This is a genomic window from Clostridium vincentii, assembly GCF_002995745.1.
GTDB classification, from domain to species: Bacteria; Bacillota; Clostridia; order Clostridiales; family Clostridiaceae; genus Clostridium; species Clostridium vincentii.
Genome location: NZ_PVXQ01000001.1, coordinates 1 through 115343 on the forward strand (window position 1 = coordinate 1; position 115343 = coordinate 115343).

Annotated in this window: 116 protein-coding genes and 1 other RNA gene (1 of these 117 running past the window's edge); 7 read left to right on the forward strand and 110 right to left on the reverse strand. The window is 32.0% G+C overall.

Annotation, left to right across the window (positions count from 1 at the left end):
• On the forward strand, positions 1–199 hold a 199-nt coding region (locus CLVI_RS17750; RefSeq protein WP_170065552.1), incomplete at its 5' end, for a transposase domain-containing protein.
• Between the two features lie 36 nt (positions 200–235).
• On the opposite strand, the gene CLVI_RS00010 is transcribed toward CLVI_RS17750, so the two are convergent.
• From CLVI_RS00010 to CLVI_RS00105, 20 genes are all read right to left on the reverse strand, one after another.
• On the reverse strand, positions 236–2371 hold the full coding sequence (locus CLVI_RS00010) for a diguanylate cyclase domain-containing protein (RefSeq protein ID WP_106058061.1): 2136 nt from the start codon (positions 2369–2371) through the stop codon (positions 236–238).
• A 568-nt stretch (positions 2372–2939) separates the two neighbouring features.
• A complete protein-coding gene (locus tag CLVI_RS00015) occupies positions 2940–4658 on the reverse strand; it encodes a diguanylate cyclase (RefSeq protein WP_106058062.1) in 1719 nt (572 codons plus the stop codon).
• A gap of 203 nt (positions 4659–4861) precedes the next feature.
• Positions 4862–5794, reverse strand: a complete 933-nt coding sequence (locus CLVI_RS00020; RefSeq protein ID WP_106058063.1) for a methyl-accepting chemotaxis protein — start codon at positions 5792–5794, stop codon at positions 4862–4864.
• Between the two features lie 35 nt (positions 5795–5829).
• A complete protein-coding gene (locus tag CLVI_RS00025) occupies positions 5830–6573 on the reverse strand; it encodes an MCP four helix bundle domain-containing protein (protein ID WP_106058064.1) in 744 nt (247 codons plus the stop codon).
• Positions 6574–6810: 237 nt separating this feature from the next.
• The gene (locus tag CLVI_RS00030) at positions 6811–7152 is read right to left on the reverse strand and encodes a zinc ribbon domain-containing protein YjdM (RefSeq protein ID WP_106058065.1); all 342 of its coding nucleotides are present in this window, start codon (positions 7150–7152) and stop codon (positions 6811–6813) included.
• A gap of 113 nt (positions 7153–7265) precedes the next feature.
• Positions 7266–8453 (reverse strand): DNA methyltransferase, encoded by a 1188-nt coding sequence (locus tag CLVI_RS00035; RefSeq protein WP_106058066.1) that lies wholly within the window; start codon positions 8451–8453, stop codon positions 7266–7268.
• Between the two features lie 11 nt (positions 8454–8464).
• A complete protein-coding gene (locus CLVI_RS00040) occupies positions 8465–9493 on the reverse strand; it encodes a radical SAM family protein (RefSeq protein WP_106058067.1) in 1029 nt (342 codons plus the stop codon).
• Positions 9494–9738: 245 nt separating this feature from the next.
• Positions 9739–10959 carry a Zn-dependent hydrolase gene (locus CLVI_RS00045; RefSeq protein ID WP_106058068.1) on the reverse strand — a complete coding sequence of 407 codons (1221 nt, stop codon included), beginning with the start codon at positions 10957–10959 and terminating at the stop codon, positions 9739–9741.
• 32 nt (positions 10960–10991) lie between these two features.
• On the reverse strand, positions 10992–12497 hold the full coding sequence (gene preA / locus CLVI_RS00050; RefSeq protein WP_106058069.1) for an NAD-dependent dihydropyrimidine dehydrogenase subunit PreA: 1506 nt from the start codon (positions 12495–12497) through the stop codon (positions 10992–10994).
• Positions 12498–12516: 19 nt separating this feature from the next.
• On the reverse strand, positions 12517–13884 hold the full coding sequence (hydA, locus tag CLVI_RS00055; protein WP_106058070.1) for a dihydropyrimidinase: 1368 nt from the start codon (positions 13882–13884) through the stop codon (positions 12517–12519).
• A 154-nt stretch (positions 13885–14038) separates the two neighbouring features.
• Positions 14039–15067, reverse strand: coding sequence for an ABC transporter substrate-binding protein (locus CLVI_RS00060; protein WP_106058071.1), 1029 nt, complete (start codon positions 15065–15067; stop codon positions 14039–14041).
• Between the two features lie 30 nt (positions 15068–15097).
• Positions 15098–15865, reverse strand: a complete 768-nt coding sequence (locus tag CLVI_RS00065) for an ABC transporter permease (RefSeq protein ID WP_106058072.1) — start codon at positions 15863–15865, stop codon at positions 15098–15100.
• Between the two features lie 18 nt (positions 15866–15883).
• The gene (locus tag CLVI_RS00070; protein WP_106058073.1) at positions 15884–16660 is read right to left on the reverse strand and encodes an ABC transporter permease; all 777 of its coding nucleotides are present in this window, start codon (positions 16658–16660) and stop codon (positions 15884–15886) included.
• A gap of 2 nt (positions 16661–16662) precedes the next feature.
• Entirely contained in the window at positions 16663–17496 is an 834-nt protein-coding gene (locus CLVI_RS00075; protein WP_106058074.1) for an ABC transporter ATP-binding protein, read from the reverse strand.
• Positions 17497–17570: 74 nt separating this feature from the next.
• Positions 17571–18722 (reverse strand): iron-containing alcohol dehydrogenase, encoded by a 1152-nt coding sequence (locus CLVI_RS00080; RefSeq protein WP_106058075.1) that lies wholly within the window; start codon positions 18720–18722, stop codon positions 17571–17573.
• Between the two features lie 13 nt (positions 18723–18735).
• Complete coding sequence (locus tag CLVI_RS00085; RefSeq protein WP_106058076.1) at positions 18736–20061, reverse strand: aminotransferase class III-fold pyridoxal phosphate-dependent enzyme; 1326 nt, start codon at positions 20059–20061, stop codon at positions 18736–18738.
• Positions 20062–20239: 178 nt separating this feature from the next.
• On the reverse strand, positions 20240–21400 hold the full coding sequence (locus tag CLVI_RS00090) for a PucR family transcriptional regulator (RefSeq protein WP_106058077.1): 1161 nt from the start codon (positions 21398–21400) through the stop codon (positions 20240–20242).
• A gap of 126 nt (positions 21401–21526) precedes the next feature.
• Positions 21527–22492: a tRNA dihydrouridine synthase gene (locus tag CLVI_RS00095; protein WP_106058078.1), complete on the reverse strand. Its 966-nt coding sequence runs from the start codon at positions 22490–22492 to the stop codon at positions 21527–21529.
• Between the two features lie 205 nt (positions 22493–22697).
• Entirely contained in the window at positions 22698–24347 is a 1650-nt protein-coding gene (gene hcp, locus CLVI_RS00100; protein WP_106058079.1) for a hydroxylamine reductase, read from the reverse strand.
• A 135-nt stretch (positions 24348–24482) separates the two neighbouring features.
• The gene (locus tag CLVI_RS00105) at positions 24483–25169 is read right to left on the reverse strand and encodes a Crp/Fnr family transcriptional regulator (protein WP_106058080.1); all 687 of its coding nucleotides are present in this window, start codon (positions 25167–25169) and stop codon (positions 24483–24485) included.
• A 349-nt stretch (positions 25170–25518) separates the two neighbouring features.
• On the opposite strand from CLVI_RS00105, the gene CLVI_RS00110 reads away from it, so the two are divergent.
• From CLVI_RS00110 to CLVI_RS00120, 3 genes are all read left to right on the forward strand, one after another.
• Positions 25519–27258 (forward strand): ABC-F family ATP-binding cassette domain-containing protein, encoded by a 1740-nt coding sequence (locus CLVI_RS00110; RefSeq protein ID WP_106058081.1) that lies wholly within the window; start codon positions 25519–25521, stop codon positions 27256–27258.
• A gap of 397 nt (positions 27259–27655) precedes the next feature.
• A complete protein-coding gene (locus CLVI_RS00115) occupies positions 27656–28171 on the forward strand; it encodes a transposase (RefSeq protein ID WP_106058082.1) in 516 nt (171 codons plus the stop codon).
• Positions 28172–28206: 35 nt separating this feature from the next.
• Positions 28207–29232 carry an IS3 family transposase gene (locus CLVI_RS00120; protein WP_242980502.1) on the forward strand — a complete coding sequence of 342 codons (1026 nt, stop codon included), beginning with the start codon at positions 28207–28209 and terminating at the stop codon, positions 29230–29232.
• Positions 29233–29304: 72 nt separating this feature from the next.
• On the opposite strand, the gene CLVI_RS00125 is transcribed toward CLVI_RS00120, so the two are convergent.
• The 66 genes from CLVI_RS00125 to CLVI_RS17755 all read right to left on the reverse strand — a co-directional run bounded on the left by CLVI_RS00125 (position 29305) and on the right by CLVI_RS17755 (position 82471).
• Positions 29305–29571 (reverse strand): DNA cytosine methyltransferase, encoded by a 267-nt coding sequence (locus CLVI_RS00125; protein ID WP_106058084.1) that lies wholly within the window; start codon positions 29569–29571, stop codon positions 29305–29307.
• Positions 29572–29714: 143 nt separating this feature from the next.
• Positions 29715–29906 (reverse strand): DNA-binding protein, encoded by a 192-nt coding sequence (locus CLVI_RS00130; RefSeq protein WP_106058085.1) that lies wholly within the window; start codon positions 29904–29906, stop codon positions 29715–29717.
• Between the two features lie 592 nt (positions 29907–30498).
• The gene (locus tag CLVI_RS17920; RefSeq protein WP_341458724.1) at positions 30499–30741 is read right to left on the reverse strand and encodes a plasmid pRiA4b ORF-3 family protein; all 243 of its coding nucleotides are present in this window, start codon (positions 30739–30741) and stop codon (positions 30499–30501) included.
• A 1-nt stretch (position 30742) separates the two neighbouring features.
• On the reverse strand, positions 30743–30916 hold the full coding sequence (locus CLVI_RS17925) for an IS1096 element passenger TnpR family protein (protein WP_278320488.1): 174 nt from the start codon (positions 30914–30916) through the stop codon (positions 30743–30745).
• A 300-nt stretch (positions 30917–31216) separates the two neighbouring features.
• Positions 31217–31498: a hypothetical protein gene (locus tag CLVI_RS00140; RefSeq protein ID WP_106058086.1), complete on the reverse strand. Its 282-nt coding sequence runs from the start codon at positions 31496–31498 to the stop codon at positions 31217–31219.
• A gap of 28 nt (positions 31499–31526) precedes the next feature.
• Positions 31527–31970 carry a hypothetical protein gene (locus tag CLVI_RS00145; protein ID WP_106058087.1) on the reverse strand — a complete coding sequence of 148 codons (444 nt, stop codon included), beginning with the start codon at positions 31968–31970 and terminating at the stop codon, positions 31527–31529.
• Positions 31971–32072: 102 nt separating this feature from the next.
• A complete protein-coding gene (locus CLVI_RS00150) occupies positions 32073–32960 on the reverse strand; it encodes a helix-turn-helix domain-containing protein (protein ID WP_170065553.1) in 888 nt (295 codons plus the stop codon).
• Between the two features lie 114 nt (positions 32961–33074).
• Positions 33075–33293: a hypothetical protein gene (locus CLVI_RS17620; RefSeq protein ID WP_106058089.1), complete on the reverse strand. Its 219-nt coding sequence runs from the start codon at positions 33291–33293 to the stop codon at positions 33075–33077.
• Between the two features lie 590 nt (positions 33294–33883).
• A complete protein-coding gene (locus CLVI_RS00160; RefSeq protein ID WP_106058090.1) occupies positions 33884–34495 on the reverse strand; it encodes a hypothetical protein in 612 nt (203 codons plus the stop codon).
• Positions 34496–34513: 18 nt separating this feature from the next.
• Complete coding sequence (locus CLVI_RS00165; RefSeq protein ID WP_106058091.1) at positions 34514–35350, reverse strand: hypothetical protein; 837 nt, start codon at positions 35348–35350, stop codon at positions 34514–34516.
• Between the two features lie 226 nt (positions 35351–35576).
• Positions 35577–36746 (reverse strand): PDDEXK-like family protein, encoded by a 1170-nt coding sequence (locus CLVI_RS00170; protein ID WP_106058092.1) that lies wholly within the window; start codon positions 36744–36746, stop codon positions 35577–35579.
• On the reverse strand, positions 36743–37060 hold the full coding sequence (locus tag CLVI_RS00175; protein ID WP_207655297.1) for a hypothetical protein: 318 nt from the start codon (positions 37058–37060) through the stop codon (positions 36743–36745). Before CLVI_RS00175 ends, CLVI_RS00170 begins: the two co-directional genes overlap by 4 nt.
• Before the next feature lie 348 nt (positions 37061–37408).
• Positions 37409–38998: a recombinase family protein gene (locus tag CLVI_RS00185; protein ID WP_106058095.1), complete on the reverse strand. Its 1590-nt coding sequence runs from the start codon at positions 38996–38998 to the stop codon at positions 37409–37411.
• Positions 38999–39000: 2 nt separating this feature from the next.
• Positions 39001–40305, reverse strand: a complete 1305-nt coding sequence (locus CLVI_RS00190) for a recombinase family protein (RefSeq protein WP_106058096.1) — start codon at positions 40303–40305, stop codon at positions 39001–39003.
• 64 nt (positions 40306–40369) lie between these two features.
• Positions 40370–40525 carry an SHOCT domain-containing protein gene (locus CLVI_RS17320; protein ID WP_170065554.1) on the reverse strand — a complete coding sequence of 52 codons (156 nt, stop codon included), beginning with the start codon at positions 40523–40525 and terminating at the stop codon, positions 40370–40372.
• The gene (locus CLVI_RS00195) at positions 40500–40940 is read right to left on the reverse strand and encodes a sigma factor-like helix-turn-helix DNA-binding protein (RefSeq protein WP_106058097.1); all 441 of its coding nucleotides are present in this window, start codon (positions 40938–40940) and stop codon (positions 40500–40502) included. The genes CLVI_RS17320 and CLVI_RS00195 overlap by 26 nt, the downstream gene beginning before the upstream one ends.
• A 129-nt stretch (positions 40941–41069) precedes the next feature.
• Positions 41070–41765, reverse strand: a complete 696-nt coding sequence (locus CLVI_RS00200) for an N-acetylmuramoyl-L-alanine amidase (RefSeq protein WP_106058098.1) — start codon at positions 41763–41765, stop codon at positions 41070–41072.
• Entirely contained in the window at positions 41758–42168 is a 411-nt protein-coding gene (locus tag CLVI_RS00205; RefSeq protein WP_106058099.1) for a phage holin family protein, read from the reverse strand. Before CLVI_RS00205 ends, CLVI_RS00200 begins: the two co-directional genes overlap by 8 nt.
• Before the next feature lie 20 nt (positions 42169–42188).
• Positions 42189–43535, reverse strand: coding sequence for a hypothetical protein (locus CLVI_RS00210; protein ID WP_106058100.1), 1347 nt, complete (start codon positions 43533–43535; stop codon positions 42189–42191).
• A gap of 49 nt (positions 43536–43584) precedes the next feature.
• On the reverse strand, positions 43585–45207 hold the full coding sequence (locus CLVI_RS00215; protein WP_106058101.1) for a phage tail spike protein: 1623 nt from the start codon (positions 45205–45207) through the stop codon (positions 43585–43587).
• 2 nt (positions 45208–45209) lie between these two features.
• Positions 45210–45917 carry a distal tail protein Dit gene (locus CLVI_RS00220; protein WP_106058102.1) on the reverse strand — a complete coding sequence of 236 codons (708 nt, stop codon included), beginning with the start codon at positions 45915–45917 and terminating at the stop codon, positions 45210–45212.
• The gene (locus CLVI_RS00225) at positions 45917–48553 is read right to left on the reverse strand and encodes a phage tail tape measure protein (protein WP_106058103.1); all 2637 of its coding nucleotides are present in this window, start codon (positions 48551–48553) and stop codon (positions 45917–45919) included. Before CLVI_RS00225 ends, CLVI_RS00220 begins: the two co-directional genes overlap by 1 nt.
• Before the next feature lie 15 nt (positions 48554–48568).
• Positions 48569–48694 carry a hypothetical protein gene (locus CLVI_RS17930; protein ID WP_278320489.1) on the reverse strand — a complete coding sequence of 42 codons (126 nt, stop codon included), beginning with the start codon at positions 48692–48694 and terminating at the stop codon, positions 48569–48571.
• Positions 48695–48762: 68 nt separating this feature from the next.
• Complete coding sequence (locus tag CLVI_RS00230; RefSeq protein ID WP_106058104.1) at positions 48763–49086, reverse strand: hypothetical protein; 324 nt, start codon at positions 49084–49086, stop codon at positions 48763–48765.
• Positions 49087–49132: 46 nt separating this feature from the next.
• Complete coding sequence (locus CLVI_RS00235) at positions 49133–49339, reverse strand: hypothetical protein (protein WP_146127293.1); 207 nt, start codon at positions 49337–49339, stop codon at positions 49133–49135.
• A 154-nt stretch (positions 49340–49493) separates the two neighbouring features.
• A complete protein-coding gene (locus tag CLVI_RS00240) occupies positions 49494–49928 on the reverse strand; it encodes a GIY-YIG nuclease family protein (protein ID WP_106058106.1) in 435 nt (144 codons plus the stop codon).
• 56 nt (positions 49929–49984) lie between these two features.
• A complete protein-coding gene (locus CLVI_RS17935) occupies positions 49985–50113 on the reverse strand; it encodes a hypothetical protein (protein WP_278320490.1) in 129 nt (42 codons plus the stop codon).
• 142 nt (positions 50114–50255) lie between these two features.
• Positions 50256–51251 (reverse strand): hypothetical protein, encoded by a 996-nt coding sequence (locus tag CLVI_RS00245; RefSeq protein ID WP_106058107.1) that lies wholly within the window; start codon positions 51249–51251, stop codon positions 50256–50258.
• A gap of 124 nt (positions 51252–51375) precedes the next feature.
• Positions 51376–51945, reverse strand: coding sequence for a major tail protein (locus tag CLVI_RS00250; protein WP_106058108.1), 570 nt, complete (start codon positions 51943–51945; stop codon positions 51376–51378).
• Positions 51938–52276 carry a hypothetical protein gene (locus CLVI_RS00255; RefSeq protein ID WP_106058109.1) on the reverse strand — a complete coding sequence of 113 codons (339 nt, stop codon included), beginning with the start codon at positions 52274–52276 and terminating at the stop codon, positions 51938–51940. The genes CLVI_RS00250 and CLVI_RS00255 overlap by 8 nt, the downstream gene beginning before the upstream one ends.
• Positions 52273–52665, reverse strand: a complete 393-nt coding sequence (locus tag CLVI_RS00260) for an HK97-gp10 family putative phage morphogenesis protein (protein ID WP_106058110.1) — start codon at positions 52663–52665, stop codon at positions 52273–52275. Before CLVI_RS00260 ends, CLVI_RS00255 begins: the two co-directional genes overlap by 4 nt.
• Entirely contained in the window at positions 52658–52984 is a 327-nt protein-coding gene (locus CLVI_RS00265; protein WP_106058111.1) for a phage head closure protein, read from the reverse strand. Before CLVI_RS00265 ends, CLVI_RS00260 begins: the two co-directional genes overlap by 8 nt.
• A gap of 4 nt (positions 52985–52988) precedes the next feature.
• Complete coding sequence (locus CLVI_RS00270; protein ID WP_106058112.1) at positions 52989–53264, reverse strand: head-tail connector protein; 276 nt, start codon at positions 53262–53264, stop codon at positions 52989–52991.
• Between the two features lie 36 nt (positions 53265–53300).
• Entirely contained in the window at positions 53301–54497 is a 1197-nt protein-coding gene (locus CLVI_RS00275; RefSeq protein ID WP_106058113.1) for a phage major capsid protein, read from the reverse strand.
• Positions 54498–54518: 21 nt separating this feature from the next.
• Positions 54519–55214 (reverse strand): head maturation protease, ClpP-related, encoded by a 696-nt coding sequence (locus CLVI_RS00280; protein ID WP_106058114.1) that lies wholly within the window; start codon positions 55212–55214, stop codon positions 54519–54521.
• The gene (locus CLVI_RS00285; protein WP_479723348.1) at positions 55211–56449 is read right to left on the reverse strand and encodes a phage portal protein; all 1239 of its coding nucleotides are present in this window, start codon (positions 56447–56449) and stop codon (positions 55211–55213) included. Before CLVI_RS00285 ends, CLVI_RS00280 begins: the two co-directional genes overlap by 4 nt.
• 82 nt (positions 56450–56531) lie before the next feature.
• Positions 56532–56855 carry a hypothetical protein gene (locus tag CLVI_RS00290; RefSeq protein ID WP_106058115.1) on the reverse strand — a complete coding sequence of 108 codons (324 nt, stop codon included), beginning with the start codon at positions 56853–56855 and terminating at the stop codon, positions 56532–56534.
• Between the two features lie 73 nt (positions 56856–56928).
• Positions 56929–57528, reverse strand: a complete 600-nt coding sequence (locus tag CLVI_RS00295; protein WP_146127294.1) for a hypothetical protein — start codon at positions 57526–57528, stop codon at positions 56929–56931.
• A gap of 178 nt (positions 57529–57706) precedes the next feature.
• A complete protein-coding gene (locus CLVI_RS00300) occupies positions 57707–59254 on the reverse strand; it encodes a terminase large subunit (protein WP_106058117.1) in 1548 nt (515 codons plus the stop codon).
• Entirely contained in the window at positions 59254–59730 is a 477-nt protein-coding gene (locus CLVI_RS00305; protein ID WP_106058118.1) for a phage terminase small subunit P27 family, read from the reverse strand. The genes CLVI_RS00300 and CLVI_RS00305 overlap by 1 nt, the downstream gene beginning before the upstream one ends.
• A gap of 75 nt (positions 59731–59805) precedes the next feature.
• Positions 59806–60018: a gamma-glutamylcyclotransferase gene (locus CLVI_RS00310; protein WP_106058119.1), complete on the reverse strand. Its 213-nt coding sequence runs from the start codon at positions 60016–60018 to the stop codon at positions 59806–59808.
• A gap of 11 nt (positions 60019–60029) precedes the next feature.
• Positions 60030–60485 (reverse strand): gamma-glutamylcyclotransferase family protein, encoded by a 456-nt coding sequence (locus tag CLVI_RS00315; protein WP_106058120.1) that lies wholly within the window; start codon positions 60483–60485, stop codon positions 60030–60032.
• A 76-nt stretch (positions 60486–60561) separates the two neighbouring features.
• Entirely contained in the window at positions 60562–61467 is a 906-nt protein-coding gene (locus CLVI_RS00320) for an amidoligase family protein (protein ID WP_106058121.1), read from the reverse strand.
• A gap of 172 nt (positions 61468–61639) precedes the next feature.
• Positions 61640–62881 carry a site-specific DNA-methyltransferase gene (locus CLVI_RS00325; protein ID WP_106058122.1) on the reverse strand — a complete coding sequence of 414 codons (1242 nt, stop codon included), beginning with the start codon at positions 62879–62881 and terminating at the stop codon, positions 61640–61642.
• On the reverse strand, positions 62871–63308 hold the full coding sequence (locus CLVI_RS00330) for an RNA polymerase subunit sigma-70 (RefSeq protein WP_106058123.1): 438 nt from the start codon (positions 63306–63308) through the stop codon (positions 62871–62873). The genes CLVI_RS00325 and CLVI_RS00330 overlap by 11 nt, the downstream gene beginning before the upstream one ends.
• Before the next feature lie 189 nt (positions 63309–63497).
• Positions 63498–63851, reverse strand: a complete 354-nt coding sequence (locus CLVI_RS00335; RefSeq protein ID WP_106058124.1) for an HNH endonuclease — start codon at positions 63849–63851, stop codon at positions 63498–63500.
• Positions 63852–63968: 117 nt separating this feature from the next.
• On the reverse strand, positions 63969–64364 hold the full coding sequence (locus tag CLVI_RS00340) for a sigma-70 family RNA polymerase sigma factor (protein ID WP_106058125.1): 396 nt from the start codon (positions 64362–64364) through the stop codon (positions 63969–63971).
• On the reverse strand, positions 64357–64515 hold the full coding sequence (locus CLVI_RS17330) for a hypothetical protein (RefSeq protein ID WP_170065555.1): 159 nt from the start codon (positions 64513–64515) through the stop codon (positions 64357–64359). Before CLVI_RS17330 ends, CLVI_RS00340 begins: the two co-directional genes overlap by 8 nt.
• Positions 64499–65860: a DEAD/DEAH box helicase gene (locus tag CLVI_RS00345; protein WP_106058126.1), complete on the reverse strand. Its 1362-nt coding sequence runs from the start codon at positions 65858–65860 to the stop codon at positions 64499–64501. The genes CLVI_RS17330 and CLVI_RS00345 overlap by 17 nt, the downstream gene beginning before the upstream one ends.
• Positions 65841–66122, reverse strand: coding sequence for a VRR-NUC domain-containing protein (locus tag CLVI_RS00350; protein WP_106058127.1), 282 nt, complete (start codon positions 66120–66122; stop codon positions 65841–65843). Before CLVI_RS00350 ends, CLVI_RS00345 begins: the two co-directional genes overlap by 20 nt.
• Positions 66123–66223: 101 nt before the next feature.
• On the reverse strand, positions 66224–66394 hold the full coding sequence (locus CLVI_RS00355) for a hypothetical protein (RefSeq protein ID WP_207655298.1): 171 nt from the start codon (positions 66392–66394) through the stop codon (positions 66224–66226).
• Positions 66372–68741, reverse strand: coding sequence for a virulence-associated E family protein (locus CLVI_RS00360; protein WP_106058129.1), 2370 nt, complete (start codon positions 68739–68741; stop codon positions 66372–66374). Before CLVI_RS00360 ends, CLVI_RS00355 begins: the two co-directional genes overlap by 23 nt.
• A 47-nt stretch (positions 68742–68788) precedes the next feature.
• Positions 68789–69349 carry a sigma-70 family RNA polymerase sigma factor gene (locus tag CLVI_RS00365; protein ID WP_106058130.1) on the reverse strand — a complete coding sequence of 187 codons (561 nt, stop codon included), beginning with the start codon at positions 69347–69349 and terminating at the stop codon, positions 68789–68791.
• A 16-nt stretch (positions 69350–69365) separates the two neighbouring features.
• On the reverse strand, positions 69366–71303 hold the full coding sequence (locus CLVI_RS00370) for a DNA polymerase (RefSeq protein WP_106058131.1): 1938 nt from the start codon (positions 71301–71303) through the stop codon (positions 69366–69368).
• Between the two features lie 61 nt (positions 71304–71364).
• Positions 71365–71907 (reverse strand): DUF2815 family protein, encoded by a 543-nt coding sequence (locus CLVI_RS00375; RefSeq protein ID WP_106058132.1) that lies wholly within the window; start codon positions 71905–71907, stop codon positions 71365–71367.
• 1 nt (position 71908) lies between these two features.
• The gene (locus CLVI_RS00380) at positions 71909–73075 is read right to left on the reverse strand and encodes a DUF2800 domain-containing protein (protein WP_106058133.1); all 1167 of its coding nucleotides are present in this window, start codon (positions 73073–73075) and stop codon (positions 71909–71911) included.
• Positions 73075–73365 (reverse strand): rRNA biogenesis protein rrp5, encoded by a 291-nt coding sequence (locus CLVI_RS00385; RefSeq protein ID WP_106058134.1) that lies wholly within the window; start codon positions 73363–73365, stop codon positions 73075–73077. The genes CLVI_RS00380 and CLVI_RS00385 overlap by 1 nt, the downstream gene beginning before the upstream one ends.
• Before the next feature lie 20 nt (positions 73366–73385).
• On the reverse strand, positions 73386–74159 hold the full coding sequence (locus tag CLVI_RS00390; protein ID WP_106058135.1) for a phage antirepressor: 774 nt from the start codon (positions 74157–74159) through the stop codon (positions 73386–73388).
• Positions 74152–74301 carry a hypothetical protein gene (locus CLVI_RS17335; RefSeq protein WP_170065556.1) on the reverse strand — a complete coding sequence of 50 codons (150 nt, stop codon included), beginning with the start codon at positions 74299–74301 and terminating at the stop codon, positions 74152–74154. Before CLVI_RS17335 ends, CLVI_RS00390 begins: the two co-directional genes overlap by 8 nt.
• A gap of 84 nt (positions 74302–74385) precedes the next feature.
• Positions 74386–74781: an RNA polymerase sigma factor gene (locus CLVI_RS00395; protein WP_106058136.1), complete on the reverse strand. Its 396-nt coding sequence runs from the start codon at positions 74779–74781 to the stop codon at positions 74386–74388.
• A gap of 495 nt (positions 74782–75276) precedes the next feature.
• Entirely contained in the window at positions 75277–75447 is a 171-nt protein-coding gene (locus tag CLVI_RS17340; RefSeq protein ID WP_170065557.1) for a hypothetical protein, read from the reverse strand.
• 69 nt (positions 75448–75516) lie between these two features.
• Positions 75517–77784: a hypothetical protein gene (locus tag CLVI_RS00400; RefSeq protein ID WP_106058137.1), complete on the reverse strand. Its 2268-nt coding sequence runs from the start codon at positions 77782–77784 to the stop codon at positions 75517–75519.
• A 258-nt stretch (positions 77785–78042) separates the two neighbouring features.
• Complete coding sequence (locus CLVI_RS00405) at positions 78043–78459, reverse strand: hypothetical protein (RefSeq protein ID WP_106058138.1); 417 nt, start codon at positions 78457–78459, stop codon at positions 78043–78045.
• A gap of 213 nt (positions 78460–78672) precedes the next feature.
• Positions 78673–79428 (reverse strand): DUF4046 domain-containing protein, encoded by a 756-nt coding sequence (locus CLVI_RS00410; protein WP_106058139.1) that lies wholly within the window; start codon positions 79426–79428, stop codon positions 78673–78675.
• A 285-nt stretch (positions 79429–79713) separates the two neighbouring features.
• Positions 79714–80157 (reverse strand): NUDIX hydrolase, encoded by a 444-nt coding sequence (locus CLVI_RS00415; protein WP_106058140.1) that lies wholly within the window; start codon positions 80155–80157, stop codon positions 79714–79716.
• 100 nt (positions 80158–80257) lie between these two features.
• Positions 80258–82471: a DNA cytosine methyltransferase gene (locus CLVI_RS17755; RefSeq protein WP_242980500.1), complete on the reverse strand. Its 2214-nt coding sequence runs from the start codon at positions 82469–82471 to the stop codon at positions 80258–80260.
• A gap of 311 nt (positions 82472–82782) precedes the next feature.
• Here CLVI_RS17755 and CLVI_RS00430 point away from each other — a divergent pair, with 311 nt between their 5' ends.
• Positions 82783–83607 carry a hypothetical protein gene (locus CLVI_RS00430; RefSeq protein ID WP_106058141.1) on the forward strand — a complete coding sequence of 275 codons (825 nt, stop codon included), beginning with the start codon at positions 82783–82785 and terminating at the stop codon, positions 83605–83607.
• Positions 83608–83868: 261 nt separating this feature from the next.
• On the opposite strand, the gene CLVI_RS00435 is transcribed toward CLVI_RS00430, so the two are convergent.
• Entirely contained in the window at positions 83869–84951 is a 1083-nt protein-coding gene (locus CLVI_RS00435) for a HEPN domain-containing protein (RefSeq protein WP_106058142.1), read from the reverse strand.
• A gap of 13 nt (positions 84952–84964) precedes the next feature.
• The gene (locus CLVI_RS00440) at positions 84965–86161 is read right to left on the reverse strand and encodes a DUF262 domain-containing protein (protein WP_170065558.1); all 1197 of its coding nucleotides are present in this window, start codon (positions 86159–86161) and stop codon (positions 84965–84967) included.
• Between the two features lie 564 nt (positions 86162–86725).
• On the opposite strand from CLVI_RS00440, the gene CLVI_RS00445 reads away from it, so the two are divergent.
• Complete coding sequence (locus tag CLVI_RS00445; RefSeq protein ID WP_106058144.1) at positions 86726–87982, forward strand: hypothetical protein; 1257 nt, start codon at positions 86726–86728, stop codon at positions 87980–87982.
• 511 nt (positions 87983–88493) lie between these two features.
• Here the strand turns inward: CLVI_RS00445 and ssrA are convergent.
• Positions 88494–88823: a transfer-messenger RNA gene (gene ssrA / locus CLVI_RS00450) on the reverse strand.
• A 224-nt stretch (positions 88824–89047) separates the two neighbouring features.
• Here ssrA and CLVI_RS00455 point away from each other — a divergent pair.
• Positions 89048–89245: a hypothetical protein gene (locus tag CLVI_RS00455; RefSeq protein ID WP_106058145.1), complete on the forward strand. Its 198-nt coding sequence runs from the start codon at positions 89048–89050 to the stop codon at positions 89243–89245.
• 126 nt (positions 89246–89371) lie between these two features.
• Here the strand turns inward: CLVI_RS00455 and smpB are convergent, their stop codons facing one another.
• From smpB to rpoN, 21 genes are all read right to left on the reverse strand, one after another.
• A complete protein-coding gene (gene smpB, locus CLVI_RS00460; RefSeq protein ID WP_106058146.1) occupies positions 89372–89842 on the reverse strand; it encodes an SsrA-binding protein SmpB in 471 nt (156 codons plus the stop codon).
• A gap of 34 nt (positions 89843–89876) precedes the next feature.
• Positions 89877–92099 (reverse strand): ribonuclease R, encoded by a 2223-nt coding sequence (rnr, locus tag CLVI_RS00465; RefSeq protein ID WP_106058147.1) that lies wholly within the window; start codon positions 92097–92099, stop codon positions 89877–89879.
• A 168-nt stretch (positions 92100–92267) separates the two neighbouring features.
• Entirely contained in the window at positions 92268–93098 is an 831-nt protein-coding gene (gene bioC / locus CLVI_RS00470; RefSeq protein ID WP_106058148.1) for a malonyl-ACP O-methyltransferase BioC, read from the reverse strand.
• A complete protein-coding gene (locus CLVI_RS00475) occupies positions 93095–93859 on the reverse strand; it encodes an alpha/beta fold hydrolase (RefSeq protein ID WP_106058149.1) in 765 nt (254 codons plus the stop codon). The genes bioC and CLVI_RS00475 overlap by 4 nt, the downstream gene beginning before the upstream one ends.
• 3 nt (positions 93860–93862) lie before the next feature.
• The gene (bioF, locus tag CLVI_RS00480; RefSeq protein WP_106058150.1) at positions 93863–95032 is read right to left on the reverse strand and encodes an 8-amino-7-oxononanoate synthase; all 1170 of its coding nucleotides are present in this window, start codon (positions 95030–95032) and stop codon (positions 93863–93865) included.
• 202 nt (positions 95033–95234) lie between these two features.
• Entirely contained in the window at positions 95235–97259 is a 2025-nt protein-coding gene (locus tag CLVI_RS00485; protein ID WP_106058151.1) for a sodium-translocating pyrophosphatase, read from the reverse strand.
• Positions 97260–97402: 143 nt separating this feature from the next.
• Positions 97403–97639, reverse strand: coding sequence for a preprotein translocase subunit SecG (gene secG / locus CLVI_RS00490; protein WP_106058152.1), 237 nt, complete (start codon positions 97637–97639; stop codon positions 97403–97405).
• 155 nt (positions 97640–97794) lie between these two features.
• Positions 97795–99090, reverse strand: coding sequence for a phosphopyruvate hydratase (gene eno / locus CLVI_RS00495; RefSeq protein WP_106058153.1), 1296 nt, complete (start codon positions 99088–99090; stop codon positions 97795–97797).
• 184 nt (positions 99091–99274) lie between these two features.
• A complete protein-coding gene (locus tag CLVI_RS00500; RefSeq protein ID WP_106058154.1) occupies positions 99275–99898 on the reverse strand; it encodes a serine/threonine-protein kinase in 624 nt (207 codons plus the stop codon).
• Positions 99899–99979: 81 nt separating this feature from the next.
• Positions 99980–101230 carry a sensor histidine kinase gene (locus tag CLVI_RS00505; protein ID WP_106058155.1) on the reverse strand — a complete coding sequence of 417 codons (1251 nt, stop codon included), beginning with the start codon at positions 101228–101230 and terminating at the stop codon, positions 99980–99982.
• A complete protein-coding gene (locus CLVI_RS00510; RefSeq protein ID WP_106058156.1) occupies positions 101227–101916 on the reverse strand; it encodes a response regulator transcription factor in 690 nt (229 codons plus the stop codon). Before CLVI_RS00510 ends, CLVI_RS00505 begins: the two co-directional genes overlap by 4 nt.
• A gap of 132 nt (positions 101917–102048) precedes the next feature.
• Positions 102049–104580, reverse strand: coding sequence for an ABC transporter permease (locus CLVI_RS00515; RefSeq protein ID WP_146127295.1), 2532 nt, complete (start codon positions 104578–104580; stop codon positions 102049–102051).
• A 13-nt stretch (positions 104581–104593) separates the two neighbouring features.
• Positions 104594–105259, reverse strand: coding sequence for an ABC transporter ATP-binding protein (locus tag CLVI_RS00520; RefSeq protein ID WP_106058158.1), 666 nt, complete (start codon positions 105257–105259; stop codon positions 104594–104596).
• 177 nt (positions 105260–105436) lie between these two features.
• Positions 105437–106972: a 2,3-bisphosphoglycerate-independent phosphoglycerate mutase gene (gene gpmI / locus CLVI_RS00525; RefSeq protein WP_106058159.1), complete on the reverse strand. Its 1536-nt coding sequence runs from the start codon at positions 106970–106972 to the stop codon at positions 105437–105439.
• 190 nt (positions 106973–107162) lie between these two features.
• On the reverse strand, positions 107163–107606 hold the full coding sequence (locus CLVI_RS00530; protein WP_106058160.1) for an RrF2 family transcriptional regulator: 444 nt from the start codon (positions 107604–107606) through the stop codon (positions 107163–107165).
• 227 nt (positions 107607–107833) lie between these two features.
• Positions 107834–109306: an ArnT family glycosyltransferase gene (locus CLVI_RS00535; protein WP_106058161.1), complete on the reverse strand. Its 1473-nt coding sequence runs from the start codon at positions 109304–109306 to the stop codon at positions 107834–107836.
• 370 nt (positions 109307–109676) lie between these two features.
• Complete coding sequence (gene tpiA, locus CLVI_RS00540; protein WP_106058162.1) at positions 109677–110423, reverse strand: triose-phosphate isomerase; 747 nt, start codon at positions 110421–110423, stop codon at positions 109677–109679.
• A 40-nt stretch (positions 110424–110463) separates the two neighbouring features.
• Entirely contained in the window at positions 110464–111642 is a 1179-nt protein-coding gene (locus CLVI_RS00545; protein ID WP_106058163.1) for a phosphoglycerate kinase, read from the reverse strand.
• Between the two features lie 107 nt (positions 111643–111749).
• Positions 111750–112763: a type I glyceraldehyde-3-phosphate dehydrogenase gene (gap, locus tag CLVI_RS00550; protein WP_106058164.1), complete on the reverse strand. Its 1014-nt coding sequence runs from the start codon at positions 112761–112763 to the stop codon at positions 111750–111752.
• Positions 112764–112838: 75 nt separating this feature from the next.
• Entirely contained in the window at positions 112839–113876 is a 1038-nt protein-coding gene (locus CLVI_RS00555; protein WP_106058165.1) for a sugar-binding transcriptional regulator, read from the reverse strand.
• Positions 113877–114036: 160 nt separating this feature from the next.
• Positions 114037–115343: the 3' portion of an RNA polymerase factor sigma-54 gene (gene rpoN / locus CLVI_RS00560; protein WP_106058166.1), read on the reverse strand. It continues 73 nt past the right edge of the window; 1307 of the gene's 1380 nt are visible here — the last part of the coding sequence; its start codon lies beyond the right edge, outside the window — the gene reads right to left on this strand; the stop codon is at positions 114037–114039.

Sequence of the window (115343 nt, forward strand, 5' to 3'; positions counted from 1 at the left end):
TCGCGGTGCGAAGGCAAGCGCAACAATCTATAGTATTGTAGAAACTGCCAAAGAAAATGGTTTAAACCCAATGAAATATTTAACTTTTCTATTTGAGAAAATTCCTAATATGGATTTCAAAAATGATCCAGATTTATTTAAATCACTATTTCCATGGAGTAATCTTCCTGCTGAATGCTATTTAAATAAAAAGGATTGAAAATAAGCGGTTAATGACTGTCAACGTGACGAGTTATTAACCGCTTACTTTTAAAGATTCAATTATATATTTTGTTTCCTTCATTATTATATTTTCTGTTATTTCTACTTCCAAATCCTTTGGACTTAAATCTGTTTCCTTTAAAATCCTAGTAATTTCTTCAGCTATTTTTGTATTTTGAAATTGGTTTACTGAGAGATTAACTGCTATTGAGACATTCAATATACCAGCATCTTGCCATGCTTTATTTTGTCTGCAGGCACTTCTCATTACCCATTCACCAATTGGAAGTATTAGTCCAGTCTTTTCAGCTATATATATAAACTCACCTGGATTTACTATTCCGAGTTTTTTATTATGCCACCTAATTAATGCTTCTAAGCCAATAATTTCACCTGATATTATATTTACTTGAGGTTGATAATATAATTCTAGTTCATTCCGATCTAGTGCGCTGTATAAACTATTCGTTAACTTCATTTCTTTAATCATACTATCTTTAATAATTGGAGTACAAAGCCTAAATTTATTTTTACCATCTTCTTTTGCCCTATACATTGCAATATCAGCATTTTTTATTAGGGTTTCTATATCTTTACCATCTAGGGGATAAACAGCACCACCAATACTAGTAGTTATAAATAAATCACGATTATTTATTGTAAATGGCTTTTTAAAAATATCAAGAATTCTTTCTGACACTTTTTCAAAATAATAATCTTCCTCTAAATTTTTAATTAAAATAAGAAACTCGTCTCCTCCGACTCTACAAACAGTATCCTCTGCTCTTACTGTACGTATCAACTTTTGTGAAATAATTTTTAAAAGTTCATCTCCTCTAGAATGCCCCATTGTGTCATTTATCCTTTTAAAAGAATCTAGATCAAGAAATAGCACACCTAAAGTTTTTTTGTTTTTCTTTGCATCAAGAATACATTTATTTAACCTATCATTAAATAACCTTTTATTTGGTAAACACGTTAAATAATCATAGTAGGCTAGTTTTTTTATTTTCCCCTCCATGTCTATACGTATGTTTATTTCATGCTCTAACTCCTTATTAACTTCACTTAGCTCACTGGTTCTTTCCTTAACTTTAATTTCAAGCTCATCATATGATTTAATTAATTTTTTCTGAACTATTTTAATTTCTGAAATGTCCTGAAGTATAGCCACGAATCCCAATGAATCTCCCCATTCATCTTCTAAAATTGCTGAAGAAAAAAGAATAGGTATTTTAGTCTTATTTTTTTTCACAACCTCAATTTCAAAACTATTACAGCTCGTTAGTTTTGATATTTCTGTTGTTTCTGAAAATAAAACACTTACCAATTTACCCTTTAGTTGATTTTTTTCATACCCTAATAATTTAAGTGCTCCATTGTTAATATCTTTAATTATGCCCTCATGATTTGCAATAATTAATCCTTCATTAATTATTTTCAAAACCTCTAAAGCAAAATTCTCTGGATTAAGGTCCATCAATTTATATTTTTTAATTGAATACCATATACCGATTATAGGTATAATAGCTAAAATAATTCCAATAGAAGGTATAGGGGGTATTCCTATCCTGGGAAGAATAATATCTGAAACACCACCTGATATTATAGCTATAATCATTGTAATTATTATAAGCTTTGCCTGTTTCCTCTCCCTTATTATTTCCGAATTTTTCCACCATTTAAATAAGAAAAAGATAACTGCTAACATATAAGAAAAATAATAAACATTGAAAAAGTTTGTCCAAACAAATCCTCTATCCTTTTCTGCAAGGACAACCCATCCTAAATTGATTTTCACAAAACTTTGTGATGTTAGAGGTTGAAAAAAATACAAATAAATTGAAAATATAGCTGGAAAATAAAAAATCAACCTTGCAAATGACCTTTTTAAAAACCCTTCTTTACCTGTTAGAACGATAATAAAATTCAAAAGCACACATGGAAATGTCGTCCAGGAAAAGCTGGAGTAAATATGAAAAAATCTTGCGGTTGTAGCATCAATTGAACAATTTCTCAAAGCAAACATAAACGCCCAAAATGCTAAAGCAATACACATAATAAAAAAAATTCTGTTTAATTTATTCTTTTTATCATTTAGAAATGTAACTATACCTATAATCCCATATGTTATTGCACATAGAAAATATATCATGCTAAAACAAACCATAACCTACTCTCCTCCAGTCACTTTTATTTACTATTGTTTACTTTTCTCAATAATATCTTTTATTTTAGAGGAGTATATTTTATATACATTTCCGCCAATTCTACTACTGTAATAAGTATTCTATATCTATTTTTCTTAGTACCTGCACGCTCAAAGATTTTTATCTTATACTTATAATCTTTAATATATTCATATACAATCATTTCTATAACTTACATATGATTACACAATGTTACAAATTTTTTCTTGTTCTTTATCCTCTGATAACCTCTAACTAGCAATTATAGATTTATGATATATAAAAAACATGCATAGACTTGATTTATACAAATCTATGCATGTTCCCAACTATTAAAATATATCTGAAAGTTCAACTTGCAAATCTTCAGTTTTACTTCTGGTTGTACTACTAAGCAGTATATTTTCCTTCTGATACAATAATAATAATAGTACTCTTCATCATTTGTCATATGTTTTATTATATTATATCCTAATAAGGTGTGACTTTTAATTATTCTTTTTCACGTTCTGTAAATCCTAATTTCCCTCCAAGTAAAACCGAATATTTTTAAACCATCTTAGAATGTTCACCTGTATACTTGACCTTAGCATCTTCAGCTTCTGCTAGAGCAACAACAGAATCCATTAGCAATTCTCTATTTATATCTTTGTTATCATCTTTCAAAAATACATTCATATTTTCATTATAAATATTACACTGATTTCTACCATTTTGCTTTGAATAGTACATCGCAGTGTCAGATTTTTTTATCAAGCCTTCTGCATCTAATGCATGCTTTGGATAAAAAGCTATCCCTATACTTATAGTAATTGGAAAATAGTCAGAGTATTTTTGTATATCCTGATTTTCAGCAATACGTTTTCTGATTTTTTCTGCTTCAATAAGCGCTTCTTCAGAAGTATAGTCACACATCATAACCACAAATTCTTCTCCACCATATCTAAAAACCATACCCATATCTTTTACTTCATCTTTTATTATTTTTGAAGTCTCTATTAAAACATAATCACCAACCTCATGCCCATATGTGTCATTTGTTAATTTAAATTTATCAATGTCACAAAACATAACAGCTATTTGTTTATGCCCTTCAGCTAACTTATTCTTAATGCTTTCAAAATAATATCTATGATTATACAATGAAGTTAAACAGTCTGTATTTACACATACTTTCAGCTCTTGATTTTCTTTTTTGTGTTCATATATCTTATCTACCATATCATTAAAACTTCCAGCTAAGCTTATTACCTCATTTGTTCCATTTACATTAACATGTATTAATAAGTTATTATTTTTCATACTTTTAATTTGATTTTCAAGGTTTTTAATAGGATTAACAATAATTCCTTTAAACCTAAATCCTAAAATTAAAATTATAAGAGCAGACAAAATCATCACCGCAAAGCTATTCCTTTGCAATAATTTCTGAGCTGATAGAAATGTATCTCTAGATTGAATAACATTCATATATCCTATGTTATTATCTGAGATGTCTATTATAGGCAAACTCCCTATAATCTTTAAATTATCAATTTTATATACAGGATTGTTTTTATTTTCATTAATAAGTACAATATTGCTATTAACATATTCACTTATTTCCTCGTTTGAAACAAATCCATTTTCATAGGTAATAAAAATATTACTACCAAGATCTTCATTTATTGCTTGTACAAATAGGGATGAAACCTTCTTACCAAGAATGACAACACCATGGCAATTTCCTTCAGTAGTATTCTTGAAAATAGGACATTCACTTATCATATATATCTCCCCATCATACATCTTAAAACCAGTAATTATTGATTTTTCATTATATTCATTTTCATTTAATGATTTCAAGATATTATTGTCATTTAAAATTTCATTAATATTATTTAATCCATTCTGAACGATGATTTTTTTATCCCTATTTAATATAACTATTAAATCTATACCATTTTTATCTGGAAGCCACTCTGTAAAATTTTCCTTATACCATGTTTCATCTATATTTACCTCTTGCACTTTACTATAATGTTCATCCCAAAAAGCATAGTCTTGCGTTATTCTTTCAAGTTCCTTAATTTTCGATTGAAATATTTTACTAGACTGATTCGTACTTAATATCACATCCCCATTTTCTATTCTTGAAAAATACTTTGAAATAATAATGTTATTTAATATTAAATTTAAACCAAGAGTAATAATTACTATTAAAAATAGTAATATTTTAATTATTGTGCCTAAATTATTCATGGATTTCTTTATTTTATTAGTTTTCATATAACTACACTCCCTTTCGCAGTACTCAAGGCTTCAAAGAAGTTTATGAAATTATACAAACTTCTGAATATTGTAAATAATATTTATTTAGTGAAAAAATGTACTCTATTTTTTTATTTGTACGGTTATATATATTCGAAATTATTTGTAAATACCTCCTTAAAAGTATAAAAAAGCTAGGCTTAATACCTAGCTTATATAGCTTACATCTTAAATTTTTGAACCATACCATTTAATTTTTCTGCTAATATGGCTTGATTTTGAGAAGCTTTTGTAATTTCTTTAATTGCCATAACAGATTCATTGACACTTGCTAATATTTCCTCTGAGCTAGCAACTGATTCCTCAGCTGTAGCAGTAACATTTTCAATTGCTTTTGTAATTTCCGATACAGTTTCATTTACTATATTCATTGAAGCTCCAATATCCGAAGATAGCTTATTAAATTCTGACGCATCCTCACCATATTGCTTACCTGTATCTAGAAACAATGCATAATCAGCTTTAACTTCGTTATCAATAAAACCCAATACATCCTCAGCACTATTAGAAATATTCTGGAACGCTTGTTCAACTTTCTCAGTTACCTCATGGATTTTTTTAACTGCAGTCGCTGGCTCTTCAGCTAATTTTTTAACTTCTTCAGCCACCACGGCGAAGCCCTTACCTTGTTCCCCAGCTCTTGCTGCTTCAATAGCTGCATTAAGTGCAAGAAGATTTGTCTGACTTGCTATATTTCCTATCTCATCTGCCATTATCTTAACTTCACTAACAACCTTACCATCAGCAATGGCTTTTAATATGCTTTCTTGCTTTTGTAAATATACTCTCTTTGCGGTATTAGCACTATCTTCAGCAGTTTTTGTAACTTGTTTTGCTCTTACTTCTATTTCCTTTGCACTTTTATTTCCTTCATTTGCACGTCCTGTAACTTCAGCCACATTTTCTGCAATACTTTCTGTGGTTGCATTTACTTCTTCCGTTGTAGCGCTTAACATTTCTGCACCTAAGGATACTTGTCTTACTGATTCATTGACAACATCCATTCCTGCTGATATTTCTTCTGTTGTAGCTGACAGTTCTTCGCTGGTAGCACTAATATCACCAGCACTTTCTGATATTTCTCCAATTAACATTTTTAAATTTGCCGTAGCTTTATTTAAAGCTTTTGCTAAACTTCAATTTCATCCTTAGTATCGATATTAATAGTTTTTGTTAAATCATTTTCTCCAAGGGCTTCAGCAACAGTTACAACCTTCTTTATCTGCCTTGAAATTGAAAGTGAAATTACTAAACCTAATATAACAGCAACAATTAATCCTAGGGCACTAATTTCTATAATTTTCATATTTGCCTTATTATAAGATGATTGACTATTGTCATAGTTATTTTTTGCCATATCCATATTTAATATAATCTCTTTATCTAAAAGTGTAAACATATCAACCCTAGCTTTGGTAACAGCCGGAGCAAGTTCCTTTGCTTTATCATAGTTCCCTTCATCGACTTGCTTAGTTAGTTCCTCTCTATTTGTACGATATACTTCAAGAATTTTTTCAAATTGTGCAAATAGTTGCCTATCTGCCTCAGTATTTATAGTTGTTTTGTATACTACAATATCTTCATCATCTTTAGTTGTTAAACTTGCAATATCATCTTTGTACTTTTGTAAATCACTTTTGTTTTCAGGATTAAGAATTAACAATGAATCATATGCAATACCTAATAAATTCGCCTTAATGTTATTAATAGTATTAACAGCTACCAAATCTACATTATACATACTATTAATATTCGTATTCATATTTTTCATGTTATAGATTCCAATAGCCCCAACAATGCCTATAAATAATGTAACCAGGACAAATGCTGACACTAGTTTTTGAATCATTTTTAAGTTATTAAACCACTTCATTAATCATCACTCCTAAAATATAATATTATTCCACTTTTTTACAATCAAACTCCTATTTATAATATTGCATTGAATTCAATTTTATGAAAATATATTTATTTTCAGGAAAATATTTGTGGATAGTAATAGCTCAAGAAAAACCCCCGACATCTGTCGAGGGTTTTTCTGTTGGAGTATAAAATTGTAGCTTCTTTTCATTATCTTTATTAGCGCTAATTACAACAATTTTTGCTCCATTTATATCTTTTTAACAAATTCAGATTTTAATTCCATAGCTCCAAACCCATCAATTTTGCAACCAATATTATGATCTCCATCAATCAATCGTATATTTTTTACTTTCGCACCTTTTTTTACTGAAAATGGACTTCCTTTTACTTTAAGATCTTTAAGTACTGTTACAGAATCACCATTCTGTAGTATATTTCCATTTGCATCTTTCACAACCTTTTCAGCCTCACTATTTTCAGTTTCTATATCTAAAGACCACTCATGAGCACATTCTGGGCAAACAAAAAGACCTCTATCTTCATAAGTATATTCTGAATTACATTTTGGGCATTTTGGTAAATCTATCATAATTTCATTTCCTCCATTCGTTATTCTTAGTTATTATATGCTATCATAATCTTCTCATATTGACAAATCTTCCTCCAAGCTCTCCTTGAAGTTTCTTGCTCCACAAGCTTAAACTATTTTAATTTTAATATTCTGCAAAGTAATGACTTATCCTTTTCAGTTCCTCTTCCCTTCATTAACGTTGAAATATCTTCTATTGATGCTACGGTAATATTATCTTTATCTACCTTGTTTTCATAACATTTTGAAAAATCTAAGCGCTCACACTCATAAGTAATATCTATTATATACTCCTCTTCTTTTGCCTTCTTAATTGCCCTTATATAATATCTACCTTTGAGCTTATTGTAGTCAAATTTCTGGTCTATATTATCCTGCCAAGAATATAAATCATATCCTTGATCTTTTAATATGTTAACTATATTCTTAATTGAATTAATATTATTATCAACTAATATATCGCAATCATATGGAGGATTATCTAATACACTCTTACAAATATTAAATAATCCATAACTTCCTATTACTAAATATTTTACTTTTTCGCCAACTTTAACTAGAGCATTTTTATATTCACTATAGTCTCTTTCATCTTCTTTTTTCTTACATATAAATACATACTCATGAGATCTATTTGTTAGAGTTATATCATCTTCTTTGAACTCTTCTTTTTCATAAAGAATTATTCTTTCTTCCTTAAGATTCATATACTTCTTTAAAAGATTACATGTATCATAGGCTTGGGAAATCATATTCCCATTTAGGTTCCTTATATTTTCACTAAAGGCAACCATGTACCCATCTTTCTTTAAAGACTCCGCACATCTTTTAATTACCTTTTCTATAAATTCTAAATACATATTATAACTTTTTATATTATAAAAGTTGCCATCTTCACTATCCTCTATATTTCCATTATAGTAAGGAAAATTAGTAACTACTAAATCAATATTATTTGGATACTCAAAAGTAAGTGAATCTCCATTTATTAATTCTGGAATGTACTTATATCTTTCTTTATAATAATCTATTCTTTTGGTAAGATTCACAAACCTTTCTTTTTCAAGCTCTATACCTACTGCTCTTCTTCCTTGTATTGCTGCTCCTATAATTGTTGTTCCCATTCCTGCAAAGGGTTCAAAAATCAAATCCCCTGGTTTTGAAAATTCTTTTATAAAAGGGCTAACCTGTGCCACCCAACTTATATCTCTAAAATTCATAAAATCTTTTGGAAACATATCCTTTGTTATTTTAAAATCCTCTATTTCTTCCTTTAAAATTAAATAACTATTTACTCCCATGTTTTCACCACCTAAAAAATCTTATTTTTCATACTCCAATCACAACATAAATCTCCATTTGGATAGTAGATTAACTTTTGTATTTCATCCTTATTATGTTGTTTTATCATTTCCTCATAATCAGATACCTCAAAGGTTACCTCCATATCTTTCTTATATTCATATTTAAAAGAAAAATAATAATATCCTCTAAGTATTTCCGTAAGCGTAAAGGCCTTATCTTCTATATCCTTTAAAACTTCTATTAATGGAACTCGATTTTTCCTTATATAATTACTGCTTTCATTTCCTGATATACTTTCATTAAATAGTGACAATTCTCTAAATACAACCTTATTAATTCCATTATTCCTTGCCCATTTCAAGTAATTCTTAACCTCTTCATAACTATTAACTCCCGTATTTTGTAATACACAAACTAACTTTATATCCACATAATTTTTTAAAGTTCTAACTATATTTTCATAATTTCTATTAAGCTGTATATCCTTGTTTTTAAACCTTACTATATTATTATTAACATCTTCATTATAGTGATGTCTAGAGGTTTCAATACGACTTATATTATAATCTTTTATTATATCAATAATTTTTCCTAAGTTATAAGTTCCAGCAGAAAGATTAGAGTAAATAACTTTTTCTTCTATGCGTCCCCCATCCTCTTCCCAATTCTTAAAGACTTGTAATACTTCCTTTAAAAAATCTAAGCTTTCTAAAGGTTCAATTCCTGAAACTGATAAAAATATTCTGTTTTCTTTCAACTTGCTTAAAATCAATCTTAGCTTTTTAAAATACTTTTCACTTAGCTTAAAATCTTTAGCTTGTCCGCTCGTTCTTTCTAGCTTCTCTGAACAAAATCTACAATTTGCACTGCAATTATTATAAATATATGGTGTAAAAGAAATCTTCTTAGCCAATTCTTTTTGAAATTCTTTAATTTCTATAAATTCTTGTTTTATATTGCTTTTATAATCTACTTTCTTATATTTTTCTCTTAATTTATTTGCATATTCTTTGTAATTCTCATAGTAATATTGCATACACTACTCCTTATCAAATATTATGAATAAACTCTATTATAATTTTACTGTTTTTCAGACTAAATTACAAAATTTATAATTAGTGCGAAAACTTTTTTATAATGAATTTTAACTAATATATTGAAATCTAAAGTACAAATCATCTATAATCCCTACATATAAAGTAACCACGACATTACTGTCGTGGTTTTCATGGTGGTATCAACCTTGATGGGTGAAATCCTCTATTATATTCTTCTGCTTAATTAATTTTTATCAATATCTAAAATTGTCTGTAATAATACATTTGCACCTTTTAAACAGTTATCAATAGGTGTAAATTCTTTTTCGCAATGACTATGCCCATTTTCACTTGGAACAAAAATCATTGTACTTGGAATAATATCTGTAACGAACTGAGCATCATGACCTGGCCCACTGTACATTCTCTTAGCTGTATATCCATATTCCTTTGCACTATTTTCAACATAATTTACAAATTCAGAATTAAATTCTACTGTATTCCGTGCCCATGCTTTTTCGTAGCTTGCTTCACATTTTTCAACTATTTTGGGGATAGCCTTAATAATTTCAAGAACTTGCTTAATTACTTCTGCATCTTGATGCCTTGCATCCAATGTAAACTTAACAATATCAGGAATAACTGTATGAATGTTTGGATGAGCTGAAATCTTACCCGTTGTATATACTAGCTTACCGTCAAGCTTATCAAGTTCCTCATGAAGATATAGAATTGTCTTTGTAGCTGCATATAATGCATCTTTTCTATACTTCATAGGAGTTGTTCCTGCATGATCCGCTTGCCCTATAAATGTGAATTCGTAGTTAATCATACCGCAAACACCTTCAACTACACCGATATCAACTTTTTCATTTTCTAGGACTGGTCCCTGCTCTACGTGTAATTCTACTAGTGCTCTATATTTATCAGGAGTCATTCTATTTTCAACTTTACCCATATATCCACTAGCTTCTAAAGCTTCCTTAAAAGTAACACCATCTAAATCCTTTGATGCTAACATAAGATCCTTATCAAATTTCCCACAAATAACACCTGATGACATCATTGCAGGCTCAAAACGAGCACCTTCTTCATTTGTCCATACAATAACTGTAATAGGATGCTTATGTGAAATTTTTTCTGTAATAATTGTTTCAACAGCTTCAAGGGCAGTTAAAACACCTAAAACACCATCATAGTTACCACCTTGTCTAACTGAATCCAAGTGAGAACCTGCCATAATGGCTGGAAGGTCTAATTCACCAGGGATAGTAGCATAAATATTTGCCATGTCATCAGTTTTTATATCCATTCCAAGAGCCCTGCACCTTTTGCAAAACTCTTCTCTTGCATCTAAAGCCTCCGGTGACAAAGATAATCTTGTGATTCCACCCTTTCCTGTATCTCCAAATTTACTAAAAGTTTTTACTTTATCGTCCATTCTATCTTTACTACAACTTAACATATTTATATCCCCCTTAAATTTTTTTCGTATATTTATTGTTTTGTATTCACTCTTTTTCCTGGCAATACGGCCTGTACTGGGCAAACTGTAACGCATAAGTGGCATCCCACACATTTATTTACTATAAGAACAGGTTTTTTAGTCTTTTCATTTATCTTAATTGCTTGATGGCCTCCATCATAACAAGATAAATAACATCGTCCACATCCTAAACATTTATCTCTATCAAACCTTGGATAACAAATACTATCTCGCTCAAGTTTGTCTGCTGGGACAATATTAGGTAAGGCTTGCCCAACAATTTGAGATATATTTTTATAGCCTTGTAGACTTAAATATAATTTCATTCCATCCATTAGGTCCTCAATAATTCGGTAACCATACTGCATAACTGCTGTGGTTATCTGTAAATTCTCACAACCTAAAGCCAAAAATTCAGCTGCATCTCTCCAGGTTTCAATTCCCCCCATTCCACTGATTGGTGCATTTTTTAACTCTTTGCAATTTTTCATCTCATGAATAAAACGTAGTGCAATTGGCTTTACTGCTTTTCCTGAATATCCTCCAACACTAGTTTTTCCTTCCACATTTGGTTCTGATGAAAAAGTGGATAGATTTACATTCATAATACTTTTAATAGTATTAATAGCTGCAATTCCTGTAGCGCCGGCTTCCATTGCAGCTATTGCTGGTATAGTCATATTTCCAATGTTAGGTGTCATTTTTGCAAGAATAGGCAAGTTAGTTCCTAGTCTTGTGGCTTTTGTATATAAGTCCACTATTTCTGGATTTTGGCCAACATCAGAACCTACTCCTTTTGCTGTCATATGTGGACAAGAAAAGTTACATTCAATAATATCTGCTCCTGCCTCTGTCATTAATTCTGCAAGTTTAGTCCATTCATCCTCATTTTGTCCCATAATTGATGCTACAATAATTTTGCTTGGATAATCTTTTTTTAATCTTTTTAAAAATTCAATATTTTCTTCTAATGTATGATCTGAAATCTGTTCAATATTTTTAAACCCAACAAAAGGTCCATTCGCTTTACTAAGTGAAGTAAACCTTGGTGAAACTTCTTTTGGTACAAACATACCAATAGTTTTAAAAGCAACTCCTGCCCAACCCATTTCAAATGCCTTTGCTACCATCTCATAATTACTTCCAACTACTGATGAAGAAAGGAAAAATGGATTTTCACAATGGATACCACAAAAATCTATAGATAAATCAACCACTTCTTCTTTTGTTTTAGACTCAGTTGAAATTACTTTCATTATTCGATCAATTTGTATTGGTTCATTAATTTTCCCTTTTAAACAAGCCTCTTTGCATGGTTTTGTGTCACAAGTCTCACAAGGCATTGGATTTGGCAGTTTATTTACTGCCCCAAGCTTATTTTCAAATATCAAGGAACGAATAATACTATCTGGTTCAACTGAGTAAGGACAAGCTTTCGAGCAGGGTGCATCATTACAGAGCAAGCACCCTGCCACATCTTCTTTTATAGAAATATCTTTATACAATAAAATACTCATTTAAGTGCCTCCTAATTAATTATTTACTTCCTACACGTTTTATATATTGTCCAAATCCTGGTTTTCCAATAAAATCACCATTATTGTATACTAAATTTCCACGTACATAAGTCTGTACTGGATATCCATGAAGTGTTTTTCCTTCCCAAATAGTATGGTCATAATCTGAATGCATGTTATCAACAGAAATTGTGAAATCTTTATTTGGATCATAAATTACAATATCTGCATCCTTTCCAACTGTTATTGACCCTTTTTGTATACATCCAAATATTTTAGCTGGATTAGATGAACATAATTCAACTACACGGTTAAAACTTAATTTACCTGAATTTGCTGCTGAAAGCATATAAGGATATAAATTTTCAACTCCGGCACATCCATTTGGAATCTTTGTAAAGTCATCTTTTCCCCAGTCCTTTTCATAACTTTGGAATGGACAATGGTCTGTAGCAATAGTATCAATAGCGCCTGTTTTAATAGCTTTCCAAAGTGCATCCTGACTTTCCTGCCCTTTCATAGGTGGTGAACATACAAAATTTCTTCCATCTTCTCTTTTATAAACATCACATGTAAATTCCAAATATTGTGGACATGTTTCAATATAAATCTCATTACCATCCATTTTGGCCGCAATTGCAGCTTCTAATCCTTCTTTATCCGCCATATGAACTAGATACAATGGTGCTCCTATGGATTTTGCCCAGTGTACTGCCCTTTTATCTGCTTCGGCTTCTACATATTCTGGTCTGCTTAAATAATGATACCAGGCTGAAGTTTTGCCATCTTTTATGAATTGTTGAATATTCAAATCAATTAAATCTGGATTTTCTGCATGAACATTTGTTATGGCACCAGCTTCCTTTGCTTTTAACATTATTTTTACTAAGGTAGCATCATCTACCATCATACCTTCCTTTTTATATACTAAAAAACATTTAAAGCTTGTGACACCGTAATCAACAGCTGCCTTAAATTCCTCTAATATAGCACCACCATTTAAATCAGTTATACAACAGTGGAATGCATAATCAACGCAAGCTTCTGGATCACACATATCTTTTCTTGCTTGAACAGTTTCAATTATTCCGCTTCCCTTTCTTTGCATTGGATAATCAAAAACTGTTGTAACACCACCACAAGCTGCAGCTCTTGTTCCTGCTAAATAGCTGTCTGCTGAAACTGTTCCTCCAAAGGGCATTGCTAAATGAGTATGTGCATCAATGGCACCAGGTAATACAAGTTTGCCCTTGGCATCCACTACCTGTGCTCCCTCTTCTGAAAAACCTGTTCCAATTGCTACAATTTCCCCATTTTTAACAGCAATATCTGCAACATAAGATTCTGATGGTGTTACAATAGTTCCATTTTTTATAATTAAGTCCATAAATTTTCTCCTCCCTTTATACTTTATTTATTTATGACCACTGTAAATTCTAATTAATATTATTTACAGTGGCTTATGTCCTAAAAACAAGGTAACTTTTTAGAGTATTAAAACTCTCTTTAGAAACTCTCTTTAGAAACTAACTTTTATTTTACTATTTTGTTGCTTCATCCAAATATTTTGAAGTAAATGTTGTTTCATCTACTACTGGAGTTTTCGCTAAATCTTTATTATACAGTTCTAAGAATTCTCCTGTTTGCTTAACAGCATCCATATCAATTTGTCCAATTTTTGAAGAATCAAAACCTTCTGGAGTTACAAGTTTTGCAACTTCTTTAGCCATATAAACCTGATGATCTAAAGATACTGATTTATCTAAATTATAAACTATTTCTCCAGCTGCTTCTGGATCTGCACATGCATCTTGCCATCCTTTAATGGAAGCTCTTAAGAAACGAGCCACTAAATCTTCATTTTTTGATGCCCATTCAGAATTTACAAATAAGCAATCCTCAAGCATTGCAACACCTTCATCATTCATGTTAATTACATTTAAATTATCTTTTGAAATTCCATTTTCTAACAATAAGCCAAACTCGTTGTAAGTCATTGCTGATGCTACATCAACAGTTCCTTCTTGTAGTTGATCCATTGTATAATCTTGTTGTACAAGTTCTAAATCATTGGTCTTATCTAGTTTATATTTTTCTAATAATGCAAGAACTTCATATTCATTACCACCAAACCAGTTCGAGACCTTTTTACCTGCTAAATCCTTTGCTGAATTAATTCCAGTAGTTTTTTTGGATACTAACAATAAACCAGACTCTTGAAATGTTTGAGCAATTTCTTGTAATTCATATCCTTGAGCTTGATAAGTCATTAAACTTGATACCCAAGTAACACCGATATCTGCTGCACCATTAGATACATTTTGTTCTGCAATAATATCACTTCCACCGGGTAGGATATTAATATCAATTCCTTCGTCCTCATAATACCCCTTTGATGCTGCCACATAATACCCCATGAATTGTGATTGTGGAAGCCATTTTAACTGAAGGTTTACCTTATCTAACTCTCCGTCTGTTTTTGTTGTGTCTGCTTCCTTAGTTCCACAACCAGTAAGCATAACGCCCCCCATTACAACAACTAATAACATAGCTAATAAATTTTTTTTCATACAAAACTCCCCCTCTAAAATATAAATAATTTATCTTTGTGAAGCATGCCATTTTATGGCTCTGCGTTCTACCAATATAATAATTAGATAAAGCGTAATTCCAACCAAAGCTGCCATAACTATATAAGACCAGCCTATGGCCATCATTCCTTTTCTTAGGTTATCTTTAATCGCAAATCCAAGACCTGCTGTAGATGAAGCGAAATACTCACTAATCATTGCTGCCATTAGTGCTGAGGCTACATTAATTTTTAATGCTGTTAATACACTTGGTAGACAATTTGGTAGACGAAGTTTAAAAAATACAACTCTTTTTGGTGCTGCATAAGATTCTAACAAATCTTTTGCAAATGGCTCCAAATCATTTAATCCACGGTAAGCATTAATTGCCATAGCTGCCATACATACAACTGATACAACACCAACCTTTTGTGCAAAACCACTAGAAAACCAGCGATTCATAATAGGAGATAATGCAACAATTGGAATTGCATTAAATGCAGCTATTACAGTAAGTCCTGTATAACCCCATTTTGGGAATTGTGTAGCTATCACTGCAACAATAAATCCAAGTGCACATCCTATAGCAAGTCCAACCAATGCTCCAGAAACTGTAATTATCGTATCAGATAAAGCTTTACCAAAATTTTCATGTAACGTAGTTACAATTTGTGATGGCAGTGGTAATTGATAGGGTTTGAACCCTAATATGTTATGAAGGATACCTACTTGCCACAGAGCTACTATTAATATTCCAAAGCCTAATGGCCATAATACATTTTTAAGTTTTTCTGTCATATATTAATCTCCTTTCTTTTACGCCTTTTCTTTTCTCCAAGGCATACAAATTTTTTCAAGAAAAACAACAATAAAGTAGCTAATAATTCCCATGAAAGCACTTGTTATTACTGAGTCCCAAAATATATCTTTACTTCCCGAATATAAAGCATAGAGAAGTTTTACTCCGATTCCACCACTTGATCCCAGCATATCAACTAAAATAGATGCTGTGATTGCCATTGGTGCAGCTATTTTTAACCCTACAAATAAATAAGGTAATGCGTAGGGAATCATAAGCTTACAGTAGATGCTTTTTTTCTTTGCCGCATAAGAATATAATAAGTCTTTTTTATCACTATCAACACTATTAAGTCCGCTTAGCATATTAATAGCAACTGGGAAAAATGTTATGTAAGCAGCGATAATTATTCTAGCTGTATTCATATCCTTTGCAAGAGTAAAAACAATAGGTGCTAACCCCAAAACAGGTATCATTTGAGATATAACCAAATATGGTAATGCTATTTTCTCTGCTATTTTAGATAAACTCATAATTATAGCTAATATGATTCCTATTGCTGCGCCTATCGCAAATCCAACCACAGCTCTAGAAAAAGTAAGTCCAGCTGCACTAATTAATTCTGTAAAATTCTGTGCAACTGATACAATAACACGGTGCAGATAAGGTAGTTTTGCTTCTGCCATTGGATCATTAGTTACTTTATCTAGGAAGAAAGCAACCAATTCCCAAACCATGAAAATTCCAATGGTCCAAACCAAATTAACCTTAAATTTTTCTTTCTTACTTATCATTCTCACACCCCCTCAAAACTATTTCGGATCTTTGTAATATACTCATAAAACTCAGGTGTTTGCTTTGATTCCATATTTCTTGGCCTTGGTATATTAATATCAATTACTGCTGATACGCGTCCAGGATGTGGTGAAAGAACAACTACCCTGTCTGATAAAAAAACTGCCTCTGAAATATTATGGGTTACAAACACTACAGTTTTATTTGTCTTCCTCCATATACTAAGAAGATCAAAATGAAGTTTCTCCTTGGTAAATTCATCTAATGCAGAAAACGGTTCATCCATAAGAAGAATTTCTGGTCTAATTGCTAATGCTCTTGCAATACCGACTCTTTGTTGCATACCTCCACTTAACTCATAAGGATATTGATTTCCAAATTCAGTAAGCCCAACTAAATCAAGCATTTTTGAAACTCTAGCAGTACGTTCTGCTTTTTTCATCCCCAAAAGTTCCATTGGCATACACACATTTCTTCGAACTGTTCTCCAATCATATAAAACAGGATTTTGAAACACAAAACCATATTTCTTTTGAAGTCGTATTTCTCGTGTAGTTTCTCCTCTTACCGTAACTTTTCCAAGGGACGGCTGTAGCAAATCAGCTATAATTCGAAGTAGTGTTGTCTTTCCACAACCAGAAGGACCTAATAATGAAATAAACTCTCCTTCTTTAATGTCTAAATTAACATCTTTAAGCGCCGTTACCGGTTCTCCTCCTTTTTTATCTTGGAAAATCATACTTAAATTTTCTATTTTAATTTCAACATTTTCTTCTCTTGGTTTAGAAAAATCTCTTTCCTTAAATTCTGATTCTATTTCATTTAATTTATTCATTACTTTATGCCCCCTTATTCTAAAAAAAAACGCCGCAAAACATATTGTTTTGCGCCGTTGCAAATATTTTTAATTTACCATAATTTATTATATATATTTAATAGATCTTGTTTTCTAATATCTTTTATAGTATTTGATGGACTTCCACTATCTATGGCATCTTGTGCCATCTTATCTACTACATCATCGAAATCCTTTTTATTTATTCCATACTCTTTTAATGTAGGAATCTCACATACATCACATAGAATTTTAAGTTTTTCTAAAAATGCCTCGGCTGCTTCCTTGTCACTTTTCTCACCATCTGCTGCATTAATCGCTCTTCCAATTTCACCGAATCTAACATAACTACCATCTAATACATAAGACAGACATTCCTTTATAAGCATGGCATTTGAAATTCCATGGGCCACATGGAACATTGCTCCAATTGGCCTGCTCATTCCATGAACTAATGTTACTGAAGAATTATTAATACATACTCCTGCTTCAAATGCTGCTAAAGACATTTCTTGCCTTGCCTTTTTATCTTCACCATTTTTATAAACCAATGGCAAATATGTAAAAATTCTTTTAATTGCAGATAGTGCATAAGTATCTGTTAATGGATTTGCTTTTCTTGAAGTATATGCTTCTATTGCATGAGTTAATGCATCCATACCGGTTGCTGCAGTAACACCTTTAGGTGCTGTCATAGAAAACTTAGAATCAATTATTGCCAAATCAGGCAATAAAGCTTCTCCCTTTAGAAGCATTTTAATATTCTTCTTTGAATCTGTAATAATAGTAAATTTAGTTGCTTCTGAACCGGTTCCTGCTGTAGTTGGGATTAGTACCAATGGTGGAAAATTTCCCTCCATTGTTATTCCCATATAATCTGATATTGTACCTTCAAGTTTTGCCATAGCAACAATTGCCTTGCCACTATCTAGAGGACTTCCACCCCCAATAGCAATACAGAAATCACATTCTGCTTTTTTATAAGCTATCACACCATTCTCAATCATGGTATCTGTTGGTTCTCCTATAATATCATTAAACAATTCAAAACCAATTCCCCAGGCATCCAAACAGTCTGTCAAAATCTTTACTGTTCCCATTTTAGTTACATTTTTTCCAGATACAATAAATGCTTTTTTACCAAAACCTTTTATCGTTTTTTCACTGGACTCTAATGCATTCTCTCCAATAATTGTCCTTCCTGGTAAGCTGAATTCATATGCCATTTTTTCACCTCATTTAAATATAATCTTTATCTATAATCCCAAGTACTTCATCTAATTTAAGTAGTTCTTCCTCTAATTGTGACTCTGTAATAATTAATGGAGGAGCAATAAGTATCATATTTTCATGAGTATAAGTCATAAATTTTCTTTCTTTTAATTCACCAAGAATTTTCCCCATTATTCCTTCTGAATCTTTACCATAAGGTACTAATGCTTCTTTAGTCTTTTTATCTTTTACCAGCTCTACTGCTGAAAATAATCCAATATATCTTACGTCTCCAACACATGGATGAGAAGCTTTCATCACTTCTAATTTTTCACCAAGTATCTTACCAACTTTATTTACATTAGTTAAAATGTCTTCTTCTTCATAGTAATTAACACAAGCAACACCAGCTGCACAAGCTAATGGATGCCCACTATAAGTTAATCCACAAGATAATAAATTATCATCAAAATATGCTGCTATTTCTTTGTTTACTACAACTCCACCAAGGGGCACATAACCACATGTAACACCTTTTGCAAAAGTAACAATATCTGGTTTTACATCAAAATTCTCAAATCCGAACATTTTACCAGTTCTGCCCCACCCTGTCATAACTTCATCGAAAATTAATAGAATATTAAATTCATCACATAATTTTCTAACTCCAGGAAGATAACCTTCTGGTGGAATAATAACGCCATTAGAACCAGTAATAGTTTCAAGTACAATTGCTGCGATGCTATCTGGTCCTTCATATACAATCTGTTCTCTAAGCTTGGCCAAATAATATTTTGTTGCGACTTCTTCAGATTCGAAATCTATTGCTTCCCTATAAATATAAGGATCAAAGAATTTAACAAATCCAGGAACTCCAGGTTCTAAAGCATATCGTCTTGGCTCTCCTGTTAAATTACCTGCTCCAAAGGAAGATCCATGATAACTACGGTACCGACTAAATACCTTTGACTTACCTGTAAACATTCTTGCCATTTTCACTGCATTTTCATTTGACTCTGCACCAGCGTTTGTAAAAAATACTTTACCCATATTGTCAGGCATTAATTCAATTATCTTCTTAGCTAACTTTGCACGGGATTCAGCTCCGTAAGATGGTCCTACAAAACAATATTGATCAACTTGTTCCTTAATTGCATCTGCAATTGCTTTATTTGCAAATCCAAGATTCATATTAACAAGTTGAGAGGACATATCTGAATAACGATTCCCATCATAATCCCAAAAGTAAATTCCATCTCCCTTTTCAATTGAAATTGGATTGATATTTCTTTGTTTACTCCAAGATTGTAAATTATATTTTTTTAATGTATTCTTAATTTCTTCCCCATTCATATTTATACACTCCCTTATTAATATCTATACATTACTTCTAAGTAAAAAAAACGGACCTCGTTCTATTGAACAAGCTCCGTTGCTTTGTTTCTATTTCTTTAATATGTTTATATTATATACCTGTCCCTTTATCTTTAGCAATGAATAGGTGACCATTTTTTCTTGTGCACATGCATATTCACATTATATCTTTAATGAAAAACCCTAGATAAAGTCTTAATTTCTCGTCTAAATTCAAGGGATTATATCCTGTAATTTTTTCTATCTTCTTTAATTGATTATTAACTGTATTTCTATGAATATATTGTTTCTCAGCCACAGAACTCTGGCTTCCATTATTATTTAAATATACATATAAAAAAGAGATTAAGTCTGTATTATTTTCTTTATCGTATTTTTCTAATTTGCCTAATGTATCATCATAATATTCTTTTAAAACATCTTTGTTTTTTGTGTTTAAAAGCAGCTTATAGATATCAAGTTTATCAGAAAAAACTACTTGCTTATCCTTTTTTCTTCCTATTGTCATGGCTGTAAATGCATTATTAAAATTCTCAGCTTGCATTTTAATTCCAGATTCATTTCCACTTATACCCATATATACCTTCCATAAAGAATCATTCCAATTCTTAAAGAAAATGTTTACAAAATTTTGGATATCATAATCACTATAATTTACAAGGACCAAAACCCAGCACTCATTATATGAAAAAGATATATATAATTCATGAATGCTTCTAGCAATTCTTTCAGCATACATTTTTATTTTATTAATATTAAATTCTTCATTTTTATGTTTATCTTTTTCATTTTCAAAAGACATAACAATAAAAGAAAATTTACTATCTCTTAAATATCCATATCGTTCCATCTGCAAAATCAGTGTCTCTAAATCACCTATTTTAAATATAATATTTTTAATGGTTGTACCAATACTTATTTCTACTTGTTCCTTTTGCATGATACGATAGCAGATATCTCTTGTTACATCCACCATCCTTGTTTCCCAGGGAATAGTATAAAGAGGCATATAGACAGAATTACAGTAATTTATTACATCATCAGGTATTAATTTTGTATGCGGTCCAATATTCACAACAAAGGCACTTGTACCTACGCTATAAAGCTTTTTTGCATATTCCAATAGCCAACCATCACAATTGTTGAGAATACCAGAAGTAAATACAACTTCCTGCCCATGAAGGAATTTACTTGCATCATCATCTTCAATAATATGTACCCATTCTACAAGATTATTAAGCCCTTTGTGTCCTGCTAATAATTTCATTTGATATAGAACAGTCCCATTTCCAAATAATTTTCCTACAGTAATTGCCATATGACATCACCTTTTATAATGTTCCTTACTTTCTTATAACATTATCCTTTCCACTTATTAAGTATTTTCTTAGATATACTTCATATTTTTTATTAATCACCCATGTAATAAATTAATTATCTATATTTAATATTTATTATTAAATAATCCGGCCCCTTCTATTATTTCCTGCTCTGTAAATAAACTTAAGACAGCTTCATTATAATCACTTAACTTTTGAGACTTCTTTATTTTTTTAGCATATTTTTTATTATCTGAAAACATGTAAATCATATATCCCCATAGTTCTTTCATTCTAAATATTGCATTTTTATCTTCATCAAATAATTCTATATATTTATCTAAAATTTCATCATGAAAATCTTTTAATACTTCTTTATCTATAAAAGTATTATTTTTAATCTCATTTATTAACGCTGGATTAGCTATTATCCCTCTTCCTAGCATTACTGTTTTTACCTCTGGAAAAGCTTTCATTAATTTATTATGATCATCAATAGTGAAAATATCCCCATTATAGCATACTGGATTGCGGCTTAAAGATAATGCATCTGTAAACACCTCTAAATTAGGTTTATTTCCATAAAAATCTTTTTGTATTCTCGGATGGATAATTAATTCTTCTAAAGGATATTTATTATAAATTTTTATTAGTTCATAAAATTCTTCTGGACTATCTTTTCCTATTCTAGTTTTTATAGAAATTTTCATATCATCTATTTTAAATATTTCATCTAAAAATATATCAAGTTCTTCTGTTTTGGCTAAAAATCCTGAACCTCTATTTTTTGAAACAACCGTTCCTGCAGGACAGCCTAAATTTAAATTAATCTCGTTATAACCTAATTGTTGTAATTTTCTAGAAGTAGTAATAAAACCTTCTGAATCATTAGTCAGTATTTGAGGAACTATATTCATCCCTTTATTATTTTCAGGCAAAACATCTCTTAATTCTTTAGTTTTAAGACTTCTACTTTGATTTGTAACAATAAAAGGTGTAAAGTATTTATCAATATTATTGAAAAATTTTTCATAACAATTTCTATATATATATCCCGTAATTCCTTCCATTGGTGCTAAATAATATTTCATTTAATAACTCCTTTATAACTGTTCTAAAAAACATTATATCAGCCTTCTTTTTTCTTATCTACTTAATATTAATTATATTTTCTTTCTACTCACAACTTAACATAAATTGATTTATTCATAATATAAAATTTGATAGAAAAAACCACGACATTACTGTCGTGGTTTTCATGTCTAATAACTATAATTTTGATACAATTTCACTAAATTATCCTAAAAACTTTTCTAAATCTTCATCAACAGTTCCTATCCCTGCTATTCCAAAATTCTCTACTAATACTTTAGCTACATTTGGTGATAAGAATGCTGGTAATGTTGGTCCTAAATGAATATTTTTTACTCCTAAATAAAGTAATGCTAAAAGCACTATTACAGCTTTTTGCTCATACCATGCTATATTATAAGCTATAGGAAGTTCATTTATATCATTTAATTCAAATATTTCTTTTAATTTTAAAGCTATTACAGCTAGTGAATAAGAATCATTACATTGTCCTGCATCCAAAACTCTTGGTATTCCACCAATATCGCCTAAATTCAGCTTATTATAGCGATACTTAGCACATCCTGCAGTTAATATTACTGTATCTTTTGGTAATTTTTCTGCAAATTCTGTATAATAATTTCTTGATTTCATTCTTCCATCACAGCCTGCCATAACAAAGAATTTTTTAATAGCTCCAGATTTAACAGCATCCACTATTTTATCTGCTAAGGCAAATACTTGTGCATGAGCAAAACCTCCCACTATTTTACCATTTTCAATTTCTGTAGGTGATTGTAACTTCTTAGCATGTGCTATAATTTCACTGAAATCTTTTGCTTTACCATCTTCTTTAGATTCTATATGTTTAAATCCTGGATATCCACAAGCACCTGTAGTATAAACTCTATCTGCATAGCTCTCTTTTGGTGGTATAATACAGTTTGTTGTAAATAACACTGCTCCATTAAAGGATTCAAATTCTTCATTTTGTTTCCACCAAGCATTACCGTAATTACCTACAAAATTTGAATATTTCTTAAAGAATGGATAATAGTGAGCAGGTAACATTTCACCATGAGTATAAACATCTACGCCTGTATCTTTTGTTTGTTCTAAAAGTTCTTCTAAGTCTTTTAAATCATGTCCTGATATTAATATAGCAGGATTATTTTTAACACCTATATTAACTTCAGTTATTTCTGGATTTCCATAAGCACTTGTATTGGCCTCATCAAGCATTGCCATAGTATCTACTCCAAATTTTCCTGTTTCTAATGTAAGTGCTACTAAATCATCTGCACTTAATGTATTATCTAATGTAGCTACTAATGCCTTTGAAATAAAATTATAAACTTCCTCATTTTCTTTTCCTAAGTTTAACGCATGTTCAGCATAAGCTGCCATACCTTTAATTCCATAAATAATCAATTCTCTAAGAGAACGTACATCTTCATTTTCTGTAGCTAATATTCCAACCTCAATAGCTTCTGATTTTGCTAAAATTTCTAAATCAGTTTCTGCTACAAAAGTAGCTACATCATGTAATTCACCTAAAGTTATTCCTTTATCTATTAATTCTTTCTTTATTTCTTCTCTAAGTACTAAAGCTTCTTTTATTTTTTCAATAAATGCAGAATCATCAAAATTCGCATTGGTAATAGTCATAAATAATCCATTTAATATTAAATGATTAGCTTTAGGAAACTTTATTCCTTCCTCTAATCCTTTTTTTTGAAATATAGCAATTCCTTTTAGTGTATAAATCATTAAATCTTGCAAATTAGCAACTTTATCTATCTTTCCACATACCCCTCTTATTGTACAACCTGTTCCTTTAGCAGTTTCTTGACATTGATAACAAAACATACTCATTTAAAATCCTCCTTTGAATTTTTGTTTTAATTAATCTTTTAACTTATATTATTATTATATGTTCTTCTCCATATAAATTCGGTATCTTAGGTTACCATAATCGAATGTTCGTATAATCTTTCAAATTACTCTTTTTCATAGACATGACTTTAGAATTTGTAAATCTATTATTTTAAAATGATTCCTGTGAAAATCAATAATTCCTTCCTTCTGCATATTTATTAATTCTCGTGAAAGAGAAGGTCTAGATACCAGCAAGTATTCAGCTAATTCATTTCTCTTTAAAGATATATTAAAAGTAAGGTTATTCTCAATATTATATTGCTCAATCAAATATGTGCTAATTTTTTTTCTTATACTTTTTAGAGAGAGAATATCCACCTTTTTATTTAGAATAAGTGCTTTTCTTGATACTATTTGCAGCATATTTTGTATCAAGCTTCTATGTCCAACGCACATTTTATTACATATTCCTACAATTTTTTGTGGGGGGAAAAATAATATAGTGCAATCTGTATTTGCTACTACTGTTGCTAACCATTCATTACTAGCAAAAGCTGCTATTTCTCCGAATAGTTCTCCTGATCTTAACTTTGACATCATAACTCTATCACCAGCTAAAGTTTCTTTTCCCACAACTACTTCCCCATCTAAAACTATTCCTATTCCAGTTAATTTGTCTTTTTCAATAGTTATTATATCTTTTTTTTTGTAAGTTTTTATAGTAGGTTTTAAACAACCTAATATGCTTTTAAGTTCTTCTCTTTCAATATCTTTAAATAACTCAATCTTTATTAATTGATTAATCCATTTTTCATACATAATATTACCTCATTCCTTAATATATTTCCTTGCTTATATTCATGATTTTCTTATTCATCTAATTCTATAGATAATGTACCTTTAATTACTGTAATATAAGTTACCACTTTCAAAAATATTCCTACATATACCTAATTCAAAAGGCTTTGTTTTGAAAAACTAGGACAGTTTTTGTTACTGATATGAAATGATTGAAATTAGTCGAAAAAAGTGTTATACTATTAATGTTAAATTCAGTAGAATGTCTTTACTACATAAAAAATCAAGTATAGAATTGCAATTAATAAGAGAATATATTGAAGAGCTTATTTTTATAGGCTCTTTTTTACTGATAAATGGAGGTAATAATATGATAAAAGTTGATAACTTGTCCTACTCATTTCCACAAAAGGATCTATATAATAATATTTCATTTACATTAGAAAATGGTCAACACTGTGCTTTTATAGGAACAAATGGCAGCGGAAAAAGTACACTGATAGATATAATTATGGATCCAGAAAAATATATGTTCGATGGTAAGTTAGAGATATACCCAAATTGTAGAATTGGGTATGTAAGTCAATTCTCACAATTAGACAAAATAAAAGAAATTACAGTTTTCGAATACATAGGGGAAAAATTTATTAAACTACAAAATGAAATAACATCTATTTGTACTGAAATGGAAACATCTTCGGATATTGATTCTTTACTAGAAAAGTATCAACAAACTTTAGATGCATTTGATGCAATTAATGGGGATGATTTCGAAAACACTATTAATAAAAACCTAAATCTTACAAACTTAATCAAGTATAAAGATCTAATGATATCTGAACTTAGTGGTGGGGAATTCAAGCTTATTCAAGTAATTAAGGAAATGCTAAATAGCCCAGACTTAATGATTATGGATGAACCAGATGTGTTTTTAGACTTTGGAAACCTTAATTCTCTTAGAGATCTAATTAATTCACACAAAGGAACAATGTTAATTATTACTCACAACAGATATCTATTGAATCATTGTTTCAACAAAATTCTGCACCTTGAAAACATGGAACTACAAGAATTTGATGGAAGATATATTGATTATAACTTCTCATTACTTCAAACTAAAATTGAATTACAAGAATTAGCTGCTGCTGATAATGAAGAACTTGATAGAAACGAGATCATAATAAAAAAACTAAGATATCTGGCAACTGAGCATCATGAAGCTGCTAGAGGGAAATCTCTAAGTTCTAGAGTTAAAATTCAAGAAAGATTAGAAAAACGTAGAATTAAAACGCCATTTGTAGATATTAAAGAACCCAATATCAGTTTAGTTACTGATATTGAAATGGAAGAAACCATTGCTTTAAAGGTTAATAATTACAGTGTTGCTTTTGAAGATATACTTCTAGAAAATGTTAACTTTGAGATTAAATCTACTGATAAAGTAGCAATTATCGGTCCAAATGGTACCGGGAAAACCACTTTACTTCGAGAAATATTTAAAAATAATCATGATTCTATTGAGATAAATGAAGACGTTGAAGTAGCTTATTTATCTCAACTTCAAAGCAAAACACTAAATGATTCTAATACCATACTTGAAGAGTTCTTCGATGCTGGTTTTGAAACTTATGAAGAGATTAGATCATATATTTCAAACTATGGCTTTCAAGAAGAAATAATTAATCAAAAGATAGGGTCTTTATCTGGCGGAGAAAAAAATATACTTCAATTGGCTAAAGTTTCTGCTAGTAAAGCAAACATGTTGCTTCTTGATGAACCGACAAGTCACTTAGACACCTATTCACAAATAGCACTAGAAAAAGCCATAGAAAACTATAAAGGTGCAATTCTAATGATTTCTCATGATTTCTATTCTATAGTAAACTGTATGGATTTTGTGTTAATGATTGAAGATAAGACAATTAGAAAAATGAGTATGCGAAAATTTAGAAAGATGATTTATGCTAGTCATTTTGACAGAGACTATTTAGAAATTGAACAAAAGAAAAAATTAGTTGAAACCAAAATAGAATTGGCTTTAAAAGATACTGATTTTACGCTTGCAAAAGCTTTATCTGAAGAGTTAGAAGAGCTGATTAAGTTACTATAAATTTAATGAGTAACAAGAGGCTCGCTTCCTTCTCCTCTAACACCTGGGCGATCCAGAGAATTTCTAAATTATGACCACCGATAACCGGTGGTATTCATTAAACAATAAGAAAACCCTCGACTAATTAATTAGTCGAGGGTTTCATTTGTAGAGGCGATGCGTACCTTATCAAATGTACAATATCTATTGATGATTATAGACATAAAAGATAATTTATGTAGTAACCAAGCTACCATTCCATTTGGGTTACTTAATTCTATACAGTATATCAGCACCTGCCACATCTAAATTAAACGTTATTCTTAGTTTTATACCCCCCTTAGGTGGTAAGATAGTTGTCGTAGGGAAGAAAAAATGATATGCTCGAACGAAGATGAGCATGATGAGGAGATAACCTATGACAGATAATAGAAGAAATAATAGAAAATATACTAAAGAGGAAAAAGAAAAGTTTCTATCAAGAATGCTTCCACCAGAGAATTATTCAATATCAAGATTATCTCAAGAAACAGGTATTAGCAAATCAACATTATCAACATGGAAAACAAAAGCCATTAGTGGAACTGTGAGTAAAAAACAAGGCAGACCCTCAAAAGGATTATCACCAAAAGAAAAGTTTCTTGCTGTAATGGAATCTTACACCATGCCAGAAATTGAACTTTCAAAATATTGCAGAGAAAATGGATATTATGTAGAAGATATTAAAACATGGCGAGCTAGCTGTCTAGCAGCCAATGAACTACAGAAAGAGGACAGCAAGGAGCTTCGTGAAGAATTAAATAAAGAGAAGAAAAAAGCTAAAATTCTAGAAAAAGAAATTAGAATTAAGGATAAAGCTTTAGCAGAAACAACTGCTCTATTAGTCCTAAAAAAAAAGCTAAATCTGATTTTAGGGGATCTAGAGGAAGATTAATTAAGATTCAAGATAGAATTGAAATTGTTACTTTAATTAAAGAAGCTCATAGTAATGGTTCAAGGCTTGTTCCGGCTTGTGAGGTAGCTGGAATAAGCAAGAGAACATATGAAAGGTGGGCGGCAAAAGGTGGAATTCAACCAGATAAAAGACCAACGGCCATTCGCCCAGAGCACATGAATAAACTAACAAAAGAAGAATACCAAAGTATATTAAATATTGTTAGTAATCCTGAATTTGCAGATTTACCACCATCTCAAATAGTTCCTGCCTTAGCAGACAGGGGCGTTTATATAGCTTCTGAATCAACAATGTATAGAATTCTTAAAAAAGAAAATATGCAATGCCACCGCGGGCGCAGCAAGGTACCCACAAAGAAAAATCACCCTACAACATTTGTTGCGGATGGGCCTAATCAAGTTTGGACCTGGGATATTACATATTTCAATACTTTTACTAGAGGTATTTATTATAAGCTATACATGATTATTGATATTTATAGTAGAAAAATTGTAGGGGCTGAAGTTTGGCCAGAAGAAAATGGGGAATTAGCTGCGGAGCTAGTTGAAAGAGCAATACTAAATGAAAATATCAGAAATAAGCCTCTAGTGCTTCATTCTGATAACGGAGCTCCCATGAAGTCTTTTACATTAAAGGCTAAACTAGAGGTTCTTGGCGTTTTGTCATCATATTCCAGACCTAGAGTAAGCAATGATAACCCATTTTCAGAAGCTCAATTTAGAACTCTAAAATATAGATCTAATTATCCACAGGATGGGTTTAAAACACTCGATGATGCAAGAATTTGGGTATCTATATTTGTGGATTGGTTTAATAATGAACATTATCATAGTGGATTAAACTTTTTAACACCAAATAGTAGACATAACAGAGAAGATAATAAAATAATGGAGCATAGAAGAAAAGTCTATGAATCGACTAGACAACTATGTCCACAGAGATTTAATAAAGGTATTAGAACTTGGAAATCACCTGAAAAAGTAGCACTTAACCCGACTGATGAAATAAAAGAGATGTTAATAAAAGAGAATGCAATATAAAGTTTTAGAATATTGTGTCTAATGCAAAGTTATTTAAAAAATTTATTATTTATGCGACAACTATATTGACAGTTACCGGGGTCCAGCAGTACTCATTCCTTGGCATGGTGGTGTTGCAATAACTATCTCTACATTATTATAAATACATTCATTGACTATTGCACTATATATAATTTCATCGTTTATATCTCCGCAAATCATCTTAGATTCTGGATATATTTCTGAGTACAAATCTGCTCTACGTTTTACGATTTCGTTTGCTACCACGATATTTATACCGATCTCTTTTAAATAGGCCTCGGCTACTCCTATATTTGCGAATAAAGATACTGCATTCATAAATGCCTCCTATGTCAAATCCTTTTTTATCCTACGTTTAATGGGTAGTGCTTTTCCATGAATACATACTATTCAACTGAAAAGTTAGGTGAAACCTATTAACATAATATCATCCCATACAAATCTCTCTCTCAATCATCACCTTATTTCCGCCAGTTTTTATATTTGCCTGATTTCACACGACCATCTTTTGGGCGCTCTGCATCTGCTGGAATAGCCCACGCATTTCCGAATTTAGTTACCCCTAATACACGTCCTTCTTCACATAAAGTTTGGGCCCTTCTTATTGAAAGATTCCACTTTTCTGCTGCATCTTTAATTGTTATATAATTCATCACTTACACTCCAAATTTTACATATATCTATTGCACTATTAACAATACATCGCTAATTTACAGACTTTCATACAATTTTACAATTAATATCACAGATGACTTCTTCTCCATGTTTATAATTCTACTGCTTCAGTATAAGCATAATTGCGCCGAAAGTCAATCAATCGCATTTATATTAGACGGCAACCCACTTAATAAAAAATTCCCAAACTTATTCTGTGGGAACACCACCATCACTCTGAAATAGTAATATAAACCCATTCAACAAATACGCAAATACCCTTAGTTCTGCATATTTATACGCCCCCCCTAACCCAAAATCTCCCTCAAACTCTCGTCTGAGGGAACATAAAACACACTTCAATTTTTACCTGAAAACCTCTAAACCCTTTGCTACCAGCCTATTTCTTCTCTATCCTAACAACGCACTCCACATGGGTTGTCTGCGGAAACATATAATTCCTACTTTGCATTACTCATTTAATCTCTCATTTTTCTTTAATTTCAAACAAGACTTAAGCAGGTTATTTATAAAGTCTATGTCAAAATCACGATAATGCTGACTCTCATCCCACATCCTTACAGCATCATGTTATTCATGCTCTGGGTTGTTCCAAGCTTCAAGAAATTTTACATATCCACCAAGTCCTCTCACATTCTCTGGTGGGCAAGCACCTTCTCCTTCTATAACTACTGGATATCCAAATGGATAATCTTCTACTATTTTTTCTAATTCAATTTTATGTTTCCAGTAGTCACCAAAATCATAGACATACTCAAAGGTTTTATATTTTTCAATATACTTATCTATTTTTAAAGTTTGTGGCTGCCTTATGTTAAAGTTTCTCCTCTAAAAGCTCAAATTTGTATAAATCCCTATCCCACCAATCCATAGCAAACTGAATTGTATCATGTAGTCTTTTAAAAGTAACATCTGCTGGAATAATGACTCTTCTCCAAATTGGAGGTTTGGAATCTATTAGTTCTATTTTAATCTGATATGCTTTCATGTTCTAAGTCCTCCTAAAAATAAATTCATGACCCTATAAATTATTTACTTATCTTAATTATAAGTTTCATATTTCCATTTTAAATTACTACTTTTAAATCTACAATCTAATACTGCTAAATTGTGCACACACCACTCTAAAAATGCACACCCCTAATTTCAAAAACATTAGGTGTGTGCATGTCCAACATAAAAATCTATAAATCTAAGCTCAAAACTTATTTTTTTTTACTAAGGTTTGTCCAAATAAACTTAAATACTAACTCCGATATATCTCGATGATGGCCGGGAGGGCTTTCTTTTAGAGAGCATCTTCTAATTCTTCTTCGGAGTACCCAAACATGTAATCTTCGTCTTTTCCATGTGAAGCCCAAATTTCTGCAGCTTCATAAACACTTAAAGATTCGCTATCATCGTCGTCGTCATCATCTAAACCATACCTGCAATTTTCGCAATACATTCCGCTGAAAACATATTTTTTAGTTAGAGAATGTCCACATCGTGGGCATTCAGAGGTCTCTCCTGTATAGGCATTTTCTTCTTCCCAGCTTTTTTTTCCTTTAAAATCATCAAACAATCCCATAAGAACTTCCTCCTTATTTTATATATTGTTACGCAACCTCTATGCCTTTAGTGTATGTATCAACCCATGTTTGTCTCGGTTTAAGATTATACCCGTATTCTGCTGCAGTTGCTATTTTTTTAGCTGAAGCATTCCGACCATCAGGTAAATTTCGTATATGATCGCATACTTCAAAAGAAACCTGTGACTTATGGCTCGATGGAAATTTTATAATTTCTGTTGATGAAACAGCATTAACCACTGGAACTGACTCATATGTAATCTTCTCAACCATTTCACAAGGATATACTAATGATTTGATCGGATCCTTTTCCATACTTTTGCGTAAAGACTCCCACAATGCCCTAATTGAATCTTTGTTTTTTATTCCAACAATGATACCAATTATCGCTGCAATACTTACTCCTGCAATAATAAGATCTTTCTTATGAGTCTTGACCCACTGTATAAATTCGGTTTTCTGTTCTTCCATATGAAATCCTCCTTAACGAAATTTTGAATGCTTATGTATCTATTATATTCGCTCAGAGGATTTTGTCACTCACGCTTTGTGAGGTTCATAAAATTCCTGTATTTATTTTGGAGAATTCCTAATTCCCTGCAAAATAAATTTCTTAGCATACTCATTTCCAAGACTCATAAAGGACAACATCATTTCTCCGCCAATCGCCTTATTCATTCCTTCGGTTAAGTTATTATTGACACACCCTAAAATATATCTTATGGCTATATAGTAATCTGCAAGAGCAGATACTTCTGTATATGTTTTTAGCTCTTTTAGTAATTCGATTATGACTTCTTCCAAATCTTCTAAATCTTTTTGTTCGATATCCTCTGACAGATTTTCTTCCTCAGAAACCGTACAATCTTTTAAATAAAATTTTTTGTAGAAATTGATGTCGCTAACACGTTTATCATTTAATGCTTTCGCACCTTCAATCATCCACTGATTTTTTACACTCAGCTCTGAAATCAAAAACCACCACAAAAGATTTGCAATCGACTCTGGTGTTTCTGAATTATCATATGAATCAGAATATGAGCTAACACAGATATCATAGTCAGTATCTGCAAACTCACGTCCTTCTTTCATTGCTTCAAGTGCACGCATATGGGCAGCATAGCCTTGTTTAAATGAAGCATCTTCCATCGTTCTTTCAGTACAGATGATAGGAAACATCAACATTGTCATTTCCATCATTTTTTTCTTATCTCCCAGTTGAGATGTAGAAAAGTGCAAACCTGAAAAATCTGAATGTGTCAGTTCATCTTCGGTAATACGATAATGAGATGCTATCTTTTTCCTTGTGTCTGGCTTAGGACTACGTATTCCTTTTTCATAATTTGCTATCGCATTTGGAGAATCAAGTCCAACAGCTAACGCAAGGTCTAATTGTGATTCACCATAAGCAGTTCGTAGATACTTAATATTCTTTTTAAGCTGATTGCTCACATTTGCCATAACTATCTCCTTTCCCCCTGTTATCCTATTATGCCACAACGCCCATATCAGAAACTTCATTTCCCTTGACATCAATACCACCGTATCAACGTGCCCATTCCACGAAAACATATCTTAAGGATTACCACCTTGACATTCTGGACATTTTCTTTGAAAGATATCAGAGCCGTTACTTTTATATTGTTTCCCACAATGTTGACATTCTAATATATAAAAATATTGTCCGTGATCAGAACCTTTCTCATATCTGCATCCTAAGTTTTTCTGTTTATTCCTGTTAATATAGCCTTTTGCTGTTGTTTTTGATTCAGAAATAATATAAAGCTCCTTCATACAAAATCTTTGTATTTTACCACTCTTTGCATAATATTATATACGTTTTAAAGATGTTCTAGCAATGCTTCTTATACAATTAATGATTAATTATATCTTATCCGCTAAAAAGTGCACACCCCAATAAAAAAATGCACACCCTTAATTCCAAAACATCAGGGGTGTGCATGTTCACTATAAAAATCTATAAATTAATCTCTAAAAGTCAAAAATTTCTATCAAGGCATGTCCTAAAAAAACAATAAAACCCACTGAAATCAGTGGGTTTACATTGTATCACAATCTTAGTGATCATATGTCCAAGCACTATGATTTTGATACAGTTAAGCGGCTTATTAATTAAAAGTAGTATTATTAATATCGCTAAATTATATGTATTTCTGCTAAAAGGTGCACACACTTGTATTGATATATTTGAGTGTTCATTATTGATGTCTGCGTTCTTGGGAACATGTCAACCATTTTTTTAGCGTTTTGGAGGTTTGCGGAAACATACCAACAGTTTTGAAGTTCTCTGTACTGTTATTCTCCTTATATACTTGCACTTGTCAAAATTGGTTATGAATATCATAATCCCCTAATAGCGTTGTTTACTCATCTTCGTATTCTTGCGATAAGGTACGATTTTTTAATGTAACTACAATTTTTGAGAGAACCTTTGTTGGATCCATATCTTTATGATCACTTGAAAGTTGTCCCTTTTCAGGCTTTATAAAGAACTGTACTTTATCCTTACTTCCTTTGTATCCTATATAAAGCACTACTATAGTATTCCCATCCTTATCTGTTTTGACATTGGTATTTATCCAATAGTCAGGATCTGGTTTGATTTTTTCCTTTACTTCTGGAATATACCAATCATCTAACCTAATAAGCTTTGCATCCTTAAACAGTTCAATATTCAGTAGCTTTTGGCAACGTGAATAAACTGATTTTAGGCTATCAATTTCTATTCTTTTTTGGCACTTTGGACAGACAAGTCCTACTTCGCCATATTGACTATCAATATTCAATTCAATTTCTGGATGCTTAGAACAATGTAAATGAATACCCTCTTGATTACAAAAATAATAATCCTTCCAGCTGATTTCTTTCGTATAATAATTTGTACAATCTCCATGATTTACCTTACTCTCATCATGTAAACTGCATTTACGAAAGGAAATATCATCGTCTAATCGATATATAATTTTATCTATCATAGCTTTCGGCCCCCTATACTACTCTTTTTTTAAAGCTGGCAAGACTGTCTCTAAATACTCCTGCCAATAATCATTATCGCCTTCCATGTCATGAAGCCAATAGTACATAAATAGAATTTCTAATTCTTGCTTCCTTCCTTTGACAAATGATTTCTTCGGCATCTTTCTATACAGTGAATCCAGGTTAAAGAGATTACTTTTCTGCTTATAATCATAATCATACTTTCTCCAAGTATATTGGCTCTTCTTTCTATGTGTTGAAGGCCAAATATCCTCGTTTTCATAAAAACTATTTATCCAGTCGTAAGCAAAAGCAAGAAGATTAACCTGGTGTTTTGCCCAGGTTTTATCGACCCAATCAGTTATTTCTTCCGATATTGATGGTATCCCAAAGCCAAACCGCTGTTCACTCTCAACCCTGTGATAGTCTTTAATAAAAAGAAATAACATTTCTGTCTGATCCTTGAGGAACGAAAACTTTTTAATTAACCTTGAGTAACAATCATATGATGCATTTCTAAATTCACTGTCAGTAACATATAAAAAGAACAGCTCATTCTCCTTCATAATGTTTCCAATGTACCTATGCATTTGCTTCCCATACTCATTATATATGCCAACCACCCATTCCCTAACTTCAGGCTCATACTCCCTAAGCTGCTTACGATACTTCTCCAGCTTTTCATTATGTAGTACAGTTTTTTCATCAGCTTCTGTAGTATTGAGGTAGTTGTTAAAGTACTCAAATATATAGTCAACACAAATTTTCATGTTTTGAGTGCGTGCATCAAGGTCAAACTCATTAAGTTTATCTTCTTTTTTCCTTCTGGCAATGTATTCCTCAATAGTAAGCATTTGAACACCTCAATTTTTTCTCTTTAACGGTTAGTCAACCGCATCAAGAGTACCTTTAATCTTATCAAAGTTACATTTGTCATAATATCCTTCTTAATTAAGCTTTTCGCAATATTCGGAAACAAGTCAACGGTTAGCCCGAGTTTCCATTATTGTGTCGATGTTCTTGGGAACAGGTCAACCGTTTTTTAGTCCGTTCGCGGTATGTGGAAACATATCAATGCCATTAAGACTCAGCAACTGTTTCCTTCACCGTAGATAGCAGTTTTTTCTCGTTCTCAAGAGCACTCTTTACTAAAGATTTCGTAGCATTTCTTAAGCTTGCCTCGTAATCATCTTGTGAAAGTTTTACAGCCTTATAGTAAAGTCTCTTATAACGATATTCATCTACCTTCTTTTTTGAGGCTTCAATTAATGCATTAGTCCTCTTCGTTAATTCATCTGTAAGATTCCATCCACCAAGTTCAAAATGGATAATTAACTTATCTTCACCCTTCTCAAACCAGTAATAGTAAACCAAATTTGTACCCCATGAACTATCTGCCGTATCTAATGCCGGAAGATACTCATCCATTGATGCTGTGAAGAACTGCCACTTATTCTCATCCTTAAAAATAATCTTTCCATTATCATTAAGTTCTCTAAGTGTCTCACAGATAATTTCATGCTCTATAGAGTTATCTATGTTAACATTTTCAAAAATTAACCGCAGGGCTATTCTATGCTTGTTGTAAATCTCATTACAAATTCTAACTAACTTTTCATCTTTTTCTTTCATAATGTTCTTCCTCACTATATCAATATAGTTGTGTATCACCAGCACAACCTCATCACGAAGGTTCATTCCTTTTATAGAGCTCTCCAAGGAATCGATTATTTCCCCATATGAGAATGCTATCCAATTATCCGGATCACTTGCTTCTCTGCCATAAGGAGTAAGAAATACATACAAAATCTGATTGCAGTCTTTGTACTCTGTCTTACTTTTCTCTAAGTAATCATTTAGCTGATGAGATGATTCTCCCGACCATATCTTGTTCTCGATAATAACTGCTGTCTTTTCTTCGCGAGAGGCGAGAACAATATCCATGTGATTGGATTCTCTATAAACCTGATAAGAATAGAAATCCTGCAGTAGCAAATCAAATGCATTATATTTATTCTGGTCGCACTTACTAACAACCTTTGTAATAAAAGATTTAATAAAAGAATCTCCCAAACCATGATTCTCATTTGGATCAAAAATCCATGCCAGAATATTACTATGACGAATTTCCATATTTGTAATTCTTAGCACATCAAACAGGTTAAAATCATCAGTCCAGTCATCTAATTGTTTTAGGCAATCAATGTCTAACAAGAAATCCTTCAATGCCTGTTCTTCATTGTTTGTCATTTTTGTTCCTCCAAATGTGTATCTTTTGCTTTCTGAAGGAATAGCGCTGCATCGCTTGGTCTTAGATCCCAATATTTAAATAGCAACTCTTTGATTTTATCTTCTTTTACCTTTGCTTCCAGTAAAGCTGCAGCAGCCTTAACTATGTATTCTTCCTTCGCGATAGCCACTTCTTTATCTATCATTTCCTGTCTTGCTACGCGATTATCAGACTGAAACTTTTCTAAAAAATTAGCCATGTTATCTTCTCCTATATTTTCGTTTATTTTTTCTTTCCGCACTTCTTCGGGAAGTAATCCTTCCCTAGCTGCCAAACATACTGGTCGATTTGCTTAATGTTATATTTATCCAGGCTATAGAATACACGGAAATCAATCAGTATGCCTTTGAATTTTACATAGTCCTTCAAATCACCATCTTGGAAATATGAAAAGCTGTCACAATTTCTAAAATTACGAAGCACCTCATCAACGTAGCTATCATAAATCGGACTCATTTGTTCACATAGCTGTTGTATCATGTCCGAAGTTTTTATTACGATTCCTCCATACTTCAATAGAAATATTATAAATCATTTAGTCTTTATTTACAATATAAACCATAAATGATTACAAACAACAGCACCCGCAACTCAAGCAAAAGAGTTGCGGGTGATATTGATTCTATATATTCCAATCTAATTCCATGCCATCTTTAAATACAAAAGTTATCTCATTCTCCGAATGCACCATTATTTTTTCAATAGTAGCATTCCAAAGGTCTTCATCAAACTCTGTAACCAAACCTTCCCTTTTCTCTAGTTCTTTAATAAAAGCTTCAATACTTTCATGCTTAGCACTTGACTCTAGCCGCTTTTCATTTATTCCTTCAATTCCTTTTTTAATACTTTCATATCGTTCTACTAAAGCCTTGTACCGCTCTTCATATTCTGCTTGGTCTAAAGTGCTATGGGCATTTTCCTCCACACACTTATGAATCATTTCAGTAACTATCTCCATTTCACTTTGGATCTTATCACTTTCTTTATCAATCTTTGAAGTATCGGTTAATTCTTGGATAATTGCCTCATACCCTTTTAAAATTTCATCTTTATTATTAAGAATGCTATTAAAAGCTCCTAAAAATGCCTCTTTTAATTTTTCCTCGTAAAGGTGTGGAGTGCTACACTTCTCTTCATTTTTAAATTTAGAATTGCATTGCCATATCACTTTGCGATATTTACTGGTGGAATGCCAAACCTTGCTCCCATAGAAGCTACCACACTTACCACAAACAATTTTACCTGAAAAGCAACTTCCACCAGTTTTGTAACCTTTGGCATCCTTACGTTTCTTAAACTCATGCTGAACTAGATCAAATACCTCAGGAGTAATTATTGCAGGATGGCTCTTTTCAACGTAATACTGTGGTATTTCCCCCTCATTAATCTTCTTTTTCTTAGTAAGAAAATCCACCGTAAAACTCTTTTGTAGCATAGCATCACCTTTATACTTTTCATTTTTAAGAATACTCAGTACTGTGCTGGGCTGCCAAACTTCCTTACCAGCTGGACTTGGAATTTTATTTATGGTTAAATGCTTTGCAATTCCTGATGGTGTCTTACCCTCAAGAAACTTTTTATAAATCAACCTAACAACCACCGCTTCCTTTTCAATAATTTTAGGTAAGCTATCTTCACCTTTTTCATAACCTAGAAAATGCTTGTACGGAAGACTTACTTTACCATCTGCAAACCTCTTACGCTGGCCCCATGTAACATTTTCGCTTATTGACCTACTTTCCTCCTGTGCTAAGCTCGACATAATTGTTATTAATAATTCTCCCTTACTATCCATGGTATAGATATTTTCTTTTTCAAAATATACCTCAACACCTTTTGCTTTAAGCTGCCTAACATTTGTAAGGGTATCCACAGTGTTCCTTGCGAAACGGCTTACTGATTTGGTTAATATAAGGTCTATCTTTCCCAATAATGCATCTGCAATCATTCTTTTAAATCCATCACGTTTTTTTGTACTGGTCGCTGAAATTCCTTCATCGGTGTAGACTTCAATAAATGTCCACCTATGATTTGCCTTAATCTGCCTTGTATAATAGTCCATCTGGGCATCAAAGCTTGAAATCTGTTCATCATTATCCGTAGAAACCCTTGCATATGCAGCCACCCTTTTTATTGTAGCCGCTGTTGTAGTTACTGGTGCAAGTCTCCCTGTTGTTGGTTGTATTACTGTTATTGCTCTTGCTAGTGACAAAGTTAATTCCTCCCTTCTAACTTTTTAAGACTTTCTGCTCTTACATCCTGACGTACTTTCTCGCTCCAACTTTCAGTTCGTGATTTATAACTCCATTCTTTTTTAATAATAGAACCATCGTAGAAGACAAAAATTAAATGCTTTCCCTCTGGAACTTGTATTTCCTTTATCTTCTTTGCAAAATACTCTTCATCAAATTTTGAAATTCCTAAAACTTCAGTTGTTACCATGTATAAAGTCTCCTCTGGTATTTGCTTAGATGGACAACTATCCTTTCCATATTTTGAGTATGTGGAACAATCCCATGAAACCCTACCTTTCTTATTCTTATGCTTGTAGTTCTTTCCACATATACCACATACTATTTTGCTAGTAAAAGGATACTTTCTACTTTCTTTTACTCGCGAATATCGTTCTCTGTTTTTAGATAAAATTTCTTGTGCTTTTTGAAAGGTGTCTGAATCAACAATAGGTGGGTGGGTACCTTCTGCAAAGTATTGTGGAAGATTGCCTTTATTCCAAACTAAAGTTTTTGTCAAATGGTCTTTTACATACTTTTTTTGAAGTAAGGCATTGCCTGTATATTTTTCATTTTTTATAATCTCAACGACTCTTTCTGAATTCCATTTTCCACCTCGTAGTTTCTTAACCCCCATTTCACTAAGCTTCTTAGCAATTTTGGTGCACCCCCTACCATCTATATAATCTTTAAAGATCATACGGACAATTTCTGCATCTTCTTCCTCGATTTCAATTTTCCCCTTTTTTATTTTATACCCATAAATAAACCTCAGATTTACAAGCTCCCCATCTGCAAATCCTTTCCTAATACGCCATTTACAGTTCTCACTGACTGAACGACTTTCCTCTTGCGCAAAAGAAGCGAGGATAGTAAGCATTAACTCACCATCCCCGCTCATACTGTATATATTCTCTTTTTCAAAATAAACATTAACATTTATGTCTTTCAGTTCTCTTATAGTTTCCAACATGGTAACTGTGTTTCTTGCTAGTCTAGAGATTGATTTTGTAATTATCATATCTATTTTACCATTTCTACAATCCTCTAAGAGTCTTTGAAATTCCGGTCTAATTTCTTTGGTTCCCGTTATAGCCTCATCTGAATAAACTCCCATATACTCCCAGCCTTTATGCTTTTGTATTAAATCACTATAATAGCTAACCTGTGCTGAAAGTGAATGAAGCATTGCCTCCTTTCCACTTGATACCCTTGCATAAGCAGCTACACGTTTTTTTGTAGGTACTTTTTGTACTGAAGGATTTATTTTTCTAATATTTCGTGACATGGAATCACCTCCTTTCAGTTACCCATGTTAGCTCCGATTTTGATACATAGCAAGTAAATAAGCGTTATAAACCTCCAAAAACAGGCTTGTATCTTGTAATTAGCATTGTTTCAATTTTACTGTATTCCTTCTCGTTTATTAATTTTCTTAAAATCATAACCTTAGCGATAGCAATGGAAACTCTGTAATTCTTTTCACGTTGAAATTGATGCTGTGTCATTTAAATCCCCCTCTTTCTTAAAACGGTATTTTATATAACAGGCATGGCCGCAGAACTTGCGGTTATTGTTGCCATAGCTTTCAAACTTATTTCCACATCCCGTACAACTTAAAATATAATAAGCTTTTTTTATATGCTCACTATCATTGGCTTTCCACCAGGATCTACGACACTCATCAGAGCAGAATTTCTTTGGTTGACCTTTTGTTCCTTGATTTAAGTGTTTCCCACAATTCTTGCAGGAAATATATACGTCCTTCTCTGTATTAGGTTTAATGCATTTAGCTCCTAAATTATTTCGCCTACAATGGGTCTTTACAGTATTTTCATTAATACCAAGTAACAATGATATCTGTGAATAACTTTTCCCCTCTATCCTCATATTTTTTATTTTTTCTTTCTCATTCTCAGTCATTAGAATTCACCTCCTAAAAAAGTAAGTAAGCAAAATAGCCTCCTCCGTCATTCATCATGTCCAAAAATAAAATTAATTTCCCTTTTTGTTTATAAACATTAAATATGGAAAGGCTATTTAATTAATTTTCTACTTATTAAATATCATAATTGCGGCATCAAACCCTGCCGCCTTTAGCTTCTGAACTTGATTTTCAGCATTTCCTCTTACAGCATATGAACCTGCCATTACTCTATAAAGAGTTTGTCCACTTGCTGGTTGTGGTTGTGTTGGCGTTGGTGCTGAAGCTTCAGCATAATTAATTCCAACTTGTGATAATATAGCTTTTGCTAATGCCTTTATGATTTCATTTCTTTTTGCATCAAACAAATTATTATCTCCACTGTTATCAATGAATCCTATCTCAATTAGAACTGCTGGTGCTTTGGTTTCTCTTAACACATGAAAGTTAGCTTGCTTAACTCCTCTATTTACAAAACCTAAGCCTACAAGCGAAGCTTGTATCTTATCTGCTAAGCTTTTAGAATTTGCTCCTGTGTTTAGATAAGTGAAAGTTTCAACCCCTCTAGCCTGTTCTGGTTTATAAGCATTTCTATGAAAGGATATAAAGTAGTCATAGGCATTTCTATTTTCAAAATTACTTCTATCGTTAAGGCTTACTGTATTATCACTAGTTCTGGTTTCATCAACCTCAATTCCATGTCTTCTAACCTCCGAAGCTACTGCTCTCCCTAAACTTAATACCTCATTGGATTCCTTTCTACCATTATAGCAAGCACCCCCATCTTCTCCACCATGTCCATAATCAAAACATAATCTACCCATTAATATCATCCTCCTTATTTAACTGTCCTAAAATATCCTTTAATTTCTGTGGTATTGGTAATCCTACCTTAGCTGAGTTTTCTATAATACTTATCCCTTCATTAGAAATGTAGAAAAAAATAACAGCAGTACGAATTGCACTACCGTTTTTAACGAGATAAACATCTATGATATTTCCTATGCCCACAAATGTAAAAATTAACACCTTTTTAAATATACCTCTAAACCCGATCTCACTTGATAGCCTTTTTTCTAGTACTGCTACCATTAAGCCTGTTACATAATCAATGACAACAAAAGCAATCAATGCATACATAAAGCCATCAACCCCTCCTAATAACCAACCAACATAGCCACCCATTGTAGCAAATATTGTTTGGAGAATATTAATTGAATTTTGCATTTCTTTTTCCTCCTTAATTCTTATAAAACTTTTTCTATCTGAAAATCATATTGTATTTTCATAGTATTTGTAGCTGTTTTAGTAATAGGTTCAGGTAACAGATTTTGAGCACCTACATAACTTGCAAATTTAAGTTTATTTAAAACTATTTGCCCAGAAGTTGTAGATATGATAATGCCCTTACCTGTCCAAATATTATTATAAGGATCATCAGGATTCATACGGGCTTCTCCATTTTCTATATAATAATTTGATAGCTTCAGGTTATCATTTTCTAACTTATATACATAACCATCTGCCTTACAGAAATGTGGCAGATTATCAAGAAACTGAAAATACATATAATTATAAGTATTACTTGTAAAAGGTATATCCTTAACAAAGGTTACTGTACTTCCATTAACTGTATAAACTTTTATCTTATCAGCCCTAACCAAATATAGGGTACTTCCAACCATTTGCACTACATTATATTGATCAGGAGCTGCCAAGCTAAGATAACTTGTTGCGCCAGTTGTTAAATTTACTATAGCGATGTTATTGGATGTTCCATATCCATTTATTAAAATTAAACTATCATCCCCTACACCAACTCCGCAGAATTGATTATAAATATAACTTGAAACCTTACTTGAAATAGCAAACTGACTAGTCACTTCAAAGTTATTATTTATTATAAAGCAATCAACCCCATAGCAAAGACCAGAAGTTAAATAATCATTACTTTTATAGGTTACTATAAGCTTCTTTCCACTTTTTGTTGTAAGGGTAATAGCAGCTCTAGTTGAGCTGTAACTAAAAGTAATTGCTTCACCACTTGGGCCTCGTGCAATTTGAGTGCCTGCAATTATCTTATCAATGGAATATTTTTGAGCCCACCACACACTTTGAAAAGTTCCATTAGCTGCACTAGTCGGGAAGTCGAAAACAAAATGCAAAAGCCCATTCCCGCTTATATCCAATTGAGTTTCTACAGTATTAATAGTTCCTTTTAATATATCTGAACCAGCGTAAGCTGTTGACTTATGTGCATATCCCACTAATGCCCCTCTATGAGCCATTATCTCCGCATCTTCAGCTCCATCATAGCTTGTCAAAAGTAAATAAAGAAAAGGCGCACTGTAAACTGTTGATGTTGTTGTTCCTTTTATCCGCTCATAATAATAATCCATGAAAGCATACTTATTCGATAAATTATTAATAATATTTTCAGACTTCACTTCATGTATTTTTTTCTTTGTTAAGTCATCAAAAATCTCAATTGTTGTAACTCCTTTAATTGGGGTTATGGGTTTCTTTTTGATAATTTCTAAGTGATCACCAGTTATTAGATTATCACTATAGGCAAGACTTTCTCTAAAGTTCATTTTATCTCCTCCCTAGGCTAAATTTATTTATATATTATGATGTATACTATTAAGCTAAAGTTACTGAAACTGAGTGGGTTATTTTATCTTCTGGTATATTAAAATAGGAAACTGTCTGTGAAATTTGAAAATTTAATAATTCATCCATTATAAATGAAGCGACAGTGTTTATAGTTGATGTATTTTTAATATTAATGTAGGCTATTTTTTCAGCTAACTCAACATGTGGAGGTTCTGAACTTAACCCTCCTTGAAGATTTCTTCCATCTATAAGGCATTGAAGATTATATAAAGGAATTGTAAAAGTCCCTGTATCAGTACTTAGAAAAACCCCTAAATAATGTGCACCAGAATTAACTTGAGGAATAGCTAATGGAATTCCTATCACATTATCTCCTGCTTGAAGCTTTTGCTTTGGTGTGAAGGGAATTGTTTTATTATCCAATTGAATATTGATAGTTAAAGTGCATGCTACTGAAGCTGTTCCGTAAATTGCTAAATTTATAGATAGATTAGTACTGCTAACTGCAGTTACTCCTAAATATATTGGCTGTATGACAGTTGTAGTCACGCTCAATGCAGTTGTATTTGCGTAGTACATTATGCTGGAAGCAACCTTTGCTACCATATTCCCTAAATCATCTTTTACAGTTTGAAGCTTTTTAGATATATCATCAAATGCTGATTTTGGTTGTCCTAATTCAACTTTGCTATTATAACCTACTAAAATATCCTTCTTAACCTTTATAACTTCAACTACTACATCGATATTAAATTTACTGTGCCGTACAATAACAAAGTCTCCAACCTTTACTTCCTGAAGCATTTTATAATTCTCATATTCTTTAGCTTTGCTTAATTCCATAAAATCCACTTCAATATTTACATTAGTTAGACCTATTGCTTTTGCTGCCTCCGTTGCCATTATTCTTAAAGTTGGCTCATCATTTGCATCCTTAAATTCAACCTTTTTAATTAGAGGAAAAGGAGGAAATGAACCACTATTCCAATTTGGGACATCGATATATTTTTCGGAAAGTATAATGCCATTTGCTCCTTTAGGATATAGCTTTGTTACTACATTTGTAGCATCATAGGTTATCTTAATTCCCCTAACATTTTTACCATACTTTATTAAAACTCCAGTACTCATACCCATTTGGTTTAATATCTTTATCTCAAAATTATCCCTATATAGTTCTCCAGCACCCCATTGCTCTATTATTTTAAACATAGTTTCTGCTGGATTAACTTCTATCATTTCCAAGGAGTTATTTGTAATTATGTCGCTATCAACCATATAAAATAGAAATAAATCACCCATCATTGCTTTTTGCATAGCAGTCTTAACACTACACTGTATCGCTTTTTCATTCTCTATAAAGTAAAAGGCTAAGTCATAAAAAATATGCTTAGCCCAAATCTTAATCCTATCATCGTTTCCTTGAATCTTTTCAACTTTATATATTCTAAAAAGTTGACCATCAGCTTTAATAATATTAAATTCCTGAAGGTATTTAGCTTTCTTTGAATTTGCCAGATACTCTATCTCTAAGCTATAATCACCATTTAGTTCATTATTAATTTCTGCCTTTATACATTCATTTAAAATAGCAATCCCATTATTATTAAAATTCCCCTTTAAAGTTTTTCTATCATATAAGCATATCAAAGCTACAACCACCGCCAGTTAGGTAAGATTTCTACCTTGCTAACAGTACCAATCCATTCAATAATATTTACTCCTGTTTTTAGCTTTGGGAACTCACCTGTCATTTTTTCATTTAAACTATTTCCTTCATCATCATAACAGTCTTGTATTTCTGAATTAATTATTACCTTTCCATTTATATCAATTAACTTTATCTGTTCATTGTTAATCTTTAATGTAATATCTCCTAAGCAATAAACAGAGATAATTGGGTCACTTTCTATATTCCCAGAATTTATAACCTCTGTTGCTGACTGATTAATAGTGCTTAAGGTATTCTCTACTAAATACTTAAAGGGCTTACAGTTAAATATAATAGGAAAATCTAAAACGCATCTAAAGACTGTCTTAAAATCTATTGAATTTACTACTTGAGCTCTATACTTTTTATTAGGGTTAAAGCTAAAAATTAAATCACTTTCACCAGCTTCAAATAGCCATGCCTTTATATTATCCATCTTATCCATTAGATTATTTCTATCTTTAGAAGTGCACTCTAAAACAATGGTTATATCATCATAAGTCCCTTCATCAAATATTAAGTTTGAGTTTCTTCCAGGTATATTGATATATGATACTCTCCTTTTAGGGGAAGGAATACTGGGCCTACTTGAAACTATAATGCCATAATCAGTGAAACTATTTTTACCACCAAAAGTAAAGCTAAGCATTAGGTAACACCCCTTCCCATTGATACTCTTTGCCTATAAAAATCAAGTTCATAAGCAAGTTGTTCTATATCTTTATCAGTGTTGTTAATAAAATTCTCAATATTAAGAGTTAAGCCCCCACCATTTACATTACCTTTTACTTTTTCAATGGCTCTAGCCATGAGTTCATCAAGTCTATCTATTGGTAGAACTGCTTCAGTTCCAGCTTCACCTACTCCAATGACACTAGGTCTATTAAAAATACCTCCGCTTGCATACCAATCAACTGCTAAATGAGGAACTTGTGGAGGCGATAAACTAAATTTTCCGTCCAAACTAAAATGTGGTAGATTAATATGGGGTAACTTTATATTTAAACCACTAAAGAAGTTCTTTATCTTATCAATCTGATCTTTTACAAAATTAACTGCAGCATTAATTGGTGACATTATTGCTGATTTAATTCCTCCCCACACAGAAGTTGTAACCCCTAAAATGCTATTCCACACATTAGAAACAGTATTTTTTATGCCATTAACTGTATTTGTAAATAGGCTTGTTACACCACTCCACATATTTGAAAAGAAACCTGAGATTGAATTCCAAACTGCCATGGTTGTATTTTTGATTCCATTCCATACTGCGCTTAAAGCTGACTCTATAGCATTCCATACAGTAGTTGTTACTGATTTTATTATGTTCCAAGCTGTAGTCAAAATAGAAACTATGGAATTTATTATTGGTGTAATAAAATTCACTATTGAATTCCATACTGTACTTATAACAAAGGAAATTGCATTAAATACTGTAGTTGTAACTTCTTTTATTGTATTCCATGCTCCTGTAATAAAATTAACTATTCCTTGAATTATTGGATTCAAAAATGCTACAATTCCATTCCAAACGGTACGTATCACTCCAGATACAGCATTCCATACAGTTGTTGTTACTGTATGAATAAGCTGCCATGCAACACTAATCACAGCTACAATTATATTTATGGCGGTTTGAACAATAGAAGAAATTATAGTCCAAGCACCCATAAAAATTGTCTTTATTACTTCCCATATAAAAGCAAAAGTTGTTTTTACACCTTCCCATATAGTTTTAATGACATTTGCTATTCCCTCAACTATTGGAAGTACCACTGCCTTTATTGACTCCCAGGTAGATACTATAGCTGTTTTTATTGCTGTTACTGAATTGCCTATGCTAGTTTTAAGCCACTCCCATACCCCACTGATTGAAGCTTTTATGGTATCCCAATTTTTATAAAGAAGTACACCTACGGCAATAAGTCCAGCTATAACAGCAATTACAATTCCAACTGGTCCAGTTATTGCTGTAAATACTGCTCCAAGTGCAGCTGATGCACCTCCAGCTGCTGCAATAGCACCTGAAACTGTACTAAATATTGAAACTAAAGTCCCAATGATGGTAATTACTTTCCCAACGATTAAAATTATAGGTCCAAGCGCCACTACAATTAACCCTATTTTAACTATTGTTTCTTGTTGTTCCTTAGACAGCCCTTGAAATCTATCCATTAACGGTTTTATAACAGCCATAAGCTTTTCAAGTATTGGAATTAATATCTGACCAAACTGAATACCTATCTGCTCTGCTTGTTCTTTCATTATTCTTATCTTATTAGTTGGACTGTCCATTGTTCTTCCAAGGTCACCTTGAGCATTTTTAGTAGCTTCCATAATTGCTCCATACCTTGCTTGAACCTTTTGTGCTTCAGTAAGTTCTTGTCCCTGCTGTGCAATACCGTTAGTATAAGCATAAGTCTTTATTGTAGTATCATTAACTAAAATACCTAAAGCTTTTAATGGTTCTGCTTCACCTGTGATTCCTGACTTTAGCTTTTGAAAAGCCTCTTCAGGCTTAAGATTATAAAAAGATGCCATATCATAAGAGAGCTGTGTTAATCCTTCTGACATATTTAAAGATTCCTGCCCTGTAAGCCCCATAGATGTAAGCATTGCATTGTAGGTGGCTACACTTTCTCTTACACTATAAGCATTTAATCCGAGAGCCTTAGAGGTTTCTTCTGACCACTTTCTTGCATCTCCTGCCATGGAACCCATAGATACTTCAAAGAGATTTTCTGACTCTTCAGCATCCATAGCCATTTTAGCTGCGGCAGTTCCAATTGCTAAGAGAGGTAATGTAACAGCTGTTGAAAGTTTAGTTCCAACTGAGGACATTTTCTCACCTACAGCCTTCATCTTTTCGCCTGCTTTGTCCATACTTTGAGAAAGTTTGTACCAAGCAGAGCTTTTAGTGTTCAATTCTTTGGTCGTTTGCTTAAGCTCATTTTGCATTTTATTAAGTTCTGCTGTAGCATAATTTAGCTTTATTTTAAGGTTTTCTGTTGCTTTAGCATCTTCACCCTTTTTCTCTACACTTTCTTGAAAGCTTTTATTTAAAGCCGCAACTTTATCTTTTTGAAGATTTATTTGTTTGTTTAAAGTATCTGCTTTAAGTCTTAGTCCATCAGTAGACTTACCAAAGTCACCAAGCTTAGTGCTTGCTGCTGAAAATTCACTTTGAACTAATTTTAAGCCCCTTTGAATTTTTGCTACGCCTTCTTGAAACCCTCTATCATCAAGACCTACTCTTGCTACAACTGTACTTGTATCTGCTGCCATTACATCACCTCCCCCTTAGAAAATAACATTATCTATATAATCAGTATCTTCTTGTTCCTCAATTCCATTTACTCTTTTATATATATTGAAAAGAGCTTGCAGTTTCTTAGGTGTACTCCTCCAGAACTGTTCTTCTGTCATTTTTAAAAGATTTGTTCCCAAATAGAAAAGCCACTCCCAATCCCATCCTTCAGAATTAGTGTGGCTTTCTATTCCCCCATGTTTTCAGTTACTTCTGGCATTGCTATCAACAATGCTTCATTAATAGTTGTTCCTAATCTCTCCATATCATTTAAAGTAAGCATTCTTCCTACTTCTTTTAAAGTCACACTTTCATCTTCAGCTTTAATTGCTGAATAAATCAGTGCTCTTATTGCTTTTATTTTTCTATTCTGTAAATCTTCAAAGGCTTGATTAATATCACCATATACCTCTTCTAATTCACAGAAGGTGTTCATATCAAACTTTAATTCATATTCTTTATCACTAAGTTTGAACTTTATTCCTTTATTTTTAAGTTCTGATGCTTTCATTATTTCAGCTCCTTTCTTAAATTAAAAAAGAGCAACTAATCATTAGTTACTCCTTAATTTTATACCTAACAGTATCATCAACTGTTACTGATGCTATTTTTCTAAATAACTCTTCATATTTTCCTGGTACTACTCTACTTGGATATATTCCATACCAAATAGGTAATGTACATTCCAGACAAGCCCTCTTTACTCCATTGTATTCATATACATTACCATCTGTATCTACTATTTTAACTAACTTTGTTCTCACTTTTGCTTCCTCCATTTTTCTTTTATTATAGGGAAATCTCCTCTAATCTTTCAAAAATTAATTTCACTTTATAACATTGCAAATACATGGTATAAACAAGACGCATTTTTAATAACCTTATACCTTGTACTATATGAACTTAGATGAAAATTTTCTATTTAAATGTAAGAAACACCGGCTTTAATAGTTTTGTTAAAATAATTTCAACCAATTGTCTTTCTTCTTCACTTTCAAATTCTCTCCAATATATTTCTACTTCCCCGTTATATTCTGCAAAAAATCTATCCCATCTCGATTTCTCTTTAGGACAATTATCAGGTATTGGTTTATAGGATTCTACATAATGATTTCTTATTCTATTAGATAATGGTTTAGCTTTCCCAATATACAGGTAATCTCCATCCTTCATATAAATATATATTCCTGATTTATTACCAACTTGTTCACTGATGTAATTATACTGTTCTTTTTTCTCTTGTTTACTCTCTGGAAAACAATGATTTAACTTGAATGAGTTCCACGTTTCTTTTGAAACTGGAAGAATTCTTTCTTCTTCTAAACAAAAAGTCAATTTATCAACTATATTCATTTTTAAAACCTCCTACTGCATAAAATATTTTAATATTCTTAATCGTAAATTATTACTTAAATATTACAGTAATCATCATAGACTTCTTGTAATTCACTGAAGGTTTTCATATCAAATTTAAGCTCATACTCTTCGTTGTTAAGTTTAATTTTTATTCCTTTATTTTTAAGTTCTAATGCCTTCAAATAAATCTCATCCACTCTGCTCTTTGGCAAGAAAAAGGATTTACGTTAATAGTAAATCCTCTCGAAATTTAAATAATATCTTACTTTATATTCTCCTATGAAATTAATGGTATATTATAGGTGATCTATATCAAAAATTACTCTATTCAACTTGAAATTTCCAATTATATACGTATTGAGATATATAGCTGAGCTCAACAGTGTAATATCCATTATAGATGTTACTAAGAGTATAGCTTTTATCATAAGCACCATTCCATAACATATCTGACACTAAGGGGTTTCCAGATTCATCACGAATAATTATTACCAATTGATTTCCTGCATTCCCATAAATTCCAAGATCTCTACCCGCTTCAACATAAACTCTCCAAGTTTGAGTGTTATCTATATCAGAAATTTTTTCATATCTATTTTTTTCAATTTGTTCTGCCATTACCTTATCGTCAGCTTCTTGTTTAGTTCGAGCTATGGCGTCAGATTGTTGTTTAGCTCGAGCTATGGCATCATCTTCAAGCTTCTGTTTTTTATCTTTTTCTTTTTGGGCTTCTTTTTGGGCTTCTGTAGTTATAATTCCTGTATACTTAGTAAGAACAATAGACTCTGCACCAGAGTACTTATCAAATGCAACACCTATGCCGTCTGAACGTAATAATGCCTCATTCCAATAAACTTCTCTTGTTTTATTTGGATATTTTATTGAGGCTTCAAGAATCAAATCTTTAATAGCTACCGAATTATTGCTTTGCACATAACCTTCTTTTAATTTCACAATAACAGATAATCTATCCGGATCAAATGGTTCCTTAGTTATTTCTAATCCTTCTATATTACTTGTAATTATAATGTTGTTGTAAGTATTTAATTTTGATTTCTCGTGTTTATTAGAAGCATTTACACTAGCAATCACAATAAAAACTATAGCTATAACCATGCTTACAACTATTTTATTGTGGATAAGTTTATTTTTTGCTTCATTAAAATTAAGCCTCATACTAATTTTTAATTTATTTTTATTTACTATAATTATATTTTTTATTTTTTTCATCTGAATCTTACCTTTTTCAGATAAAAATAGCCATATTACTGTCCAAATCCAACTTAATAATTCTAAAATATTTAATATCACTTTTTTCATAGTTATCCCCCAAAAAATTATTAAATTATTCATACATAAAATCCATTTTTTATAAAATTATATCATAATTTTGCATAATAGTACATAAAACGTCTAATAATTTGTCACTTTTTAACTTCTATTATTATATCGGATTTGGCTCACTAGGTACCACAGTAAACCAAGCACTTATGATTGTTGCATCCACACCTTGAACATCCTCATCACAAATGAATCTATAGTTACCATCTGATTCTCTTGAATAGAAATTCCCTTTAATCTTCGCGCTTTGTGCCTTTGGCTTTTCTGCTTCAGTATCATATTCATCTGTAGCAAGTTCAAATTTACCCTTTAGTAGCCACACAAATCTAAACTTCCCACTATTCTTCTTTGACTTAAATCCTAAAGCTATAGTTGGTGGTATATCATCTTTATTTTCAATAAGAACGCCTTTCACAACCTTTGATCCCTGAAGCTTTGCTCTACTTTCAAGTGATAGTTGATTTACTTCTATTTCAACATCTACCCCTTCAAAAGCAGTAATTATATCTTCAACTGCATCATCTGAATAAATATTTTCTGAATTTGACTTTGGTGAAAGTTTTGCACTTATTGCTCTTTCGAGTTTTATTGGTGGATCATAGGTTGTTGCTGTGGCATCATCTGTTTTCAATATAGCAATATGAATATCTCTTAACCCTATTTGTCTAGCCATTTATATCACACTCCTCTAAATAATAAAATTTAAGACCTTTATGATAGATTTTAGTATCTTCCTCATAAAGGTCTATTTCATTTAATCTTTTAAACCCTGCATTAAGCAAAAGTTCTTTTATAGTTTTTACTACATCTATATAATCTACTTTTGACCATAGATCTACTTGAATATAATGTGCTGTCAAAGCCTCTTCGTCATCCTCATATTCTTCTCCTGTAGCCAAGTATTCATAGAAAGTAATATAAATTTGAGCTTTTCCACTATACCTTTGAAAAGCTACTGGAATATTAAGTGGTTTTAGGGCATCAATAATCAGTTTATTAATCATTCTTCAAGACCCCTTTTCAATTCTTCCATAATGGTTTGATTTATTTCTCTTTTATTTTCAATTAGGGAGTTCTCAGCCCAATGCTGTGCAGGTATTTTACTTGTCCCCCATTCTGTAAATTTACTATAGAAGAACTCTGAGTTATCTCCTTTATTAGGTCCAATATTAACAAAGTCCACACCATCTTCCTTTCTTATTTTTGACACTTGTATATTTTCTGCCATATGCTTTTTAGCTTCTCCAGACCTAGGTGCTTTTCTCTCCATGCTTGTCTTTACAAGTTCTCCGGCTTTATCTAACGCCTTCTTTTTAATTATTTCACCTTTTGATCCCAGCTTATTTACTTTATCAATAAGTTCAGCCATCCCTTCAAGTTCAATGCTAGCCACCGATATCCACCTCCAAAGCTTTTATTTCAAGATACTTATTTGCATAGTCCCTATTATCAATGGAAGTTATATTGTACGGCTTATCCTTAAATATAATTCTCATTGATGTATCCATATCATCTATGTGCCTTATTAAAAACTTCACAGTTTTCTCTGCTTGAATTGCTGCTGCTTGATAATATTCTCTGCCGGATAAATTAGAAACTGATGCCCATACTGTTTTATAATCTTGCCAAGCTTCAAGCTCAAATCCATTTTTATTTACTACTGTAGTAAATTTCTGAATAATTATTCTATGCCTTAAATCACCTATCTCCATAACATCACCAGCTTTCCTTTCTATATGAAAATAGTATCCTTGTCATTGTTTCAAGAACATCTTTAACCTCAAAGTTCTCTCTTTTTTCATACATATTAGCTACTGCATATAATATGGCTTGCTTTACTGTTTCTGGTACTATAGTAAATTCAGATATAGGATATCTTAAAATCCCTTCACATATTTCTTCTGCTGTAATTATAAAATTGGTGATGAGTGCATTTTCTTCATCCCCATCAACTCTTAAATATAATTTAACTTCTTCCAATGAAATGACCATACACCCACCCCCATCATTTTTATTACACTATAATAACTAAACTTTCATTTGCAGTACTTTAATAGCTTCAGGAAGTATTAGCTTACCATCAACTCTTTGCGTTGCTTTAAAACCGACTTGTCCTGTTGCTGCATATAGTTCATTTAGTCTTTGGAAGGATCTACCTTGTCTATCCGCTACCCAATAGTAGCTAAAATCACCAAAGGCAATAGCTCTAGCTGCTGATCCTAGTACTGGTACATAAGCAGAAGTTTTTACAGGTCTATTTAAAATAGTATCTGGTTGTCCTGCTGTAATTGAGGGTTGCCAAATATACTGACCATTTCCATCCTTAAGCTTTCTAATAGCCTTAACTGTAGCATCATTCATAGTAAATATAGAATTCTTCCTATAAGGTGATTTTAGAGAATAGAATAAATCCATAATCTCATCAATAGTTATAGCTGTGGCACTTGCCGCTGTAATCCCAAGAGTTGCCCCACCAGTTGCATTGAATATTCCTGTAGGCTTTCCAGTACCATCCCCTATAAAGAAAGCTTCCTCCTCTCTTGCCCCGATTCTTCTAGCAAACTCTTTTGCTATATAACTCTCTAAATTAAAAACACTATCATTAAGAAGTTCCTCAGAAACCTTAATCATAGTGGCTAATTTATATGCTCCTATAGATACTTGTCCAAATGAATCATCAGATTCTGGAATTACTCCTTCTTCATCTACCCAAGATGCTGTTCCTTTAGTTGCTACAACAGGGATTTTCTTATCTCCTGAAGATGTAGTAATTACATTGGCAAGTTGTCTAAATATATTTTGTTCTTCTAAGCTTTCAATTAATATTTTTTCAAACTCATCTGGTGCAAGGAAGCCGCCTTCACTGTCAGTTCCAATTTGCAAAGCATTTTGTACATCAAAGCTGTTCTTGTTTCTCATGGTCTTCCAGAATGCAGTGTTATACTCGTTTGATGCCCTTCCTGTTTTTTCTTCACTGTGATTAGCGTTTGGTTTATTTCTTATAGCATTAGAAGTCGCCTTTGACAGTTCCAAATCAAGTGCCGATTGTCTCTCTAATCTGTCTATTTCCTTTCCTAAGTTTACAACATCTGCTTCCATTTTTTCATAAGTTGATGTGTCCTCTGCTGATAATAATCCATTACCATTTCTTTTATTATCTAGGAAAGCTTTTGTACTATCCCATAGGTTTGCTCTTTTTTCTCTAAGTTCTAATATTTTATTCATAACACATTCCTCCAAAATTTATTATTTTATTAGTTTAAGCCTTGTTAATAGTTGTTCATGAGGTGTTCCTGTTTCTACTTTAGGCTGTGTTTTCTGTGCCTTTGGTATTTTTCTCAATAGGGTATTAGTAACAGTTACCTTATCAAAAATAAAACCATCTGTAGGATTTTCCTCAGTATCCTCATATAAAACTTTATCTGCAAAACCTAGTTCTACTGCTTTCTTAGCACTAAACCAAGTTTCAGCATCCATCATTTTTGATATCTTTAGTCGTGGAAGTCCAGTCTTTTGCTCATAAGCATTTATTATGCTTTCCTTTACCTCTGATAGCATCTCAATTCCACTTTGTAGATCCGCTGATTCTCCATAAATAACTGTAGCTGGATTATGAATCATCATCATTGCAACTGGAGACAATAATATTTCACTTCCTGCCATTGCAATAACTGATGCTGCACTAGCTGCTAGTCCATCTATCTTTACAGTTACCTTCCCTTTATATTCTTTTAACATGGTATAAATTTGACTTGCAGCAAATACATCTCCACCTGGTGAATTCAGCCATACTGATATATCTCCTTCAGTAGCTGTAAGTTCAGACTTAAACTGCTTAGGGGTAATATCATCATCAAACCAACTGTCCTGTGCTATATATCCATCAAAATAAAGTGTTCTGCCTTCTTCATTTTTTACCCAGTTCCAAAACTTTTTGTTCACTTTTTCTCCTCCAATCCAGTATTGTTTTTATTGGCAAATGCACCTGCATCAGCAAGTTTTGTCATATTCCCATTAATTAAATACAAATCTCCACCAAGCTCCTCCGGTATTCTATTAAGGTTCTCAAGTTCTCTAATGTCGTTACTAGATAACCAACCATTCTGCCTTCCTACTGAATACCCATTCATACGGCTTTGGTAGTCACCTCTAAGTAATCCATCCACATTAAATTTAACGAAGTATTCCTTCTTTTCACTTTCAGTAAACAAGGCTCTTTTAATTGCTTGCTCCCACCTAACAACCCAAGGATCAAGAGTATACATAACAAATTCAAGTGATTGCTGTTCTATATTACTAAAGCTTGATTTATCAAGATCTCCAACCATGTGAGGAGGTATTCTAAATATCCTTGCTATCTCATTTATTTGAAACTTCCTAGTTTCTAAAAACTGTGCTTGTTCTGGTGGAATTCCTATGCTTTGAAACTTCATCCCCTCTTCTAAAACAGCAACCCTATGGGCATTTGAACTACCTTGATATACACTGTTCCAACTTTCTCTAACTCTTGCAGGGTCTTTTACTACACCTGGATGTTCAAGTACCCCTCCTGGGTTAGCTCCATTTGCAAAGAATTTAGCTCCATATTCTTCAGTTGCTATTGCCATACCTATTGCATTTTTAGCCATTGCTATTGGAGAATAGCCAATTAAACCATCAAATCCAAGACCAGGAATGTGCAGAACCTCATCATTTCTCAGTGGATAGCTCTGTCCATCTTTGCTATAAATGTAGTAAATCTCACCCTTATCTGTTCTATCTACGACCATCTTATCTGGCATTAGAGGATATAATGCAATAACCTTGCCTCTTCCATCCCTAATAATCTGTGCATATGCATTTCCCCATAATAAAAGATGACCCATAAGTGTTTCTCTAAACACAAATGAGGTCATCTCAGGATTTGGTTCATCCGTAAGGATATTATATATTTGATGTTCTGTAGCTTTCTCCTTTCCGGTTTCTGTGTATTTATAGGTATGCAGCGGCAATGAAGCTATTGTTTCTGCAAGTATCCTAACACAAGCATAAACTGCAGTAGTTTGCATTGCTGTTGTTTCATTTACTGTCTTTCCACTAGTTGTACTTCCAAAGAAAAAACTATAAGTACTTCCCCAGAAGCTATTCTTAGGACCTGCTCTAGTCTCCCAAAGTCTTGATATTATTGGTATCTTCATTTTATTTCCTCCCGAAGATTGGCATTAAAAAAGCACCTCTAATGAGATGCTTTCAATGTTGCTATCATTCTAATATTCTTTATTATACATTTAGTATTTGTACACTTCTAAATAATTTTGCAGGAATAGATGTTGTTAATAATCGATTAAACCCCATTTTCTTCACTAAATATTCTGAGAATATTCTTAGTGCTAAACTCGGATGTTTAAGAATCTTATTTGATGTTAGAGTTATTTCTATAAAATCTCTACTAATTGCCATATCAATAATTTCTTTAATATTTTTAGAATTTGCACATCTTATGTTGTAATTTTCCACTCCGCGACCTAATTCCTCTATATAATCACACAAATTAATATTTTTTAAATGATTATTCCTTAATTTGTATTTGATTTTATAATACATATATTGATTTCCCCTTTCATCTTAGTACTAATTTTATCCGTTTATTACTCTATTATCACATAAGCCTCATTTATTAGTTGTTTTTTAACCTTATTAGTTCCGCCGCTGCTTTAAGTCTGCGATCTGGATCTGTCGATTTCAATTCTTCTTCTAATACTACTAAAGCATCCTGAAACAAGCTGTCTAACTTTGCAGAATTTTCTTTATTTAATGATGGCTGTTTAACGAAAATCTTATCAAGTCCTGATTCTTCAATAGCTTCTGGGTATTGACATATTGTATTTCGGTTACTAATAAGCCTTTGGATACTACTTTCAAGATTAGTAATTAGAACCCTGTCAGTCCATTCAACATTTCTTCTATGACACATAGCATCTTGCTCGTTGTCATACTGTTGGTCATATTTATAGCTTCCTACTGTACCAATATAAACCCAGTTTTTTTCGGTAATAAGTACGACATCCCCAGCTTTCATGGTATTTATAAATGTATTAACCTGCCCAAGTGCATTCCCAAGTTTATGACCTGTATAACCATAACTTTGTTCTAGTTTATCACGTATTTCATCCTTGCTGGTTTGTTCTAAATTTCCTATGCCAGGCCAACCAATGCATACGAACTTTTCATCAATAAATTGCCTAGCCCTTTCAATTCCGTGGGGTTTTGTTTTCATTTGAAAAATATTCATTTTCTTTCCTCTCTTTCACTTCATTCATTATGATTCATTACGGTTCCTTATGTTTAATATATCATATCCTTAATTATCCTGTCAATATTTTTCGTAACGATTCCTTATGATTTAATATTAATAAAATTAAAGTTAGCCATACTTTTCAATACTATCTTTTTGTCTACAACACTAGAATTCCTCTCTCATCATAAACACTACCACAATTCCCTTGATTCCTAATTGATCTATCCAATGCCATTATCAAAGCCACTGCACCATCTATCTTCTCAGTTGATTTCTCTTTATCAGGCTTAATATTGCCAGCTGGATCTTGCTTTATAAATATATTATCCATCATCCATCTAAGAACTGGATTCCCTCCATGTGCTATCTTCTTCTCAAGGGTTAGCTTCATTAATTCTTTTGAAGGTGGAGACATATCCTTATAACCTTGCCCAAAAGGAACTACTTTAAATCCCATACCATCAAGATTTTGTACCATTTGCACAGCTCCCCATCTATCAAAGGCTATTTCTTTTATATTATACTTTGTGCCTAACTCCTCAATAAAAGTTTCTATAAATCCATAGTGGACCACATTACCTTCAGTTGTTTTTATAAAACCTTGCTTTTCCCACACATCATAAGGAACATGATCACGTCGCACTCTTAGCTTTAAATTATCATCTGGTATCCAAAAGTAAGGAAGTACTATATATTTTTCTTCAGATGTTCTTGGTGCAAACACTAAAACAAAAGCAGTAATATCTGTAGTACTTGAAAGGTCAAGTCCTCCATAACATTCTCTGCCTTTTAGTGAATCTATATCTATATTAAAATCACACTCGTCCCATTTATCCATCTGCATCCAACGAGTGGATTGTTTTACCCATTGATTTAATCTCAGCTGACGGAATATATTTTCTTCAGCCGGATTTTCTCTTGCACTATTATAAGCATTTACAACCTTTTCTATATCAATAGTATGTCCTAGTGATGGATTCGCTTTATACCAGTTCGCCTCTAATCCCCAATCATCATTATCATTAATTCCATATATAACTGGATAAAATGTTGGATCTATTTTTCTACCATCAATAATATCAAGGGCCTTTTGATGTTGCTCATAGCAAATAGAATTTCTATCTGTACCTGCTGTAGTTATTAGAAAAAATAATGGCTGTAATCTTGCATCCCCTGATCCCTTAGTCATAACATCAAACAACTCTCTATTTGGTTGAGCATGAAGTTCATCAAAAACAACTGAATGAACATTAAGTCCATGCTTTGTATATGCTTCAGCTGATAGAACCTGATAAAAACTATTTGTAGGTTTGTACACCAATCTTTTCATTGACATTATAGGCTTAATTCTTTTCTTAAGTGCTGGACATTGTTCCACCATTTCAACTGCAACATCAAAAACAATAGAAGCCTGTTGCCTATCTGAAGCACATCCATAAACTTCTGCTCCCCATTCATTATCACCACAAGTCATTAAAAGTGCTACTGCTGCTGCAAGTTCTGACTTACCATTCTTCTTTGGAACTTCTATATAAGCTGTGTTGAACTTTCTATATCCATTATCTTTTACATTTCCAAATACATCTTTGATTATTTTATCCTGCCAAGGAAGTAAATCGAAAGGTACTCCTCTCCACTGACCTTTTGTATGCTTTAAGCAGTTGATAAAATCAACAGCACGCTTTGCTTTTGCTTCATCATACATTATTTCAACTCACCTCTTAGCATCATTTCCATAGGATCTAAATAATCATTAGAACCCTTATCTGCAACAATTCTACTTCTTGATGATGGTGTAAGTCCAAACTGTTCACAGAATTTAATCATAATCTTAAGATAAGTTTGAGCAATAGACACCTGTGGCACTTGTTGCCAATATCCACTTGGTGTTTTTACAATTGTTCCATGCTTTGATATAAATTCTTCTGCCTCTTTCCAACGTGCATAGGCTTCACAATATCCTGCAAAAGCTGCCATATCAACTTCTGTTAATATACCAAGTTCCTCAAGCTGACTTGCTACTCTTCGCCATTCTTTTTTAGCTGCTGGATCAAGCCAGGTAGGACACCTTGGTGCCTTTCTCTCAGGCTTTGGTTCCAGTTCATTAAGGGATCTTTTCCCTGGATTGCCCTCAAGTTCTTTTACTGCAGTTGGCTTTGGCTTTCTTCCTCTTTGTGCCATAGGTTTCACCCCCAATCTTTAAAATTTATCATAAGAAAAGAGCCTACTATAAAGTAGACCCCTAACAAAATTTTCTTAGTTATTATCTCTAATACCTTTATAATTGAAATTACCTTTTTTGATTTCTTCATGATCAGCCTTTACAGCCTTCTCATAATCCTTATCCTTCTTTTCTTTTTCAGAACAGGCCATGCAAATACAATCTGTATTAAACATTGACATTATTCTGCCTTTCTCTAAAAAACTACCACACCTATCACAAGTTTTCTGAGTAAAAAATTTATCCATACTTACCTCCACTATCTTAATTCAGATAGACATTCTGAATATGCAATTTGTAGAGGTTTTAAATCAACCCCATTATCAGAATATCCTCTAGCAATTGCATTGAAATAATATTCTGTAGGAGGTGCCACCATATCTCTATATTTTCTTACCATAATATAAACTAAAGTTTTTCTTGGTTTACCTTCCACCGTAATTTCAACTTGCTTTTTAATATATAAATTAGGGAACCCTTCATATAAATCAAGTGCTGTTTCACAATCCTCAGTTATTTCCCATAGAACAATAGGTACTGTTCTGTCCTTACATTGTTCAATATTTGCAACACCTTTATATTTCCCTCTGAATGTTAGTTTATAACCTTCAAGTGTTCCTGTTCCTACAACCTTAGCTTTTGGACATCTATGACTCATTTGTTCTAAATTCATATTTGAACCATATGCACCATACAGCTTTGTTTCTCCTGCCATTTTGCATTTCTCCTTTATAATAATTTAGTTTGATAAAGAGGGAAATGAAATCCCCTCTTTATCTGTATATTTAGTTTCAAGCAGCTCTTGGTGTTCTCCAAGCTGAATTTCCATCAAGGGATTTCATAAGGTGTTTTCTGCAATTTTTGAATTCATCCCCAATAAGTCCTAATCTAAGTAACCAACATCTAAAAGTGTATTTTTCATTGTCAGTGTGGGTACGTTTTGCACTTGCACTTTTTTGCTTTAATGCTTGATGGCTAATGGCTAGGCAGAAAACTATGTAGCTTCTAATTTTACCTGCATGCAGGGTTCCATTAAAAAGCCTAAATTCAATTGTACCTTTTGTAAAAGTGCTGTGCAGGTTAAGCCCATGATATCTACTTGTATGATAGTGACGTCCTCTGCCCTCAACTCCATAATCGCTATACCAAGCATCTGCAAGCTCTGATAATGTTTTTGGCTTTTTCTTATTTATAGTTTCAATCAAATTGTTATTAACCTTTTGGCAAAACCTAACTCTTGCAGGGTCTATCTCAAAACTTTTGTAAATTAAATCTTCCTTTGAAGACATGAGGTTAACCAAGTTCTTTAAGGTATTTGGGGTATGTTCTTTTGCTCCTATGTGAATATGAATACCACATTGCAATCTACTTTCACTAACTGCGCCTGAGTGTCTGAGCTGTCTAATAAGTTCTTGTAAAGTTTCTACGTCATCGTACTTTAAAATCGGTGTTACTAATTCAACACTGTAACTTCTATTTGCTGAGACAAGTGTACCTTTTTCATTTTTCATGGTTTGAATGCTGGCATCACTCATTATTTGCCAAACTCTATTATCTGGTGCTATTATCTTGTAAGTATCGTAGCTATCATATGCTCTTCCAATCTTTCCTCCTAGAAATTTTGAAGTAACCTCTGCAGCTTCTTCCCTAGTAATTCCTGTCATTTCAATTTCCACACCAATTGTTTGATTTTTCATTGCGTTTATACCCCTTTCAAAATATGTTTATTACCTTTTCGTAGTGTACATATTAGCTCTACACGGGGTATATAGCCAGTTACATATGCAGAATTCTATCAACTAAAACACATAATTCGAATGACAACTTTCAACTTATAAAGACACTCTATAAAATTTTAAATAGCAGAAATCAAGGAAGGTCATTTACTTCCCCTTCCTTTTCGATATCTATATATTTTATTTTTACACCATCTCTTAAAAGATATACACTATTATCACTACCAACCTGCTCTATAAATCTTTGAACAATAACATCTGCATATTTTTCATCAAGCTCAATAGTATAGCAAACTCTATCTGTTTGTTCACATGCTATAAGAGTTGAACCACTGCCACCAAAGGGGTCAAGAATAATAGAATTAGTTAAACTTGAATTTACAATTGGGTAGGCTACTAATGCTATTGGCTTCATTGTTGGATGGTACTTTGATTTTGTTGGTCTATCAAAATTCCAAGTAGTTCTTTGCTTTCTATCGGCATAAAATTTATGCCCAGCAGTTGGTTTCCAACCTACAAGTACTGGTTCATGAGTATATTGATAATCACATCGTCCGAGTACTGGTGAATTTTTTATCCAAATACAAGTTTGATGACAAAAGAATCCTGCATCCTTAAAAGCTATTCTGAAATTAACTGTTTCCTTGTCAGCATGGAATACATAAATTGACCCACCATCTGCAAGACTTTCATACATACCTTTATAAGCATCAAGAAGAAATTCATAAAACTTTTCATCTTCCATATTATCATTTTGAATTGTTCCTGCTGTTCCTTCATATGCCACATTATATGGGGGATCTGTTACCACTAGATTTGCCTTTTTCCCTTCCATTAAAACTTCATAAGTTTCAAGTTTTGTACTGTCCCCACAGATTAAACGATGTCTTCCTAAAAGCCAAATATCTCTCTGTTTTGTAATTGGAGTTTCAGGTAGAGGCTCATCAAATCCATCTTCTTTAACACCTTTAGGGTAAAGTTCATTAAACAGAGCATCAATCTCTGGGGGATCAAATCCTGTAAATGCTATATCGTAGTCTAAAGATTGCAAATCCTTTATAAGATCAGCAAGCAATTCTTTATTCCACTCACCACTAATTTTATTAAGGGCAATGTTTAATGCCTTTTCTTTTGTTTTATCAACATCAACAATTACACAATCAATTTCAGTGACTCCGAGTGTCTTCAATACTGATATTCTCTGATGACCACCTATAACTGTTAAATCCTTATTAATTATTACTGGATCAACATATCCAAACTCATTAATACTATTTTTGATTTTCTCAAACTCACTATCACCAGGCTTTAGCTTTTTCCTTGGATTATATTCAGCCGGTATAAGTGAATCTATCTGTAACTTCTTAAATTCCATTTTCATCCCCCCAAAACCTATCTTTTATATAACAGTTGTGACTACAATATTTTCTTTTCTTATTTCCATAAGAACTAAATTCTTCTCCACAATATGGGCAAGTGTACTTGTAAATAGCATCATCATTTTTCTTCCTTTCATTTGGATGCTCTCGCCACCATTTCCGCCTACAATCTCCAGAACAAAATCTCCTAGTTCTACCTTGGACTTTTTGCTTAATTGGTTTTTCACAACAAGCACAAAATAGATTTCTTTTTATTTTTTCTTCAACATTAAGAGCAACAACACATGAGTCACCATCTAAACCATTACGCTTACAAAATCCTCTAACGCTATCCCTGGTTAATCCTAAGAGTGAAGCAATTCCTTTATATCCAGTACCTTTTAATCTTAATTCTCTTATTTTTTCTTTTTCATCAAGTGTCATGTGAGTTACTCCTTTCATAAACTTTTACGCAATAAAAAAGTAACCACAAACACTTGTAGCTACTTAATTTGAACTTTCTATTATGCGATTTTATAGTACCCCCCCTTACGTAATTCTGCGAAAATTCACGCGACAGGGGGCGGCGGTCATCTGCATGTCCTCTTTAGGGATTCTGGACCCCCTACCCGGTCAAAATGTATATTCTTTATATCTATCTTTAGTCATGGTTTTAGTGTCATGACAACTCTTACATAATGATTGCCAGTTGCTCTCATCCCAAAACAATATTTTGTCACCTCTATGCGGTTTGATATGGTCAACAACATTTGCTTTTGTTATCCTACCCAGCTGATTACATCTAACACACAAAGGATTGGCTTTTAAAAATCTACTCCTAGCTGTTCTCCACCTGCTACCATACCCACGACCCGTTGCATTCGTTCTGTCCTTGGCATGAAGTCCCTTGTGTTCATCGCAATAGCTACCATCAGTTAACTTTGGACAGCCTTGATGCTTACATGGTTTTAAAGGTTTCCTTGGCACACTTCTCACCTTCCTTTGGGCATAAGAAAAGCACCTACCGTTTCCACAGCAAATGCTTCAAACTATACTTTCTATAATATTATATTAACACAGCCTAGAGTAACAAAGGTAACAACTTTAGTTTTTCTTTAAGAATCTACTCTCCATCATTTGAACACTCTTATCACTATTACCTCCTCCAATGCTCGCTGCTACCTGATGCCAACCTAAGCCATTGATATGTCTAAGACTTAGGATCATCCTCAATTGACTATCCTCAATACTTTCTATAAACCTGTTCAGCCTGTTAAGTTCATAGAAGCACTTCTTGAGGTTTAAGTCTAATAGTTCCTTAAGATCCGCAATCTCTGCCGCATACTTACCAACTTTATCTGAAACACCACTTGCGTGTGGCATCCCTGTTATTACAGAAGATGTAGAGGTGGCAATACACTCAAGTTCTGCTATTCTATTTTTTAGTTGCTCAATTTCTCGATTAAGATAATATAGCTGCGATAATTCTTGCTTAGTCATTAATGCCACCTCTTTCCTCAATAGTTTTTCTTAGATAGAAAACAGCATAGTAGATGAAACCTAGATCCTTCGATGGAACTATTAAACTTTCTAAATATGCTATTGTTAGCAACAGCATTTTCGTATCTTTTCCTTTATCTGTTTTTGTCATAAGCTCCACCCCCAATTCTTGCTTTCACTGCATTAATTAAAGCATCTTGACCTATTCGTTTTTTCTGAAGAGCCTTCATAACTTGCTCATCGATAGTTCCTTTAGAAACGATATGATGAATAACAACAGTTTCTTTTTGCCCTTGACGCCAGAGCCTTGCATTAGCTTGTTGGTAAAGTTCAAGGCTCCAAGTAAGACCAAACCATATAACCGTTGAACCACCTGCTTGAAGGTTAAGCCCATGACCAGTAGATGCAGGGTGCGCAATAGCAATGTTGATTTCACCATTATTCCATTTTGAAATATCCTCACTTGTTAATATTGCAGTTACCTTAAACTTCTCTGATATTCTTTCTTTATCATGTTTGTAAGCATAAAAGATAAGTACAGGTTTTCCATTAGCTGCTTCAATTAAATCTTCTAATGCTTCAAGCTTTTTACTATGAATAATCTTTACTGCTTTAAATTCATCGTAGACAGCACCATTTGCCATTTGAAGTAATTTATTTGAAAGAGCTGCTGCATTTACTGCATCAATATCTCCATCAGCAAATGGAAGAAGCATTTCACTCTCAAGCTTTTTATAAAGTGCCTCTTCCTTCTCTGACATTTGGACTTCTACAAAATTATCAATTCTATCTGGCATTTTCAAATAATCACAAGCTTTCATGCTAACGCAGATGTCGGATATTTTGTTATAAATTAAATCCTCTGCACCATCCCTTAATTTATAGCTGAAGATTACTTGCTGATTACGTTTATCTGGCACAAAATACTCATTTCGATAGCTACCAATAAATCGCCCTAGTCTTTGACCCATATCAAGTAGATTTATCTCACTCCATAAATCAAGTAAGCTATTTGGTGCTGGTGTTCCTGTAAGTCCAACTATTCTTTTTACCTGTGGCCTGGCTTTACGAAGTGCCTTGAACCTTTTAGCAGTAGGTGATTTGAAACTTGATAACTCATCAATGACTACCATATCAAAATCCAATTTATAATTAGTACATAACCACTCTACATTTTCACGATTGATAATATAAATGTCAGCTTTTCGTGCTAGAGCGATTCTTCGTTCCTTTTCAGGCCCTAATACCTTTGAAATCCTAAGTCCCTTTAAATGCTCCCACTTTTCACACTCTTTACCCCAAGTGTCCTGTGCCACTCTAAGTGGAGCAATTACTAAAACCTTGGCAACATCAAAATAATCATACATAAGATTATCAATTGCGGTTAAAGTTATAACTGTTTTTCCAAGACCCATATCTAGCATCAACCCACAAGCAGGGTGCTTAATGATAAATTCCTCTGCATAATTTTGATATTCATGTGCCACATATTTCATCAAGCACCCCTCCAATCTGCTCCTTTTTATCTATGCAATATACTAAAAATCCTAATGCTTCTAATTGTCTTTTTCTCTTTATTTGAAGTGGTCGCATTTGCTTTCCAGGAGCTTTAAGCTCAATAAAAGCTATCCTTCCACAATTCATAAGTACCAATCTATCTGGAACGCCCGACATTCCAGGCGATATAAACTTAAGTGCAATACCACCACGTTTCTTTACTTCAAATATTAATGTTTTTTCAACTTCACTTTCTCGCATTTTTGCTCCTTTCTTGTGGTTGCCAATTAGCCCTTAATTCCCTTGCGCGCTATATGTATGTGTAGCGGGCTATCTCTCTCTTATATACTACTTAATTAAATCTAATATATTATATAAGCAACCATAGCAATAGAGTGAGATAAACCCTTGTCACATAACACTTCTGTTAGTTGCCTAATTAGTTGCTGAACTCTAATATAAAGGCAATTGGCAACTACTAAAAGTGGTTGCTTAGTTTCCGTAAGTTTCTTATCCCCTATCTTTTTCGGCAACCCTGGCATAACCTACTACTACTCCATAAAGTGGAAACTTAATTTTAGAATCAGATTTTTTCCACCCATCAATTCTAGCCATAATGGTAGCAACTTCATTTGCATCTTGTCGCTTTAGATTGGCTCTTTCTTTTTCAAAACACTCACACCATATTTCCATATTACAAAGACGCTCACGCCTAATAGTACCAATAGCTGTAGATCCAAAGTCACCACCATTTAAAAAGTTTCTTCTTTCATAAAGACTCATAGAACTCCATTTCTCTGGTAGTAATTTTTCTAGATATTCACGTACCACACCTTCACGATCATCAGTTTCCATGGCTTCACGTTGTTCTTTTACTGCGAGCATTGATAATCTGTCATCTAAGAATAATGTTTCTTTTGCTTTGTAGTAAACCAAAACCTCTGCCCATATTTGCTGAACATCTTCATTTTTAATTGTCCACGAAGCCTTTCCTCCGTCACCAGGAGTTTTCACTGGCCAAAACCTACGATTCCCAGTAGTATCACGCAAATACCCATTTTCAGCATTTGTTGTTCCTATAAATATGCATTGCCTTGGATGAGGTGTCGCTCTCCTTCCAAAACTAGCTCTGTATATATCATTTTGCCTGGATAAAAAACTACGTAATGTTTCAACTTCAGCTTTTCTAAGACCTGCAAGTTCACCAATTTCTAAAATCCAGTATCCTTGCAATTTTTCTGCTGCAGTTTTATCTTTAGTATCGGATAAATGCAAACTGTCAGAAAACCATTCTCCGCACAACTTTGATATAAGAGTACTCTTTCCAATTCCTTGTGGCCCATTAAGAACAAGCATGGTATCAAATTTACACCCTGGTATTAGCACTCTTGCTATAGCTGCACACAAAAGTTTTCTTGTTACTGCTCTAATATATTCATTATCTGTTGCTCCAAGGTAATCAATAAGTAGGGTGTCCACTCTTTGAACTTCATCCCACTCAGGAAGCTTATCTAAAAACTCCCTAATTGGATGGTAGGAACGATCATCAGTTACTTTTGTTACAGCAATCTCATAATTTCTTGCTGAAAATGTTCCATAGGTTAAATCAATATAGCTAATAAGCTGTGCATCATCTGCATCACGCCAAAACTTACTGGGGTGCTGCCATGGAACTTCACCTTTTATCTCCATACCATCACTAAGCTGATTGAACCCAATAGATTTTAGCTTTAGGTCACTTTGAAGAATGGTAATTAAATTCTTTAGAATGTTAAGAACCTCACCATTTTTTCCAACCTCAAGCCTGTTCTGCCACTCCTCATCATCGCCTACTGATTCAAACTCCATACTTGCTTGCTGCATACGTTCCTGTGCCAATTGTTTTTTAACATTATCATCAGCCATGCATAACTCTTGCATAGCTTTATATGAAGGTAATTTAGATGGGGTGGCATCCTCCTCCGCTTTACCATCTAGTTCTCCAAACTCATGAATCCTCACTAGATCAAAAGCGTTACATAATTTACTACAAGCTGGATCTGTAGCATGATGCGAAAAAGCAAACTTGTCATCATATAGGAGGACACCTGCTGTTGAGTCGGCTGGGATATAGTCGTATCTGCCTTCAAGTAAACTTGGTTTATATACGTCTGATAAAAATCCATCCATTGCATCCTGAATGGAGTAGGCTCTACAAAATGCACCTATCACTCCAGGCTTTTCGAGTGGATTAGCTTGCTTTGAAATGCTATGTTTTACAAGGCTTGTCTGCCTTGAGGATACAGGCCATTTGCTAGTATCCTGCCAATCTTTATACCTTGAAAGCACTTTTTCAGGATCTAAAAATATACCATCTTGCTTTTCAAAAATAATTTCTCCATCACTTGAGGTGCTTGGCCAATACATTAACCTTGTTGGTTCATAGGTTGTATCATCAAACTGTTCAATTCCTATGTCCTCTGCAACTTTTCTAGCTACAGCTGTATATTCATCTGCAGTAACATTCCTTGATAAAGGGATAATTAATCTAAGTCTTGGCTTTTCATTTGTGTGTTTATGAGTGGAATAGATGCAGCAGGTGAAGTCATAAAAGAGAGTGATTTGTTCCCATACATCGACTGACGCATAATCCATATCTAACGTAAGCATTGAGCGACTTTCAACAAATCCTGTTTTACGCTTACCATCTTTAAGTTGACCTGCAACAAATCCCCCTACATCTTTAATTTCGTCTTGTTTAGGTTTTGATAGTTTTTTGTATTCTTCTATACTTTCAGCAGTTCTTATTGTTGATTTAAGTTTCTCTGAAAATTCATCCCAAGAAATATTTATAGCTTTCCAATACTTTGAAGTTCTACTATTTGCTACAGATATTATCACTTTTAATCACTCTCCTTAGGTATATATCTCCAAACAATGATTTATAATTAAGCTCCCTTTTCATAAGCATCTTTTAATTCTATACATATTCTTTTAATCAACCTTGCAACATAAGATTGGCTTAAATTAAGTTTTGTTCCAATATCCTTTTGTTTCATTTCTAGCAGGTATAGCCCAAATATTTCACATTTTTTAGGTGATAGTTTTTTAGATAACTCTAAAATTTCTTTTATAGTCATTAAATTTATTGCATCGTCCATAGTATCTTTTAATTCAGGAATTATATCTTGAAGTGTTAATACATTTTGCTCACTATAGCTACATATGACTGTTTCTATAGAAATTATCTCTGATTGCTTATTTAGATTACGGTTTACCATCAAGATTTCATTAACCATGATTGTGCTAAAAAAAGTAGCCCACTTACTCTTATTAGGGTCAAATTTCTTAGTAGCTTTAACAAATGCTAAATCTCCGCATCCTATAAAATCATCATATTCTAATTTAAGATTTGAGAATTTATTAGCTATATGAAACATAAGCTTTTTATTTCTTTCATATAAAGTATCTATATCCCCATCTATAAATAACCGCTCATTACTCACCATAGTTTATACCCCCCTCTTAATCTTTCTTATAATAATCACATTCAAACCCATCTGCACGAAGTGGCAATCCATCCGCCCAAATAGGAGCAACAGCCATAATATCACAGACTTCTTTTAATGAGCCAAAATTCTTAGGTGCTTCTACAATTATTTCATCATGCACATGCATAACTATGTCATAGCCTCTATTAGCTACATGTAGCATAGCTTCAGCTAATAGATCCCTAGCTATAGCCTGTACAATATTTTCTACGAGCTTTGGTCCATAAGTTTCTATCCTCTCCCATTTCCTTGTAGCACCAATACCCTCATAGGTAATACCCTCTCTACCAAATTTGTTAAGCTGAATTCTTGGTTTAATATATGAGAGTTTTCGTCCCGATGGTAAAGTGATAAATAGAATGCCACTTTCATAATGGATTTTTATTTTACCAACCGCTACAGCAGTTCTTCCCTTTACAGCCTTAAGTGCTGCTTTATCAATATTCCACCATAGTTTTGTAATGTTTGGGTTAGCCTGCCTCCAAGCAGTAACAAGTCCTTGAAGTTCCTCTTCTGCTACTCCCATTTCAAGAGCACCCATAGCAGTTAGTGCTCCAACTGACCCTCCATAGCCAAGGGCGAGTTCTGAGATCTTACCTTTCTGCCTTAAAGGTGATCCTTTGGTTATTTCCTCAATTGGCACTTTAAACATCTGACTTGCAGATGCTTCATAGATTTTCCCATGGGTTGCAAACACATCCATGCGCCATTTTTCACCGGCTATCGACGCAATAACTCTTGCTTCTATAGCTGAAAAATCCGCAACAATAAATCTATGGTTAGGTTTTGGGATAAAGGCGGTTCGGATTAGTTCCGATAGAACATTTGGTACATTATCAAATAAAAGTTCAAGCTCATTAAAGCAACCTTGTTTAACTAAGTTCCTTGCTAGAGTTAAGTCTTTGAGATGGTTCTGTGGAAGGTTTTGCACTTGCACTAGCCTGCCGGCCCACCTCCCTGTGCGATTAGCACCATAAAACTGTAAAAGACCTCGGACTCTTCCATCTGGGCACACTGAACGTTCTATTGCTTCATACTTCTTGATTGAGGTTTTTGCAAGTTGTAACCTTAAATTCAACAGCATCTCAACCTCTCCATCGCTTTCCTTAGCTAAATCTGTTACTGCTTTTTTAGAAAGACTAGGAGCCTGGATTCCATTTTCCAGAAGCCATTTCTTTATCTGTGCCACGCTATTAGGATTTTCAAGTCCCGTTAAAAGTTGTGCTTTTGAAAAAGTATCAGCTTTCTGAATGCAGTCACATTCTATTGCATTTTTAACAAGCTCCATATCAACAAGAACACCTCGGTCATTAATTTGCTGATCTAAACTATATATCTCCTGTTCATTTTCACTTATTGGATACTTTGAAATTTTTACTCTTATATTCCTTTCAACCTCAACATCACGTTTACAGTATTCTTTGAATAACTGCCATTTCTCCGGTGCATGGTGTGGAAGATTTCTAGTCCGTTCTCCATTGCTTTTTGTAGGTTTACAAGGATTTGAGAAGTATCTTATTAAATCTTTACCTTCCTTCATTTTCTGCTGCTGAAGTCCTAATACTTGCCCTACTCCATTTAGTGACATTGGAAGTGCAAGCATAGCAGACTGGACTGCTGCGCATCTCCATACATCTGGTGACAGTTGCTTTTTTAGATAAGTAGAAATACAAGTTCTTTCAAAGTTGGAATTAAAAGCTGTTTTTACAATTCTGTCATCTTGTATTGCTGAAATAATCTCTGCTGGTAAAATCTCACCACTTGCTATATCAATAATTTCTACATCTTCATCATCAAAAGCATATGCAAACAGTAATATTTCAAAGTCAGGAGCAGATGCATATGCATAAACACCACATTTTATTAAGTCAACACTACTGAAAGTTTCAATATCTATTGCCAAGATCTTCACTGCTTCACCCCATTTGTTTAGTTGAAAAGGTGGGAGTGTATATTACTCCCACCCACCTTGCTTAGTTTAAGAAATCTTCTTCTTCAGAAGTTGTAAAATCATCCTCTGCTCTGCTACGAACACTTAGGGGTTCTCCATCTGATAACTTTTGAATATTTTGAAGTCCACAAGCAATCCCTTTATTACCGTTTTGATTGAAAGCATAAAATGTAATGCTCGCTCTACCATAGCAACCGCTATAAACTTCATTTTGATCTAGAATAGGCTTTACGTTTTTATCTACAACTTGAGGCCTGTCCTTACTATTGGCATTAACAAAATAGCTGTTTTTATAGGCCTCATCATCTGGCCTTTCAACATCTCCATCGCGAAGTGGAAGCTTTAAGTTAGCAGGTACCTTGCCACCAAACTTTGCTTTACCTTCTTGCTTTGCCAGTTCAATAGTGGACTTGATTTCAGCTACTGTTTTACTATCAGATTTTGGGATAATAAGAGAAACACTGTACTTTTCATCACCACCATTAATTGATTTAGGTTCCCATATGTTTGCATAACTCAACCGAACCTTACCTGTGATAACCTTACCGTTTGTCTTTTTTTCCATATTAAATATCCTCCTTAAAATCGGCTGCTGCCGTATTAATTACTGTGACTGCTTGTCTTTTATCGGATTCTGAAACCATCGTGTACTTACCTGGTGGTTTAGTAATTAGTCCAGCTAGTACTTCTGAAAAAACCTTTTTACCTAACACTTTTTCAAGTGCTGTTATTCCTTTCAGATTTCTTGCGTAAATCTCATCGTCAGAATATCCAGCTTCGGTGAGTTTTTCTATTACAGATTTTTCATCACCGTAGGCCCTATTGCTTCTACCTGAAACTATCTTGAACCCTTCAAAATCCTCACCATCAATTGCCCTTGCTTCTGCCCATGCCCAAATATCCTTACACCACTTTGCAATATCATCTGCCTGCGATAATACCTCTGCTACTTCATCTTTAGTTAATAAGGCTGCCTGTCTAAATTCAAATCTTGCCATTTTCAAGTTCTTCTCAGCCCTGGCTCTACAGGTCGCTTTTGCTCTGCAAAACTTACAGGTGTATTCGCTAGGGTCAAATTCACCCTCTCCATCCCATGCAAGCTGAGCTGCTGGTTTTAGTACATCTTCTGCCCAAGTTAAGAGTTCTTCGGCTGATAACTCATATGTTGAGATGTTATCCAAACGTGGCTGACAAATAGTCATGCGTACAGTTTGAATATCATATAAACAATCAAATAGAATCAAAGCGCCAAGAGCATAAAGCTGCATTTGAGGGTTGCATTCTGCAGAAACTGCTACTCCTTTTCCACCTTTTAAATCAACTATTTCAAGAGTTCCATCTGCTACAATTACAAGGTCACCTGTGCCAAACCCACTTTTAACATATTTAGAGAAGTCCAGTCTTTGTTCAAGCAAAAAGATTGGATCTTTGCACCTCTGCTTGGTCGCTTCAATTAATTCAATTGCAAAAGCTACATAAACTTCTACCGCTTCCTCAATTTCTAAATTAAAGAATTCATTGGATTGTAACTCCTTTAGCTTTTTCTTATAAATACTTTCTTTTACAGCACCAATATATCTACTAAGCTTTAATTCCCCTAGTTCATGCATAAACGTGCCTTCTTCAGCAAAAATACTAGTAGTATTCTCAAAACTCTCTTCGAGTCTTGCACTTTTATTGCAATGCATCCACCTATGGGCAGAACTTGCGGAAAGTAAAGCATGCGTTCCCATTACATCACCTCAGCTTCTTTTAATAGATCTTCATAACGAGCTGGATCTATATCAGTAAGTTTTTTTGCTCCATATTTAGTTATTAATGCTTTGACCTCTGGTTGCTTGCCACCCTGTGATCTTGAAGCTAAAACTCCTCGTACCGTTTCAAGTGTTATTGGTTCTGATTTTTGTGGAGTAGCCGTTAAAGTATTCTCATCAGGCTGTATCTCTTCCAAAAAGGTTTCAATACTTTTTGCAAGCTGCCGTAAATTATTTACTATTTCAAGTGCTAATTTATTTTTACTCATGGTTTGTTTCCTCCTTTTAATTAAGCTGCGACTAATTTATTAATGAAATATACTTGGCCTTTACCAGTAACCTTTGGGGTTTTGCTTATAGTAATGTGACCATCAGAATGGGTAATGACCGTTTCTTTAATTTCAAACAAATCAAGTTCCATTGACTTTTGAGTTGGCATATTATAATCAGTTCCCTTCTGTTTAATTAAGTAGCCATATTCCCTAAGCCATCTAAAAAACCTCGTACCAACTATATCAACGCCATTTTGCTTTATGATTTTCGCACAGTCTCCAACAAGAATAGATGTAGTTGAAACCGATACAGCATCAGCAAAGATTACTTTTGGTCTATCCTTAGCTACTTTCTCTTTTAGTGCCGCAACCTTATCGCATTCCGTTTTCAATGCCTGTAAAGTTCTAATCATTGAATCTGGATCATTTAGCATTTCTTCTAATTTTTGAGGCGTTGCATAAACTTTATGTTTTCTTATATCTTTTAGAATTTGCTTTACCTGTTTTTTAAATTCTTTTGCAAATGGCTTGCGGCTCTGCATCATAACTTCATATAAGCCCTCTTCAGTTAAGAACCACATTTTCCGTCCCTGACCTGACCACGAAATTGTTTCGGTCAGCTTTTCATCAGCATCAACCATTGCTACCATCTCATTAACTTTGCTTGGATCATATTTAATCCACTCCGCTACATCCTTTGCAAGAAAAAGCGGTGAATCAATATCTCCATAACATCTAAAGTCTTTACCTAAAACTTCTCTTTGCAGAATTACCTTCTTCTCTTTATTCATGGTCTATAACCTCCTGCTTTGATTTAAAATTTTTCAACAGCTCTGTTATCTTACCGGCAACATCTTGCTCTTTAGGTTTACATTCTTTTAGTACAATATTTGCTGGTGTAGGACTTGTAATTGTGATTTTAATTGTCTGCATAATATTTACCTCCTCATTACTTATTTGAAGGCTTCTAATTCGGCCTTACATATATAAGTCATGAAAATTGCAATTCCGAACCCCCTAAACTAAAGTTTTTCTAAGTTTTTTATAAATCTTATTTAAACGATTTCTAATAGCCGCTTCACTAACACCTTCGGTACGAGCAATCTCAATGATTGTCATACCTTGAAAGAATACCTTTTTTATTAATTGATTTTGTTGTGGCAACAACTTGTCCAACTCATTACGTAATAAAGCATCTCTTTCTCTTTTTTCAACTATGGTAACAATGTCTACTTCTGTATCTTCGAATTGCAAACCATGCCCTTGCATATCGTCTAAAGAATAGTGTCTTCGTCTTTCTTTTTGGTTACTGTTGTAGGTTATTTTTTCAATCTCTATATTTAGCTCAGCAATATTATTTGAAACCTCAATTTCTACTATCTCTCCTGTTACGAATTCATACTTAATATTCATAATTACATCTCTCCTTTATTTTTTTTAATAACTGTTAATACTTGAATGTTTAAAAACACGTACATCAACTTTCAATGCATGCGTATCAAAAGTAAAATATTTACATATAAAAAAAGGCAAAAAAAATAGCCGAATAACCGCTAACTTAATTAGCGATCATCCGGCTATTAGGTAGTTCAGTTTCGACTCCGTTGCTCGGTATGTTTATAAATTTTATTAAATAATCATAAAAATAAAAATGCCTGATAACTGTTTTTTAACAATTATCAGGCATTTTAGGTAGTTAATTTTACTCCTTATAGCTCAGTATAAATGGTCTTATTTTTTATTAAATTTTTACATAGCATCAAAATAAGTTTTTTATCAATTATTTAGCCTGAAATATATATACTCAGGGATTATAATTTAGATAACAGAGTGAAAAATAAGAACCCGACAAAAGCTTTGTTAAAGACAATTGTTCGGCTCTTAGGTAATTTTTTAGAGTCCTTTTAGCTATGAACATATGACTCTAGTTTTTCTTAGGTTATTTGTAATTTGATTCTCCAATCTCACCTGGGCAACATGTTTACACTGAATGCACTTTATTGATATTACCCCTGTCGCATCATCCTCTACATCAAATAACCTCTTCCCACAAAGTGGACATTTAACTTGTTGCCCCATTTTATCCTCCCCTTAGTAATTGTTTTTATATATTTATTGTACTTTATATCATCTTAAGTAAGCTTAGCATCAATAATTTTTCATATCATTTAGTACTTTCTCAAATATAGATTCAATCTCATCAATCCACCTATCAGCGAAGGTTGTATATTCAATATCTAATTCTGGTAAGATATTATTTAATTCTTTAAGGATACCAGTTCTTCGTCTATAATCAACACCTGAATCTCCATCCATGTACAAGTTGTACCATGTTTTAGTTCTAGTCTCTACAAATATTCTTTTTACTATAATTTTTAGATTACCGCTTATTTCCTCTTTCAACCAATCAATTACTCTTTCACTATGGTTCGGAATTGTAGTCTTGATATAAAAATTAATATTATCAGGATTTTTAATAAATAGTTCGATTTTGCTCATTAAAATAGAACAAAAATCATCTACTGGCTTTAATGTTTTAGTAACACCCGAAAAATATGTTTGTCCATTACTTAATCTATTTGTTAATGCCTCGGTTGTCTTATAATGAGTGTAATTCTGTAAATATAAGTTAGTTTGTTGTTTAATAAAATCGTCTTGAGCTTTACTAAATACCAGTGCAAGTCTTTTGTAATTAAACGCCATAATAGGTTTTTTAGTATCTTTAAGAATAAAAGTTTTATAATCGTATAAATTTATAAAATGGTCTTGTATAGATGTTAAAAGTTTATCAATACACCTATTATCATTTAACATCAAACCCTTTAGAAACAAAGTATTCTTTTGAATTGAAGAAATAAAATTATGCACACTTTCTGTAGCATCAATTTTTCTAAATGTAGTATTTTGAATATCTATTAAAAAATTATTTTTATCGATATCATCTTCAAAGTCCTTCTTAGTGAAATCATCATAGAAAGTATACATTAACATAACTTTACTTTTATCAGCATTATTATATATTTCTCTTAAAATATTTTCTGTAGTTCCATTCATTGACTGTTTTGCTGAATCTACAATTCCAATAATATCATAATTATTATAAATATAATTCGTGCTACCTTCCAAACTACCAGTATCATCAGTTTTCCGATGTTCGAATCCAACAGTATCAGTTATGCATATCACTTTACTTTTATTTGCCTTACTCAATTTTTCGTTATAAGGAATTTCGATTGCAATTGATTGAACCAATGGAGTTATAATATTAGTAAAGTTTTTAATGCTAGTTGATGAAAAAGGTGTTACATATTCCTCCATGCGTTCAATTATATAATTATCATTTTTAAATCCTACAATATAATTACCATCTTTAACCATATTACCCATGCCATTTTGTTCAAGTTCACTACATATTATCTTAATTTTTTCTTCAAGTATTTCCACAACACCCCAAACTAAGTTACCCAATTCACCCTTTAAATTCTCATCTTTTAAAAACAAATCTCTAATATTTTTCTCAATTGCAATATTATTCTCACTTTTATCACTAAATCCTTGAACATTGTCTATAACAAAATTAATTATCATAGTATAAATATCTTCAAAAGTTTTATCCCAAAATTTTATTTGCAGCAATTTATCTTCTAAATTTCTTTTACTATTATCTATTTCATAGTATTTCCCTAAAACATACTCAATTTTAAAAATTTTATCTGGGTCTGATACAAAGTCCATCATTGATTTATCTCGAATTTCATTTTTTGATTTATTTTCTTGAATCCCTATAAAAATTTTATCTACTGCACGAGTATAACATTCAGAAACTAATCTAAATATTTCAAAATTGGGCTTAAAATCAACAGAAAATGTAAACTCTTTATATAAGTCCTTGTCCTTAAATATATAATGAGTATCATGTATTGTAGTTCTTGCAGTATCAACTACTGGAAAATCTACGTCATCTGGAATGTTACTTAATTTTTTAACAATTGTAGATTTACCAGTTCCAAACTGGCCTAAAAATAATAGTCTAATAAATGTTGAAAAAGTGCACTTTGCTTTTATCATAAGTTCTCCAACAGGACTTTTACGTACAATAGATGTCTTTTTTATCAATACCCTTAAAATCTTTGTTGTTTCAGAAATTGTAGCATTAATAAGCTCGTTTCCTTGTGAAATGCTTGCATTTTCACCATATAATCCGTATATTCTTGAAATAAACTCACTTAGTATTAGTGGTTCATCCACATTAAAAAGTTCTGGATTCTCATTCACAAAACTAAGTTGTTTTTGAATTAGTAGAGCACTTTCTTCAGTGCATTCAATTGTGGGGCGTGTACGGATGCCCCCCATTCTAATATCAAACTGGTAACTATTTTCTTTTTCTCGTTTAACCGAAACTTTTATTTCTCCCACTTTAACCCCTCCATTTTGTCAATCCATTGTTGTATTGGATTGTTTTCTACTATTAGTGCCAAATTTTCTATTTCTATCTGTCATTATTATACTTTGGCGCAAATATGTTGTCAAGGGGTTTTTGTCATAATTTATTTGGTTTTCTATTTATTTCATTAATTTTGACATTTTGAATATAGAATTATGTTAATACACTAAAAATATATCTGTTTTTGTTAAGAAAGCTCCCTAGTCAAACTCTTTAGATATGTTTTTACTTTAATTGAAAATTAGATTTTTAAACTTCTCTTCTTTAATTTGAATCAAAGCTTTTCTATATAATTCTCTAAGGTTTCCGTAATTAGTAATAAAATAATACATTCCATCCACTAGCTCTGGATCCTCAATGTCAATAAATTCTTTAATAATACTCATCTTAAAATCAAAACTGAAATTATAAATTAAGTCATCCCTTCTAAATCCCGAAATAACTAATTCATGTAGAAGTCTTTCTTTATTATTTTTAAGTACTTCATATTTTGCTTCCTCCATAAAAATATTTAACCCTTCAACAATTGTAGCTATAAACTGAGAGTTAACCTCTGCTTTAAGATTGATATTATCACCAATATATATTAATCCCTTTCTCCGTAACTTCTTCGTAGCCTTTATGGTTTTTTTTAATATTTTATTCATCTTATCACCTCCACATAATATATATGCCTTTAGGTTTAATTTTGCGGTTATAAACTTATATATTTCAAAAAAAAAATAAAGCCCCTTATTTTTCTGGGGTTTTATTTTTATTGCTTAATTCGTTACTTTACTCCCACATTCCTCAGCAAGTTCCCCTGTCTCTTTTTTCCAGATCACTCAATTTACATTTGTTGATTTACCAAGATTAATGGGCTACTCACAATCAAGTGCTTCTCTTATAGCCCTTGTTGCATTATCACAATAATACTTACCTAACAACATACTTAATCCATATTTAGCAAATGTTTTTCTGTCAATTTGTTCATTTCTTAATTTGACCCTTCTAATCAGCCATTTCACAGCATTAATTCTATTCCTCTTACTTTCCCATGTTCCATTAGGAACTTCACTATTTATTATCTCCCAAGGATATATATTAATTTGATATACTGCCTTAATTATTTCAAATAAATTAGGGTAATAACTATGTAACGAACCTAGACCATTTTCTTCAAGCATACCCCAACACAATCTTTCTTTAGTATCATCGATGCTCCATCGAAGTTCTATTTCAAATACATATTTCAGGGCACTAATTCTATTTATTTCATGCGTCCAGTAGCTTTGAGGTACTTTATCATGCTTAAATTGCCAGGGTAGATATCCGCCCTCTGGATAAGCACATGATATATAACGAATAGCAGAACGTCCAAATAACTTTGAAGCAGTATGGAGCTTATACTTGGTTAAGAACTTTTTCGAAACTTCTGTTTTTACATCTTTTTTGTTGAATTTTAGTCTTTTATCAATTAGATATTTCAATAATTTAATTGCTACGTCTTTTGCTTCTTCTGAACTTCTATTAGCCCAAAACCCAGATGGAAAATTTGGAATTCTATTTTGCAACAAAAGTTCATATATTTCTATATCATCTAAATTAGTAAAATTAATTATAAAATTATTAGGCATGTCTATACACCTCCTTAATATTTAAATTATAGACAAAGCTTTTAAAAATTAATCATTTTATAGTCTCGATTAAATATTTTTAAACTACACTTTAAATGCTGATTTTTATTGGCTAATTTAAAAATGGATCATAAGCTTATAAGCACTTAAATTTTTCAACTTAATAGCAAATAATCTGTAGGAAGAATGATGTATCATATAATTTTCATAAAACTCTAAAAGACATGCCAACACTTCCGATATGAAGTATGACATGTCTTTTGATTTATAAACCTTATTGAACTTTTAGCTTAAGTATTCTAATGCTCTCAACGCCATCTCTCTTATATGTGGTTTAATATCTTCGTTTGAAATTATCTCTTCCTTAGTTAACCAATAAAACTCACTACTTTCACCCCTACCAGGACGTAAGTTTAAAGTATCTGTAGTAGCGAAATAAATGAAATCAATATTTTCTTGCTCGTGACCTATATTTTCTAACAAGAGATTAATAGGTCTAGGTAGTTGTTGCACTCTGCCTAAGTCCAATTGCTTTTCATCATTATAAAGATTAACTTTTAAACCTGACTCCTCATATGCTTCACGCAAAGCAGCTTCATGTGGTAACTCATCAGCCTCTATATGACCTCCAACAGGAAAAATAGTGTTGTATTTTTTATGATTGTGAAGCAAAACCTTATCTTTATTAACTATATATACCGTCGCAGTTAAAGTTCTATTAAATTTCATTATATTTTTCTCCTATATTTATTTCATGAAATACTAGATATTCTTTTTAAGAAAAACTGATGACCAGTCACCTATTATAATTTCTAGGTGACTGACACTATTATTTTATATCATTTATATCTTGTTGAGATTCAATCCATTTAGCTATAGGTCTAGCTATAGCTAAAGCTAATCTAACAGGCACAGCATTTCCGATTTGTTTATATACTAAATCTAGTCTCGCGTTCTCAGATTTCTTTTCATTTATTCCTTGGCTAAAATAATACCAATTCGGGAATGTTTGTATTCTAGCTATTTCTTTTATAGATAGTCTACGATTATTTTCTTCCCCCTCTGTAAATATATGCTGATCTTTTCCTACTTTCTCCATTGGGTTTCCTTCTGGATGAATAGGTGCTTGTCTTCCGGACGCTTGTATTGTAAAACTAGGTTGATTCCAAGATTTTTTACGGTTCCTAGACATAAATATTGATGAATATGAACCGGTAAAATAATCACCAGGATTTTGCTCTAAGTCACCAATTGCATCTCTTAATGTTACAACCTCTTCTAGTTTATCTATTCCATACCCGTGTGTAGGCTCTGGGAAAACATACTCAAAATCAATATCATTTCTAACCCCTATTAGTAGTACCCTTTCTCTAATTTGAGGAACACCATATTCAGCAGAATTTAGTAACTTATGATAAATTGTATACCCTGCGGCTGCAAAGTCTTGAACTATTTGTTTGAATACTTCTCCATTTCCAAGCGTCATCATACCTTTTACATTTTCAGCAACAAATACTGATGGCTGGGTTTGTATAAGACATCTGATAAAATGTAAATATAAAAAGTTTCTTTTATCATCAATTAATCTAGGCCCTGCCTCTGAGAAACCAGGGCATGGAAAGCCTCCTAATACTATATTTGCTTTAGGGAACATCTTAATCTTTCTAATATCTTTTTTATCTACATACGTTATGTTAGAAAGATTTTCTTTATAGGATTGTATTGCTTCCTCAAAAATATCATTAGCATATACTGTATTAAAAATATTATCCTTCAAATGATTATTAAATATAGACTTGTTTTCAAATGCTCGTTCCGTTAACTCGCTTCCTAAAACAGCTTCTAACCCAGCTAATTCAAATCCTAAATCTAATCCTCCACATCCAGAGAATAAAGATAATAAATTAAATTTATTATCATCATAATTAAGGTGTGTAAAATCAATATCTGTCTCTGAATCTGAAAACGAATTCTTCTCTTCTTCTATTTTGGCAAGCAAGAGTTGCTTTACTTGCTCGGCATTATAATTTGGTGCAGGTTTAAACTTTCCTCTGCCTCGTTCATTAGTTTTCATATCAACAATCCCTTCTTTAGGAGTTTGTGTCATGTTAACTCTTTGTTCAGGAATTATCAAGTCTAAACCATATACCTTCTCTATATTGGTAACATTATTACTATCAATATCCTCTGTAGTTTCTATACCTATTTCTTTCATACTTTTTATAAGTTTTTCTGCTGATTCATTTGCAGTTTTACTCAAAGGTTTGTTAAAATTAAGCTCTCCCATTAATTTTTTGTCACGATTACTCCATTCTACCGCAACTGATAGATCTCTATTCCCTTCCCATTTCTTACCCTTATTTTTTAATGTTAGATAGTTCACCGCTTTACAAACAAAGTATATTTCTGGATGCAAAGTAACATAATCCTCAATTAGTTGCATTTGGTCTATAGCATCTTGTGCACAATTGATATTATCACTTATTAAAATATAATCAGCGACTCCTGAGTTTTTAATAATTTCTCCATTAACTTTTGCATCTCTTTTTACAGTCTCTAATTTTATTCCTTTATACACTTCTAGTACTTGCTCTCTAGTATAATTAGCCTTTCCTGATAATTCACCGCCTGATTTATTAGTTAGTTCATATCTCCAACCTAAAGTAATCGCACCTTTATCTGTTCTTGAGTGTTTTTCTTTACATATTATAATTCTACTTTCAAAGCTATCTCTCAATAATCCTATCTCTTCTAGAATGATTTTTTGATACTCATCTCCTAAAATTTGTTCAACTCTAAGTAAAGTTGTTTTATTTTCTAAAAAATCAGCGTTAGGTTTTTTATAGGATATTTTAATTTCCTCATAAGTACCATATTCATCTTGTGCTAAAACATATATGTCTGTTTTAGGCTCACCTCTCCCTTTGCTAGGTCTAGGTTTACCTACTTTTATTATTATGTATCTTTTGTCATTTTTAATAAATTTAGTACCTATTTGCATACATTCAATTACTAATTGTTCTGCTTCAATAAAATTACTCATTAGATCCTACCTCACTATTTTTACTATTTTCAAACTTATAACAATTGAATAATCTTAAACACTAATCTTATTAATATATAAAACTACTTTTTTGTTTTCAATAATATGATACAATATAAAAAATTTTTAAAAACCCCTAATCTTTTATATTGTATCATATTATCTTTTCTATAACTATAATTTATGTTGTAACAAAATCATCACTAGAACTTTTTTAATACATCTAATTCCTAGATAACAAATTATAGTGCAAATATAAAATTAATGTTATAATTATACAATAAACGAATAATTTTAGGGGGTTAAATTATATGTCACGATTATCTGATGCATTAGAATTTGCTATTGTTAGAGCAGTAACTATTGGTGATAGACTGCCAAATGTTTTACCTCAATGGATGCTTGATTTAGGTATAAGACCTAGTGCAAGAATAATTAATACCTCTGGTATAGGAAGTAAAGATAAAAATAATAAGACTGATGTTTATATTGAATTAGAAAATTCTAAACCAATAAAAATATCAGCAAAACTTTCAAATGCAGATTATTTTGGAAATTGGTATGGGCATATTAGATTTTTACAAGAATTTAGTGAAACTTCATTTCTTAGCCAAACTAAAGCTGCAACTTCATGGGCTAATTGGTGGATGAACCAACCTCAAGCAAATCTTTTTGTAGGTGTAAGTATATGTTACGGAAGACGCACAGGTAAGACTGGGCAAGACTTTTTAGATATCTATACTTATGATGATATTCTAAGTGTGTGCAGAGGATTTGGAAATGGTTCTCATGTAGCAAACTGCCTGTATTCTTCTTCCCATCATCCTACTTCATTAAATGATGTACTTATAAATCTTCAACCAATAACAGCGGATGTAATAGAAGAAATGGTCGGTGATTTTAAAGTTGCCTATCGCCCTATTAATCCGTTAACCGAAAGAAGTAATCGTGGTAAAAATGTTTACTCTAAATTTCAACCGTTCCACAAACTACCAATTAGAACAAAGATAACAACTACAAATGAATTATTTAGGCTTGGAGAATTTGTCCAAATAGAACCTAATAGATTTAACCACAACCATATTCTTACTGAATTGGATAGTGAGTATAATATTTTTATTCCTAGAAAATGCTAGGTTATCCTTCAATTTTTAAGCCTATACCTTAATGCAAAAATTTATCCTTTTGAGTACTTATCTGACCCCCTATAACTATCACCCAATCAATATGTCATTTACTTAAAAACCGGTAAATATCCTATAAAAATATAGAAAAATACCCTCACATCATATTTATGACACGAGGGTATTTTATTTAATATGTGATTCCAATGTTTCTTTTATTTTATAAGCGATTTGTCTTGCCAATTCTACTGGTACGACATTACCAATCATTTATTATTCATTTATATCAAAATAAAAAAACTCATATTCTTTTTTTATACGTTTGTCTACCTTTATCCCAACATTTATATTTTCAGAATTAATATTTTCTATTGAAATCCTATCTATTTCTATACTCTCTATTTTTAAGGGAATTCCAATATTATTAAAATATGCAAAAATATAATCGCCCTTCCTCAGAAATGATTTTCCACTATTAATACACAAAATATAATTATTTATAACATCTATCGCATTTTCAAAAGGTTTTAGAATATTTTTACCGTACATTAATAAATATAATTCTCCAATAACAATATCACAAAGTTCCCTTGAGAAATATTTTAAAAATGGAATAGTCTCCTCTTTTATTAAATTCAGTGCCTTTCTTTGCTCCACATTTCCATGTGCAACCTTATTTCTTTCGTCTACCAACTCATCCAGAATTTTAAATGCATTTTCTCCCAAGTCATTAATATATTGTTGAACCATATCATATGCATAGCCATCTCTATCCATATACCATCTTTTTATATATTCATTATGCAATATCTTATTATTTACATCCTCTATCCCAATATCTTTTAGTAATAAGCATACTTGTCCATATTTCAGATTACCACCATGAGCAGTTATTAATGGAGTAAAAATATTTACTTCATTACCACACAAACAATTATATGCATTTTCTACAACACCCTTTGTATCGATATCCATTCTTAAAAAACGTTGTGGATTAGTTAAGAATTCTCCTACTTTCTGAATATACTTATTTCTTGAATTTATAGATAATTCACTATAGTATTCAGTATATTCAAAAATAGATTCCATATATAGTTTTGACATCTCATCTAAAAAGTTTTCGAAGCAACCATAAATACTGATAATAATAGCATTATACTGTATTTCAGAATTCACAAGTGCTTCCATATAGCTCTTTATTTTAATCGTATTTGTCATTTCCATATTACTTAAATCTTCATTATTTTTTCTAATTTCTAATATAACCTTTTTTTGTATTTCAATGCTATCAATAAACAAGCAAATTTGTTCTAATTTACTTTCTATTTTTTCTAGTTGTGCTATGTATTGTCTCATCCGTTTTCCCTCTTTACAATAAATCTTTTATAAAATCGTATAAAAATGTTGCACGTTTTAAAATTTCAGTTTTTGCTTGTTTCTTGCCATCAAACATATCGCCACTATTTTCATATGCCTTTCTTAACTTTTCAACATTTTGTGCAATATCATATTTCCCTTTAATTTTAATATCTTCTGAAGACAATGCTATCATCATTGCATCATATATCATATTTAGAGGGGAGCTCCACTGATTTTTGCCTCTACTTTTCGTATAAATACAAAATGCTTTTTCACCAAATAGAACATCTGCTTTATTGATACTGTCCTGGAAACAACTTTTCAATTCTTGTAATTGTAAAGTTGAATAATTATTACTTCTTTTTAGGCATTCATCTAAATATAGACTTAATTTACCCGAATAGTTATTAATATTTCTCATTGCAAAGTATCTTAAAACTAACTCAACATCATACATTCTCATATATAATTTATTTTTAATAAATTCAACTGCTTCTTCTTCAACAACAATATCTTCTTCTTCAACCTCTTTATATTCTATTATTCCCCAAAGCTTTCTAAAAGTTATATTTTCAGATAGCTCAATGCATAAAGCATTGAATGGACCATTATATAATGCATTACGTATTTCTTGCTCTTTTAACTGTACACCGCCTGTATTTAACCGTTCAAACACCATCTTTTTGATAATTTGTGCTTTAATATTATTTTTTGCAGATTCCTTCAATAAAGTAATAGATGATAATTGTCTTCTATCAATTCCTTCTTTTACTTTTTGAGGTAAGTGACTATAGGTTCTACCATTTAATTCTTTCCATTCTTCTAAGCCGACTAGCTTAAATCTATCTTCATAAAAATCGATGATAGTAGATATACGTTGCAAGCCATCCATAACTTCATAATTATCATAATCTTTTTCATAAATGAATACTGGTGGTATCGGAATATTCATAATAAATGACTCAATTAATTTAGATCTTTTTTTATCATCCCAAGTAATTCGTCTCTGAAAATCAGGTCTTAACATATAGTTGTCCTGCTTAAAAATCTGAGGCAAAATAGCCAACTTATAAGCTCCTTGCTCAGTAATTATTCTAGCTTCTCCCTGCTCATATTTCATATTAATATCTTTGTCAACATTACTTATCATTATTTGCTCACCCTCATTATCATCTTTTTCTTCAAAATCAAATAATTTTATTTTCATTTTTGGATCTCCTTCCATTATCATATGCAATATTTGTTATTTTATTCCCACGATTCAATCTGCGTATGTATGCATACGTCACGCCAGCAATTTAGCCTTTACTAAAATTATACATCACTTTAATAAAGTTTGTCATTATTTTCATTACCCTTTCAGAAAATAATTGAATATTTTCTAAAAACAAATAGCCTTTCCGCTACCCCATAATTGCTCTACCAACATAAACAATTACACAAAACCTATACCTAAACGCAAATATCCTTAGTTTTGCGTAAAAGTTAGTCCCCCCCTAACCCAAAAGTTCCCCCAAACACCAGTCTGAGGGAACATAAAACACACATAAATTTTGCCTAAAATCTTCTAACCCTTTGCCACAACCCTATTTCCTCTCTATCCTCACAACGCACTCAACGTGCCATGTATGTGAGAACATATCAAATCTACTAAAGTAGTTCTTTTATAATTTTTACTGATTATAATTTATTAAGGCTAATAAAAATGATTTGCAGCAAATTAAAAATATTATATAATATAGGTATATTTATTAAGAGGAGGAATGTTTAAATGAATGATAAATTATTATTTAGAGCGTTAAGTTATGATGATATAGTTAATTTAAATATGAACAATGGCATACAAAGCAGATTGAATTCACCAATTACAGGCTTTAAGCAAGCCCTTGACAATGCAACTGTACAAGTTTCTTCTGGTTCAAAAAATAAAACACGCTGGATTTCAACCTCTAAAAATTTCTTTGTATGTGCAGAAGAATATGCTATCCCACAAATAGGAAACTATAATTTAGCTCGTTGCAGAAGAAAAATAGCAATGATTAGCCGAAATGCAGAAATATCAGCACCAACAAGTTATAATTTTAATGATATAAATAGCACATATGTAAAATCTGGAAATAATGTATTAGATTTAGGTGATAATAATAATTGGCCTAATATAACTAAAGTAAAAAATAAATACTGCTTCATGAATAATCCATGTTGTAGTAATCTTAAATATAAAGGATGGCATACAACACTTTCATCTTGGAACCAATTTACCTTATTCGATAAATTTATTTTTGATTTATCTCCAGATTATAAGACTGATAAAATTTTAAAATATGCTAATCGCACTCCTAACAGTGGTAACTATGCACCTCTTCACTTATTATCTTTACGACGATTAATGGATGCAAAGCTAATAACTAATAAGATTTCCTCACCACACATAACGTGTTCTACATCAAATGACGTTAAAGAAGTACTTTTTGCAAATTCTATTTCTAATAATGCAATTGTTAAAGTACTCTCCTTTGAAGAAATTGATTTCTTATATGCTTTTAAAAAATTGACAATCTCTAATAATATTATATTTACGGATATTTTGAATCAACTCTTAACTTCTGGATTATGTTTTAAATATAACTCTATTTTCGTTCTGGATAAGCTAATTAATAACAAATCACAATCCAAAAATTTATCTTTTTTACAAGACTTTGAAAATGAAAAGGAGTGTAAGAGATTACAATTATTTGGTTGCATTAATTATCAACTTAACACCTGGAATATTAATATGCCTTTTACTTGTGCGAAAGATATTTCAATACTTGAAGATGCAATTTGTGTAGCACAAATAGGAGGCCAAACTAACACTACAATATTAAAAAAGCGAAAATTTAAAAATGATATAGTCGCCATTTTAGATACAAGCAGCAATGTAATCTCTTATCAAGAGAGCAATTATGAGGGTATTCTAGAAGATCACAAAAATAATTTATGTATACTAGACAATAACCAAGTTTCTAAAATTATTTTCACCTTGTAGCTTATCCCCGTTATACATTAATCTACCTTATGTTGTTCCGCTAAAAAGTGCACACCCACTCTAAAAATGCACACACCTAAATTAAAAATCCATAGTGGTGTGCATGTCCAATATAAAATTCTATAAATTTAATCTCTAAATCTTAAAATCCCTACTCTAAAATCTTCAAAAAACAACGAAAACCCCTGAATTCAAGGGTTTTCCATTGTATCAAACTTGTTGTTTTCTTATGGTGGAGGCGAGGGGTCAGCGGCGTCCATTATTTCTAATGGCCCTGACTATATCTTGAACAAATTATTTTTTGTCCCTTGGCGTATTATAGAAGCTCAGTATAGTTTTTATGTCTTCTATCCTAGTATTCCATAGCAAAAAGCTTTAGGAACCTATAAGTCGATACGAGGCTGTTAGGTTTCCCTACATACCTCTCGGTATTGCCGGCAACATCACTTGCTACGGTTTCACCGATAAAGCCAAATTATCACTTATATATCACTATATAAGGCAACTCTATTGAATCGAACCCCTGTCCGAAAGCAGATCAATTTGACCTTCTACGAGCGTAGTCTGTATATTAAATTTCGCTTCTTAGTACCCCTACAGACGGGAGACTAATTCGCTAGCTTCATAAATACCCCTCTAGCTCAAAGCTTTGCTAGACTTCGTTTCCTACTTAATGACACCCGTTATCCAAGTCATAGGTACCTGGGCGGATGAGTAGCTTAAATTAAGCTGCTATTGCTAAATTATCTTCTGCGTTTACATAAGGCATAGCTTTTTTACGAGGTGTCCATGCGTTCCTCGGCCCGCTTATCAAACCCATCTCACCCCCGTCGAAGCCAAATCGCCCCCATGTTGTAAGAAGAATAATCAAAACTTATATTAAGTTGTATTCTCTTAGACTCTTATTATATAATACTAAAATTTCAATGTCAACTGGCTAAAATTAAGGACTTATCCATTTTTTATATTGAATTTATAAATATTCTCAGTAATTTTATAAATAAAATTCAAAAAAAATGCAAATACTATCCTTAGTTATCATTTTTATATAAAGGAGGCTTTTTCATGACACTTTGGTTGCAAGATTTTAGAAGTTTACTTATAGAAAAAAGAGTTTCTCTTCGAATAGTATTTCTAATTCTTATACTTCTTTATCTTTTCACTACAGCATTTGTTGTTATTTCTAAAGAATATCCACTAAGGACTAATTCTACTAATAACATTACTACTAGCACTCATTTTAATTTTATTCCCCTTAGATGATATACCTCACAAAAAAAGGATTACAATTGTACTCCTTTTTTTAATTTTCTAAAAATTTCTTTAATGAATAAATCATAGATAATAAAAAATCGCTGATTAATATCAGCGATTTTTAAAACTATATACTTACTCTCTATTTCTTTCTTTCATTGCCCTATCAACGTCTCTCTTATGTGCCTTTTCAAGCAATACATCTCTTTTATCATAGTTACTCTTACCCTTACAAATACCAAGGGCTACCTTAACTTTACCATTTTTAATATACATTGCTAGAGGGACTAAAGTAAATCCATCTCTTTGCACAAGTCCATTTAATCTAATAATTTGTTCCTTATGCAGCAATAACTTCCTCTGTCTTAAAGATTCTACATTAGAAATATTACCTTGTTCATAGGGTGAAATATGCATACCCTTTATGAACACTTCACCATTATATATGTCTCCATAGCTTTCTTTTAAATTACATTTGCCATTTCTAACAGACTTAACTTCAGTTCCAACTAAAGCAATTCCTGCTTCTATTGTCTCTTCAATAAAATATTCATGTCTAGCTTTTTTATTTTGTGCTAAGGTATTACTACTTTTTTGTCTTACCATATTATCACCTACTTAGGTTTATTTTTATACTTAATTATAACTCTAAATCCTTAACTTCTTCAACTTCTTTTAGAGATTCTTTAACTTCTGGTAATTTTTTAATTAGTTCCTTAGTTGCCTTAATTTCCTGCCTGCTATATTCATCTTCAATTATTTCAAAGAATATTTCACGATTAGGAATATCAACCTTACTACATTTAACCTTAACACCTTCCCCTAACCTATAAACCTTCTTGGTTCTCTCTCCAATTAAGCAAATATGCTTCTCATCATAAACATAGTAATCATCATCTAAAGCAGTAATGTGAACTAATCCTTCAATTGTATTTGGAAGCTCAATAAAGATACCAAATGATGTAACAGACGAAATAACTCCTTCAAATTCTTCATTAATTCTATCTAGCATATATTCAGCCTTCTTTAAATCATCAACTTCCCTTTCAGCTTCTTGAGCTGTTCTCTCTGTTTCTGAAGACTGCTTTGCTGAAATATCAACTAAATCTTTAAGCATGTTCTTTCTATCTTCATCAATTTTACCATTTAAATGTTCCTTAATAATTCTATGAATTTGCAAATCTGGGTATCTTCTAATAGGTGAAGTAAAGTGACAGTAATATTGCGCTGCAAGTCCAAAGTGACCTGTGGATTCAGGTGAATATTTAGCTTTCATCATACTTCTTAATAAAAGAGTGCTAATTACTGTTTCTTCTTTCTTTCCCTTAACCTTCTCTAGTATATCTTGAAGATTTCTAGGCTTTATCTCCCCAGTCCACTTAATTGCATAACCAAGATTATATACAAATTCCTTAAACTTTTTCAATTTTTCTTCATCTGGGTTTTCATGTACTCTATAAACAAAAGGTAGATTAGCCCAGTACATGTTCTCTGCTACTGTTTCATTGCAAACAAGCATAAATTCTTCTATGATTTTGTTAGCAATTTCTCTGTCATAAGGTTTAATATCAATAGGCTTTCCTAATTCATTTAAAATAATTTTAGATTCTTCAAAATCGAAGTCAATTGCTCCTCTTTTTAATCTCTTCTTATTTAAAATATCCCAAAGTTCTTCCATAACTTTGAAGTCACCTACTAAATTGCTGTATCTTTTGATTAAGTCCTCATCGTTATATTTAAGAATTTTTGTAACATCAGTATATGTCATTCTCTCATCTGTTCTAATTACTGATTCCATTATTTCATGTTCAAGAACCTTACCAGTATCATCGATAGTCATAAAACAACTTAAAGCAAGTCTATCCACATTAGGATTTAAAGAACATATTCCATTTGATAATTTCTGTGGAAGCATAGGAATTACTCTGTCAATTAAGTAAACTGAAGTACCACGAAGTAGCGCTTCCTTATCTAAAGGATTTTTTTCTCTAACATAGTGAGAAACGTCTGCTATATGTACTCCTAGCTTATATCTACCATTATCTAATTTTTCTATAGATACGGCGTCATCTAAATCCTTTGCATCCTCTCCATCTATGGTCACCATCTTTACATCTCTAAGATCTGTTCTTCTTTTATATTCCTTAGCTTCAATTTCATCAGGAATATTATCTGCAAAGTTTAATACCTTAGTTGGAAATTCTTCTGGAAGACCAAACTTCTTAATAATAGTTAAAATATCTAAGCCTTTATCTCCCTTTTTCCCAAGAACCTCAACTACTTCTCCCTCAGGACTTCTTCTTTTGTCTGGCCATTTAGTTATTTGAACAACTACTACGTCTCCATGTTGTGCTCCCTTGCTATCTTTTCTAGCTATAAAAATATCTTGGTTTATTCTAGCATCTTCAGCTATTACAAATCCAAAGTTTTTGCTATCCTCATATACTCCAATAATTTTTGTGTTGCTTCTTTCAATTATTTGAACAACTTCACCCTCTCTTTTTTTACCATCCTTATCTTCTCTAGTTACTCGAACTAATATCTTATCTCCATTCATAGCTCCATTAATAAATGAGCTTGGTAAAAACACATCTTTTTCCTCTTCATTGTCAGGAATAAGAAATCCAAAACCTCTTGCATGAGCTTGTAATTTTCCAGGTACTAATCCTAATTTTTCAGGAAGGGCGAACTTATCCTTTTGAGTTCTAATGATAGTTCCTTCCTTTTCCATGGATCTTAATGCCTTTTTAAATGCACTATATTCCTCTCCATTTATTTCAAATACCCTTACTAATTCTTGAATATCCATTGGTCTATAAGCTTCTTCTCTCATAAAATCTAATAACGTTTTTTTTAATTCCATTGTTTATTCCTCCCACCAAAATATCTTATTAATAGTTTGGCCATTAATTCCAATTATTACTCTCTTTATATCTTAACACAAAGAATAAAAAAGTAGAATAAATAACTTGGTGTACCCTTGTTATTTACTCTACTCATTTAAATTTCTTCTTTTTAAATTTACATAAACCTATCGACATTCTCTCATCTTATAAAATAAACAATGATAAGTGGCTTTAACTTTATCATTCTCTCTAAAATTTTCATTATAAAGATTCATTACTTTTTTGATAAAAGCTGGTGATGTACCCCTACCGTTTTTATTACTATTATTAGCCCCTATTTTCTTTATGGAATAAAAAAAATCCTTACAGTTATTAAAATACTCATATTCAAGTATTTCTTTATTTTGTACTAAAACCTCATTATCAATGTTCTGATTTATCAGAGCATCTTCACACAACATAGCTAATTCATTTAATCCATAAAAAAGTTGCCCAGGATATATTGTTTCTTTTATGTCCATTGCTTGCTTTGCTATCTCAAAGCACTCCTTTAATTCGCAAAAAGTATCTTTGCCAAATGTAGAAAAACAAAGTAAGCCCTTCGGATTTAATGAATTATATAATTTTTTTATAGTTATTGGTATATGATTAAACCATTGAAATGTGGCATTTGAAATAATAATATCATAGGTATTTTCAAGGTCCATTTCTTCTATATCACTACAAATAAAATCCACAGCATTAGTTGTTATTTTAGACTTTATTTCATCAATCATTCCTGGTGCAATATCAACAGCAGTTATATGTGCAGAAGGGAAAATTTCAATTAATGAATGTGTTAAGTATCCCGTTCCACACCCAATCTCTAAAATGTTTTTTATTTTAAAAGTATCCTTATTATTTTCTAGGATAAACTCTATTAAAGCATCACTCATCTTTTTTTGAACGTGGGCATATTGACTATAATTTGAGGCGTTTTTACTAAAATGAAGTATTACCTGCTGTTTATCAATCATAACTTCTCTTCCCTTTTAACCTTTTTTTTAATAAATTTTGATATGGCATTATAACAATCATTAGGATTTGTAAAAAATGGAATATGCCCTCCATTCTTTATAACTTCTATTTTAGAATGACTTATTATGTTTTTTATATATATAGTAGATTCTAAAGGACACATACTATCTTCTTCACCATGAATCATTAATAAAGGGCTATCTATATCAATTAATTTATTTCTTAAATCTTTTTTTATTAAATAATCTAGTCCCAATACTAAGGAATTTATTGATTGATTTTCAATTGTATCTACTATCAATTCCATAAATTCCTTATCATATCCAATTTGCTTTTCTGATTTTGAAAACATAGCATTATTAAAATCAAGTAGCGTTTCTTGAGGATTTCTCTTAAGAAGCTGAAACTTCATTCTTTCTACAATTCTTTTATCCCATCCTATATTGTATTCATCTTCTTTATGTTGAACAAAGGAGCTTGTACCACCAATTAATATTATATTATTAATCTTGTAAATGTTATCTATTGCAATCTCTTGAGCAACTAATGCTCCTAATGACCATCCTAAAATAGAAAAAGAGGCAAGCTTTTTTTGTTCTATAACTCTTATTACCCTCTGTTTAAAATCATCTACTGAATGAACGTTATCCCATTCAATAAATATTAATTCAAAGTCTTTTGATAAAAATTCATTGATTCTTTTCCAAACAAAACTTTTCATTCCCCAACCAGGCAGCATAATTAAATATGGATTATTCATATATTAACCTCCAATAATTTTTAGCTGTTTTCCAATTAATTTAATTTTCATTAATGCCTCTTCTAAATCCTGTTGAGAATGTGTTGCCATTAAAGAAATTCTTAAACGACTTGTTCCCTCAGGTACAGAGGGTGGACGAATGGCTGGTATATATACTCCCGCTTCTAATAAACCTTTGCTAAATTCAACAGCTTTATCAGCTTCACCGACCATAATAGGAATAATAGGAGTTTTTGTTCTAATTAAATTAAAACCTGCTATTTCAAGTTCCTTCTGAAACCAATCAGACATTTTTAATAATTTTACTCTTCTTTCATCATCTTTCTCAATAATTTCTAATGCCTTTATAGAAACTGCAATTGTGCTGGGTGATAATGCTGTAGAGTAAATAAAACTTCTGGCATAGTTTCTTAAATAATCAATTAAATCTTTCTTACCCGCTACAAATCCACCTTCTGAAGCAGCGGCTTTACTTAATGTTCCCATCATAATATCAATTTCATTTTCTAATCCAAAATATGATGAAGTACCTGATCCTTTTTTCCCTAAAATGCCTGTAGCATGAGCATCATCTACCATTGTCATTATAGTATGTCGCTTTGCAATTTTTACAATATCAGGCAATGGGGCTATATCTCCATCCATACTAAATACGCCATCTGTTACAATTAAATTGTTACTTCCTTTATATTTATTTATTTTGTCTAGCAAATCATTAATATCACAATGTTTGTATCTGATAAGTTTTGCACCACTTAAACGGCAACCATCAATAATACTAGCATGATTTAATCTATCACAAAAAATAACTGAGTTTCTATCGCACAAGGATGTAATAATACCTATATTAGCCATGTATCCAGTATTAAAAACTAAACTATCTTCAGTCCCTTTAAAAGATGCGATTTTCTCTTCTAATTCTTTATGTATATCATAACTTCCTGTCGTTAATCTGGAACCCCCTGAACCAACACCATATTTATTAATTGCATCAATGGCAACTTTTTTCAATCTAGAATCATCACAAAGTCCTAAATAGTTATTTGACCCTAACAGTATTAAATCTTTTTCTTTAATTTTCACTCTAGGTGTTTGTGCCGTTTCGATATATCTAAGCTCTCTATATAATCCTTTTTCTTTAGTTTTTTTAATTTTTTCTATTATATGATTCATTGCTTAATTCTCCTATAAAGTAAATATATAATTTATCCTATTTCCGTATTTTTTTTATTATTACTCTTTATATAACGATAAAACAACACCAGACAATTGTCAACTCAATATAATTTATCAGTTTACAATTAGGACATATATACCTGAAAAAGAAAAAAAATTGCCTCTCAATGAATTTTAAAACATTGAGAAGCAACTTATTCTACTTAAATATATTTAATAATATTCCACCATACTCTAAAATTACCGGTGCAAATACCAAGGATACTATTGTCATAAGTTTAATTAATATATTCATAGATGGTCCTGAAGTATCTTTAAATGGATCTCCAACGGTATCTCCAACGACTCCTGCCTTATGTGCATAGCTACCTTTACCGCCATGAGCTCCACCTTCAATATATTTCTTAGCATTATCCCATGCTCCACCTGCATTAGCCATCATGATTGCCATTAGTACCCCTGTTACGACACCACCAGCTATAAGACCGGCAAGAGCTTCTCCTCCAAGAAGAATTCCTACGGTTAAAGGAGCTGCAATCGCTAATATTCCTGGTAATATCATCTCATGTAGAGCAGCTTCAGTTGATATTTCTACACACTTAGAATAATCTGGCTTTACTGTACCTGCTAAAATGCCTTTGTCCTCTCTAAATTGTCTTCTAACTTCCTGAACCATTTGACTTGCTGCCTTACCAACAGATGCCATAGTTAAAGCTCCAAATAGGAAAGGTAACATACCTCCAATTAAAACCCCTATAAGCGTTACTGGATTAAGTAAATCAATAGTTGTTAAATTAACAGCTTGTGCATAAGCTGCAAATAGAGCTAATGCTGTAAGTGCTGCTGAACCTATAGCAAAACCTTTACCTATAGCTGCTGTTGTATTTCCCACTGAATCAAGTTTATCTGTGATTTCCCTAACTTCTTCGTCAAGATGACTCATTTCTGCTATACCACCTGCATTATCTGCAATAGGACCATAAGCATCAACTGCCACTGTCATAGCTGTAGTTGAAAGCATTCCTACTGCCGCAAGAGATATTCCATATAATCCAATCATGGCATCACTATTTCCACCTACACCATAGTAGGCTACGAAAATTCCTACTGCAATTAATAGTATTGGGATTACTGTAGATTTCATACCTACTGCAAGTCCTGCAATGATATTAGTTCCAGGTCCAGTCTCTGATTCACTTGCAATAAGTTGCACTGACTTATACTCAGAAGAGGTATAAACTTCAGTAACCTTACCTATGATCATTCCAACAACTAATCCAGCTACAACTGGTATAAATAATTTTAGGCTATCAAACATTACATAACATGCTACTGCTCCAAATATTATTACTAATATACCAGAAATTGTAGTTCCTGCATTTAAAGCTTTTTGAGGATTATCTCCTTTATTACTTTTTACAATAAATATTCCTATTAATGAAGCAATAATCCCTATAGATGCTAAAATCATAGGAAATATTGCTGCATCACGACCTGCAACTGCTGTAAGTACACTTCCTAATGTTATTGCTGAAATCATTGAACCTACATAGGATTCAAAAAGGTCTGCTCCCATTCCTGCAACATCTCCAACATTATCTCCAACATTATCTGCAATAACTGCAGGATTTCTAGGGTCATCCTCAGGAATTCCCGCTTCAACTTTTCCCACAAGATCTGCTCCAACATCTGCAGCTTTAGTATAAATTCCACCACCAACTCTAGCAAATAAAGCTATAGATGAAGCTCCAAGCCCAAATCCAGTAATATATTCTGTATGCAAATCAAAAACAATTGTAAGTGTTCCCAGTCCAAAAAGACCTAATCCTACTACACATAATCCCATAACAGTTCCACCAGAAAAGGCTACTGAAAGTGCCTCTTTAACCCCAGTTTTTGCTGCTTGTGCAGTTCTTACATTTGCCTTAACTGCAGTTCTCATACCAATATACCCTGCTATAATTGAAAATAAAGCACCAATAACAAATGCTACTGCTGTTTGAATGCTTAAGAACACTCCAATAATCAAGGCAACGATTACAATAAATATGGCTAAGTACTTATATTCTTTTTTAAGAAACGCCATAGCACCTTCCTCAATATATCCGGCTATTTCTCTCATTTTCTCATTTCCAGCATCTTTTTTTACTACACTCTTTGCAATGAATATAGTAACTATCAAAGCCGCAATTCCGCAAATTAAAGGTATTATTAATAATTCCATATATTTCATCTCCTTTTAACTTTTTTTACAAGGCACATGAAGCAGATATATTTAAACCTTATATTAATGTATTCCCCAAATCTATTAAAAATCCTTGTTTTATGATAAAAAAATAAACAGCTATTAGCTGTTAATCTTTTTATCTATCCAATTAAATTCAGTCCTATTGCAATTCCTGCAAATAATAGCATTGATACTACTGTTACTCTTGCAAGCATAACTTCTTTAGTTTTAGATTTGTTTTTTGAATAAAACGAGTCACTACTACTACTTCCTTGTACTAATCCACTTAAGGCATCAGATTTACTTGGTTGCATTAAAACTGATACAATCACTGATAATCCTAAAATTACTTCTATAACTAAAAGTGCATTTTTCATAAAATACCCCCTAATTTTAAGGCTTCTCCACCTAATCAATAGTACAATAATATCATATACAGTATTTTTTTTCAAGAGAAAGTCTTTTTTTTAATTTAAAGCATATAAAAATCCTACAAATAGAGAATTAACTCTTATCTGTAGGATTAATTTAACTATTTCTTAAGATTAAAGAATGCTTTCTTTCCTCTATATTCAGCAACATCCTCTAATTCTTCTTCAATTCTTAATAATTGATTGTACTTAGCAACTCTTTCAGTTCTAGCTGGTGCACCTGTTTTAATTTGACCTGCATTTACAGCTACAACTAAATCTGCTATTGTAGTATCCTCAGTTTCACCTGATCTATGAGATACTACAGCTGTATAACCAGCTCTATTAGCCATTTCAATAGCATTTAAAGTTTCTGTTAAAGTTCCAATTTGATTTAGTTTAATAAGAATTGAGTTAGCAACTCCCATTTCAATACCTTTTTCTAATCTTTCTGTGTTAGTAACAAATAAATCATCACCAACTATTTGAATCTTCTTGCCTAGTTTTTCAGTCATTAGCTTCCAGCCATCCCAATCTTCTTCTGCCATTCCATCTTCAATTGATATAATAGGATATTTATTAACCCATTTTTCAAAGAAGTCTACCATCTCTTCAGAAGTTAAGGATTTACCTTCATGCTCTAAAACATATTTTCCATCCTTATAATACTCTGATGCAGCTGGATCTATTGCTATAAACATATCTTCACCTGGCTTATATCCAGCCTTTTCTATAGCTTCTATAATGACTAATATGGCTTCTTCATTTGACTTAAGGTTAGGTGCAAAACCACCCTCATCGCCTACCGCAGTACCATATCCCTTATCTTTTAAAATTTTCTTTAAAGTATGATATACTTCTGCACACATTTGTAATGCATTTGAAAAAGTATCTGCTCCTACTGGCATAACCATGAACTCTTGTAAATCCACTGAGTTATCAGCATGAGAACCACCATTTATTATGTTCATCATAGGAACTGGTAATACCTTAGCATTTACTCCACCAATGTATTGATATAATGGAATTCCTAATGATGTAGCCGCTGCACGGGCACAAGCTAGGGAAACTCCTAGTATAGCATTTGCTCCAAGCTTTCCTTTATTCTTAGTTCCATCTAATTCTATTAAAGTCTTATCGATATATGTTTGATCATATACATTTAAACCAATTAATTCATCAGCAATATCTTCATTAATATTTTTAACTGCCTTAAGAACTCCCTTACCTAAGTAATTATCCTTATCTCCATCTCTAAGCTCAACAGCTTCAAACATCCCTGTAGATGCTCCTGATGGAACTGCGGCTCTTCCAATAGTACCGTCCTCTAAATAAACCTCAACTTCAACTGTAGGGAAACATCTAGAATCTAATATTTGTCTTCCAACAACGTCAACAATTTCAACATAATTTTTCATTATAATTTCCTCCTTTTTTTTACTATATAACATCTGAATTTCTAATTTCATAAACAGGATTAGTATCTGCTAAATAAAATAGTTATATTCAAAAAATTTAACTTTTATAGCAAATATACAAGTGTTATTGAAAACTGTTTTCATTTATATTATAGCAAATATTTCATTAATTGTATATAGTAATCTAATAATCATTCTCCGTTAGCTTAATATGTTTAGCTTTCAATTTTTCTTTAGACCAATATTTTTGAAATTTACTTTTCCATTCTTTCCCCTTTTTTTTATCTATCTCCATCATATAAGAGAAAAATTCATCAAGGACCTTAAGCTTTAAAAGTCCCTTCATTAAATGTCTAGGGAAATTCACATTTCTTTTAAATGCTTTTTTAGGATCAATTATCATCACTTTATTATTCTCACGTACCATAATATCCTTACATCTTGTATCAATCTTAGAAAATCGTAACCTTTTAAACTCCTTTGTTAACATATATATATTAGCAGTAAGTTCCTTATTAAGACCATGTTTTTTAATGTACTTATCTAACTCTATTCCCTGAACTATTTCTCGAACTATGTAAAACCTACCTCTTTTATAAAGCCTAGGAAAGTACTTAGACCCCTTTGATTCAGCAAGTATTATAGCTTCATCTCTACACACTGACTCCTCTACAAAAATCTTAATCACTTTATTTTCAGGTAAACTGTAAACAACTCCATTATTACCTTGTCCTAAAAATTTAGCATCTTTGAATAACTCTTCAGTCTTTTCATCAAAGTTTGCTGAATAACAATGATATTTTTTCATGCTATCAATCCTATAATTACTCTGTTATATATTTATTCATAAAAGCAAAAGTTATTCATTTGACTAATAGTATTAAATTCATTAATTTATAGGTCTAATAAAGCTAATTATAAAGGTAGTTCCAAGGCCTTCTTCACTAACTATTTTTATTTCTCCTCCCTGACCCTCAATAATACTTTTTGCAAGAGATAATCCAATACCTATACTCTTAGGATTTTTACTATTCTCTCCCTTGTAAAAGCGCTTAAATACTTTCTTTTGCATTTCCCTTGATATTCCTGGCCCATTATCTTTAATATATATTTTTGTTATAAGCGGTCCCTTGTTTACTTTAATTTTAATTTTCCCCTGTTCTTCAGTATGTTCAATTGCATTTTTTACTATATTAGAAATCGCCTCTGAAAGCCATTCCTTATCATGAAGAACTTCCGCATCTAAATCTCCAGTAATTATTAATTCTTGAGCTTTTCTCTTTGCTTCTTCTCTAAGAGAAGACATTGCAAGATTTATGGTATCTCTCAAAGGTTGTATTTCTTCTTCAAATTTAATGGCATTTGCTTCGATTCTTCCAAGCTTTAATAGATTCATTATAAGCCATTCCATTCTTCTTAATTGTTCATCCGATTTTTCTAAAAATGTTGCCCTATCATCATTGGGCATATTTACATTTTCCCTTACTAAATCATTAAACATAACTAGGGATGCAAGAGGAGTTTTTAATTGATGAGATATATCTGATAGAAAGTCTTTTAAATTCTCCTTATCTTCCCTTAATAATCTAATAGAATTATTAACTCTTTCTCCCATGTAATTTAATGAAGAAATTAAGCTTTCCATCTCTCCTTCTCCCATATACTCTTGAATTTTTTTATATTCTCCCTTTGACATAGCGCAAGTATTCTCTACAATATTGTTAATCTGAAAATAAATACCCTTTAATTCTCTTATAAAAACTATATAAAGAACCATGAGAAAAATTACTGCCATAGGGATAAATGTCATAAGGATTATATTTAAAATCTTTTTATGTATTTCATTACTGCTTAACGATAGAGTTTCATCATATCCATAACTTTTTAACAGAGCTTTTGCCTCATCTATCTTTTCAACGTCTCTTAGTTCATAGAAATTTTTTATTATACTTGAATCCGTTTTTCCTTCTAATATATTAGCAATAGTTACTGTATTTTGATCTATCATTAATTTGTTTATGTACTTTCCAATGGCAAAAGAGGTAATCGCTATGCTAATTACCCCTATAATTAAAACTATAATAAATTTTCTTGTTACTCTCCTAGCTTCTGGATTTCTAAAAACCTTTTCCATTCTCATTTTCTAACCTCTATCCATTTATAGCCTATTCCTCTTATTGTTTCTATATAAGGCTCTTCTTTGTCCTCTAGAAGTTTTTCTCTTAGTCTCTTAATATATACTGTTAGAGTTTTTTCTTCTATAAAGTCTCCTTCTATATCCCATATCTTTCCTAAAAGTTGCTTTCGAGTTAAAACGTTACCTCTATTTTCAACTAATAATAAAAGAAGCTTGTACTCACTTGATGTTAAAAATATTTTTTCACGTCCTTTATAAACTTCATACTTTAAAGGGAAAATAACTAAGTCTTTGCAAATAATTCTATCCTTTAACTGGTCTTCCTTCTGTAAACCTCGTCGTCTAGCCACTGCATTTATTCTAGCTATTAGCTCTCTAACTCTCACAGGTTTTGTTAAATAATCATCTGCTCCCATATCTAGCCCTAAAACTATATTAACTTCCTCATCACAGGCTGTTAAAAATATAATAGGAGTAGTATCATTCTCCCTTATTTCTCTACAAAAATCATATCCGCTTCCATCTGGTAAAGTAACATCTAATAAAATAAGATCTATATCATCTTCTTTAAATTTATTTCTGCTTTCCTTTAAAGTGGCAGCACACACAACTTCAAAGTTCTCATTTTTCAACGAATATTCAATTCCCATAGCTAAAGTCATATCATCTTCTACCAATAAAATTTTCATAAAGCCTCCATAGTTATGTAGAAAAACCCCTACATTTTTTTGCAGGAGTTTTTCTATTAATATCTATATTATAGACTAAATTATCCAACTTTAAAACTACTTGTATATAACATTATACTTAAATATCATTTTCTATTCATCATCATTAATACCCTCTACTATACTAAGATCTCTTAATTTTCTGAGTGGTATCATTGTAGATATATAGGTTAATGCTATAGCTGCTACTATTGACAGGCTAAATGGAATATAGGCAAAATTATATTTTATATCAGCTAGCCCTCCACTTATTTTTATTAATAGAAGAAGCAGCGCTGTAGATCCTATTCCTCCAAATATCGCTGCAAAAACTCCATATAAAGTTCCCTCTAGCATTACACTTTTTCTAAGTTGATTCTCTGTCATTCCTATTGCCCTAAGAGTTGAAAATTCCTTTCTTCTAAGCAATAGATTCGTAGAAATTGTATTAAATATATTTACGACAGATATAACTGTTACTATTGCTATAAAGCAATATACAAAAAACTCAACTTGCCCATACATTTGTTCAATCTGATTTACTTGGTCTCCTATATCAGTATATGCATAACCCTTAGCATCCTTCACTCCATCAATATACTTTATAGCATCTACTGTACTATTTTCATCATCTCCAAAATCAAATAATAAAGAATTTGGATTAACCTTTCCAAAATATTTTGCAGAACCATCTTTATGCAGTAACAGCTCAATTCCACCACTTACATATTCCCCAACAAAGGGGTCCTTTTCTACTATGGCTACAACTGGCACTTCAATAAAATTATTATTGTTAATGGCTGCCCTTATATTAGTGTCATTTGATTCTTCATTTTTTGAGCTATAGTTATCTAATTTCGGAATTTTTATTTTATCTCCAACTTTATAATTAGTAGCTCTAATAATTTCTTTACTCCCATCTTCATTAGTTGTTTTTGTGCTATCAATAAGTACTACTCCACCATTTTTTAAAGCTTCCATATCTATTTTGCCATCAAGTAAATATTGTTCTGCTAGTTTTAATTCTTTTTCACCCTCAATATATATTGATGCTCCCGTAATTTCTCTATATCCGGTATCATCTATTATATCTGAGCCTACAGGTCTATTTGCTTTGCCTTCATATTCTCCATTAACCCGGTCTATTGGAATAGCTAAGTTTGAATAACCCAGATAACATTCATATTTTTCTTTAGCAGATATATTTTTATTTACCTCGTTAATTTCATCTTGAGTGAATTCTTCTCCCTCATTAGCTTTTGTTAAACTGGAATCGAAAACAATATTCATATACATCTGTGATACAGCTTGTTTTGTGTAATCTAAAAATCCATAGAATACATTAAATAGTATTAATGAAACTGTTAACGCAATAACAGTTACAAAAAATCTGAAGGGAGTTCTTCTTGTATTTTTATAAGCTAAGCTTCCCTCAATTCCAAATATCTTTTCTACAAACTTTCCTTTTCTTCTCTTAATTTTGCCTATTTTAATTTCATTTTTATTCCTCATTGCCTCAACTGCTGAGACTTTTTGTGCTTTTCTTGCAGGGCCTAAAATAGATAACCAAATAGTTACTGAAACTAATATTGCTGTAACTAAAATAATACTTGGATAAAATTTCACATTAAAATTTGTTAGGAATATTAAAAGATCATCTCCTATGAATATTTTCATTCCATACTTAAGGGCTATAAATCCTACTAAACATCCTATTGGTAATGCTATAAGCCCCATGAGTATCCCTTCTTTAAATATAATTTTCTTTATTTGTTTAGGGGTAGCACCTATTGCTTTTAATATTCCAAAATACTTTATTCTTTCCATTACTGATATATTAAATGAATTGTATATTACTGTTATTGTACAAATCATTATTATAATAACAACGAATATTGCCATATTCTTTAAAGCCACTGCAATTGATTTTCCTGAGCCATTACCCGTTAAATAAAGCAATTCTAAATTTTCAATTTTAGTATTCTCTTCAACCTGAATATTAGCATTACTTATAACTTTATCTATAATTTCTTGTTTATCTTTTTCAGAATTTAGATTTACATAAACAGTATAATTAGAATCTAAATTAATAGCGCTATTCTCTAAATATGTTGTAAATGTAATTGGTCCCTCTGAAGAATAACTTGCTGCTTTATATACTCCTACTATCTGAACCTTAACTTCTTCATTTACCCCTATTAAAGTATACTCATCACCTAGCTTAGACTTAAGAAGAGCCTTTTCACTGCTATCTATTATTACTTCTCCTGTTTTTTCTGGTTCTCTACCTTCTAAAATTTCTTTAGTTTTTATTTTTTCAAAGTATTCTTTATTTCCTTGTGAAAGATTTACTGTTTTCACACTGTCCTTCAAGGAATAAACTTCCCCTTGATTGAATATTGAACTATCTTTAATTTCAGCATTATTAATAACCTTATCTACCTGTTCCTTATTTATATTCCTAACTTGGAATTCATAATCACCTTCAGCCCTTATGCTTGCAATATATGAATCCCTAAAACTTAATAGGAAGGTTCCAACTGCAAATATTAGTACTGTTGCTAAAGTGATTCCTACAATTGTTAGAGCTGTTCTCTTTTTATTTTCTTTCATGTATCTATTAGTTATTTGACTATAGCTCTTCATAGTCTTCTCTCCCCTATTCAACTACTTTTCCATCCTTGATTTTTATAATTCTATCCGTATTTTCAGCAATAGCTAGATCATGAGTTATTATTATTGCTGTCTGATTATATTTTCTTATAGAAACCTTTAGCATCTCCATAATTTCCTTTGAATTTTCACTATCTAAATTTCCCGTAGGTTCATCTGCTAAAATAATTGCTGGTTTATTAATTAAAGCCCTTGCCATGGCAACCCTTTGTTGCTGTCCACCTGAAAGTTCTGACGGCAAATGATTTAACCTATCTTCAATTCCTAAAGTTTTAACTAAATCTTTAAAGTATTCTTCATCAACTTTTTTATGATCTAAAAGTGCTGGCATCTTAATATTTTCTTCTACTGATAATACTGGTATTAGATTAAATGATTGAAATACAAAACCTATCTTTCTTCTTCTAAATACGGCTAAGCTTTCTTCCTTAAGCTTATATATATCTTCATTATCTATAATTACCTTTCCACTAGTAGGTCCATCCACTCCTCCTATTTGATGTAACAACGTACTCTTTCCTGAACCGCTTGCCCCTATTATTGCAACAAATTCTCCCTTTTCAACCTCTATGCTTACATTATCTAATGCAACTACCTTATTGTCCTTCTTTCCATAAACCTTACTTAAATTCTCAGTTTTAATTACTATCATCGTTATTTCTCCCTTCATTAACTACTATAGGTCTATATTACCTTGTGAATATTACAAAAGGGTATACTGAATTATAACAATTTTGTAATAAAAAAAGACACTGTTACAATTTAAAACTGTAACAATGTCTTTAAATATATACATCGCATCTTTGGTCTGTTATTTCTTTTCATGTGCTTATTTAGAAATTAAGCAATCTCCAGTCATATCAGCTGGAACTTCAACGCCCATTTCATTAAGCATAGTTGGAGCTATATCTGCTAGCTTTCCTGGCTTCAATACTCTTCCATTTATGTTTTTTGATACCCATAAAAATGGTACTGGTAGTATAGTATGAGCAGTAAATGGAGTTCCTGTTGAGAAATCTATCATTTTTTCTGCATTACCATGATCAGCAGTAACAAATAATGTTCCATCTTTTTCAAGAATCTTATCAGCTATTTTACCTAGACATGTGTCAACAGCTTCTACTGCCTTAATTGCAGCTTTAACTATTCCTGTATGACCAACCATATCTGCATTAGCTAAGTTTAATATTATCATATCATACTTATCTTCATCTATTTTCTTTAGTAGTTCCTCAGTAACCTCATAAGCTGACATTTCAGGCTTAAGGTCATAGGTAGCAACCTTAGGTGATGGGATAACAACCCTATCTTCACCTTCATTAGGTTTTTCAACTCCACCATTAAAGAAGAAAGTAACATGAGCATATTTTTCTGTTTCTGCTATTCTAAGTTGGTTTTTTCCCTTTGAAGAAACATATTCTCCTAGAGTATTTAGTAATGTTTGTGGTGTAAATGCAACATTAACACCTTCTAAAGTACTATCATATTGTGTCATAGTAACAAATGTAAGATCTAAAGTTTCTCTATTAAATCCAGCAAATGTTTTATCATTTATAGCTCTAGTTATTTCTCTAGCTCTATCTGGTCTGAAATTAAAGAATATTACTGAATCTCCATTTTGAATTTTCCCTATAGCTTCTCCATTTTTTACTACTACTGCTGGTAATACAAATTCATCTGTTTTATTGTCATGGTATGATTTTTCCATAGCTTCTACAGCTGAATTGGCAGTTTCACCTTTTCCTAGTACTATTGCATTGTAAGCAAGTTCAACTCTTTCCCATCTATTATCTCTATCCATAGCATAATATCTACCACTTACAGTAGCGATTTCACCTATTCCAATTTCCTTCATCATTTCTTCAGTCTTTACTACAAAATCTTTACCTGATGATGGTGGTACATCTCTTCCATCCATGAATGCATGTACATAAACTTTTTGAAGTCCTTCTTTTTTCGCAAATTCTAATAATCCTCTTAAATGTTCAATATGTGAGTGAACTCCACCATCTGATAGAAGTCCCATCAAATGTAGTGGAACATTGTTTTCCTTTGAATTTTTCATTGCCTTTAATAGTTCTTTATTATTATAAAAATCTCCATCTGCAATAGACTTAGTAATTCTTGTTAATTCTTGATATACTACTCTTCCTGATCCTATGTTTAAATGTCCAACTTCTGAATTTCCCATTTGTCCTTCTGGTAAACCTACCGCCATTCCACTTGCTTGAAGTTGTGCGTTAGGATATTCCATTAGTAATCTGTCAAAATTCGGTTTATTAGCTAATGCAACTGCATTACCCTCTGATTTTGGTGCTAAACCAAACCCGTCCATTATCATTAGCATAACTGGTTTCTTCGCCATAATTACCTCCATTAAATTTAAATTCATTCTACATAATTCAATTATACTACACTAATAAAAAAACTACTAATATATATACGTTTACACTACCTATTTTTTTATGTATTTTTTCATAAAATTTAACGAGGAAATAGTTAACATTTCCACGTTAATATTTTTGCTGATTTAGCCTTGCAAAATTTTATTTTTACTAGATATAAAACATTGCTGAACTAGCAACTCCATTTTTATATTCTTCTACTAAATCTGCAAGAGTAGTATTATCTGCAATTTTATTAATGTTACTATCCATCTTATTCCAAACATTATTTCCTATAGATTGAATTATGCTTTCATCACATTTCATACTATTATCAAAAGTAACATTCAACAAAGTGCTATCTAAAGCATTTAATATCGTTGAAATTTTAAGATTCTCTGGTTTTTTTGTAATAACATAACCACCTTGAGCTCCCTTTGTACCATTTATCAAACCAGCTTGACGAAGTGGAGTTAATATTTGTTCCAGATAATTTTTTGAAATTCCTTGTCTTTCCGAAATACTGATTACTGTTACCACATCTCCATTATTTGAATTCGCAACAATATCTATTAAGGCTACTAGACCATATTCTACTTTTGTAGATATCTTCATAATTATCCTCCATTATGCTTTTAAAAACAGCATAGTATATTTTGTTCAATTTGTTTACTTTTTATTACAGTATAACATATCTCCCTACTAAATCTCAATAGAGATTCAATCAAGACTTATATGTTTACTTTAGCAATAAGTGTCATTACATAAAAAAAGTGTCAACTTTGTCGACACCTTTAAAGAAACTACAAAGATTATAGCTTCCTTTCCTAAATAAATTTCTCTTATTCTTTAATGTTTCTAATTATAATATAATCATCCGTCTCAGAAATAATAATACTTTCCTTAAGGATTTCTTTATTCTCTAAATACTTAGTCTTTTTAGTTATTAGCACTGCATCCTGATCATCGGAAAATCCTTTAACGCCACCAATTTTACATTTTAAATCTCCGTATAATTCACTAATTAATAATTGGCTTTGTCTCCACTCTGCACTTTCAATATCAATATAGGCATCTTCGCTTTTTATCTCTTCATTATCTTTAAAAGATTCCACCATAAAATCCTGAAGTAAATCTCTCTGAGGATTGTTAACAAATTTAACTGTGATATATCCTTGATAAATAACTGCCACTCCAAATATCAAGCTCAAAGTTACTGTAATCAATCTATTCATGGATAATTCCCTTAGAAATTTACCAAGAAAAATAGCCCCTACTATTATCACTGCTATGTAAATAGGTATTATGTACCAAGCTAATTTAGTTTTAGCTATTGTAAACACTATAAGTGGAATTATAATCCACAGACTGTAACCTATAACATCATTTTTAGCTAATTCCCATTTTTTAAAGTATAATATGGAACCTATCAGTATTATTATACCTAATGCAATAACTAAAGAAGTTCCATTTAATAATATAAACTTAAAGTAATGCAATATAGATTCCTTGTTTCCTTCTATAGCTTCACTACTTCTTTTTAATAAATCATATTGTAGCATCTCTACTAAAAATTTTGTTCCATCCTTTAAAACTCTAGCTACTACCCAGGCTCCAATTGGAACTGTGAATGTTAAAATAAATAATACCCATTCCTTTAACTTAATCTTCTTTATCTCACTAGTTAATAATAAAAACAATCCGCCAATTGCAACAATTACAAAGGCATGCCAGCTTTTAGTTAAAAATGCTAGGGAAAAGCAAATTCCGCATATGTATAAGGCTTTTTTATTTTTATCTATTGATAACATTGCTATCATAGATATTGTAAAAAATAGAATAAATAAAGCATCCGCATCTCCATTTCTTGCTGTATGAGCCATATATAAGGGAGTACAAACTGAAAATGCAATTAACGAAATAATTGATTCAAGCTTTCCATATTTTTTGCCAATAAAATATGCCAGTATAATTCCTGTTAAAAGCATTGCAATAGCAGATGGAACCCTAAAGGCAAAGGTTGATGTCCCTAACATTTTAAAAGCAATAATTATAAAATTAAAACTTAAAGGTGGTTTTAGGTTCCAGTAATCATTCTGGTAATTATAGGTATTAATTATGTTTTCATGGTTTTTCATCATTTCATAGGCACTTGCCCCATGTCTTGATTCATCCCAATCCACTACTGGAAACTGTCCTAATTTCCAAAAACATACAAATGCCAAAAAAGCTCCTACTATTATAAAGAGAATATTATAATATTTATTGATAAATCTTACTAGATTTGACTTTATTCTATTAGTATTAGTTTTCATTTTTTAAAGCACCTCACCACTACTAGTGTTATTTGAATTTTTAAATAAATTTTGTATCTTTTCTATAATTAATGGTTCTCTAATAAACCTCATTACTTTCAAATTAAATTTTCTCATTAATTGAGCTGAAACTGAAATAAAATTAATGAATGGTGTCCAAGCAAAGTTATCTATTCCGATACCAACATATACTTTACCATAATTTTAGATATAATCCAACATTTTATAACTAGTTCTAATTCTAAAGTATTCTTCTACATTTTATATTCTATCGAAAAATAAGGACTATATTTGTTAGAGGTTATACTCACATAACGTGAGCCACCTATCGAACAAATATAGTCCTATATTTTACTAAGTTATAATTCTCTTAGTAGTTAACTATTTGTGAGAAGTCTAAAGCAAGAAGACTTGCTCCTCCAACTAAAGCTCCATCTATGTCAGACATAGCCATTTGATCTTTAATTGAATTTGGTTTAACTGATCCGCCATATTGGATTCTTACTTTATCAGCAACTTCTTTTCCAAACATTTCAGCAACAACATCTCTAATAGCCTTTATTGTGTCATTTGCTTGTTCATTAGTAGCAGTCTTACCAGTTCCTATAGCCCATATTGGTTCGTAAGCTATAATAAGTTTTTCTGCTAATTTTGTATCAAGTCCAGCTAAGTCAGCCTTAATTTGTCCTGATATAACATCATTTGTAGTTCCATTTTCTCTTTGTTCTAGAGATTCTCCACAGCAAAGTATTGGAATTAGCTTATGAGCAAATGCAACTTTAACCTTTTTGTTTAAAGCTTCATCAGTTTCATTGAAATATTCTCTTCTTTCACTGTGTCCTAAAACTACATAGTCAACTCCCATAGCTTCAAGCATTCCTGGAGAAACTTCTCCTGTGAAAGCTCCCTTTTCTTCAAAGTGCATGTTTTGAGCACTTATCTTTACGTTTGAACCAGCAGCAGCCTTTATAGCAGCGTCTAAGCAAACAAAAGTTGGACATATAACTACTTCACAAGTAGCCTTATTTACTAATGGTTTTAATTCATTTATCATTTTAACAGCTTCGTCTGGAGTGTAATTCATCTTCCAGTTTCCAGCAATAATAGCTTTTCTCATTAATATTCACCTCTTATTATTATTTGTTTATTCTTATATATTATTTATCGTTTAAAGCAGCAATACCAGGAAGTTCTTTTCCTTCTAGGAATTCTAGAGAAGCTCCACCACCTGTTGATATGTGAGTCATCTTTTCTCCAAATCCTAAGATATTAACAGCAGCAGCTGAGTCTCCTCCACCAATAACTGTTGTAGCATCTGCATCAGCCATAGCCTTAGCAACTGCAATTGTTCCCTTATTGAAGTTATCAAATTCGAAAACTCCCATAGGTCCGTTCCAAATAACAGTTTTTGCATCCTTTATAGCGTTTGCATAAAGAACATCTGTCTTAGGTCCAATATCTAATCCCATGCTACCTGCAGGAATATTTTGGTCTTCTGTAACTACAGCTGTAACATCCTTAAATCCATCTGCAACTCTGTGATCTACTGGTAACAAGAATTTTACGCCCTTAGTCTTAGCCTTTTCAATCATTTCCTTAGCATAGTCAATTCTATCAGCTTCAACTAGTGAAGTTCCGATTTCATATCCTTGAGCCTTTAAGAATGTGTAAGCCATTCCGCCACCAATGATTATTGTATCAACCTTTTCTAAAAGGTTGTTAATAACAGCAATCTTATCAGAAACCTTAGCTCCACCTAATATAGCAACAAAAGGTCTAACTGGTGCGTTTACAACTTCTCCTAAAAACTTCAATTCCTTTTGAATTAAGTACCCACATACAGCTGTTTTCAAGTAATCAGTTACTCCAACAGTTGAACAATGAGCTCTATGAGCTGTTCCAAAGGCATCATTAACAAAGACATCAGCAAGAGAAGCTAATTCCTTTGAGAATTCTGGAAGGTTCTTAGTTTCTTCTTTTCTGCATCTTGTGTTTTCTAATAATACAACGTCTCCGTCTTTCATATCAGCAACAGCTTTTTTAGCATTATCTCCAACAACTTCTTCATCTCTTGCAAAAACAACTTCTTGATCTAGCATTTGACTAAGTCTTACAGCAACTGGTGCTAAAGAGTTAGAAGCATCTTTTCCTAAATGTGAACAAAGTATAACCTTTGCGCCATTTTTTATCAAATAATTTATAGTTGGTAATGCACCCTTTAATCTGTTTTCATCAGTTATCTTTCCATCTTTTAAAGGTACGTTAAAGTCACATCTCACTAAAACTTTTTTGCCTTTAACTTGGATATCTTCGATAGTTTTCTTATTAAAGCTCATTCTTTCACCTCATATTATATTTTTATTATTTAAAATAGGTCTGGCCTCATAGATTAACTATAATACCAGACCTATTTATTTCACCAATTTATATAATTAAATTAATATTAAGCTAATTCAGCGAAATACTTAATTGTTCTAACCATTTGGCTAGTGTATGAATTTTCGTTATCATACCATGCAACTGTTTGAACTTGATATAAATCTTCTCCGATTTTAGCAACCATTGTTTGAGTTGCATCGAATATAGAACCAAATTTACTTCCAACGATATCAGAAGATACTATTTGATCTTCATTGTAACAGAAAGATTCATCTGCTGCTGCTTTCATTACTGCATTGACAGAATCTACTGTAATATCTTTTCCTTTTACAACTGATATTAATATTGTTGTAGAACCAGTTGGAACTGGAACACGTTGTGCAGCACCAATTAATTTTCCGTTTAATTCTGGAATAACTAATCCGATAGCTTTTGCAGCTCCTGTTGAATTAGGAACTATGTTTACAGCCGCTGCTCTCGCACGTCTGAAGTCTCCGCCTCTATGAGGTCCGTCTAATAACATTTGATCTCCAGTATAAGCATGAATTGTGTTCATGATACCAGATTGAATCTTTGCAAAGTTATTAAGAGCGTTAGCCATAGGAGCTAAACAGTTTGTTGTACAAGAAGCTGCTGATATAATTGTATCTTCTGCTTTTAATACATCATGATTTACATTGAATACAACTGTTGGAAGATCGTTACCAGCTGGTGCTGAAATAACAACTTTCTTAGCTCCTGCTTTGATATGTGCTTCAGATTTTGCTTTAGATGCATAGAATCCAGTACATTCAAGTACTACATCTACTCCTACTTCTTTCCAAGGAAGTGTAGAAGCGTCTGCTTGTGCATAAATCTTTATTTCTTTTCCATTAACAACGATAGAAGAATCTTTAACCTCTACTGTTTGGTCATATCTACCTTGAGATGAATCATATTTTAATAAGTGTGCTAACATTTTAGTATCTGTTAGGTCGTTTATTGCAACGATCTCATACCCCTCTGCTCCAAACATTTGTCTGAATGCAAGACGTCCAATACGTCCAAAACCATTAATTGCTACTTTAACATTTGCCATTAAAAACTACCTCCTAATATCTATTTATAAAAATATATATTTAAAAAAATATTATTTTTTATAATCTAAGTTAATTTACTTTTGGTTATTCTTTAACTGCTCTAGAATTTCTCTACCCGCAGCCTCATCTGTTAAAAGAATTCCATTAGTATTGTTACGTTGAGTTGAAATAATAGATGCTACTTTATTTTTACCACCTGCAACAGCAATATGTGTGCTAATTTTTTTAGCCTCTTTAATGTTTATTCCTATTGGGGTGATTTGGCAAACAACTTCTGATTCTTTGTTGAAATAACACCCAAAGGCCTCTCCAACTGATCCAAGTTTAATTAACCCATCTATTTCTTCCTGTGACGCTCCCCTTTTGGCTGCCATTTCCATAGCATTACCTATACCATATATTAATATATCTGCATTATGAATGCAATCAATAATTTCCTTAATTCCCTTTTCTTTTAGTAAAAAATCTAAAATATCCGAGGAAAGATTTTCTGGTATATGAAGCATTTTGTAAGTTCCATCAATTTTTTCTGCAAGGGCCGCGGCTAAAGTATTTGCTTGTGTTTCAACCTTTTTTCCCATTCCGCCTCTTGCTGGAACTACCAATATATTTGATAAGTTATTTAACCTAGGAAAGGCTTCTATAACTTCTTTTAACGTACTTCCTCCAGTTATTGCTATTATACTATTATTTTCAATAATATCTTTAACATAATTAGAGCATGCTTTTCCAAGTTCCTTAAGTACCATTGGATTTTCCTCAACATCTCCTGAAACGATAATAACTTGTCTTAAATTCAATAACGTCTTAATTTGGTTTTCTATTTCCGACAAGCCTTTAATTTCGTGAATAAAATCTTTAAGTTTAGTAACGATTTCTTCTCCACTTTTTGTTATATTCATTCCTGGAGTATTTATTTCTATTAATCCCTGTTCCTTAAGAAAGCTTATCTCAGTTCTTACTATTCTCTCCCCTAAATTTACTTGATTAGCCAATATTCTTCTGCCAATGGGTTGATTATAGTAAATCGTCCTCAATATATTGTACCTTTTTTCGAGCACTTCTACAAGTTCAGGAACTATTTTCTTTTGAAGCTTTAATATTTCCTGCACTGTAAACACTCCTTTGGGCTTATAAAGTCCCACTGTATTTATTTTCGTCCCGCAACTACCATTATAGTCCAATACTTGCATTTTTGAAAGTCTTTATAAAAAGTTCTTATAATTATTTTATTTATACTCATATAGGATTAGCTATTTATAAGCTCATTATTCATAATCTTTTTCTCTTGCAAGAAGATTTTATTCCCACTTCTTCTCTATATTTAGCTACAGTTCTTCTAGATATATTCATATCTTCTTTATTTAACTCATCGCATATAAATTGATCAGATAGAGGCTTTATTTTATTCTCTGAATATATTAATTCTTTTATTCTATTTTTTATTTTAACTACTGAAATGTCTTCGCTACTTTCTTTACTTGCCACTCCAGTTGAAAATAGATCCTTTATTTTTATTGTTCCAAATGTTGTTAAAATATATTTATCTTTAATCGCTCTACTTACTGTAGATTCATGCATATCTATTTCCTCTGATATATCCTTGAGTGTCATTGGCTTTAATAAATTAAGACCTCGATCAAAAAATTCCATTTGTTTCTCTAATACCTTTTCAAGCACCTTATAAAGAGTGGATCTTCTTTGATCTATACTTTTAATTAAAAATAATGCCTTATCTAATTTTTCCTTTACATATTTACTAGTATCACTTTTTTCTCCACTATTTATTACCTGTTTGTATACATTATTAATTGATAGGCTAGGAAGAAGTTTATCATTCATAATAATATAATACTCACCCTGAATATTTCTTATTTCTGCATCAGGCATAATAAATTTCACATCTTCCCCAGTATAAAATCCACTTGATGGCTTTGGCTCTAACTTTTTTATTATGTCTCCATATCGCTGAGCCTCTCTTTGAGATATATTAAATCTATCAGCTATATTCTTATATTTATTATTTGCCAAATCCTCTAAATAATCATCAACTATACCTTCTAAGATGATATTTATTAAGCCTAGATGTATTAATTCAAGTTTTAAGCATTCCTTTAAATCTCTTGCGCCAATCCCATAGGGCTCTAATTCTTGTACCACTTCTAAAGCTTTTTCTACACAAGAACTACTTATTTTTAGTTCTCTAGCTATTTCATCTATACTTATTTCTAAGTATCCTCTATTATCTAAGCATTCAATTATGTAATCTGCTATTTCTTTTACAAAGGAATCTTCCTCAATATCAGCTAGTTGCTCATGCAAATATTCTTTTAATGATTTTTTTTCTGATATAAAATTAAATGGAGATACTTCATCATCATAACTTCCATAACTTTGGGCTCCATAATTATCAAATTCAAGATATTTTATCATTTCTTTATAATCATACTTATCTAACTCTTTATTACTATCTTGTGTATTATCAGTATAATCCTCTTTAATTTCTAATACTGGATTCTCAGAAAACTCATTATCTATGAATTCTCGAAGCTCATTAGCTGACATTTGGAGCACCTTAA

Excerpts from the sequence above, each read along its gene's own strand:
- CLVI_RS00445 (WP_106058144.1), top strand. The coding sequence starts at position 86,726 with ATGAATGATAAATTATTATTTAGAGCGTTAAGTTATGATGATATAGTT.
- CLVI_RS00035 (WP_106058066.1), bottom strand. The coding sequence starts at position 8,453 with ATGGGAGTAAATAGTTATTTAATTTTAAAGGAAGAAATAGAGGATTTT.
- CLVI_RS00040 (WP_106058067.1), bottom strand. The coding sequence starts at position 9,493 with ATGCAATATTACTATGAGAATTACAAAGAATATGCAAATAAATTAAGA.
- CLVI_RS00520 (WP_106058158.1), bottom strand. The coding sequence starts at position 105,259 with ATGATAGTAATTAAAACTGAGAATTTAAGTAAGGTTTATGGAAAGAAG.
- CLVI_RS00300 (WP_106058117.1), bottom strand. The coding sequence starts at position 59,254 with ATGTATGATGAAGCAAAAGCAAAGCGTGCTGTTGATTTTATCAACTGC.
- CLVI_RS17340 (WP_170065557.1), bottom strand. The coding sequence starts at position 75,447 with ATGGGGCAACAAGTTAAATGTCCACTTTGTGGGAAGAGGTTATTTGAT.
- CLVI_RS00075 (WP_106058074.1), bottom strand. The coding sequence starts at position 17,496 with ATGAATAAATTAAATGAAATAGAATCAGAATTTAAGGAAAGAGATTTT.
- preA (WP_106058069.1), bottom strand. The coding sequence starts at position 12,497 with ATGAGTATTTTATTGTATAAAGATATTTCTATAAAAGAAGATGTGGCA.
- CLVI_RS00270 (WP_106058112.1), bottom strand. The coding sequence starts at position 53,264 with ATGGTCATTTCATTGGAAGAAGTTAAATTATATTTAAGAGTTGATGGG.
- CLVI_RS00475 (WP_106058149.1), bottom strand. The coding sequence starts at position 93,859 with ATGAATAATCCATATTTAATTATGCTGCCTGGTTGGGGAATGAAAAGT.
- eno (WP_106058153.1), bottom strand. The coding sequence starts at position 99,090 with ATGAAAAATTATGTTGAAATTGTTGACGTTGTTGGAAGACAAATATTA.
- CLVI_RS00500 (WP_106058154.1), bottom strand. The coding sequence starts at position 99,898 with ATGAAAAAATATCATTGTTATTCAGCAAACTTTGATGAAAAGACTGAA.
- CLVI_RS00255 (WP_106058109.1), bottom strand. The coding sequence starts at position 52,276 with ATGATTAATAAACTGATTATTGATGCCCTAAAACCACTTAATATTCCA.
- smpB (WP_106058146.1), bottom strand. The coding sequence starts at position 89,842 with ATGGTAAGACAAAAAAGTAGTAATACCTTAGCACAAAATAAAAAAGCT.
- CLVI_RS00115 (WP_106058082.1), top strand. The coding sequence starts at position 27,656 with ATGACAGATAATAGAAGAAATAATAGAAAATATACTAAAGAGGAAAAA.
- CLVI_RS00060 (WP_106058071.1), bottom strand. The coding sequence starts at position 15,067 with ATGAAAAAAAATTTATTAGCTATGTTATTAGTTGTTGTAATGGGGGGC.
- CLVI_RS00200 (WP_106058098.1), bottom strand. The coding sequence starts at position 41,765 with ATGGGTAGATTATGTTTTGATTATGGACATGGTGGAGAAGATGGGGGT.
- CLVI_RS00315 (WP_106058120.1), bottom strand. The coding sequence starts at position 60,485 with ATGGCAGGAGAAACAAAGCTGTATGGTGCATATGGTTCAAATATGAAT.
- CLVI_RS00325 (WP_106058122.1), bottom strand. The coding sequence starts at position 62,881 with ATGGAATTTAAGAAGTTACAGATAGATTCACTTATACCGGCTGAATAT.
- CLVI_RS00455 (WP_106058145.1), top strand. The coding sequence starts at position 89,048 with ATGACACTTTGGTTGCAAGATTTTAGAAGTTTACTTATAGAAAAAAGA.
- CLVI_RS00340 (WP_106058125.1), bottom strand. The coding sequence starts at position 64,364 with ATGACTAAGCAAGAATTATCGCAGCTATATTATCTTAATCGAGAAATT.
- CLVI_RS00170 (WP_106058092.1), bottom strand. The coding sequence starts at position 36,746 with ATGACAAACAATGAAGAACAGGCATTGAAGGATTTCTTGTTAGACATT.
- CLVI_RS00350 (WP_106058127.1), bottom strand. The coding sequence starts at position 66,122 with ATGCGAGAAAGTGAAGTTGAAAAAACATTAATATTTGAAGTAAAGAAA.
- CLVI_RS00395 (WP_106058136.1), bottom strand. The coding sequence starts at position 74,781 with ATGAATATTAAGTATGAATTCGTAACAGGAGAGATAGTAGAAATTGAG.
- CLVI_RS00390 (WP_106058135.1), bottom strand. The coding sequence starts at position 74,159 with ATGAATAAAGAGAAGAAGGTAATTCTGCAAAGAGAAGTTTTAGGTAAA.
- CLVI_RS00250 (WP_106058108.1), bottom strand. The coding sequence starts at position 51,945 with ATGGCTAGACAAATAGGGTTAAGAGATATTCATATTGCTATATTGAAA.
- CLVI_RS00190 (WP_106058096.1), bottom strand. The coding sequence starts at position 40,305 with ATGTCACGAAATATTAGAAAAATAAATCCTTCAGTACAAAAAGTACCT.
- CLVI_RS00070 (WP_106058073.1), bottom strand. The coding sequence starts at position 16,660 with ATGATAAGTAAGAAAGAAAAATTTAAGGTTAATTTGGTTTGGACCATT.
- CLVI_RS00015 (WP_106058062.1), bottom strand. The coding sequence starts at position 4,658 with ATGAAAACTAATAAAATAAAGAAATCCATGAATAATTTAGGCACAATA.
- CLVI_RS00415 (WP_106058140.1), bottom strand. The coding sequence starts at position 80,157 with ATGAAATTTAATAGAACTTTAACTGCGACGGTATATATAGTTAATAAA.
- CLVI_RS00085 (WP_106058076.1), bottom strand. The coding sequence starts at position 20,061 with ATGAATGGGGAAGAAATTAAGAATACATTAAAAAAATATAATTTACAA.
- CLVI_RS00195 (WP_106058097.1), bottom strand. The coding sequence starts at position 40,940 with ATGACTGAGAATGAGAAAGAAAAAATAAAAAATATGAGGATAGAGGGG.
- CLVI_RS17755 (WP_242980500.1), bottom strand. The coding sequence starts at position 82,471 with ATGAGTAATTTTATTGAAGCAGAACAATTAGTAATTGAATGTATGCAA.
- rnr (WP_106058147.1), bottom strand. The coding sequence starts at position 92,099 with ATGGAATTAAAAAAAACGTTATTAGATTTTATGAGAGAAGAAGCTTAT.
- CLVI_RS00080 (WP_106058075.1), bottom strand. The coding sequence starts at position 18,722 with ATGGCATATGAATTCAGCTTACCAGGAAGGACAATTATTGGAGAGAAT.
- CLVI_RS00010 (WP_106058061.1), bottom strand. The coding sequence starts at position 2,371 with ATGGTTTGTTTTAGCATGATATATTTTCTATGTGCAATAACATATGGG.
- gap (WP_106058164.1), bottom strand. The coding sequence starts at position 112,763 with ATGGCAAATGTTAAAGTAGCAATTAATGGTTTTGGACGTATTGGACGT.
- CLVI_RS00320 (WP_106058121.1), bottom strand. The coding sequence starts at position 61,467 with ATGAAAAATCAAACAATTGGTGTGGAAATTGAAATGACAGGAATTACT.
- tpiA (WP_106058162.1), bottom strand. The coding sequence starts at position 110,423 with ATGAGAAAAGCTATTATTGCTGGAAACTGGAAGATGAATTACACTCCA.
- bioC (WP_106058148.1), bottom strand. The coding sequence starts at position 93,098 with ATGATTGATAAACAGCAGGTAATACTTCATTTTAGTAAAAACGCCTCA.
- CLVI_RS00130 (WP_106058085.1), bottom strand. The coding sequence starts at position 29,906 with ATGAATTATATAACAATTAAAGATGCAGCAGAAAAGTGGAATCTTTCA.
- CLVI_RS00510 (WP_106058156.1), bottom strand. The coding sequence starts at position 101,916 with ATGAAAATTTTATTGGTAGAAGATGATATGACTTTAGCTATGGGAATT.
- bioF (WP_106058150.1), bottom strand. The coding sequence starts at position 95,032 with ATGAATCATATAATAGAAAAAATTAAAAAAACTAAAGAAAAAGGATTA.
- CLVI_RS17620 (WP_106058089.1), bottom strand. The coding sequence starts at position 33,293 with ATGAAGGAGCTTTATATTATTTCTGAATCAAAAACAACAGCAAAAGGC.
- CLVI_RS00145 (WP_106058087.1), bottom strand. The coding sequence starts at position 31,970 with ATGGAAGAACAGAAAACCGAATTTATACAGTGGGTCAAGACTCATAAG.
- CLVI_RS00205 (WP_106058099.1), bottom strand. The coding sequence starts at position 42,168 with ATGCAAAATTCAATTAATATTCTCCAAACAATATTTGCTACAATGGGT.
- CLVI_RS00410 (WP_106058139.1), bottom strand. The coding sequence starts at position 79,428 with ATGCCTAATAATTTTATAATTAATTTTACTAATTTAGATGATATAGAA.
- gpmI (WP_106058159.1), bottom strand. The coding sequence starts at position 106,972 with ATGGCGAAGAAACCAGTTATGCTAATGATAATGGACGGGTTTGGTTTA.
- CLVI_RS00125 (WP_106058084.1), bottom strand. The coding sequence starts at position 29,571 with ATGAATGCAGTATCTTTATTCGCAAATATAGGAGTAGCCGAGGCCTAT.
- CLVI_RS00160 (WP_106058090.1), bottom strand. The coding sequence starts at position 34,495 with ATGATAGATAAAATTATATATCGATTAGACGATGATATTTCCTTTCGT.
- CLVI_RS00485 (WP_106058151.1), bottom strand. The coding sequence starts at position 97,259 with ATGGAATTATTAATAATACCTTTAATTTGCGGAATTGCGGCTTTGATA.
- CLVI_RS00380 (WP_106058133.1), bottom strand. The coding sequence starts at position 73,075 with ATGGGAACGCATGCTTTACTTTCCGCAAGTTCTGCCCATAGGTGGATG.
- CLVI_RS00505 (WP_106058155.1), bottom strand. The coding sequence starts at position 101,230 with ATGAGAATGGAAAAGGTTTTTAGAAATCCAGAAGCTAGGAGAGTAACA.
- CLVI_RS17320 (WP_170065554.1), bottom strand. The coding sequence starts at position 40,525 with ATGACACAGCATCAATTTCAACGTGAAAAGAATTACAGAGTTTCCATT.
- CLVI_RS17330 (WP_170065555.1), bottom strand. The coding sequence starts at position 64,515 with ATGACAAAAACAGATAAAGGAAAAGATACGAAAATGCTGTTGCTAACA.
- secG (WP_106058152.1), bottom strand. The coding sequence starts at position 97,639 with ATGAAAAATGCACTTTTAGTTATAGAAGTAATTTTAGGATTATCAGTG.
- CLVI_RS00110 (WP_106058081.1), top strand. The coding sequence starts at position 25,519 with ATGATAAAAGTTGATAACTTGTCCTACTCATTTCCACAAAAGGATCTA.
- CLVI_RS00275 (WP_106058113.1), bottom strand. The coding sequence starts at position 54,497 with ATGAATAAAATATTAGAACTTAGAGAAAAAAGAGCAAACCTATGGGAT.
- CLVI_RS00020 (WP_106058063.1), bottom strand. The coding sequence starts at position 5,794 with ATGTTAATTGGAGAAATATCAGAAAGTGCTGGTGATATTAGTGCTACC.
- CLVI_RS00265 (WP_106058111.1), bottom strand. The coding sequence starts at position 52,984 with ATGGAGATAGGTGATTTAAGGCATAGAATAATTATTCAGAAATTTACT.
- CLVI_RS00065 (WP_106058072.1), bottom strand. The coding sequence starts at position 15,865 with ATGACAGAAAAACTTAAAAATGTATTATGGCCATTAGGCTTTGGAATA.
- CLVI_RS00030 (WP_106058065.1), bottom strand. The coding sequence starts at position 7,152 with ATGATAGATTTACCAAAATGCCCAAAATGTAATTCAGAATATACTTAT.
- CLVI_RS00140 (WP_106058086.1), bottom strand. The coding sequence starts at position 31,498 with ATGGGATTGTTTGATGATTTTAAAGGAAAAAAAAGCTGGGAAGAAGAA.
- hcp (WP_106058079.1), bottom strand. The coding sequence starts at position 24,347 with ATGAGTATGTTTTGTTATCAATGTCAAGAAACTGCTAAAGGAACAGGT.
- hydA (WP_106058070.1), bottom strand. The coding sequence starts at position 13,884 with ATGGACTTAATTATAAAAAATGGAACTATTGTAACACCATCAGAATCT.
- CLVI_RS00285 (WP_479723348.1), bottom strand. The coding sequence starts at position 56,449 with ATGAAGATACCAATAATATCAAGACTTTGGGAGACTAGAGCAGGTCCT.
- CLVI_RS00240 (WP_106058106.1), bottom strand. The coding sequence starts at position 49,928 with ATGAATATAGTTGATAAATTGACTTTTTGTTTAGAAGAAGAAAGAATT.
- CLVI_RS00545 (WP_106058163.1), bottom strand. The coding sequence starts at position 111,642 with ATGAGCTTTAATAAGAAAACTATCGAAGATATCCAAGTTAAAGGCAAA.
- CLVI_RS00230 (WP_106058104.1), bottom strand. The coding sequence starts at position 49,086 with ATGAAAGCATCAGAACTTAAAAATAAAGGAATAAAGTTCAAACTTAGT.
- CLVI_RS00535 (WP_106058161.1), bottom strand. The coding sequence starts at position 109,306 with ATGAAAACTAATACTAATAGAATAAAGTCAAATCTAGTAAGATTTATC.
- CLVI_RS00220 (WP_106058102.1), bottom strand. The coding sequence starts at position 45,917 with ATGCTTAGCTTTACTTTTGGTGGTAAAAATAGTTTCACTGATTATGGC.
- CLVI_RS17925 (WP_278320488.1), bottom strand. The coding sequence starts at position 30,916 with ATGAAAGCATATCAGATTAAAATAGAACTAATAGATTCCAAACCTCCA.
- CLVI_RS00530 (WP_106058160.1), bottom strand. The coding sequence starts at position 107,606 with ATGAAGATATCTACAAAAGTAGAATATGGTCTAGTAGCCTTAATAGAT.
- CLVI_RS00290 (WP_106058115.1), bottom strand. The coding sequence starts at position 56,855 with ATGTATTATAAAATCAAATACAAATTAAGGAATAATCATTTAAAAAAT.
- CLVI_RS00105 (WP_106058080.1), bottom strand. The coding sequence starts at position 25,169 with ATGTATGAAAAATGGATTAATCAATTAATAAAGATTGAGTTATTTAAA.
- CLVI_RS00165 (WP_106058091.1), bottom strand. The coding sequence starts at position 35,350 with ATGCTTACTATTGAGGAATACATTGCCAGAAGGAAAAAAGAAGATAAA.
- CLVI_RS00095 (WP_106058078.1), bottom strand. The coding sequence starts at position 22,492 with ATGAAATATTATTTAGCACCAATGGAAGGAATTACGGGATATATATAT.
- CLVI_RS00310 (WP_106058119.1), bottom strand. The coding sequence starts at position 60,018 with ATGGATAAATTTTTTACTCAGAAAACTTGTGATAGGTGTGGTAGTTTT.
- CLVI_RS00365 (WP_106058130.1), bottom strand. The coding sequence starts at position 69,349 with ATGGTGAGTAATGAGCGGTTATTTATAGATGGGGATATAGATACTTTA.
- CLVI_RS00330 (WP_106058123.1), bottom strand. The coding sequence starts at position 63,308 with ATGACACTTGATGAAAAAGAAAAAATAAGAGAATTAAGATTAAAAGGT.
- CLVI_RS00045 (WP_106058068.1), bottom strand. The coding sequence starts at position 10,959 with ATGTTAAGTTGTAGTAAAGATAGAATGGACGATAAAGTAAAAACTTTT.
- CLVI_RS00430 (WP_106058141.1), top strand. The coding sequence starts at position 82,783 with ATGTCACGATTATCTGATGCATTAGAATTTGCTATTGTTAGAGCAGTA.
- CLVI_RS00515 (WP_146127295.1), bottom strand. The coding sequence starts at position 104,580 with ATGAAGAGCTATAGTCAAATAACTAATAGATACATGAAAGAAAATAAA.
- CLVI_RS00405 (WP_106058138.1), bottom strand. The coding sequence starts at position 78,459 with ATGAATAAAATATTAAAAAAAACCATAAAGGCTACGAAGAAGTTACGG.
- CLVI_RS00150 (WP_170065553.1), bottom strand. The coding sequence starts at position 32,960 with ATGGCAAATGTGAGCAATCAGCTTAAAAAGAATATTAAGTATCTACGA.
- CLVI_RS00245 (WP_106058107.1), bottom strand. The coding sequence starts at position 51,251 with ATGAAAAAAGTGATATTAAATATTTTAGAATTATTAAGTTGGATTTGG.
- CLVI_RS00375 (WP_106058132.1), bottom strand. The coding sequence starts at position 71,907 with ATGGAAAAAAAGACAAACGGTAAGGTTATCACAGGTAAGGTTCGGTTG.
- CLVI_RS00295 (WP_146127294.1), bottom strand. The coding sequence starts at position 57,528 with ATGAAAACAAAACCCCACGGAATTGAAAGGGCTAGGCAATTTATTGAT.
- CLVI_RS00305 (WP_106058118.1), bottom strand. The coding sequence starts at position 59,730 with ATGGCACAAAGAGGAAGAAAGCCAAAGCCAACTGCAGTAAAAGAACTT.
- CLVI_RS00225 (WP_106058103.1), bottom strand. The coding sequence starts at position 48,553 with ATGGCAGCAGATACAAGTACAGTTGTAGCAAGAGTAGGTCTTGATGAT.
- CLVI_RS17335 (WP_170065556.1), bottom strand. The coding sequence starts at position 74,301 with ATGCAGACAATTAAAATCACAATTACAAGTCCTACACCAGCAAATATT.
- CLVI_RS00025 (WP_106058064.1), bottom strand. The coding sequence starts at position 6,573 with ATGAAGTGGTTTAATAACTTAAAAATGATTCAAAAACTAGTGTCAGCA.
- CLVI_RS00090 (WP_106058077.1), bottom strand. The coding sequence starts at position 21,400 with ATGGCAATTACTGTAGGAAAATTATTTGGAAATGGGACTGTTCTATAT.
- CLVI_RS00440 (WP_170065558.1), bottom strand. The coding sequence starts at position 86,161 with ATGAAAATAAAATTATTTGATTTTGAAGAAAAAGATGATAATGAGGGT.
- CLVI_RS00210 (WP_106058100.1), bottom strand. The coding sequence starts at position 43,535 with ATGAACTTTAGAGAAAGTCTTGCCTATAGTGATAATCTAATAACTGGT.
- CLVI_RS00385 (WP_106058134.1), bottom strand. The coding sequence starts at position 73,365 with ATGAGTAAAAATAAATTAGCACTTGAAATAGTAAATAATTTACGGCAG.
- CLVI_RS17930 (WP_278320489.1), bottom strand. The coding sequence starts at position 48,694 with ATGACAGAAGAACAGTTCTGGAGGAGTACACCTAAGAAACTGCAAGCT.
- CLVI_RS00435 (WP_106058142.1), bottom strand. The coding sequence starts at position 84,951 with ATGAGACAATACATAGCACAACTAGAAAAAATAGAAAGTAAATTAGAA.
- CLVI_RS00345 (WP_106058126.1), bottom strand. The coding sequence starts at position 65,860 with ATGAAATATGTGGCACATGAATATCAAAATTATGCAGAGGAATTTATC.